The following is a 115,343-nucleotide window of genomic DNA, read 5'->3' as shown; positions in this document are numbered from 1 at the left end:
ACGAATACGAGGTCGCGCGGCTGCAGTCCGATCCGGCGTTCCTCGCGCGCCTGTCGTCGCAGTTCGAAGGCGACTGGAAACTGAAGTTCCACCTCGCGCCGCCGCTGTTCGCGAAGACGGACGCGCACGGCCATCTCGTGAAGAAGGCGTACGGCCCGTGGATGCTGTCGGCGTTCCGGTTGCTGGCGAAGGCGAAGTTCCTGCGCGGCACGGGCCTCGACCCGTTCGGCCGCACCGAGGAGCGCCGCACCGAGCGCGCACTGATCGGCGAGTACGAAGCGCTGATCGGCGAGGTGCTGACCCGGCTGAACGCGGCCAACCGCCCGCTCGCGCTCGAGCTGGCGGCGCTGCCGGACGGCATTCGCGGCTACGGCCACGTGAAGGAGAACAACCTGCGCGCGGTTCGCCAGAAGTGGAACACGCTGCTCGCGAAGTGGCGTTCGCCGACGGGCGGGCAGTCGCGCCAGCAGGTCGCGTAACGGCGCGCGTCGGGCGTTCGCGGTCGGGACGTCCGCCTCCGCGCGGTGGCGGTTCATAAAAAAACGCCACGGAACGCAGGTTCCGTGGCGTTTTTCATTGCGCCGCGCGCGATGCGCGGCACACGCGGGCGCGAACTTACTTCGTGTTCGCGTTCGCGGCGGCCACTGCCGTCATGTTGATGATCCGGCGCACGGTCGCGGCCGGCGTCAGGATGTGGACCGGCTTCGCCGCGCCGAGCAGGAGCGGGCCGACCGTCACGCCTTCGCCGCCGACCATCTTCAGCAGGTTGTACGCGATGTTCGCCGCTTCGACGTTCGGCATGATCAGCAGGTTCGCTTCGCCCGACAGCGTCGTGCCCGGGAATGCAGCCTTGCGGACCGCTTCCGACAGCGCCGCGTCGCCGTGCATTTCGCCGTCGACCTCGAGGTTCGGCGCACGCTCGCTGATCAGCTTGCGGGCTTCGGCCATGCGGCGCGACGACGCCGACGGCGCGCTGCCGAAGTTCGAATTCGACAGCAGCGCGGCCTTCGGCACGATGCCGAAGCGCTCGATCTCGGCGGCCGCCTGGATCGTCATGTCGGCGAGCTGTTCGGCGCTCGGCAGTTCGTTCACGTACGTGTCGCACAGGAACAGGTTGCGGCCCGGCAGCATCAGCAGGTTCATCGCCGCGAAGTGCTCGGCGCCCTTCGCACGGCCCAGCACCTGCTCGATGAACTTCAGGTGCGTGTGGTACGTATCGATCATCCCGCAGATCATCCCGTCCGCATCGCCCAGATGCACGAGCATCGCGCCGATCAGCGTGTTGAACTTGCGCAGCGCGGCCTTCGCGACTTCCGGCGTGACGCCGTCGCGCGCGCCGATCTCGTGGTACGCCTGCCAGTAGCGGTGGTAGCGCGTGTCGTCTTCCGGATTCACGATCTCGAAATCGACGCCGGCCTTCAGCTTCGAGCCGATCTTCGCGAGGCGCATCTCGACGACCGACGGACGGCCGACGATGATCGGCTTCGCGATCTTTTCCTGCAGCACGAACTGCGCGGCGCGCAGCACGCGCTCGTCCTCGCCCTCGGCGAACACGATGCGCGCCTGCTTCTTCTTCGCGGTCGCGAACACCGGGCGCATCACCATGCCGGTGCGGTAGACGGTCGCGCCGAGCTGCTCGCGGTATGCGTCCATGTCCTGGATCGGACGCGTGGCGACGCCCGAATCCATCGCGGCCTGCGCGACGGCCGGCGCGATCTTGATGATCAGGCGCGGATCGAACGGCTTCGGAATCAGGTATTCCGGCCCGAACTCGAGCGAGTGGCCTTCATACGCCTTCGCGACTTCCTCGCTCTGGTCGGTTTCCTCGGCCAGCTCGGCGATCGCGCGCACGCACGCGAGCTTCATTTCTTCCGTGATCGTCGTCGCGCCGACGTCGAGCGCGCCGCGGAAGATGAACGGGAAGCACAGCACGTTGTTGACCTGGTTCGGGTAGTCCGAACGGCCGGTCGCGACGATCGCGTCCGGGCGCACGGCCTTCGCGTCTTCCGGGCGGATTTCCGGTTCCGGGTTCGCGAGCGCCAGGATCAGCGGGCGGTCGCCCATCGTCTTGACCATGTCCTGCTTCAGCACGCCCGCGCTCGAGCAGCCGAGGAACACGTCCGCGCCGACGATCGCGTCGGCGAGCGTGCGCGCGTCGGTGGTCGCCGCATAGCGCTGCTTCGACGGGTCGAGGTTGCCGCGCCCTTCGTAAATCACGCCCTTCGAATCGGCGACGAGGATGTTCGACTTCGTGAGACCCAGATTCACCAGCAGGTCCAGACACGCGATCGCCGCCGCGCCCGCGCCCGAGCATACGAGCTTCACTTCGGACAACTTCTTGCCGACCACCTTCAGGCCGTTCAGGATCGCGGCCGACGCGATGATCGCGGTGCCGTGCTGGTCGTCGTGGAAGACGGGGATCTTCATGCGCTCGCGCAGCTTCTGCTCGATGTAGAAGCATTCCGGCGCCTTGATGTCCTCGAGGTTGATGCCGCCGAGCGTCGGCTCGAGCATCGCGATCGCCTCGACGAGCTTGTCGGGGTCGGACTCCGAGAGTTCGATGTCGAACACGTCGATGCCCGCGAACTTCTTGAACAGGCATCCCTTGCCTTCCATCACCGGCTTCGCGGCCAGCGGGCCGATGTTGCCGAGGCCCAGCACGGCCGTGCCGTTCGTGATGACGCCGACGAGGTTGCCGCGCGACGTGTACTTCTGCGCGTCGAGCGGATCGGCGTGGATCGCCTCGCACGCGGCGGCGACGCCCGGCGAATACGCGAGCGACAGATCGAGCTGGTTCGACAGCGGCTTGGTCGGGGTGACCGAAATCTTGCCGGGTTTCGGGTTCAGGTGATAAGCGAGAGCGGCCTGCTTCAGTTGTTCGTCCATGATTGACCTGCGAGAGACATGCGAAATTTTGACGGTTCAGTACACAGCACCTTGGGCCGCGTCTGCTTGAATCGAAGGGGTGGTCGACTGCGAGACGGCACGCAGCGCGCCGGATCGGCACGCCATCGAACCTTGGCGGGTAGCAAGAGGAAAGTACAAAGTACTGAACGATTTCTAAGGGTCGCCTAGTGTACACCCCCTAAATGCCGTCCGTTGGTGCGGCGCCGCATCCTCCGCATCCGCATCGAGGCGATCGCGCCCCGTTTGTTTCGCCGGTGGTGAGCCGCACGCCGAACCTGCGGGAATTCCGCCGAAAACCGGCCTGGATCGGGTAAAATAGCGGGCTACGCGCGCAGCGATGCGGTCGGCCCGCCGATCGCACCCCGGCCCCTCGGGCAGGTTCCCCTTGCTGCGCCACCGGGCCCGCGCCCGCTCTTCGCTCATCACCCAAGGAATGCCCATGACAGGCTACGATCGTCAGTCGATCTCGGATACGACCGCCAAAATCCTGCTCGAAGTGCAGGCGGTGCACTTCAATGCCGAAAAACCGTTCATCTTCACGTCCGGCTGGGCAAGCCCCGTCTATATCGACTGCCGCAAGCTGATCTCGTATCCGCGCGTGCGTCGTGCGCTGATGGAAATGGCTGAAACGACGATCATGCGCGACGTCGGCTTCGAGCAGATCGACTCGGTGGCGGGCGGCGAGACGGCCGGCATCCCGTTCGCGGCATGGCTCGCGGATCGGATGATGGTGCCGATGCAGTACGTTCGCAAGAAGCCGAAGGGTTTCGGCCGCAACGCGCAGATCGAGGGTCATCTGGAAGAAGGCTCGCGCGTGCTGCTCGTGGAAGACCTGACGACCGACAGCCGCAGCAAGATCAACTTCGTCAATGCGCTGCGCACCGCGGGCGCGACGGTGAACCACTGCTTCGTGCTGTTCCACTACAACATCTTCAAGGAAAGCGTGTCGGTCCTGAAGGACATCGACGTCGACCTGCACGCGCTGGCGACCTGGTGGGACGTGCTGCGCGTCGCGAAGGCATCGGGCTACTTCGAGACCAAGACGCTCGACGAAGTCGAGAAGTTCCTGCACGCGCCGGCCGAGTGGTCGGCCGCGCACGGCGGCGCGACGGCCCCGAAGGAGTAATGCCGGGCCGGCACGCAGCCGGCACCCTGGCCGAAAGAGCCGCTCGCCTGACCGCGAGCGGTTTTTTTTCGTCCGCCGATGCGCATCGGGGGCGGCCGAATCGCGGGCCGCGGCATGCATCGCTCATCGAACCCTAATGCTAGACTTGATCCATCGTCGCCATCAGCTGCGCGGGCAACGCACAACGCCAACAATGCCGGGAGCATCGGCCCGGCCCACGTGACGGGAGAAGCGCCATATGCGTGTGGATCGCCGGATCACTTCGCCTGCGTCCCCGGGTCGTCCTTCGCCGTTCATCGCCGCCCTTCCCTGCGCCGCCGCGTGCGTCGCGTTCGCCGTCCTGCCCGCGCGGGCGGAAGGCCCGTTCACCGTGTCGAGCAACGACCTGACGCCCGGCGGGCGCGTCAGCGCCGCGAACGTGTTCGACCGCGGCGACTGCAAGGGCGGCAACCGTTCGCCGCAGCTCAGCTGGCGCAACCCGCCCCCCGGCACGCACGGCTACGCGATCACGATCTTCGATCCCGATGCGCCGGGGCACGGCTGGTGGCACTGGGCCGTCGCCGGCATCCCGGCGAGCGTCACGAGCCTGCCGGCCGACGCGAGCGCGTCGGGCTTCCTGCGCCGCATCGGCGCGAGCGAGGCGCGCAACGACTTCGGGGTCGACGGCTACGGCGGCCCGTGCCCGCCGCCCGGCAAGCCGCACCGCTACGTGATCACCGTCTATGCGCTGAAGGGCACGGACCTGCGCGTCGCACAAGGGCGCCCCGCACCGATGTTCGAGCACGAGATCGGCACGCTGGCAATCGGCACCGCACGGCTCACGGTCACTTACGGACAGTGAGCGCGCATGCGCCGCCGCCTGCCCCATTGCGCGTGTCTCCGGCCGCGATCGCCCGCGCCCGCGAATTTCCCCACGCCGCGTGCGTGCTTTTCTCCCGTCATTTCGGCTTGCTAGACTCGGCGGCACCGGTCGCGGCATCCCGCCGCGCATCCGTCGCGCCGCCCGATCGCGGCGCGTGACGCGGCAGGCCGCGGCGCCCGCCGTGTCGTCCCCTTCCGGAGAACGCTTCATGTCGAACATCGTCATCGTCTATCACAGCGGCTACGGTCACACGCAGAAACTGGCCGAAGCCGTCCACGCAGGCGCGCAGGACGCCGGCGCCACCGCACGCCTGATCGCCGTCGGCGAACTCGACGACGCGGGCTGGGCCGCGCTCGACGCGGCGGACGCGATCGTCTTCGGCGCGCCGACCTACATGGGCGGCCCGTCCGCGCAGTTCAAGCAGTTCGCCGATGCCACGTCGAAACCGTGGTTCACGCAGAAGTGGAAGGACAAGATCGCGGCGGGCTTCACGAACTCCGCGACGATGAACGGCGACAAGTTCTCGACGATTCAGTATTTCGTCACGCTGGCGATGCAACATGGGATGGTGTGGGTCGGCACGGGCATGATGCCGGCCAACTCGAAGGCAGCCACCCGCAACGACATCAATTACGTCGGCGGCTTCACGGGCCTGCTCGCGCAGTCGCCGGCGGACGCGACGCCCGACGAGGGCCCGCTGCCCGGCGACCTCGAGACCGCGAAGGCGTTCGGCCGGCGCGTCGCCGACGCGACCGCCCGCTGGCTGGCCGGCGGCCGCTGAACGCGGCGGCACGCGCACCCGCTCGCGCCGCCGGTGACGCGGCAATGCGGCGCAGGCGCGCGCGAGGGACACAAGACGGCCCGCGGGCCGTCTTTTTTTCGCCCCGTGCGGTGCAGGCCCGCCGGATGAGGTCTTAAAATGGCGGTTTCAGGGCGCCGCGGCTCCCGTTTCATTCAGCGAGAACGAAATGAGCACCAAAGTTTTTGTCGACGGCCAGGAAGGTACGACCGGCCTCAAGATCTTCGAATACCTGTCGGCGCGCAACGACATCGAGATCCTGCGCATCGATGAAGCGAAGCGCAAGGACGTCGACGAGCGCCGCCGCCTGATCAACGCATCGGACGTCACGTTCCTGTGCCTGCCGGACGTCGCGTCGCGCGAATCGGCATCGCTGGTCGAGAACCCGAACACGACGCTGATCGACGCGAGCACCGCGTTCCGCACGAACGCCGACTGGGCATACGGCCTGCCGGAACTGACGCGCGCGCAACGCGAGAAGATTCGCACGTCGAAGCGCATCGCCGTGCCGGGCTGCCATGCCTCGGCGTTCGTGCTCGCGATGCGTCCGCTCGTCGATGCCGGCATCGTCGCGCCGACCTTCGCCGCGCACAGCTATTCGATCACCGGCTACAGCGGCGGCGGCAAGTCGATGATCGCCGAATACGAAAACGCGGCGCCGGGCGGCAAGCTCGCGAGCCCGCGTCCGTACGCGCTCGCGCTCGCGCACAAGCACCTGCCGGAAATGGCCGCACACACGGGCCTCACGCATGCGCCGATCTTCACGCCGATCGTCGGCCCGTTCCTGAAAGGCCTTGCCGTGACGACCTACTTCTCGCCCGAGCAGCTCGCGAAGCGCGCGACGCCGCAGGACGTGCAGCGCGTGTTCGCCGAGTACTACGCGGACGAACCGTTCGTGCGCGTCGCGCCGTTCAACGCGGATGCGAACCTCGACAGCGGTTTCTTCGACGTGCAGGCGAACAACGACACGAACCGCGTCGACCTGTTCGTGTTCGGCAACGAAGAGCGCTTCGTCACGGTCGCGCGCCTCGACAACCTGGGCAAGGGCGCATCGGGCGCCGCGATCCAGTGCATGAACCTCAACATCGGCGCCGCCGAGGATGCAGGCCTCAAGCGCTGATTCCGCTTGCATGCGATGCAAAGCCGGCCGCTGGCCGGCTTTTTATTTTCCCGTATCAGGCAATCAATAAAATCCGGTTCGCGCATTTACAAATATTTACAAGCTTTCCATTGCGCGATTACCGATTGATTAATTAACCCAATTTTATCCAGTCAATCCCGAATAGGGATAAACCGGATACCGCCGCTTTAAACGCTGCCGTTATACGCGTGAGGGCCTCGAGAGCCGTCCGTGCGTGGCAGCCGCCCCACTTCGGCAGCACTCTAGCGCCCTCCGCGCGTTTTAATTCTTACTGAAATCCAGATTCTGCAAGGATTCATTGCGTGCACGCTGTTTCAATCGCCTTTTTTAGACGAGTTCATCAATTGACAGCAAAAATCCAGACAGCGACATTAGCTCGCACAATTAAACGATTGGAGACAGCGGCATGTCGCACGCCTTATCGAAGGGGGTGGCAACGGCCTTTGCCATCGCCCCTTTCCTGATTGCCTGTGGTGGAGGGGACGGCGGCTCGCCCGCGCCGATCGAAGCGCCCCAATGTTCCGGATCGAGCTGCGGCACGCAAGGGCCGCCGCCGTCGCAGCCCATAAACGGCGCGCTGTGCCCGGCCAACGCCGACATCGTGAAGAGCACGTACCTCGGCGGCGCCGGTAGCGGCGAGATCGTCAGCGTCAACATCGACGCGGTCGCGATGACGTACACGCTCAAGTGGCTCGAATCGCCGATTCCGCTCGCGACCGGCACGGTCACGCCGAGCCGCGCCGGCACCACGATCACCGGCAAGGTCATCCACCCGCCGACCGGCACGCTGCCGACCGCGGAGCAGACGCGCTGCGCGTTCGTGCTCACGCCAGGTTCGGGCACGGCACCGAACGGCTCGACCTATTCGACGGCCGCCGACTTCAACCAGGCGAACCCGCCGATGCTGCTGGTCGGCATGGGCGTCGCGGGCGGCGGCATCCCCGGCGCGACGGTTCAGTACGACGGGCTGACGATCATCCCGGGCGTGATCCAGAACGTCGGCCAGGTGCCGAACCGCCACTTCGACTTCTATCCGTTCCTCGGCTTCGCGAACACGACGACCGACCTCACGAAGCTGCCCGGCACGTACAACGCGCTGATCTACCACCTCGTGCCGTCGAGCAACTACGCGACGAAGGGCACGAATTCGAGCGAGACGTTCGACACGAACGGCGCATGCACGTCGACGAATGCCGGCGGCTGCCAGACGACCGGCGATCCGTGGACGGCGAACGCGAGCGGCGGCTACCTCAACAGCGCGAAGGCGCCGCAGATCCTGCCGCAGACGCGGCTGCCGCTGATCGGCGCGACCGGCAAGTCGGCCACCGCGCACATGGTGATCGGCCAGCTCAACGGCGCGACCGTGCCGGTGGTCGTGCGCACGGGCAACGTGAACCTCGGCACGCCGCCGCTGCACGCCGACGCACAAGTCGACGACGAATCGGGCATCGCGGTGCTCGGCGCGGCGACCGCGATCCAGTCGGGCGCGATCGACGGCGGCTACGCGGGCGCCGATTCGAACTTCAAGTACACGGCCGCACTGATCCGCGGCGGCAACGCGTCGTTCATCAACCCGACCACGCAGGCAGAGGAAGACGCCTTCACGCTCGACTACGGCCAGGGAACGCCGGGCCTGCTCAACACGGCAACGACGCCGGCGAGCGGCGCGACCTACCCGTCCGCATCGGGCGTGGTGATCGCGACGGGCGGCCTGTACGCGGCGCTCATCCAGGGCACGGTGAACGGCGGCGTCACGTCGACGTCGGCGAACGCGAGCACGTCGTCGACACCGTACTTCGGCGTGGGCGCACAGATCAGCAAGTAACGATCGGGGACGCGGCGGCGGCCGGTGCGCCGCCGCGGGATGCAGGGAAGGCACGAAACGACGGCGCCCGGCACGGCGCACGCAGCACGAGCACAAGCAACAGAAGCGGTCGACAGGGAGCCGGCCGCCTGACAAGACAAATCTGGAGGAGCAACATGAAGCGCAACCTCGTTCTGGCGGCGGCCCTTGCCGCCCCCCTTCTTTCCGCATGCGGCGGCGGCAGCGACAACCCGCCTCCGCTCGTCGAAGACCGGCTCTGCCCCGCGACGCTCGACTACAGCACCGTGTTTACCGGCGGCGCGGGCAGCGGCGAACTGGCCAAGGTCCAGCTCGATACGACCAAGATGACCTGGCAGGTCACCTACGTCGAATCGGCGGTTCCACAAAAGACCGGCACCGTCACGCCGACCCGCGCGGGCACCGTCGACAGCGGCACGCTCACGCAGGAAACGCTGCTGCCGACCAACAAGCTGAACCAGTGCGCATTCCGGCTGAACGGCGCGAGCCTCGACGCATCGCGTCCGGCGCGCATCTTCGTCGGCTTCGGCGTCGCGGGCGGCACGATTCCCGGCAAGGAGATCCAGTTCGACGGCGTGCTCGGCCAGGCCGCGGTGCCCGACACGAAATTCCCGTACTACCCGTTCATCGGCTTCTCGTCGATCGAAACCGACATCACGAAGGTCGCGGGCACGTACAGCCACATCGGCTTCGGCGAAGTGCCGTCGCAGAAATTCGCGCCGGCGTCGATCGACGCGAAGGTGACGATCAACGCGGACGGCACGTGGACCAAGTGCGACACGACCGGCCAGTTCGCCGGCGGCGCGTGCATGCAGCAGGGCACGAACTTCGTGCAGTCGGCCGACGGCAGCGGCGCGTTCCAGAGCAACAACTACCAGAGCCAGCTGAAGCCGACGCTGTCGGCGACGCCGCAGGGCAAGGGCTTCATGATCGTCGGCAAGCTGCGCAACCAGCTGGTGCCGATCCTCGTGCGCACGGGCGTCGCGAACCCGAACCCGACGCCCGACAGCAACGGCGTGCCGGGCCTGACCGCCGACGACGAATCGAGCATCTCGATCCTCTCGCCGCAGACCGCGATCGCCGCCGGCTCGCAGAACGGCGAATACATCGGCGTCGACAGCCAGTTCGACTACCGGACCACCGCGCTGATCGACAAGCAGGCCACGCTGCTCGATCCGTTCCAGCCGTCGCAGGCATCGCTCGCGACCGCGCTCGACCTGGACTACACGCAGAAGGTGCCGGGCACGGTCACGACGATCCATACGGGCTCGGGCAGCACGTCGCCGACCGGCAAGTTCATCTTCACGGGTGGCGTGTTCGGTTTCCTCGACAACGCGGGTTCGACGCCGTATTTCACGATCGGCGCGTTCGTCCAGTAAGCGGAGGCAGCCGTGATGAAGAAGACCCTTCTTTGCGCGGCGGCCGGCGCCGCCGCGCTGGCGCCGCTCGCGGCGCACGCGCAGAGCGCCGGCAGCAACGTCGTCACGCTGGGCTGGTTCCACGTGATGCCGCAGCAAAGCAGCACGCCGATGACGACCAACGTCGCGCCGACGCCGATCAACACGCCGCTGCGGCTGCCGCCGTCGTTCACGTCGCCGGGCACCGGGCTGCGTACGAGCGGTGCCGACACGGTCGGCCTGACGGTCAGCCACTTCCTGACCGACCACATCGCGGTCACGTCGGTGGCCGGCGTGCCGCCGGTGTTCAAGGTGTCGGGCCAGGGCACGATCAAGCCGCCCGGCCCTGCCGGCGCGCTCGGCACGCAGAACATCGGGCTGGCCTCGGTCAATCCGATCGTGAAGAGCGTGCGGCAGTGGAGCCCGGCGGCGATCCTGCAGTATTACTTCGGGGCGGCGAACGCGAAATTCCGGCCGTTCCTCGGCCTCGGCGTGTCGTACAACTGGTTCAGCGACCTGCAGCTCAACACGAACTTCATCAAGCAGACGCAGGACAACCTCGGCGCGATCCTCGCGGCGGGTGCGGGCAAGCCGGGTACGACATCGGTGGAAGCGAAGGCGTCGTCGTCATGGCAGCCGGTGTTCAACGCGGGTCTGCAGTACAACATGACGGAGCATTTCGGGCTGGTGGCGTCGGTGACGTATATCCCGCTGAAGACGACGTCGACGGTGACGATCAAGGCGGCCGACGGCACGGTGCTCGCCGAGTCGAAATCGGACCTGAAGGCCGACCCGATCATCAGCTACGTCGGGATGACCTACAAGTTCTGACGCCGGCGACGGAGGACGGACAGAGGACGAACGGAGGGCCCGTGCAAAAAACGCGGGCAAAAAAAAGCCCGCCTAAGAGGCGGGCTGAATCCATATCAGAGGAGACATGGAGGAGACAGGTGTAACTATAGCGAATCGATTTCTGCATTGCAACATTTCCGTAGAGAAAATCAGGATTTTCCCTCGAATGCGCACTCTAGCGCGCTAGTTCGCATCTGACCCCTTCTCGTTCTCCCGGTCGAGCACCTCGCCCAGCGCATCGCGCAGCAGCGCGACCGGCCGCGTCAGGCGGCCCGGCAGCGCGCCGTGCACGATCCAGACGTTGATCCGCGTCTCCAGCCCCGCCGTTTCCACCACCCTCAGTGCATCGCGATGCGCACTGCGCGCCAGCGCATTCGGCGACGCGATCCCGATGCCCGCGCCGCGCGCCACGAGCGACAGCTGCAACTCCGAACCGAACGCCTCGACCGCGACGTCGAACGGCAGCCCGGCCGCGCCGAGCGCACGGCTCAACGCCGATCGCATCCCGCAACCGTCCTGGCTCAGCACCCACGGAAAACCCGACAGCACGTCGAGCGACAGCGGGCCGTCGGGCAGCGGGAAGTCGCGCGCGGCGACGAGCACGGTCGGCTGCGTGCCGAGCAGCGTGGCCGTCAGCGTGTCGGGTAGCGCCGCGCTGGCCGGCACCATGACCGTCGCCACGTCGAGCGTGCCGCGCTCGATGCCCTGCACCAGCGCCGGCGACCAGCCGGCCGTCACGCGCAGCGTCAGCCGCGGAAACGTGTCGCGCAGCCGGTCGATCGGCCGCTCGAGCGCCAGCTCGGACAGGAACGGCGGCACGCCGATGCGCAGTTCGCCGGACGGCTCGCTGTCGGGCGCGCCGGCCGCCATCAATTCGTCGACCGCGCCCAGCACGTTGCGCGCGAGCGCATAGACGTCGCGCCCGGCGGCCGTCGGCTTCAGCGGCTTGCTCTGCCGCTCGAGCAGCGGCATGCCCAGCAGCGTTTCGAGGTTCTGCACGCGTCGCGTGAGGCCCGGCTGCGTCAGATGAAGCTTCGCGGCGGCGGCGACCATCGACCCGCTGTCGACCACCGCGACGAACGCCTGGAGATCACGCGTATTCAAAGCAAACTCGCATAATCATGTTAGACATATTTCAATTGTCGCATAAACATCGGGCGCCTACGATGGGGATTCCTCCGCTCGAAACCCAGGCTTCCGATGAACTGCCCTGCCGATTCCTGCTCGCCCGCCGGCCACCCCGCGCGCGGCGCACCGCCGCCCGCACTCAGTGCGGGCATGACGCTCTTCTTCGCCGCGACGGTCGGCGTGATCGTGATGGACCTGTTCGCCGCGCAGCCGTTGACCGGCCCGATCAGCGCGGACCTGCGGCTGCCGTCCGGCCTCACGGGCCTCGTCGCGATGCTGCCGCAGCTCGGCTACGCAGCGGGCCTCGTGCTGCTGGTGCCGCTCGTCGACCTGCTCGAGAACCGCCGTCTGATCGTCGCGACGCTCGTCGCGTGCGCGGCCGCGCTCGCACTGCCGGCGTTCACGCGATCCGGCACCGTCTTCCTGCTCGCGACGCTGGCCGCGGGCGCCGCGTCGAGCGTGATCCAGATGCTGGTGCCGATGGCCGCGTCGATGGCGCCCGAAGCGCAGCGCGGGCGAGCGGTCGGCAACGTGATGAGCGGATTGATGCTCGGCATCCTGCTGTCGCGGCCACTCGCCAGCCTGATCGCGGGCACGGCCGGCTGGCGCGCGTTCTATGCGCTGGCCGCGCTCGCGAACGCGGGGATCGCGGCGGTGCTCGCCCTACGCTTGCCGCCGCGCGTGCCGCCGATGACGGCCGGCTATCGCGCGCTGCTCGCGTCGATGAGCCGCCTGCTGGCTGACGAACCCGTGCTGCGCCGACATGCGCTGTCGGCCGCGCTCGCGATGGCCGCGTTCAGCGCGTTCTGGACCGCCGTCGGGCTGCGGCTGGCGCAGCCGCCGTTCGGCCTCGACCTGCACGGAATCGCGCTGTTCGCGTTCGCCGGCGCGAGCGGTGCGATCGTCACGCCGCTGGCCGGCCGCGCCGGCGATCGCGGCCACGGCCCGGCCGCGCAGCGCATCGCGCACGTGACGATGCTCGCCGCGCTCACCGTGCTCGGCATCGCCGGCGCCGGCTGGTTCGGCTTCGATGCGTCGGCGCACCGCGGCCTCGCGCTGGCGCTGCTGGCCAGCGGCGCGGCGCTGCTCGACGCGGGCGTGATCGTCGACCAGACGATCGGCCGCCGCGAAATCAACCTGCTGAATCCGGCCGCGCGCGGACGTCTGAACGGGCTGTTCGTCGGGTTGTTCTTCGTCGGCGGGGCGCTCGGCGCGGCGCTCGCGGGCAGCGCATGGGCATGGGGCGGGTGGAGCGCCGTGTGCGGCGTCGGCTTCGCGTTCGCGGGAGCGGCCGCGGCATTCGGCTGGTCGGCCGGCCGCCGGGCCGGCGCCGCCGCGTGGCCGCGCGCGTGATGCGGGCCCGGACAGGAAAACACCCCGCCCTCTGACGAGGTGCGGGGCGTCCGGCGGAGCGCGCGGGCCGAATTCAGTGACGAACCAGCGCCATCATTGCGCCGAAGCCGACGAAGAGGCCGCCCGTCAGCCGGTTGAAGACCTTCGCGACGCTCTGGCTCTTCAGCGTCGCGCCGATGCGCGTGCCGAACGACGCGTAGACGAGATACCAGCTGACCTCGATCACCGCGAACGTGACGACGAGGATGCCGAACTGCGGCAGCGTCGGCTCGGATGCGTTGATGAACTGCGGCAGCAACGCGGCCGCGAACAGGATCGCCTTCGGGTTGCTGCCCGCGACCAGGAAACCATTGCGGAACAGCACCCAGCGCGATGCCGACGCGACCTGGCGCGACACGGTTTCGATATCGGAGGCGGGCTGCTCGTCGTCGACGCGCGCGCGCCACGCCTTCACGCCGAGATAGATCAGGTAGGCCGCGCCTGCAAAGCGCAACGTGTTGAACATCGCCGGCCATGCCTCGAGCACGGCGCCGAGGCCCGCCGCCGACACCGACAGCATCAGCACCAGCGCGGTGAGGCAGCCGGCCATCGTCCACGCCGAACGCCGCAGCCCGTGCCGCGCGCCGTGCGTCATCACGAGCAGCATGTTCGGACCCGGAATCGCCGACACGACGAACACCGTCGCCACGAAAAGCCACCACGTATGCAGGTTCATGCCCACCCCGATCGAAAGAGAAACGAAATGTCGATTATGCCGCGCGCGCGGCGTGTCTGTCCCGCGTCGGCTCAGCGGCCCGCGCGGCGCAGCGCGACTTCGCCGAGCACCGCGAAGTCCTGTTCGCCGCCGCCGTGCGCGAGCGCATCGAGCAGGCTGTCGCGCACGACGCTCGCCACCGGCAGCGGGACCGATACGGCGTCGCCGGCCTGCAGCGCGAGGCGCACGTCCTTCAGCCCGAGGCGCGCCTTGAAACGCGCGGGTTCGTAGCTGCGCTCGGCGATCATCCCGCCGTAGCCTTCGTAGACCGGCCCCGGAAACACGCTGTTCGTGATCACGTCGAGGAAGTCGCGCATCGCGACGCCGTGCGCGCCGAGCAGCGCGGACGCCTCGCCGAGCGTCTCGATCGCCGACGCGAGCGTGAAATTCGCCGCGATCTTCGCGACGTTCGCATGCTGCGGCAGCGAGCCGAAGCGCCAGGTCTTCTGGCCGATCGCGTCGAACAGCGGCTGCACGCGGTCGATTGCCTCGGCCGGGCCGCCGGCCATGATCGTCAGGCGCGCGGCGGCCGCGACGTCCGGGCGCCCCATCACGGGCGCGGCGACGTACGCGAGACCGCGCGACGCATGCGCGTGCGCGAGCGACTCGGCGAGCGCGACCGACACCGTGGCCATGTTCACGTGAATCAGGCCGCGCGGCGCCTGCGCGAGCAGTGCGTCGTCGAATACTTCGCGCGCCGCGGCATCGTCGGCGAGCATCGAGAACACGGCATCGCCGCGAAACGCGTCGGCCGGCGTCGCGACGATCTGCGCGCCGAGCGCGGCGAGCGGCTCGGCACGCTCGCGCGACCGGTTCCAGACCCGCACGGCATGCCCTGCCTTCAGCAAGTTCGTCGCGATCGCCTGCCCCATTTCGCCCAGCCCGATAAATCCGAGATCCATTTCCCGCTCCTTCGACTCGTGAAGCGTGGAGTTAAACACAGATGGCGGTGACCTGCAGCCCCGGCGACGGGCGACGGGCGGCGCGCGGCGCGCGGCGCGCGGTGCGATACTGCCCGGATGGCGACCGCGACCTTCCGCTTCCACGGCGAACTGAACGCGTTTCTCGCTCGCGCCCAGCGCGAGCGCGCGTTTGCGCACGCGTTTGCCCGCGACGCGACGGTCAAGCATGCGATCGAGGCGCTCGGCGTCCCGCATACGGAAATCGGCCGGCTCTGCGTGAACGGTGCACCGGCCGGCCTCGACCGGCCGCTCGGCGACGGCGACCGCGTCGACATCCATCCGGAGCGCGCGCAGCCGGCGGGCTCATCGCCGCTGCCGCAACCGGACCATTGGCGCTTCGTCGCCGACGCGCACCTCGGCGGCCTTGCGCAGCTGCTGCGCCTCGCCGGCTTCGACACCTGCTACGACAACCACTACCGCGACGACGAACTCGTCGCGCTCGCCTCGCGCGAAGGCCGGATCGTGCTGACCCGCGACCGCGAGCTGCTGAAGCGCCGCGCGGTCGCACGCGGCTGCTACCTGCACGCGCAGCAGCCCGACGCGCAGTTGCGCGAGCTGTTCGCGCGGCTCGACCTCGCGCCGCACATGCGGCCGTTCCGCCTGTGCCTGCGCTGCAACGCGCCGCTGCACGCGCTCGATGCGGCGGACGCCGCGCCGCGCGTGCCGGACGGCGTCCGGCAACGGCACCGGCGCTTCGCCGCGTGCGACGTGTGCCGGCGAGTGTTCTGGGAAGGGTCGCACTGGCGGCGCATGCGCGCGGTGGTCGACGCGATGCGCACGCCGCCGCCCGCTGCCCTCGACGTTCCGGACGTCGCGGACGCCTGAAAAAACAAAACCCCGCAGGCCGGAGCGTGCGGGGTTTCGCGACGGGCGGCTGGCAGGGCCAGCCCCGGCGAAGCGTGCTTAGTTCTGCGCGCCTGCGTCGTTCGTGCCGGCGGCCGAAGCGGCTGCGGCCTTCGCCTTGCCCTTGGCCGAACCGTGCCGCTTCAGCTGGTGCTTCGGCTTGCTGTGATCCTTCTTGGCCGGTGCCGATGCCGATGCCGCGGCCGACGTGTCGGCTGCCGGCGCCGACGCCTGTGCGAATGCCGAAACCGATGCGAGAGCGAATGCTGCGGTCATGATCGAAGCGAGCGTCTTCTTCATTGTTCTTCCTTTAGCGGAGAAAAAGTCAAACGTACCGGTAAGAGATGCGAGGCATCCGCATCGGAACATCAGTCGCGCCGGGCTGCCGGTCGCCGCCGGGCGGGTCGGCGCCTGCCTTTCCGCCTCGACGAATTCTGATGCACTGGCTCCATAACGCGTCGCCCGCGCGACGAGTTGACATGCGGCTTGCATCCTTCGGGTTTCCCCGTAGGCGCCGGTTTCGGGCCCGCGCGACGCGCCGCGGCACGTGCATCAATCGTCCGACAAACCGCCTCTCGCGCCCGCCGCGGCGACGCTATACTGGCCTCCTTCCGTCCCAACCGGACGCGGCCGGTCGCGAGACCGCCGCCGTCGCGAGGCGCCCAAATTGCCCGATCACAATCTGGACAAACTGAAAATCGACCGGCGTCCTGTCGCGACCGCGCCACGCCGGCGCCGGTGGGTCCGCTATGCGGTCGCCGCCGCGCTCGTCATCGTCGCGATCGTCGTCGCGCTGGCGCTCACCGGCCGCCCGACGGTCGACACGACCGCCGTCACATCCGCCTACCCGTACCAGAACGACACCCAGCTCAACGCGACCGGCTACGTCGTGCCGCAGCGCAAGGCCGCGGTCGCGTCGAAGGGCCAGGGGCGCGTCGAATGGCTCGGCGTGCTCGAAGGCACGCGCGTGAAGAAGGACGAGATCATCGCGCGGCTCGAAAGCCGCGACGTGCAGGCGTCGCTGGCGCAGGCACGCGCGCAGGCGCAGGTCTCACGCGCCAATCTCGGCGTCGCTCAGGCGGAGCTGAAGGACGCGCAGATCGCGCTGCGCCGCACCGCCGCGCTCGCGCCGAAGGGCGCGGTGCCGGCCGCGCAGCTCGACATCGACACGGCCCGCGTGAACAAGGCGCGCGCGTCGGTCAACAGCGACGAGGCCGCGATCGCGTCCGCCGAAGCCAATGCGCAGGCCGCGCAGGTCGCGGTCGATCAGACCGTGATCCGCGCGCCGTTCGACGGCATCGTGCTGGCAAAACACGCGAACGTCGGCGACAACATCACGCCGTTCTCGTCCGCGTCGGACAGCAAGGGCGCGGTCGTGACGATCGCCGACATGGACACGCTCGAGGTCGAGGCCGACGTCGCCGAATCGAACATCGCGAAGATCCGCGCGGAGCAGCCGTGCGAGATCCAGCTCGACGCGCTGCCCGACATGCGCTTCGCGGGCCGCGTGTCGCGCATCGTGCCGACCGTCGACCGCTCGAAGGCGACGGTGCTCGTGAAGGTGCGTTTCGTCGACCGCGACGAGCGCGTGCTGCCCGACATGAGCGCGAAGATCGCGTTCCTGTCGAAGCCCGCGTCGCCGCAGGACCGGCAGCCGGTGACGGCCGTGCAGGCGAGCGCGGTGGTCGAGCGCGATGGCCGGCCGGTCGTGTTCGTCGTGAAGGACGACACCGTGCATGCGGCGGCGGTGACCAAGGGCGCGCGGATCGGCGAACTCGTCGCGATCCGCGGCGTGAAGCCCGGCGACACGGTCGTGCTCGCGCCGGGCGCGAAGCTGAAGGACGGCGCGAAAGTGACCGTCGCCAAGAAGTAGCGTGGCGCGCGTGAACGACGCCGCGCCGCCGCTCGTCGAGATCAGCCACGTCGCGAAGTCGTACCGGCGCGGCAACCAGATCGTGCCGGTGCTGACCGACATCACGCTCGACATCGGCGAAGGCGACTTCGTCGCGCTGATGGGGCCGTCGGGTTCCGGCAAGAGCACGCTGCTCAATCTCGTCGCCGGCATCGACCGGCCCGACAGCGGCGAGCTGCGCGTGGGCGGCCTCGACATCTCGCGGCTCGAGGAAGCGCAACTGGCCGAATGGCGCGCGGCGAACGTCGGCTTCATCTTCCAGTTCTACAACCTGATGCCCGTGCTCACCGCGTTCGAGAACGTCGAGCTGCCGCTGATGCTCACGCACCTGTCGCGCCGCGAACGGCGCGAGCGCGTCGAGCTGGTGCTCGACATGGTGCATCTCGGCGACCGGGCGGCCCATTACCCGTCCGAGCTGTCGGGCGGCCAGCAGCAGCGCGTCGCGATCGCGCGCGCGTTGATCACCGATCCGGTGCTGATCGTCGCCGACGAGCCGACCGGCGACCTCGACCGCGCATCGGCCACCGACGTGCTCGCGATGCTGCAGCGGATGAACGCCGAGCTCGGCAAGACGATCATCATGGTGACCCACGACGCGCACGCGGCCGCCGCCGCGCGCTCGCTCGTGCATCTCGAAAAAGGGGAGCTGATCGATGGGCACGCCGTCTGACGGACGGGAGCGCGCACGATGTACGTGCTGAAGCTGATCGCGCGCAATGCGCTGCGGCACCGGCTGCGCACGCTGCTGACCGTGCTCGGGCTGACCATCGCGGTGCTGGCGTTCGGGCTGCTGCACACCGTCGTCGACGCGTGGTACGCGGGCGCGGCCGCCGCGTCCAGCGGCCGGCTCGTCACGCGCAACGCGATCTCGCTCGTGTTTCCGCTGCCGGTCAGCTACGAGAACCGGATCCGCGGCGTCGACGGCGTGACCGCCGTGGTCCGCTCGAACTGGTTCGGCGGCATTTACCGCGACCCGAAGAACTTCTTCGCGAGCTTCGCGGTGTCCGAAAACTACCTCGACCTGTATCCGGAATTCATCCTCCCGGCGCAGCAGCGCGCCGACTACGACCGCGACCGCCGCGGCTGCCTCGTCGGGCGCCAGCTCGCGACGCAGTTCGGCTTCAAGGTCGGCGACGTGATTCCGCTGAAAGGCACGATCTATCCGGGCACGTGGGACTTCGTCGTGCGCGGCATTCTCGACGGCCGCGACGACTCGACGATCACGCGCCAGCTGGTGTTTCACTGGGACTACCTGAACGAGACGGTGCGCAAGCGCACGCCGAAGCAGGCCGACCAGGTCGGCGTGTTCGTGCTCGGCGTCGCGAACCCGGACGACGGCGCCGCGATCGCGCGCAACGTCGACGCGGTGTTCAAGAACTCGCTCGCCGAAACGCTGACCGAGACCGAGCAGGCGTTCCAGCTCGGCTTCGTCGCAATGTCGAACCAGATCATCGCGGCGATCCGCGTCGTGTCGTATGTGGTGATCCTGATCATCATGGCCGTGATGGCGAACGCGATGGCGATGAGCGCGCGCGAACGCACCGCCGAATACGCGACGCTGAAGGCGCTCGGCTTCGGCCCCGGCTTCCTCGCGTTGATCGTGTTCGGCGAATCGGTCGTGATCGCGGTGGTCGGCGGCGGGCTCGCGATGCTCGCGACGCCGCCGGCCGCGAGCCTCTTCAAGCAGGCCGCGGGCGGCATCTTCCCGGTATTCAAGGTGTCGGCCGAGACGATGGTGCTGCAGGCCGCGTGCTCGGTCGCGGTCGGCCTCGCGGCCGCGCTCGTGCCGGCGTGGCAGGCGGCGCGCGTGCGCGTGGTCGAAGGCCTGCGGGCGATCGGATGAGCACATGGCGATTCCGCTGACCTACATCGCGCGCAACCTGTGGACCCGCCGGCTCACCACCGCGCTCACCGCGGGCGGGATGGCGCTCGTGATCTTCGTGTTCGCGACGGTGCAGATGCTCGACGCGGGGCTCACGCAGACGCTCGTGTCGACCGGCGAACCGGACAACGTCGTGGTGATCCGCAAGGGCGCGGAAACCGAGATCCAGAGCGCGATCGACCACCAGCAGGCCAACGCGCTCGAGATGCATCCGGCCGTGGCGCTCGGCCCCGATGGCCGGCCGCGGGTGTCGAAGGAAGCCGTCGTGCTGATCTCGCTCGTGAAGACGTCGAGCGGCAAACCGTCGAACGTCGTGATCCGCGGCGTGTCGCCGGCCGGCCTCGCGCTGCGCCCGCGCGTGAAGCTCGTGGCCGGCCGCGCGTTCGCGCCGGGCTCGTCGGAGATCGTCGTCGGCAGCGCGATCGCCAAAGGCTTCAGCGGCACGCAGCTCGGCGACAGCCTGCATTTCGCGCAGCGCGACTGGACCGTCGTCGGCATCTTCGACGCGGGCGGCAGCGGCTTCGATTCGGAGATCTGGGGCGACGTCGACCAGCTGATGCAGTCGTTCCGGCGCACCAGCTATTCGTCGATGGTGCTGCGCATCCCGAGCGCCGACGGCTTCGCGCGCTTCAAGGCCGACATCGACGTCGACCCGCGTCTGACGGATGAAGCGAAACGCGAGCAGACGTTTTACGGCGACCAGTCGAAGGCGCTGTCGACCTTCATCAACATCCTCGGCATCACGCTGTCGACGATCTTCTCGATCGCCGCGATGATCGGCGCGATGATCACGATGTATGCGTCGGTCGCGAACCGCACCGCCGAGATCGGCACGCTGCGCGCGCTCGGCTTCAAGCGCATGAACGTGCTCGCCGCGTTCCTGCTGGAGGCGCTGCTGCTCGGCTTCGTCGGCGGCGTCGCGGGGCTCGCGTGCGCATCGCTGATGGAGTTCGCGTCGTTCTCGACGACCAACTTCCAGACCTTCTCCGACCTGTCGTTCCGCTTCGTGCTGACGCCCGCGATCGTCGTGAAGACACTGCTGTTCTCGCTGGTGATGGGGCTCGTCGGCGGGTTCCTGCCGGCGATGCGCGCCGCGCGGCTGAACATCGTCGACGCGTTGCGCGCGCAGTGACGCGCGCGGCCGCTCACGCCCGACGCTCGCGCGGCACCCACGCGCCGTGGAACCCGGCCGGCACGCGACGCGGCAGGTGCACCGTCGCGACCGGCGCCGCGTCGATCGCGCGCGCATCGAGGATCACGACGTCGCTCGTATCCGTCGCCGCGCGGTAGACCACCACCAGCAGCCAGCCGTCGTCCTCGTCGGCGCCGCCCGGGCGCGGCACGAACACCGGCTCGCCGTTCTGGTCGCCGGCCGGCACCGCGTAACGCGTCGTCGTGCCGCGCACGTGGTCGAAGCGCATCACGCCGCGCATTTCGGCATTGTTCGGCTGCTCGGCCGCATACAGATAACGGTAGCGGCGCCCCGTCCGGCTTTCGTTGATGCGCGGCAGCTCGATGCCGCCGTCGGCGAGCGGCCCCTCGTCGATCAGCCCGTTCGCCGTATCGATCACGTAACGCCACAGCTCGCCGACCGGGTTGTCGGCGAAGCGGCCCGTGCGCGCGTCGAGCCGCAGGAACCACGGATAGCGCACCGCATCGAGCACGATGCACGACGCATCGCAGTCGTACGCGTTCACGACGTGCTGGATGAAGCACGGCTCGATGCCGAACCAGCGCACGTCGCCGCCGTGGCGTGGCATCACGCCGATCCGCGCATCGCGGTCGTCGTGCCAGCGCAGCGGCATCCGGTGCCCCTGCTTCAGCATCGCGAAGTCGTAGCCGACGTTCAGGTCGAGCAGCAGGCTGCGGGTTTCGGTGATCGCGAGGTCGTGCATCATCGACGGCGCGCGCACGTCGACGGTGAGATCGACGCGCTGCACGCCCTGCGCGTCGGCAACGCCATAGCGCAGCCACGGCGCGCGCCAGTCCGCGCGAAACAGGATCAGTTCGCCCGTCACCGGATCGACCTTCGGATGCGCGGTCATCGCGCCGCCGAACGCCGCGTGCCGCGCGGGCGCACCGAGCGTGTCGAGCGCGGCCGTGATCGCGAGCGGCGCGCCGCCTTCCGCCAGCGCGAGCAATTCGCCGGCGTGCTGCAGCACGTTCACGTTCGGATTCGTGTCGGGCAGGTGCGGCGCCTGCTCCGGCGCGTGCACGTCGGCCCAGCGGCGCGTGCGCGCCCAGCGGTTCCGGTAGCCGGCCGCGCGACCGCGTTCGAATGCGATCGCGTGCAGCATCGCCGCTTCCGGCCACCACGACAGCACGTCGTTGCCCTCGAAACGGCCGCCCGGCGGATTCGGGCCGTTGCGCAGCAGCGTGCCGTCGAGTTCGGGCGGGATCGTGCCGGTCACGCGAAGATCGACGAGGTCGACTTCGTCGGCGACCGGCGCGATCGCGCCGCGGTTCAGATCGAATGTCGTCATCGCGTCGTGTGCTCCGTCAGCAGTCTTCGGTCGACGGCGGCAGATCGCCGCGCGCCAGCGCGAGCGCATGGCCGCGCACGTCGTCGGGCCAGCCGGCGATCAGCTCGGCCATCCGCTCGAGGTCGTTCGCATACAGCGCACGCGCGGCCTCCTCGAATCCGGGCAGGTCGCCCGCGATCGCGGACATGAAGTGGTACGCGCGCGCCTGCGCGTCGCGGCGCCGGTCGGCCGCCGCGTGCGTGCGCCGTGCGTCCTCGACCAGCTTGCGCAGCGCGACGGACGCGCCGCCCGGCTGCGCGGCGAGCCAGTCCCAGTGACGCGGCAGCAACGTGACCTCGCGCGACACGACGCCGAGCTTCGGACGGCCGCGGCCGCGTTGTTCGGCCGCGCCGGCCGGCTCGCCGGCGGGCGCGGACGCCTCGCCCGGCGCGGGCGCGTAACGCGCGCGAATATCGTCCGCCGTGCCGCGCAGGTCGAGGTCGATCGAGCGGCCGGTCGCGTCGTCGAAGATCACGATCGTGCCGGACATCGCGTCGCCGGCCGCCTGCCGGACCGCCACCGCCACCGTCGCGAGCGGGCCCGACGCGACGCGCCGGTGGCCGTCGAACGCCGTGTAGGAAGGGAGAAGTGTGGAGAGCGTCATCGTGGTCGCCCGTGGGCAGAAATCGGAATGACGCTATTTTTATCCGGGTATAAATTGAATGTCAATATCACCCGGGTAAAAATTTGCCGACGTCGTGTGCGCGTCGAGTGAGCGCGCTGTCCCGTCTTCAGGGCGTCGCGGCCGACATCGCGGTCACGCGCGCGCTGGCGAGCGCATCGTCGAGCGACACATGCCCCTCGAACGCCGACGACGCCGGTAGTGGCCGGTTTTCCTCGATCGCGTGAGCGAACTGCACGCCGGCGTCATCGGCAAGCCGTGCGCGCAGCGCGGCGACACGCGGAAACGCGTCCTGCTCGAACACGGCGTGATAGTCCGCCCAGCGGGCGATTCCAGCGAAATACGCGTCGGCCAGCGTGCGTTGCGCGCCGAGCAGCCACGGACCGTCACGGCGCTCGAGCAGTGCCTCGAGGTGACGGTGTGCCTTCAGCACCTTGCCGCGACCATATGCCTGCAGCACGGTTTTCTCGGCGCCTTCGGCGCCGTGTTCGTACACGTACCAGAGCGCGCCGAACGCGCTGAAGAACGTCGTGTTCAACCACGCGAGCATGCGGTTCAGACGGTCGAAATCCGCGCTGCCCTGGCGGAACGCGAGGCCGCTGTCGAGTGCCTGTGCGCCGACATGGCCGAGGATCGCGACGCTTTCGGTCAGCACGTCGCCGTTCGCGGTCACGAACGCCGGCGTCTCGGCGGCGGGGTTCAGCGCGAGGAAGGCGTCGCTCGTCACGAGGCCCGGCATCGTGATGCGCGACAGCCGGTAAGGCCGGCCAGCCCATTCGAGCGCGACGATCGAGCCGAACGAGCAGCCGGCGGGAATGCCGTAGAGAAGGATCGGAGACATGGGGATTTCGCAGAAGTTGATCGAGCAATCATGCTCCCATGACGAACGATCGCGCAGTAGCCGCTAGAATCGAAACCCGTCGTTTCTCCTGGTGGACGCTGACAGTGAATCTGAACGATCTCTACCTCTTCGTACAGGCGGTCGACGCGGGCAGCATGTCGGCGGCCGCACGTCGGCTCGACCTGCCGAAATCGACGGTCAGCAAGCGTGTGGCCGAGCTCGAGCGCACGCTCGGCGCGCGGCTCGTGCATCGCACGTCGCGCAGCTTCCGGCTGACGCCGGTCGGCGCCGAATTCTTCGAGCATGCGCGCGCGGCGGTGATCGAGGCCGAAAGCGCGCGCGACGCCGTGCTGCGGCAGGCGGCCGAACCGGCCGGCGTCGTGCGGATCACGAGTTCGGTGCCGGTGGCGCAGCACATCCTCGCGCCGTGCCTGCCGGCACTGGCGATCGCGCACCCGAAGCTGCTGCTGCAGATTCATGCGAGCGACCGGCTCGTCGACATCGCGCAGGAAGGCTTCGACATCGCGGTCCGCAGCCATTTCGCGCCGCTCCCCGATTCCGCACTCGTGCAACGGCCGCTGGCCACGTCGCCGATCGTCGCCGTTGCGTCGCCGGCATATCTCGCGCGTGCCGGCACGCCGGACGCGCCGGCCGACCTCGCCCGGCACGACGGGCTTCATCCCGGTCCTCAGCCATGGCGGCTGCAGCGCGCCGGCGACACCGTCGACGTCGCGCCGCGCATCCGGATGCAGGCGGACGAGTCGACGCTGCTGCTACAGGCCGCGACGGCCGGCCTCGGGGTCGCATGCCTGCCCGACTGGATCGCGGGCGCCGCGCTCGCGTCGGGCGCGCTCGTGCGCGTGCTGCCCGGCTGGCGGGCCGGCACCGTCACGACCACACTGCTGATGCCGCACCGGCGCGGCCAGTTGCCCGGCGTGCGCGCCGCGGTCGAGTTTCTCGCAAAACACGTCGCGGCTCACCACGGCGCCGCCCCGGACGACGCGCACGCGTGAACGGACCTTCCGGCGAAGCGCGCCCACAATTCGCGTCCGCCTCCAATCGATCCAATTCCTGAATCGATCAAGTCAGCAATTGGCATGAAAGCGTGATTTTCGCCATGCCAGAATGACCTGGACGCCCGCCTCCGCGCATCGGCGTCCGGCCTCCGGCCGGCAAGATGACCACGAAAAAACGCGCGCACCGACGCGCAGCCGCTCGACGGCACCTTCCGCCCTTCGGAGGAGACAGTCATGAATCCGCTTCACGCATTGCCGGCGTCCGCGTCGGCAACGGCCCGGCGCACGCGCGTGCGCTGGCTCGTGCTGACCGTGCTGTTCGCGGTCACGACGATCAACTACGCGGATCGTGCGGCGATCGCGATCGCGGGCCCGGCGCTGGCCCGCGCGATGCATCTGAGCCATGTGCAGATGGGCTTCATCTTCTCGGCGTTCGGCTGGTCGTACGTGATCGCGCAACTGCCGGGCGGCTGGCTGCTCGACCGCTTCGGGTCGCGCATCGTCTATGCGTTCAGCATCTTCTTCTGGTCGCTGTTCACGCTGCTTCAGGGCGGCATCGGCTTCGTCGGCGGCGCGGCCGCGTTCGCGCTGCTGTTCGGATTGCGCTTCCTGGTCGGCGCGGCCGAGGCGCCGTCGTTCCCGGCCAACAGCCGAATCGTGTCCACGTGGTTTCCGGCCGCGGAGCGCGGCACCGCGTCGGCGATCTTCAACGCCGCGCAATACGCGGCGACCGTCGTATTCGCGCCGCTGATGGGCTGGCTCGTGCACGCGTACGGCTGGCAGTCGGTGTTCGCCGTGATGGGCGTGCTCGGCTTCGCGTTCGTGCTGGTCTGGAACCGCACGATGTACGACCCGAAGGCGCACCCGCGCATCAACGGCGCGGAGCTCGACTACCTCGCCGAAGGCGGTGCGCTCGTCAACATCGACCAGGCAACCGGCGCGCACGACGGCGGCCCGTCGATGCGTCACGTGAAGGCGCTGCTGAGGAACCGGATGCTCGTCGGCGTGTACGTCGCGCAGTATTGCATCAACGCCCTCACCTACTTCTTCATCACGTGGTTTCCCGTCTATCTCGTGCAGGCGCGCGGGATGTCGATCCTCAACGCGGGGCTCGTCGCGTCGATCCCGGCCGTGTGCGGGTTCCTCGGCGGGATTCTCGGCGGCATCGTGTCCGACGCGCTGCTCAAGCAGGGCCAGTCGCTGTCGGTCGCGCGCAAGGTGCCGATCGTGATCGGCATGCTGCTGTCGATGTCGATGATCGTCTGCAACTACACCGATTCGCACGTGCTCGTCGTGCTGTTCATGGCGCTGTCGTTCTTCGGCAAGGGGCTCGGCGCGCTCGGCTGGGCCGTCAACGCCGACACCGCGCCGCGCCAGATCGCCGGCCTGAGCGGCGCGCTGCTCAACACGTGCGGCAATCTTTCCAGCATCACGACGCCGATCGCGATCGGCTACATCGTCGACCGCAGCGGCTCGTTCAACGGCGCGCTGGTGTACGTCGTCGCGCACGCGCTCGTCGCCGTGATCTGCTACCTGTTCGTCGTCGGCGAAATTCGTCGCGTCGAGCTGAACTGAACGGCGCGGGCCGCGCCGGCGCGTCCGGCGGCCCGCGCATGACCGGAACCAGGAGCGAACCGATGTCCGAATCCCGCCGTGCCGGCACCCCGCGCGTCACGCGCATGCAGGTGATCCCCGTCGCCGGCCGCGACAGCATGCTGCTGAACCTGTGCGGCGCGCACGCGCCGTATTTCACGCGCAACCTCGTGATCCTCGACGACAGCAGCGGCCATACGGGCGTCGGCGAAGTGCCCGGCGGCGAAGGCATCCGCCAGGCGCTCGAACGGATGACCGATCTCGTGGTCGGCCAGTCGATCGGGCGTTACCAGGCGACGCTCAATGCGGTGCGCGCGGCGTTGTCCGGCACCGGCGCGGCGGCAGGACGCACGATCCGGCACGAGGTGACGTCGGCCGGCGAGGCGGCCGTGCTGCGCCAGCCGCACGAGATCAACCTGCGGTTCGACAACGTGATCACCGCGATCGAAGCCGCGCTGCTGGACCTGCTCGGCCAGCATCTCGACGTGCCCGTCGCGGCGCTGCTCGGCGAAGGCCAGCAGCGCGACGCGGTGCCGATGCTCGCGTACCTGTTCTACATCGGCGAGCGGCGCCGCACCGACCTGCCGTATCGCGACGAGACGCACGCGGCCGACCCGTGGTTCCGGCTGCGCAACGAAGCCGCGCTCACGCCGGCCGCGATTGCGCGGCAGGCCGAGGCCGCGGTCGAGCGCTACGGCTTCGTCGATTTCAAGCTGAAGGGCGGCGTGATGGCCGGCGCGGACGAGATGGAAGCGATCGCGGCGATCAAGGCGCGCTTTCCCGACGCGCGCGCGACGCTCGACCCGAACGGCGCGTGGTCGCTCGACGAAGCCGTCGCGCTGTGCCGCGGGCAAGGTCATCTGCTCGCGTACGCGGAGGACCCGTGCGGGCCGGAAGCCGGCTACTCGGGCCGCGAGGTGATGGCCGAATTCCGCCGCGCGACCGGCATCCCGACCGCGACCAACATGATCGCGACGGACTGGCGGCAGATGGATCACGCGGTGCGGCTGCAGGCGGTCGACATTCCGCTCGCCGATCCGCACTTCTGGACGATGCAGGGTTCGGTGCGGCTCGCGCAACTGTGCCGCGACTGGGGGCTCACGTGGGGTTCGCACTCGAACAATCACTTCGACGTGTCGCTGGCGATGTTCACGCACGCGGCCGCGGCGGCGCCCGGCACGATCACCGCGATCGACACGCACTGGATCTGGCAGGAAGGCGACGCGCGGCTCACGCGCGAGCCGCTCGAGATCGTCGGCGGCCAGGTGGCCGTGCCCGAGCGCCCTGGGCTCGGGATCGAACTCGACATGGCGCAGGTCGAGGCGGCTCATGCGCTGTACGGACAAGTCGGCGGCACGGCGCGCGACGATGCGATGGCGATGCGGTATCTGGTGCCGGGGTGGACGTACGATCCGAAGCGGCCGAGTTTCGGGCGCGGATGACGGCGGCGGAGCGGACACACGAAAAACAAAAAGGGCTCGGTCTGGCTGAGACAGTGGCGCGTTTCACCTACGCTCATGAGCGGGAACATCGTGACACTAATCGATGGAGTCGGCACACCGGCGAGCATGTTGTGCTTGCGATTCAGGAAAGTAGGGGCTAGACATCTTGTATGGACCTGCTGTTGCCCCACATCAGTGTCTGGATCGACTGGCGTCCAGAATGGGCGCGCGCAGGAATTGGACAATGCTTCGTCGCGCAACCGAGCGATCGAGCACATAACAGGAAATAAGATAGTGCGAAATCGCACGATTGGAAAAATCTCAAGTAAAACCTGATGGCAAAATTCTAATTTGCCGTCTAATATTGTTGATTTCGTCGGCGCAGGCTTATAAAATCCACCCAAGTCGTCATTAAAATGTTTTCCCAGTACAGTGCGCCGGACCCGACCGGATATGGGTCGGCAATGAGCGCTCCCACCTCGCGGCTCTGTACCGCGCCGGAAACTGGATCAATAATTGTGTTGTGCCGAATGCCATATGCCACACGCGCATGCCCCTGGATCGCGCATTTTACAGGCAAGCATAAATCCAACAGAACTGTCAGCTTATCAAGCGACGGTGACATCTCGAGATCAACATCAAATTCGTTTCCAAACAAACTTTTATATTCAGCAACCTGCTGAATCGGTGTTGTTCCCGCTTGCTCCTGACTCACATGCATCGCGGCTGCGACAGCCTGCTGATCGATTTTCTTCCTATACACATATTCATAGATCATTTGGCACGAAGCGGCAGCGCAATTAATGGGTCCGCTTTGCGCTTCTAAGGTAATAGGAACATAACTTTCCGAAACTTGCATTCTCTGTTGGTCCATCGCATCCTGGACGTTATTGATGATTTCCCCGTCATTGTTTGAGCTGGTGTCAAACAATATGACATCCATCGTCCTCCCGCGCACTTGCAACTGAGTCAACTTGGACAAAGGCGCTTTTGAGATACCGCACATTCCTGCGATGAAATTGTTTTCGACGGTCCAACGCTGCTCCCCGGCGGGGCCGGCTTGCGGCAGAGTTGCACGCAAGGACCATGTGATCAAACCTTGAACGTCGCTCACGGACACCAAATCCCGAATTTGAATTTCCTGGAAATCAAAGGCGTCGTAAAGAGCAACCGATGCACCGACGACAATAAATCCTATTTTTGGGAAGGAGTACACCACTGGAAACAACTTGTCGGCGTCGAGGCCCAAAGTGGCAGCGAGTTTCGCGCGGTTCCCAGAGAGCGACGGCAGCCCTTCCTTGATCCGAATAAACGCCAAGGACGTGCCAATCGAATTGTCAGCATATATCCCAATGAAACCGCATGGTGTTCCCCTCTGTTCGACTTCGAAAGTATAGAGGAGCAAATCAGAAGGCTGCCCGTTCTTTATATCAAATATCAACAAGGGCGCCAGCGCCAAGCTGGCCCGCCCGATCCATCGGAATGGCTGGGCGCCGTAGTTTCCTGACACTTTGCTCGCAAGATGATAAAGCGCCTGGATCCGCGCAGTCTGAGCATCAATGATAGCCATTAGCTACTCCCGCTACCTGGTTTTTTGCTTGCAAGAATTAATAGATACCCTTGGAAAGCAAGGCAACACATAGTTGTGCCGGAACATGAAAACCCAAATGGCTGCAGCCGCCGTAGCATTGGGCCTGGTCACGATAAACGCATGTATTGCATGGTAACGAACTCGGCGCGCGCATAGTTTCTCGCAATACACGACCTTGCTTTTTAATTTCTATGACCGAGTAATTCTCTGCGGAGTTGGCTTGTGGGGTTTGGTCAACGTAGCACGCAGTCAAGTGACCGTCCTTTGAAACCATCAGCTGATCCACACCAGCGCCACAAGCGCTTGACACTTTAACTATATCGTTCGCATACTTCCATCGAATATATTCTTTTAGCCTAAATGAACCGCCAAGCACCATCACCTCGATGTTCTCCCCCGTCGAGTGGTACGCAACGTCTTCGATGAAGGATATTTGCTCGATGGGGCTCACAAGCAATTCTGGATACGACAACATGCCACCGATAGGCTTCGCAATATTCACTACTAGACCGTTCAGCGATCTTGAAACACAGAATTCTATTAGTTGTTTTGCATATGGCAGGGACCGCGATGTCAAAGTGTGCGCGACGAATATTTTTGGCGTGGTTCCTCGTCGAACATTGTTGATCCTTTCAATAAATTGACATGCCCGCTGCAGTGACCCCGTTCCGCGAATAAAATCGTTAGCCGACGAAACAGGAGCGTCAACACTAACAAAAAGGTGGTCCACGTAGCGGCTTATCGCCTCGCAAATTCTTAACCCAGCAATCGTTCCGTTGGTCGTCACATCGATTGCGAGGCCCAGCGCGTTTGCATACTCCACGATTTCGCAAAAATCGCTGCTCAGCAAAGGCTCTCCACCCAACAGATGTAATGTTGCCCCAGGGTAATCCTGCGCCATTCGATCTAGGATCAGCTTCTTTTCTTTGAAGGGGAGCCCCGTGTCTTTGGAAGTAAGTGAGTCGAGTGTATAGCAATGCTTGCAACGCAAGTTGCAGAATTGCGTTACCTCCCAAGCGATTCGCATGAGGATCTCCCCGTTTCAACGAAGACGGACCTTAATTGCAAACTACGTTTATATCACCGATGCCTTGTCCGCCTTGCTGCCTAGGTCGTCCAAATACATAGACGACGATGTCCAACTGAACGCCACCAGGGAGCGTCGCAGGGATCGTCACAGTGTCGGTGTTCGCATCTCTAGCCTTTTTCAAGAGATCGGGCAGATCAATACCTACGGTTTGAGCCATGACCCACTCCTTTTCGTATGTTTGCACACGGTTAATTTTTTAGCGGACACTTAAGGTGCTTAATGTGCTCAAGTGCCAAAATTTAGGATAGCAAATACCTACGAAACTGCTAGCCAATGGGCGTTTACACCGATGCGCTCTCGTCCAGAACTTGAAAACCGTCGCAACCGAGGACGTCACACAGGGCTAATTTTTGACCTTGTGCGAGATATCGCAGAGACCGCAGATGACCGGCGTCGTAGCATGGCCTATTCGATTTTGCATCGTTGTGTCGGGCGCTCTCGATCCGATTATCGCTTGTGAGGTCAAGGTAGCCAGAAGGTTTGATCCGGCCGCTTCTTGGGTCGAACCGACACTTGAGTGTCCAAGCGCTGGAGCCTTCCAATGTCGCGTATTGGCCGTAATCAGGCTCCCTCGTGTTGCCATTACAACGAATCTCGACTTCACCGAATGGTCCAGTGTGTTCGGCGACGCGAAGATGACCACGGCGTTGCTGGATCGGCTGACGCACCACTGCCACATCGTGGAGACCGGCAACGAAAGCTATCGCTTCCGGCATAGCAGCGCCAGTGCAAAGAAACGCATCCGGTCGCGTGAAGCGGCGCGCAAGGGCGAGCCCGCCGGCGCCTCCGAATCCACCTGATGTCGTTCGCCGGCGCGGGGGAAGCTGCTACGGGCTACGCCCTTCGCAGCTTCCCCCGCGCAACTCACCTTCATACGAAGGAGGACAACAACTCCGGAAACCCATACACTTGTCCGCAACCGGTCCAGCTTCAGGCCGGTCTCCACCCCGGCTCAAAATTCAATCGGCGCGGTGGCTCAAAATTCAGTCGGCGTGGACACGCTCCATGTCTTTACGCAACTCATCCTCACATGTATTCGTAAGCTGGCATTTGTTGACCGGAACCCACGGACCATCTGGCATTTTCTTGTCTAGCCAGTACAAAGATGCAATTCCCGCATAATAGCTCCCTGTCACCCCCGAAAACGCGATCTGTTCGCCATCCTTCGGAATCCCATCGTATACCGTTACGGCAGCTCCACTTTCAGGAGTGAGCGTGACCACCGTTCTGCCAGATGCTCGACATGAAATGCCGACAATTGCATTGGTATACGAATCTCGTTCCCTATCACCATATGCTTTCTCGATGGAAACGCCGTCCGGGCGCTTGCAGTGCTCGGGCGAGAGGGTAACACTCACGCTTTCGGCCGACCTTCCCTTGTCAACGTTAGGGGGTATGAAAAACGTCAAACTAACTCCAATAAGTTTGTCGTCGGCCATCGGGGATATGCGGTCTTGAGTCCATGCCCATGCGTTAGCCAAGCCGGGCTTGATGAAACTAGTTAGTGCGTCATTGTATGTAGCAGCCAAAACACCGCCAGTTGAAGCCACAACGGCAACCACAGCTTTGCTCGACATATCCTTCCACCATGCACGTTTGGGCTGAATCTCGATTGCCGGATCTTCATGGCTAACGCCCTTTTTTCTTCGAGTCATAGAGTTCACTCCCCAGCTGAAATCACGCCAACGATCACCATCCGCGCCGGCGGCCGATCAACGACCTGATAGCGCTTTCGCAGAAGTTCGCGCCACTCGTCTGCTTCGACGATCCCGCCCCCAACCTCACGAGATGAGGTACGGTGCACACGGACCGCCATCTTACCGGCTCAATACATGCTCGGTTCGCGCCACGGCGATCACGAGTCCGAGCACCTTTGCTGCAAATCGCGTCGTGTTTGCTTCCCGAGCCCCGGCCCACAATTTTATGCAGGACTATGGACGTCATATCCATCTGTCTACCCCATGCACCCCACTCAGAGATAGAATGCCTTGAATTACTCCGCTGCGCATCAGCGGACAGCGGCTTCCACTAACGACCGGGGTTGAAGTTGAAAGCGCATCAAATTGCAGAACGGCTAGCTAGTGAAAATAAAGGCAGGTCACTCAACGAGGCTGACACACGTCACCAAGTGATCGATCGAATACTGCATGAGATACTAGGGTGGCCTCGAAATCGAGTATCTTGCGAAGAGTACATCGCACCCGGATTTGCAGATTACGTATTAAGACGATCAAACGACGAGGCGTTACTTTTTATCGAAGCAAAGCGAGAGGGGATTTATTTCAATCTCCCGAAGGCCATCACCGGAAAGAGTCGCGGCTCGTACATAACAGTAAAAACCCTGCTTACAGACGATGCAATTAAGGCCGCAGTTCAACAAGTCCGAACCTATTGCTTAGAAATCGGCTGCGACGTTGGCGCAATTACCAATGGTCACGAGTGGATTTTCTTCAAAACGTTTCAAAGAAAAAAAGACTGGAAAGAGCTAAAGGCTTTTGTCATCGCAGGAATAGAGTATTTCTCAGAATCGTTCGTTGAAGCACATAACAATTTCGAATACACTGCAATCACCGATAGAGGATCGCTGCGACAATTGTTGCTGGATGATGCCGTCTTCCATCGAGAGCTATTTTATCCAAAACAATCGATAAGCAGCTTCGATGCCCCGGTGGATGCTAATCGCTATGCGGCAAGCCTTAGACCAATTGCGGATCGCTATTTTGGGGTAATCAATGCAGACGACGCAGACTTTATGGATCGGTGCTATGTAAGCGACCGCGATTATGATGCGTCATTCAAAAATGCCAGAAAGCGACTCGAAGATGCTGTAACTCCGTATCTTGAACAATATAATGTTCAGGAGTTCTCTGATACTGAAGGGGGCGGGAAGTTCGGTCATCGATTGGCAAAAGGCATCACGACGGCCCATGCGTCCGATGTGGTTGTTCTTTTCGGCGGAAAGGGGGTCGGAAAATCGACTTTTCTCAAGAAATTGCTCTTCCATAAGCCGCCACAGATTCTGAAAACAAATGCGGCAGTCGTGATGGTAGATCTCCTACCGGTCCCACCTGATCAAGTAGTCATCCGCTCGCATATTTGGAATGAGATCGTTTCCGGAATCGATAGATCTAACGTCCTGCAGGGTAACCGAGACAGTTTGTGCGCTCTTTTTAGCGATCGCTTCGAGAAGGCGAACCGCCAAGACCTTTTTGGCCTGAATTCGAATTCTTCCGAGTACAACGTCTCGTTAAACAATCTTGTTAGCAACTGGAAAAACGACACAGTATACGTCGCCGAGCGACTCGCGAACGAACTTCGCCGCGGCAACAAAGCCCCGATTATCGTCATTGATAACACCGATCAGTACAGCGAGGACCTTCAGGAAATTTGCTTTTCAATTGCTCAAGAAATTTCGCAAAAACTTGCATGTCTAGTTGTAATATCGATGCGTGAAGAGAGATTTTATGCATCGTCCATTCATGGAGTTCTCGATGCGTACCAAAACTCTGGATTCCATATCAGCGCACCGAGCCCCAAGGAGGTTTTTCTTAAACGAACAGCATATGTTTTAATGCTACTTACTTCTGACAGACCTGAAGTTATTTCCGCACTTCCGTCGCGAGTCGACATTGAGACTGGCTCTAATCTTTTCAGGATTTTTGAACGTGAATTTAGGTCACGTCAATCTCATCTGTCGAATTTTCTGACCGCTTGCAGCCATGGCAATATCCGACTTGCACTGGAACTATTTCGCGGGTTCGTAGTTTCCGGATATACAAATGTCGGCGAAATGGCTCAAATTGGCAGATGGAAAATTCAAATGCACCAAGTTTTGAAGCCGTTCATGATTCCAAATCGCTTCTTCTATAGCGAGCAACTTAGTCGAATCCCGAATGTTTTCCAAATTAGGTCCAAGGCTCATGGGTCGCATTTCACCGCACTGCGGATTCTTCTCGAGCTGCACAAAGGACACGATCGCAAGGCGCCCACCTTTAAACCGGTCGCTCAACTTAAGGCCGAGTTTGTAGAGACATTCGGCATGGCCGAAGACTTCGATCTTAACGCGGACATGCTTTTAAAGTACGGGCTCATTGAGGCCAACAATCGGCTAGATATTTTTGACGCGCGAGTGGATAGTATCAAGCTAACACCATATGGGGAATTTGTTCTAAATGATCTCTCGCTTGCATTCACCTATCTTGAGCTTGTTTGCGTAGACTGCGCCATTTCCGACTACGAAAAATCGAATTCTATTGCCCAGCTTTCTATCGATGAATATAGAATGCATGTGGAGAGAAAACGCCTTGCTCGCGTGGAGCTTCGTGTCAAGAAAACAGATGCCTTCATTCAGTATCTCGAGCAAGAAGAGGCCAGAGAGATTGAATTATTTAATACTCACGATCAAGCAACGATTACTAGCGGACTACGTACAGTCTTTAATACTGAACGTGAGCGCATTTTAAACAGCGCACAAAAAAACTCTTGATCTGCATAATCTCCAAAGCGATGGCCGCCCGCGCCTGCAGAGGGCTGTCACCGAAGATTTGTCTATCCGCGAACAAAAACGGATAACCGGCGAACGGCGAAAAACTGCTGTGGCCGTAGCTAAGGGGGCAGCGTCCGAATTGGGCTGCGGATTCAAGCCGTCGATGCAACACGATCGAAGGCTCATGAGCTCGACATCGCGGAGGGAGTCACAGACGCTGCTAACAGGGTGATGGTCGAAAAATGTGGCATAGCTATCGGCGTCGTGGCTAGGCAATGTACCGATATTCGGTCCTCCGACCTATCCGACAGGTGTGCCCCCCCTGCAGGTTGCCAGGGAACCTATCGGCACCGAATACATATGAACTTCTCCGTGAACCTTCCCTAAATGTCCTATCCTTCTATCGGCAATTACGCCATACCGGCGGCGATGGAGGTAAAAAATGCCTACTTATCTGAATCTAAATGGAGACTCTGGAATTTCATCATACGAAATGGGGCCGAACTTCATCAATGTGACGTTTACGCAGGGGACGTTTCGAACGTACTCATACACCCATGCTAGGCCCGGCGCCGTACACGTCGAGACAATGAAGAGACTGGCAGTTCAAGGCTATGGGCTCAACTCGTACATCAACAGCAATCCAGCCGTGAGAAACGGTTACGCGTCTAGGGTCTAGGGGGAAAAGCGCCGGGAACGACCGGCGCGCGGTTCGTTGCACGTTTGCTGAACCCGGACTCAAACTTGAAGAGGGGGAGCGGCACGAACACCCGAGCTCGATTCGGAAGTTGACCGTGGCATTGCGCAGTTTCCAAACGTGCGGATCGTTGAAGGGAAGACCCCGGAAGAACTTGCACTCGGCCGATTTTTCGCGACGATGGTCAGGCATGTCCTTGACGCTAAGCCGGTCACACAACGGCGTCGTCGTTCGCCTGAGTTCCGATAACGACTGTCTCTGTAGTCTTCGGCAAAAGACACAAGGAGCCGGAATCAGCAATGAAGATCCAATCCGTTCGCATAAGAAACTTCCGCACGTTAAAAGACGTGACCATCCCCTTCGATTCCGTCACCACGTTCATCGGACCGAACGGTACTGGGAAGTCAACTGTGCTTCGTGCGCTCGACTGGTACTTTAACGGTAAGCCCGTCTCGCTGACTGAGAAGGACTGTTCCTTCGGGGCCTCTACCGAGAACATCGAGGTTCAAGTCACGTTCACCGATCTCACCGCCAAGGACCGTGAAGCACTTGGCAAGTACGCGCCGGACGGCGTTGCTACATTCACTGCATGGAAGCGCCGGTCATCTGACGGCTCAGAGGTGCTTTCGGCGAATGCGAAGGGCTTTCCAGAATTCAACGCAATCAAAGCCGCCGGCAGTGCGGCAGCAAAAAAGGAACTGTATGCCGATCTCCGCAGTAGCCGTCCGGACCTAAACCTCCCTGCCGCCAATACAGGGACCGCCGTCGATCACGCGATGACGAGCTGGGAGTCCTCCCATACAGGCCAGCTCGTCGATGCCCCCGAAGAGTTGCAGACCAATTTCTTCGGCTTCAACAGCGGCGGCAAAATGAGCGGTCTCTTCGACTTCGTCCTAATCACCGCGGACCTTCGCGCCAGCGAGGAATCTACCCGAAGATGTACATCGTGCGACCGCAGTTCTTTCTTCCAATCATCACACTTCTGCGAAATGCGGCGATGAACTCGCTCAAGTACAAGTCCGAGCTAGCACTTGTCAAAGCGCAGAACATAGACATCACGAACTTCGAAACCGAACTCGAGACGTTCAAGACCGCATTCGCCAAGAACTACGATCTCGCCTCTAGGCGGTTCCAAACGGCAATCGATGAGATCGACAAGTCGATCGACCATCTGCAGAAGACGAAGGAAGCCCTGCTCGGCACCGATCGGAACCTTCGTCTTGCGAACGACAAGGCTCAGGACGTGACAATCAAGCGGTTGACTCGGGGCAACCCGACGATGGCGGCCAAGTTCGCCGAGCTCAAGAATGATGATCCTCCCGATGCTGGATGAATTAGGCCATCTACGCCCAAGACTCGTCTTGGATCCGCCGATCGCCCCCAGCGAGTTCAGGTGATTGCACGATCGATCGCTTGAAATATTCGTTGAGTTGTCACCAGCCGAGGAACCGACTGGCTGATTGTGGCCGATTATGCGACTGAACTCGTGCGGCACACGAGACCCACACTCGGTCTAAGCCACTCTGCTCATGATTTCATCGACGATCGCCAACAGATATAGGGGTGAAAGGAGCTACGGTCGGTCGCGTGATCTCGACGGCGCCTTCGCCTAGGCTCGATACATGCCCGGGCACGGCCGAGCCACAGGTAGTCGCGCAAAAACAACAAAGCCGGCACAAGGCCGGCTTTGTTGTTCGAGAAGCATAACGTTGCACTTTGTCAGGGAAGCATATCTTTGCACTTGGGGAAAAAATATGCTTCCTGTCTCATGGCGACCGAGACCTTCGAATTCCGTTGGTGGAGCGGAGGAGGATCGAACTCCCGACCTTCGCATTGCGAACGCGACGCTCTCCCAGCTGAGCTACCGCCCCAACAGTCGACCATCATACACACGCATTTCCACGCTTGGCAATAGGGGATCCGTCACCCCCTGCGCGTCACTTTGACGGCGCGCCCGCCAGCACCCATTCGACCACGGAGCGCAGATCCGCGTCGCTCATGCGCGGATGCGCCGGCATCGGAATCGCGCCCCAGACGCCGGAGCCGCCGTCCTTCACCTTCTTCGACAACTTCGCGACGGCCTGCGGATCGGACTTGTAGCGGGCGGCGATGTCCTTGAACGACGGACCGACGAGCTTGCGGTCCACTGCGTGGCAGCCCATGCACGCGTTGCCGCGCGCGACCTTGAGGCCGTCGCCGACGTCCGCCTGCGCCGTGCCGAGCACACCGGCCGCGAGCGCCGCGGCTGCGGCGCCCTGCACCATCCATTGCCTGAACTTCATCTGCGTCGACTTCATTGCGGCGTTGCCTTCGGATTGCCCGGGTGCACGCTCGACGAATTCGAGATCGGCGCCGGCGGTTGCAGCGGCGTGGACTGGACCGACGCATCGGGCACCGCACCGACCGTCGCGGCATCCGCGGGCGCAGCGGCGGGTTGCGCACCGGACGCCCCGCTCGGCGACGCGGCCTGCAACGCCTGCGCGTCCTGCGGCTGGATGTACTGGAACACCTTCACGACCTTCTCGACGCCCGGCACCTGGCTGGCCGCATCGGCGCCGCGATTGCCTTCGTCGACCGTCACGAGCCCCATCAGATAGACGTTGCCGCGCTCGCTGACGACCTTGTAGTAGTTCGCCGACAGCCCCTTGGTGGCGATCAGCTCGGACTTCACGCGCCCTTCGAGGTAAGAGTCGTTCGCGCGCGACGACAGCGACGACGACGGCTCGACCGACAGCTCGTTGACGATGCCGTTCACGTTGTTGATGCCGCGCACGATTTCCTCGGCGCGCTGCTTCGACGCGTTGTTCGGCACTTCGCCCGTCAGCAGCACGCGACGGTTGAACACCGTCACGTTCACGTGCGACTGGTCCGGCAGCCCGTTGTTGATCTGCGAGAGCGACTTGACCTGGATCTCGCGATCCTCGGTCTGCGCGCCGAGCGTGCGGCGATCGGTCGCGATCAGCGCGCCGCCGCCCGCCGCCGCCCCAAGCACGCCGAGCACGCAGCCCTGCAGCGACATCGCGAGGCCCGCCGTCAGCGCGGCGAGCAACGTGGTTCTGACGAGCGTCTGTTTGACGCGACTTTGATTCATCGACGGCTCTCCTTCGTTCAATCCTCACCCAGCAGCATCGCGTCGATGCCGTCGCACAGGCAGTGGATGGTCAGCAGATGGACTTCGTGGACGCGCGCCGCACGCGAGGCGGGCACGCTGATCGGAATATCGGTGTCGGACAGCGCGGCGGCCACGGCATGGCCGTCGCCGCCCGTCAGCGCGACGACGGTCATCTCGCGCTCGTGCGCCTCGTCGATCGCGGCCAGCACGCGCGGCGACGCACCGCTCGCGTCGAGCACCAGCAGGATGTCGCCGGTCTGCCCGAGCACACGCACCTGCTGCGCGAACAGCTGATCGGCGGCGGCTGCCCCCGTGAGACCGCCCTGCGACGCGTCGGTGGCCAGCGCGATCGCGGGCAGGCCCGGACGCTCGCGCTCGAAGCCGCCGACGAGCGACACGGCGAGGTAATGCGCTGCGGCGGCCGACGGGCCATCCCCGCATGCGACGATCTTGTTGCCGTTCGCCAGCGCGGCGAACATCGCGTCGACCGCGGCTGCGATCGGCAGCGACAGCGCATCGGCCGCTTCGGCGTGAAGCGCGGCGCTGTCGCGGAAATGTTGCTGAATACGTTCGACTGACATCGATTCCTGGTGAACTGGGCGCGCATGGCACGCAGCGCGCAACGTCATGGGTGCGGCGAGTTTACCGCACTCCGGCACCCTCTCCGGCGGTATGACAAGAACTCTTTACATCTCGTCACAGCTCGCGGCTATGCATCGTCGGCACGAAATGCATCGCGCAGCCACTCGAGCCGACCGGCCTCGAACGCGACGACGTCGAAGCGGCATGCGGCACCCGCGCCGTGCCGCGCCCAGAAATGGAGCGCGGCCGCGACCAGACGCCGCCGCTTGCGCAAGCCGACGCTCGCCGCCGCGCCGCCATGCCGGGCGCTGCGCCGCGCGCGCACCTCGACGAACACGAGCGTGCCGTCGGGCGTGCGCATCACGAGGTCGAGCTCGCCGCCGCGCATCGTCACGTTGGCCGCGACGAACGCGAGACCGCGACGTTCCAGGAACTGCCGCGCGCGCTGCTCGAACGTCGCGCCGATCGATCTGGATCGCGCCGTGCCGGAAAAGTTGCCGCCGCCGGTCGGCAAACCGCGCTCGTTGCCCGGCGCGGCCGGCGCCGCGTGGCACAATGCCGTCCTTGTTCCGCTTGCGCCGCGATTGTGCGCATTGCCTGCCATGACTGCCCTCCTCGAACTTGCGCAAACGCAGCACTACCCGGACGCCGCGCTCTACGTGGTCGCGACGCCGATCGGCAACACCGCCGACATCACGCTGCGCGCGCTGCACGTGCTCGGCCTCGCCGACCGCATCGCGGCCGAAGACACCCGCAACACGGGCCAGCTGCTGGCCCGCTACGGCATCTCGAAACCGCTCGTCGCCGTGCACGAGCACAACGAGCGCGAAGCCGCGCTGCGCGTGATCGAGCTGCTGCGCGCCGGCGAACGCGTCGCGTACGTGTCGGACGCCGGCACGCCCGGCATTTCTGACCCCGGCGCCCGGCTCGTCGACGCCGTGCGCGCGGCCGGCTTCCCGGTGATTCCGCTGCCGGGCGCGAGCGCGGCCGTGACCGCGCTGAGCGTGGCCGGCGACTGGGCCGGCGCGTTCACGTTCGCGGGCTTCCTGCCGCCGAAGCCGAAGCAGCGTGCGAGCGCGCTGCAGGCGCTCGTGCGGCACCCGTACGCGCTGGTGTTCTACGAAGCGCCGCACCGGATCGCGGACACCGTCGCCGCCCTCGCCGACGCGTTCGGTCCGGCGCGCCGGCTGCTGATCGCACGCGAGCTCACCAAGCTACACGAGCAGTTGTTCCAGGGCACCCTGGCCGAAGGACAGAGCTGGCTCGCCGGCGATACGAACCGCCAGCGCGGCGAGTTCGTCCTGGTCGTCGAAGGCGCGCCGGCCGACGTCGGCGAAGCCGACGACACCGCGCACGACGCGCTGCTCAAGCTGCTGCTGGAAGAAGTGCCGGTGAAGAGCGCGGCGAAGCTCGCGGCCGCGCTGACGGGCGCATCGCGCAACACGCTGTATGCGCGCGCCCTGGCGCTGAAGGAAAGCTGACGCGCGAGCGCGGGCGGCATCCGCCGCCCGGCACGCGGAAACGAAAAAGGGCTGCCCGAGGGCAGCCCTTTTGCATGAGCGGACGAACCGCCGCGTTACTTCGACGACAGCGACGCGAACATTTCGTCGCGCGCCTCGCGCGCTTCCTGCGGCGACAGCCCTTCGATCTTCACACGGCCCGTGCCGGCATGCACGAGGCCGATCATCTTGGCGGCGGCGTACGACAGGTCGAGCACGCGGCCACGCTTGTACGGCCCGCGATCGTTGACCTTCACGACGACCCACTTGCCGCTCGACGGATTCGTCACCTTGATGTACGACGACAGCGGCAGCGTGCGGTGCGCGGCGGTCAGCGCGTTCATGTTGAAACGCTCGCCGTTCGCGGTGCGGCGGCCGTGGAAATCCCGGCCATACCACGATGCCCGGCCCGTCTGGCGGAAGTCGGACACGTCCTTGCCGTCGATCGGCTCGGCGTCCGCCAGCGACGACTTCTTCGCGTCCTTGCTGTCGGCAGCCGGCATCGATGCCAGCGCGGAATCGAAATTCAGTTGCTGCTTGTCGTCATCCGCTTTCGCGGCAGCGGCCGTCTTGCTGACCGCGTTCTTCTGGTTGGCGCTGCCGGTGGTCTGGCTGGGTGGCACCGCACAGCCCGTCAGCGCAAAAAATAATGCAATGGTCCCGAATCGAGTCGGAAAACGAAAGTTCATCGACGTGTCGCCTTCTGGTTCGGGCCGCACCGATACAACGCTGCTCAACAACGCAGATACGCGGCCCGGACGGCAAATGCGTGCACGCCCCGCTCGGCTACGCGAGCAGGCGGCTAGCATGGGCGCGGCTTTCGTCTCTGCCGCAACCGTCCTGATTAGTTTTCACGTCTGGCGCAACCTGTCCCCGGCAGCCTGACCAGACCCCACATGCCGCCATCGAACATGGCTTCACGTTCGCGCGCGCTGCGTACTGCCAACGCACAGGAACGGCGGCACAGGCCTCATCCGGCGGCGCGGCAGCAGGGCCGCAGAACGGGCGCGCAGCACCCGGCCGGACAAGACGTGAGCACCGAATGCTCGGTGCTGGATACACCGCCGGACTCCCCGGCGGTCGATGCTTGACGGTGATCCGACACCCCTTTTTTAACGGGGCCGAAACACCAGCGAATTGCGTGAAATTCACGCGCAATGGGCGGCATTATACATAAACCAAAACCCCGGCTCGAAAAGCGCCCCGTCCGGACCATTGATTCTCACTATGGCTGTAACAATCGGAATGCTCCGGGATTGCCCTGAGCAGCGCGTCCGACGCCGCGCCGCAAAGGCGGCGGGCAGCGCGCGCGACCGGTACAATCGCTCCTTTTAGCCGCCGGTGCCTCCATGAAAGTCACGCTCATTCCGGTCACGCCGTTCCAGCAGAACTGCTCGCTGCTCGTCTGCGAAAAGACCGGCCGCGCCGCCGTCGTCGATCCGGGCGGCGACATCGAACGGATCGAACAGGAGATCGCGCGGCAGAACGTGCAGGTCGAGAAGGTGCTGCTCACGCACGGCCACGTCGATCACTGCGCGGGCGCGAAAGCGCTCGCGACGCACTACGGCGTGCCGATCGTGGGACCGCAGGAAGACGAGCGCTTCTGGATCGAGCAACTGCCGATGCAGAGCCAGCGCTTCGGCTTCCCGGCCGCCGAGGCGTTCGAGCCGGACCAGTGGCTGAACGACGGCGACACCGTGCAGTTCGGCGACGAGACGCTCGAGGTCTATCACTGCCCCGGCCACACGCCCGGCCACGTCGTGTTCTTCAGCCGCGCGCATCGTGTCGCGATCGTCGGCGACGTGTTGTTCGCCGGCTCGATCGGCCGCACCGATTTCCCGCGCGGCAACCACGCTGACCTCGTGCGTTCGATCAAGGAGAAGCTGTGGCCGCTCGGCGACGACGTGACGTTCGTGCCGGGCCACGGCCCGGTCTCGACCTTCGGCGACGAGCGCCGCACGAATCCGTTCGTGTCCGACAAGGTGTTCGGATGAACCAGACCGCCATCCCCGAAATCTACGTCAGCACCGACGTCGAGGCCGACGGCCCGATTCCCGGCCCGCACTCGATGCTGAGCTTCGCGTCGGCCGCCTATACCGAGGACAAGCAGCTGATCGCGACGTTCTCGGCGAACCTCGAGACGCTGCCCGGCGCGCAGGCCCATCCGGTGCAGGAAGCGTGGTGGAAGACGGAACCGGAAGCGTGGGCCGCGTGCCGGCGCGACCTGCAGGCGCCCGAGGCCGCGCTCGTCGCGTACGTCGAGTGGGTCGAGGCGCTGCCCGGCAAGCCGGTGTTCGTCGCGATGCCGGCCGGCTTCGATTTCACGTTCATGTTCTGGTACATGATGCGCTTCGCCGGACGCTGCCCGTTCTCGTGGTCGGCGCTCGACATCAAGACGCTCGCGTTCGCGATGACGGGCCTGCCGTACCGCAAGGCGATCAAGCCGCGCTTTCCGAAGCACTGGTTCGACGATCATCCGCACACGCACGTCGCGCTCGACGACGCGATCGAGCAAGGCGCGCTGTTCTGCAACATGCTCGCCGACCTGCGCCGCCAGCAGACCGCGCTCGCGGGCCTCGCGGTGGGCGACACCGATCGGTCGGAGCAGGCGGGGGCGGGACAAAATCCCACGGATCCGCGTGCAAATTAGCGAATCTCGCTCAGCGACGCGCCGCCAGATTGCCTTTCCTTTCCCGGCCCTCTAACATTCAGCGTGTTGTAGCTGCCGCATGGAGGCGCAGGTGACGCTCGATTCCTTTTCGCAAAAAATCCTTCGCCTGTTGCAGCTCGACGCGCGCCGTTCCGTGCAGGAAATCTCCGACCAGGTCGGCCTGTCGAGCACGCCGTGCTGGCGCCGCATCAAGGACATGGAACAGTCCGGCGTGATCCAGCGCTACACCGCGCTGCTCGATCGCGAGAAGCTCGGCCTGCACGTGTGCGCGCTCGCGCACGTGCACCTGACGCGTCACAACGAAGGCGGCGTCGAGCAGTTCGAGCGCGAGATCGCGACCTGCCCGGAAGTCACCGAGTGCTACAGCACGACGGGCGAGGCCGATTACATCCTCAAGATCGTTGCCCCCGACATCAAGGCCTACGACGTCTTCCTGCACGAACGGATCTTCAAGATCCCGGCCGTGTCGCAGGTGCGCACGAGCGTCGTGCTGCGCGAAATCAAGTTCGACACGCAACTGCCGCTGTAACGCGCGGCCCGCGGTCGCCCGTGCCGCTCAGGCCTGCGCGGGCAGCCCGCGCGTGAAGCCGATCCGGCGCGCGCCGAACTGCCGCTTCAACGCGTCGACGTCGAGCCGGCCGGCCAGCGCCGCGTCGGTATCGCCCGCGCCGGCATCCAGCGTCACGTCGATCTCGAGCCCCGTACTCAAGTAGTGCAGATTGATCGCGGCCGGATGCAGCCCGCGTTGCGCGAGCGCGGCCTCGAGCCGCGCCGTGATCTCGGCACGCGGCGGCAGCGCGAGCGCCGGACGGCGCGCCGTGTCGTTCTCCGGGTCGACGTGGATCAGCGCGTCGAGCACGCGCGGGTCGCGCAGCACGCGCGCACGCGCGGTTTCCGCGATGTAATGGCCTTCGGAGACGGAGATCATCGGATCGACGAGGATGTGCGCATCGACGAGCGCCGCATCGCCCATCTTGCGCGTGCGCAGGTCGTGCACGTCGCGCACGCCCGGCGTCGCCTCGAGCAGCGCGCGGATCTCGGCCGTGTCGGCGGTGTCGAGTGCGCGATCCGACAGGTCCTGAAGCGCGTCGTAGCCGAACGTCCAGCCCATGCGCGCGACCATGAAACCGACGATCGCCGCGGCGATCGGGTCGAGCAGCCGCACGCCGGCGAGACTGCCGACGATGCCGATCGCCACGACGAGCGACGAAGCGGCGTCCGAGCGCGCATGCCACGCGTTCGCGACGAGCATCGCCGAACGCACGCGCCGCGCCTCGCGCAGCATGTAGCGGAACAGCGCCTCTTTCGACACGAGCACGGTCAGCGCGACGATCAACGCGGAAAAATGGACGGCCGGGATGTTTTCGAGATTGACGAGACGATCGCCGGCGCGCCAGAGCATGCCGATGCCGACCGCGATCAGGATCGCGCCGAGAAACAGCGACGCGACGGTCTCATAACGGCTGTGTCCGTAATTGTGATCGGCATCCGGCGATGCACCACTATGGCGATTCGCAACCAGCACGACAAAATCCGAGATCAAATCGGAAATCGAATGGATGCCATCGGCAATCAATGCCTGCGAATGCGCAACCACGCCGACGACGATCTGAAACGTCGCAAGCACCACATTCAGCACAATACTGACGAGGGTGCTCTTGCGCGCGACCGCGTGCTTATCTGCGCTTTGCGCGTCGTCGGAAAACGTGGACATGAAATACGAGATATCGGTTGGGATACGGAATTCTATCAAACGAAGTGCGCGCGGCATTCCGTTAACATGAAATTTTCCATTCAAATCAACCGCTTATGCGAACGGGTTGCATTTTCATTCACGCCCGTTTCTGACATTTTCATGACAACGCGCATACATTCTGATTCCAGAATGCAAAAAGCCGCGCTCCTGGCGGATGCGCGGCTCTTTTTGAGACGTCGACTTAAACGATCGTTTAAATCGCAAACTGTTCGCGGTTCTTGCCGGCGATCCAGCGCGGCGGCTTGCCGCGGCCCGACCACGTCGCGCCCGTTTCCGGATCGCGGTATTTGGCTGCCACGCCTGCGCGCGGGCGACCGACCTTGCCTGCCTTCGCGCGGCTGAGGCCGAGTTCGGCGAGCGAAAAGCCGTAGTCGGCAATTTTCTGCTTCACGTCATTCAGCACTTCGGCGTATTCGCGCGACTTCGCTTCTTCGATTTGCTTCTCCAGCTTCTCCCGCTGGGCCAGCAGGTCCTTGTAAGAAGACATAGTTTCCCTTTCTATATGACCAATGGCACCGGTCTGCAGCCGGCTCACCATTCATGGAATATTTGTGCCTCGGATTTTCGAAGGCAGAGATTAGCACAAAAAAGATTTGATAGAAGCGAGATTCATGAAAATCCCGAGATCAATTGTAATTTACGCATGTCATTTTGACCGGCTGCGGCCTTTTCTCAAGTTTTCACGCGCTTGCATAGAGATTAGGACATTACTCATCGGGTAATCGGCCTATCAATATACGCAATTACCCTGCATGCGGAAAAATCAAAGCTTTCATCCGACGACAAGTTCGGGAAAATCGTACGGCGCGATGCGCTATTCAGACATCTCCGTATCCGCGGCGTCACGTCACATCCCGCGCGCAGGCAATCAACCGTTCGCGCAACGCACCGGCGTCGCCCGGCACCGAATCGAAGGGCGTGCGCACGCGGCGGCCGTCGCAGCGCCAGTCGGCGCCGTGGCGATCGACGCCGAGCAGGTCGAGCCCGTCGCGGCGCGCATCGCTCGAGTCGTACGCATCCCACAACGCCCGTTCGTCGTCGAACCCGAGCGGCGGCAGCGCATCGAGGCCGGCGCCGTCCACCCAGCCCATCCGGCCGAATCCGCCGATGTAGCGCAGCCGCTCGATGTCGAGCGCCCAGAACGTGAAGTCGCCGAGCGCGAGGTAGCGTCCGGCATCGGGCTCGTAGCGCGTGTAGCGCGCGGCGACATGCGGATCGTCGCCGAGCGGCACGAAGCGACCGAGCAGCGTCGCGCGCTCGGCGTTCAGCACGTCGCCGTCCGGCGCGTCGACGACGAGGAATCCCGCGCGCGGATCGGCGGTGAGGTTGCGCGTGTGTTCGGCAAGGCCGCTCACGAGAATCACCGGGCGATGACGTGCATCGGGCGCGAACGGCACGACCGTCGGATAAGGAAAGCCTTGCGGGTCGCGCGCGTGGGTCGCGAGCGTGCCGAGCGCGCAGCGGTGCAGCAGGTGCAGGGCAAGGGCGGGATCGATGTTCACGGTGACTCCTGCGGTCGAAAAGCCTGGGCGGCAACGGTGGCGATGGCGCGCCGCACTGGAACGCTTCGGGCACGCCGCCTGCGCACCGATGTTACTCGCGGCGGCGTCCCGCCGGGCATCCGCCGAATGGCCAACGCGGCCCGCGCAAGCGGCGCGCGCCGAAGCGTGATCGGCCGAACGGCCAGCGCGCCGGCAAGACCGTAAGCGGTTCGATAGAATCGGACCCATCCGACGGGCGCGACGCGCCCGCGCATCGTCCATTCAAGAGCGCTCCGTGTCCGAAACCTCCTCCCGATCCTCGTCCGACTTCGCCGCGCCGCCCGACGCGCATCGCCTGCTGGCCTTGCCGGTCCGCCAGCGTGCACGCACGGCCACGATGGCACTGTTCTTCATCGCCGGCATGATGTACGCGTCGTGGGGCGTGCACGTGCCGACCGTGCGCGACAAGTTCGCGTTGAGCCCGGGGCTGCTGTCGATCGCGCTGTTCGCGGTCGCGGGCGGCTCGATCGCCGCGATGCTGACGATCGCGCGCTGGATCGCGCGCGTCGGCTCGCGCACCGCGTGCCTCGCGGGCGGGCTCGTGATGTCCGCATGCGCGGCGCTGATCCTCGTCGTGCCCGACTACTGGATGCTGCTCGTCGTGCTCGCGCTGTTCGGCTTCTCGATGGCGACGCTGGACGTCGCGATGAACGCGGAGGCGAGCGCGGTCGAGATCGCGCTCGGCAAGCCGATCATGTCGTCGCTGCACGGGATGTTCAGCATCGGCGGGATGTCGGGGGCGGCGGCCGGCGGCGCGCTGCTGTCGGCCGGCATGGCGCCGGCCGTGCATCTCGCGCTCGCGGCGGCCGTCGGCGCGGCGGTGCTGCTCGTCGCGAGCCCGGCCGTGCTGCCGCACGTGCCGCATCACGAGCACGCGCACGGCGGCGGCAATCGCTGGCGCTCGCCCGCGCTGTGGATGCTGGGCGGCATCGCGCTGATCGCGCTGATCGCCGAAGGTGCGATGTACGACTGGGCGACGGTCTACATGCGCGACGTCGTCGCGGCGAGCCCCGCGCTCGCGAGCGCGGCCTATGCCGCGTTCTCCGGCGGGATGGCGGTCGCGCGATTCGCGGGCGACGCGGTGCGCGCGCGTTTCGGCGCGCCGCAGCTCGTGTTCGCGAGCGCATCGCTCGCGTGCGCCGGGATGATCGGCGCTTTGCTGCTGCCGAACCCGATCGCCGTGCTGACGGGCTTCACGCTGATGGGCCTCGGCCTCGCGAACATGATGCCCGTGTTGTTCGCCGCCGCCGCGCGCGTGAAAGGCATCCACGCAGCCGAAGGGCTCGCGCACGTGGCCGGGCTCGCGTATTTCGGACTGCTGTTCGGTCCGGTCGTGATCGGCGCGGTCGCGCAGGCCGTGAATCTGACCGTCGGCCTGTCGGTCGTCGCGCTGTGCGCGGCGCTCGTCGCGGCCGTCGCGCCGAAGGTGCTCGCGCACCTGAAGATCTGACCGCGCGGCTGGCCCGCCACCCGCTGCAGATTCGCCAAAAAGAAAGCGCGCCTGCGTTGCCGCAGGCGCGCCTTTACCCCTTCTGTCGGCCGCTTTTCAGCTTACATCTTCACTTCGTCGAGCAGCGACTTCTTGCCGTTCTTGTAGTTGTACAGCGAGATCACGCCGTGCTGCAGGTCGCCCTTCGAGTCGAAGGTCGTCGTGCCGATCACGCCCGAGTAGTTCGTCGCCGGCATCGCCGCGAGAATCTTCGCCGGATCCGTCGAGTTCGAACGCTTCATCGCATCGACGATGATGTACACGGCGTCGTACGTGAACGGTGCGTAGATCTGGATCGGCTGGCCGAAGCGCTTCTCGTACTTCGCCTTGAACGCCCCGCCGCCCGCCATCTTCTCGAGCGAAGCACCAGCTTCCGAGCACACGACGTTGTCGGTCGCGTCGCCGGCCAGGTCGGCCAGCTTTTCCGTGCACACGCCGTCGCCCGCGAAGATCTTCGCGCGCAGGCCGAGCTGCTTCGCCTGTTTCGCGAACGGGCCGCCGGTGGCGTCCATGCCGCCGTACATGATCGCGTCCGGATTCTCGCCCTTGATCTTGGTCAGAATCGCGCGGAAGTCGACCGCCTTGTCGTTCGTCGCGTCGTGCGACATCACCTTCAGGCCGAGCGCCTTCGCCTTCTTCTCGAACTCGTTCGCGAGGCCCTGGCCGTATGCGGTCGAATCGTCGACCACCGCGACGCTCTTGATGCCCTTCGAGTGCGCGTAGTTCGCGAGTGCCGGGCCCTGCTGCGCATCGGTCGCCACCACGCGATACGTGGTCTTGAAGCCTTGCTGCGTGTAAGCCGGGTTGGTCGCCGACGGCGAGATCTGCACGATGCCCGCATCGCTGTAGATCTTCGAAGCCGGGATCGACGTGCCCGAGTTCAGGTGGCCGACCACCGCGACGACCTTGTCGTCGACGAGCTTCTGCGCAACCTGCGTGGCCTGGCGCGGGTCGGCCGCGTCATCCTGCGGGTCGAGTTGCAGCGTGATCTTCTGGCCGCCGACCGTGAGACCCTTGGCGTTGATCTCCTCGACTGCGAGACGCGCGCCGTTTTCGTTGTCCTTGCCCAGGTGTGCAATACCGCCCGTCAAGGGCGCGACGTGGCCGATCTTGACGACTTGATCGGCGGCCGCGTTGCTTGCAGCTGCAGCGCACAGCATCGCCGCTGCGGTGATCGGCAACAGCTTTTGCATCTTGATATTCATGTAAGTCTCCAGTTTCGGTCCCAATAAACGCCATCGCCCGGTGCCCCGCTGCCATCCCTGTGTTTGCATTCACTGGACGATTCGCCGGTTGCATCGTTCATGCACTTGGCCTCAAGCACGTAGGGAAACAGCCGCTTGTAGCGGCCGCCCGCCCGTACTTGCGCGCAAGTGTAGGTGATCAAATTAATTTGTGGGACTTTTTTGGGGTAGTGGTAACACTACCGATATGGGCGCTTTGGAATGAATGCTCGAATATCGCCGCGAGCCCCACCGGATAAGGGTTTCCGCTAATCTCGGACGGCCGGATGAAAGGTTGATTCAAAGCATTCCCGCGTCATTTCGATTCGGTATTTTGTGCGCGGGATCATTGAATGAAACGCGCGTGACAACACGCGCTTTTCTCGCTTCGATACGAGCCGGTCAGCCGGCCGTCGCGCGCCATTCGGCGTCGAGCGCGTCGACGAGTTGCGACGTCGTGAGCGCGGCGGCGCGCCGTCGCGCGAGCGGCGCGCCCTGCCCGGCCCACAGCGACAGGTAGTCGCCGTCGTTCGCGCGCGCGGCGGCCTGGCGCAGCGGCTGGGTCAGCGCGTTTTGCACCGGATACGGCGCGACGTCGGCCACGCGTTCGCCGAGCCGCGTCATCAGCGTATTGCGCAATCCGCGCGCATGGCGGCCCGTGATCGCGCGCGTGACCTGCGTCGACGTATCGGCGCTCGCGAGCAGTCGCGCTTTCCAGTCCGCTGCGATCGCGCTTTCCGCACACGTCAGGAACGCGGTGCCGAGCTGCGCGCCCTGCGCGCCGAGCGCGAGCGCGGCGGCGATCCCGCGGCCGTCCATGATGCCGCCCGCGGCGAGCACGGGCAGGCCGGTCGCATCGACGAGCTGCGGCACCAGCGCGAGCGTGCCGATCAGCGCATCGTCGGCCGAGCCGATGAAGGTCCCGCGATGGCCGCCCGCTTCGGCGCCCTGCGCGGACAGCGCGTCGGCACCGGCCGCCTGCCACGCGCGCCCTTCGGCGACGTGCGTCGCGGTGCCGATCACGTAGGTGCCGGCGGCCTTCAGGCGCGCGACGTCGGCCGCGTCGAGCACGCCGAACGTGAAGCTCGCGACCGGCACGCGCAGTGCGACGAGCGCGTCGAATTGCGCGCGGAAGTCGGGCGCGTAGCGCGCGGGCGCGGTGCCCGGCGGCAGCCCGAGCGTCGCGTTCAACGGATCGATCGCGGCGAGCGAGCGTGCGACGGTCGCCGCGTCGGGCGCGGCCTCGTGCAACGCGAACAGGTTCACGGCGAACGGACGCGCGGTCGCCGCGCGAATCGCGGCGACTTCGGTCGCGAGACGATCCGGCTCGAACGCGCCGGCGCCGAGACTGCCGAGCGCGCCGGCATTGGATGCGGCCGCGACCATCGCGGCCGTGGTCGCGCCGACCATCGGCGCCTGCACGAGCGGCAGGCGCAGGCCGAAGCGTTCGGAAAACGGAGTGGAAAATGCACGGGCTGGCATGGCGAATCCTTCGATGACGATGTGCGAAAGCGCTTTGTAAAGGCCGATACGTCGACTCTATCGAAGCGGCGCAGCGCCGAAAAATGAATAATCGAGATCGAAACGATCGCTGCGCGAGAAGCAGGTCGGAAACGCTGATTCGACACGCGCGCACACCCGGCAGGCGCGCCGCTTGCGCGCTGCAGCGCCACGGGATTGGTGGCACACTAGGCCGCCCTTTTTTCCATCCGCGGTGCGCATGTCGCGCGCCCGTTCGCCAGGAGTTCCAACGTGACTGCCCAATGGATCGACATCCCGACCGGTAACGACAGCTTCGGCGGCTATCTCGCGCTGCCCAAGCGCGGCGAGGGCCCCGCCGTCATCATCATCCAGGAGATCTTCGGCGTGAACGCGCACATCCGCGCGGTCGCCGACCAGTACGCGGCCGACGGCTTCGTCGCGCTCGCGCCGGACGTGTTCTGGCGCATGCAGCCGCGCGTCGAGCTGACCTACGAAGGCGCCGATCGCGACAAGGGCATCGAGCTGATGAAGAAGACCGACGTCGGTCTCGCGATCGCGGACATCGGCGCGGCCGCCGACGCGTTGCGCGCGCGCCCCGAAGCCACCGGCAAGGTCGCCGCGATCGGCTACTGCTTCGGCGGCCAGCTCGCGTATCGCGCGGCCGCGGCCGGCAAGGTCGATGCGGCGGTCGCCTATTACGGCGGCGGCATCCAGAATGCGCTCGACCTCGCCGGCAAGATCACGCAGCCGATCCTGTTCCACTACGCGGAGAACGACCACGGAATCCCGCTCGACGCCGTCGAGCAGGTGAAGGCCGCGTTCGCGGGCCGCTACAACGCGTCGTTCCATCTGTATCCGGGCGCCGAACACGGCTTCAACTGCACCGATCGCGCGTCGTACAACCAACGCGCGTCGGCGCTCGCGCACGGCCGCACGCTGACGTTCCTCGCCGAGCACGCGTAACGGCGGCCGGCAGCGGGCCCGGCGCGTCGGGCCCGCGTTATCCTCCTTTCATCGCCACGGGTCACAACGGGGGTGACTGCGATGCACTCGGACTATCTCGCGCATGACGCGCTCGGCCTCGCCGCACTCGTGCGCGAGCGCAAGGCGAGCCCGCGCGAACTGCTGGACGCCGCGATCGGCCAGGCCGAAGCGGTGAACGGCGCGATCAACGCGATCGTGCTGCAGGACTACGACGATGCGCGCAAGCGGGCGGAATCGGCCGTCGATACCGGCACCGATGCGCCGTTCGCGGGCGTCCCGTATCTCGTCAAGGATCTCGGCGCGGCGGTCGCCGGGCTGCCGTTGTCGATGGGCAGCCGCCACTATCGCTACTTCGTCCCCGCCGACGATTCGCCGGTGATCGCGCGCAGCCGCGCGGCGGGGCTCAACGTGTTCGGCAAGACCAACACGTCGGAAATCGGCCAGATGCCGTACACCGAACCCGAACTGTTCGGCGCGTGCCGCAATCCGTGGAACCTCGATCACACGCCCGGCGGCTCGAGCGGCGGCGCGGCCGCGGCCGTCGCGGCCGGCATCGTGCCGCTCGCGCATGCGTCGGACGGCGGCGGCTCGATCCGGATTCCGGCGTCGTGCTGCGGGCTGTTCGGGCTGAAGCCGAGCCGCAATCCGGTGCTGGTCGACTCGCCGTCGAACGGCGAGCTGGTGGTTCAGCATGCGGTGTCGCGCAGCGTGCGCGACAGCGCGCTGCTGCTCGACGTGACGACCGGCCAGACGCTGCCGCCCGGCGCGCCCGGCACCTTTCTGGGCGAGCTCGACACGCCGCCCGGTCCGCTGCGGATCGGCCTCGTCGTCGACCCGATGCTCGCGCCGGCGCTTTCCGACGACACGCGCGCGGCGCTCGACGACGCGGCCGCGCTCGTCGAATCGCTCGGCCATCACGTCGAGCCGGCGACGCTGAACATCGACTACGCACGCGCGGCCGAAACCTTTCTCACGCTGTGGGCGACGATCGCCGAGGAGATGGTGCTGGGTGCACGCGCGCTGACCGGGCGCACGCCGAAGCGCGCGGAGTTCGAACCGGCGACGTGGGCGATGGCCGTCGTCGGCAGGCGCATCGCCCGCGCGCGCCTGCCGGACGTGCTCGAATGGCAGCGCCAGCTCACCGTGCAGGTCTCGGGCCTCGTGTCGCGCTACGACGCGATCCTGTGCGCGACGCTCGCGGGGCCGCCGGTCAAGATCGGCGAGCTGCAGCCGACGCCGCTCGAAGCCGCGCAGATGAAGCTGCTCGGCGCGCTGCCGGTAAAACCGCTGCTGCGGGAAATGCTCGCGAAGGCGTCGGAAAAGGCGTTCGCGTGGGCCGGCTGCACCGAGCTGTTCAACCTGACGGGCCAGCCGGCGATGTCGGTGCCGCTCTACTGGAACGCGCGCGGCCTGCCGATCGGCGTGCAGTTCGTCGCGCGTCACACCGACGAGGCGTTGCTGCTGAAGCTCGCGCGCCAGCTCGAACAGGCGCGGCCGTGGTTCGACCGGCGTCCGCCGCTGATGCAGGCGCAGCGCTGACGCCAGCGCCGCCGGCCGTCGGCCGTCGGCGAAAAAAAGCCCCGCCGGTTTTGCCGGCGAGGCTTTTGCGCATGCAACCGCGCGATGACGCTTACATGGAGAGCCGTTCGCAGATCGTCCGCGTCGCGGTCGCCGCGTTCAGCGTATAGAAGTGCAGACCCGGCACGCCCGCGTCGATCAGGCGCTGGCACAGGCTCGTGACGACGTCCGCGCCGAACGCACGGATCGCGTCGCGATCGTCGCCGAAGCTCTCGAGCCGGCGCGCGACCCAGCGCGGCACTTCCGCGCCGCACATTTCCGAGAAGCGCATCAGCTGCGAGAAGTTCGTGATCGGCATGATGCCCGGCACGATCGGCACGTCCACACCCAGCTTGCGCGCATCGTCGACGAAGCGGAAATACGCGTCGGCGTTGAAGAAGTACTGCGTGATCGCGGAATTCGCGCCGGCTTTCACCTTGCGCGCGAAATTTTCGAGATCGGCCTTCGGCGAGCGCGATTGCGGGTGGTATTCCGGATAGCCGGCGACTTCGATGTGGAACCAGTCGCCATGCTCGGCGCGGATGAAGCTGACGAGCTCGGACGCATAGCGCAGCTCGCCGACCTCGCCCATCCCCGACGGCAGATCGCCGCGCAGCGCGACGATATGCCGGATGCCGTGCGAGCGGTACTGGTCGAGGATCGCGCGCAGGTTGTCGCGCGACGAGCCGATGCACGACAGGTGCGGCGCGGCCTCGAGGCCGTCCTTCTGCATGTCGAGCACGGTATCGAGCGTGCCCTGCTGCGTCGAGCCGCCGGCGCCGAACGTCACGGAGACGAATTTCGGCTTCAGCGGCAGCAGCTGCGCACGCGTCGCGCGCAGCTTTTCGACGCCGTCCGCCGTCTTCGGCGGGAAGAATTCAAACGAGAGTTCGATCGATTTCATGATTCGCAAGAATGGGCGCGGCCGTCAGCCGATGTCGCGCTGCCCGAAGATCAGCGCGGACAGCAGCCACGACACGATGCTGTACAGGATCGAACCGAAGAACGCCGACCAGAAACCCGACACCTCGAACCCCTTCAGCAGCGACGACGCGAACCAGAAGCACAGCGCGTTCACGACGAGGATGAACACCCCGAGCGTGACGATCGTGACCGGCAGCGTCAGCAGGATCAGCACCGGACGGATCACCGTGTTGATCAGGCCGAGCACGACCGCGATGATCAGCGCGGTGCCGAAGCTCTTGATGTGGATCGACGGCACGAGGTACGTGATGATCAGCAGCGCGAGGGCGTTGATGACCCAGGTGAGGATGACGCTCATGGAGGGCTCCGGTTCGGTTGTCGATCTGGTCGGTCAGTGGCCGCCGCCGGCCGCCGCACGTGCCCGCGCGGCGGCGGACACGGCGCGGCGGCCGGCGGTCCGGCACCGTGCCGCCGCGCCGCGCATGAACGCGGCGCGACGGCGGCGGTGCATCAGTAGCGGTAGTGGTTCGGCTTGAACGGGCCGTCCTTCTGCACGCCGATGTACGAAGCCTGCTCGTCCGACAGCACGGACAGGTTCGCGCCGATGCGCGCGAGGTGCAGGCGCGCGACCTTTTCATCGAGATGCTTCGGCAGCACGTACACCTTGTTCTCGTACTGTTCGCCGCGCGTGAAGAGTTCGATCTGCGCGAGCGTCTGGTTCGCGAACGAGTTCGACATCACGAACGACGGGTGGCCGGTCGCGCAGCCGAGGTTCACGAGGCGGCCTTCGGCCAGCAGGATCACGCGCTTGCCGTCCGGGAAGATGATGTGGTCGACCTGCGGCTTGATGTTTTCCCACTGATACTGGCGGGTCGACGCGACGTCGATTTCCGAGTCGAAGTGGCCGATGTTGCAGACGATCGCGTTGTGGCGCATCGCCTTCATGTGATCGTGGTTGATCACGTGGTAGTTGCCGGTCGCCGTCACGAAGATGTCGGCCTTGTCGGCCGCGTATTCCATCGTCACGACGCGGTAGCCTTCCATCGCCGCCTGCAGCGCGCAGATCGGATCGATTTCGGTGACCCACACGGTCGCGCCCAGGCCGCGCAGCGATTGCGCGCAACCCTTGCCCACGTCGCCGTAGCCCGCGACGACCGCGACCTTGCCCGCGATCATCACGTCGGTCGCGCGCTTGATGCCGTCGACGAGCGACTCGCGGCAGCCGTACAGGTTGTCGAACTTCGACTTCGTGACCGAATCGTTCACGTTGAACGCCGGGAACGGCAGGCGGCCGTCCTTTTCCATCTGGTACAGGCGGTGCACGCCGGTCGTGGTTTCTTCGGTCACGCCCTTGATGTGCGCGAGGCGCGTCGAGTACCAGGTTGGATCGGCGTCGAGGTGCTTCGCGATCGACTTGAAGAGCGCGACTTCTTCCTCGTTGGTCGGCTTCGCGATCACCGAACGGTCCTTCTCGGCCTTCGAGCCGAGGATCAGCAGCAGCGTTGCGTCGCCGCCGTCGTCCAGGATCATGTTCGCGAATTCGCCGTTCGGCCATTCGAAGATGCGGTGCGAGAATTCCCAGTATTCGTCGAGCGACTCGCCCTTGAACGCGAACACCGGCGTGCCGGCTTCGACGATCGCGGCAGCGGCGTGGTCCTGCGTCGAGAAGATGTTGCACGACGCCCAGCGGACATCGGCGCCGAGCGCCTTCAGCGTCTCGATCAGCACGCCGGTCTGGATCGTCATGTGCAGCGAACCTGCGATGCGCGCGCCCTTCAGCGGCTGCTGCGCCTTGTATTCGTCGCGAATCTGCACGAGGCCCGGCATTTCGGTCTCGGCGATGTTCAGCTCCTTGCGGCCCCAGCCGGCAAGCGCCATGTCGGCGACGATGTAATCCTTGGAAGCTTGCGAATCGATAATGGCGTTCATCACGCCCTCCTTTCTAAAAAAGTTCTAGAAATTGGTGACGTGAGCGCCGTTCAGGAAGCGGGGCCGGCGCGAAGGTTGCCGCACGGCTGCTTGGTGAAGCTTTCCGAGCCTGGCGGACGCAGGATGGTCCGTCGCAACGCTCCTCGGGAAGCGGGAGGGATTGTAGCAAATCGGCGCGGGAAATGCGCGCCGCGCGCCACGCACCGCGCGCGGCGTCGGCGCGCGCGGGCGCTATGAAAGGGTCAGTTCTCGGCGCCGACCCATGCCTGTTCGCGCAACCGCGCGCGCAGGCGCGCGACGGCCTGGCTGTGCAGCTGGCACACGCGCGACTCGCTGACCTCGAGCACCGCGCCGATCTCGCGCAGGTTCAGCCCGCGCTCGTAGTACAGCGACATCAGCAGTTTCTCGCGCTCGGGCAGCCGCTCGATCGCTTCGACGAGCGCCTCGCGCAGATGTTCGTCGAGCAGCGACGACAACGGATCGGCGTGATCGACGCGATAGCGGTCGAGGAACGGCTCGTCGTCGGCCGCGCGATCGAAATCCTCGTAGTAGATGAGCTGGCTGCCGTGCAGGTCCTGCAGCATCCCTTGATATTCGTCGAGCGGCATCTTCAGGTGCTGCGCGATCTCGGTCTCGCTCGCGGAACGGCCGAGCTGCTGCTCGACCTGGTGCACCGCGTACTCGACCTCGCGCGATGTCTTGCGCAGGCTGCGCGGCAGCCAGTCGTTGCTGCGCAGCTCGTCGAGCATCGCGCCGCGGATGCGCTGGGTCGCGTAGGTCTCGAACTGCGCGCCCTGGTCTTCCTTGTAGCGGCCGGCCGCGTCCATCAGGCCGATCATGCCGGCCTGGATCAGGTCGTCGAGATCGACGCTCGCCGGCATCTTCGCGACGAGCTGCAGCCCCAGGCGCCGCACGAGCGGCGCGTATTGCGCGAGCACGTCGGCCTGGGTCATCTTTCCTTGAGCGTTGTACATCATGGCTCTCTCCTTCCGGTGGCGCTCACGCGGCGTGTGCCGCACCCGCCTCGTACGACGGCTTGCCGCCCGCATGCACGGCGCGGCCGGCGCCCGATCGCGGGCGCATCGGCCAGTACAGCAGGTCGGCGGCGATCTGCCGGTAATCGCGCGCGGCGACCGACGACGGGAACGCGTCGACCGCGGTGTGCATCAGCTCGCGCGCATGCTCGACGAGCGGATCGGCGCTCACGCAGCCGGCGTCGGCGATCGACACCGTCAGGTAGCGGCTCGCGACGCCCGCGAGGTTGTCGAATGCGGTCCTGGCGTCGGCGTGGCTGCCGACGTGATTGGTCAGCACGCGGAACTGCGCGACCGCGTGCGCGAAATGCAGGCGCTTCATGCACGCATACGCCTCGGTGATCGCCTGCGCGGCGACCCGCGTGACGATCAGCACGTCGTGCGCCTCGCGCGCGAGCGGGGAGAACGTGCCGTCGGCACCGAGTTGCGCGTCGACCAGCACGATGTCGGCCTGGCCGTCGACGAAGTCGCTCAGTTGCGACTCGCTGTAGCCGTCCCGCGCGGCCGCGCACAGGCCGAACCCGGCGGCGACGCGCGTGCGTTCGCCGTCGCGCAGCCAGGCGCCGGCGAGCGTCGCCGTGGCCGAATGCACGTCGGCGCGCTCGTCGACGACGAGCACGTCCTTGCCGAGCGCGGTCAGCGCGGCCGCGACGTTCACGACGGTCGTCGTGCAGCCGACGCCCGCCGGCCCGCCCGTCACCGCGACGATGCGCGACGCGCGCCCGGCCAGCAGGCGCCGCAGCCCTTCGGCCTGATCGATGATCCGTTTATCCAAATCGCACCTCGTGCAGCTCGGCGGTGGAACGTGCGGTCAGTGCGGAAAGCAGCGTCGGCATGTCCTCGTCTTGCGGCACGAAGGGCGAGCCGTCGCGCGGCACACAGAACGCGCTCTTCAGCAGGAACCGGGTCGATGCGACGTACAGGTTTTCCGGCACTTTCTGGCCGGTCGACACGTAATGGACCGGCAGCTTGTAGCGGATCACCGTGTCGAGCACGCCGCCGAGGTGGGTCGCCTCGTCGAGCTTGGTCAGGATGCAGCCGGCGAGATCGGGATACTCGGCCGCGCTGCGGTAGGCCTGGACGACCTCGTTGAGCGTGTCGCCGTGGCTCGTCGCGTTGAGCAGCAGCAGGCGCTGCACCGGCGCGTTCGCGCCGTGCAGCATCGCGATCTGGTCGGACAGCGCGCGGTCGCGCTGGCTCATGCCGATCGTGTCGATCAGCACGATGTGCTTGTTGCGCAGCTCGGACAGCGCGAGCTCGAGATCGCCCGCATCCTTCACCGCGTGCACGGGCACGCCGAGGATCTTGCCGAAGATGCGCAGCTGCTCGTGGCCGCCGATCCGGTAGCTGTCGGTGGTCAGGAGCGCGACCTTGCTCGCGCCGAAGCGCATCACGCAGCGCGCGGCGAGCTTCGCCGTGGTGGTCGTCTTGCCGACGCCGGTCGGCCCCATCAGCGCGAACACGCCGCCGCGCTCCATCAGCGCGTCTTCGCTCTCGAGCACCGGCAGGTTCGCGGCGAGCACCGACTGCGCCCATTCGGCGGCCTGCTCGATGGTTTGCGCGTCGTCGCCGGACGGCAGGTTGTCGACCAGCATGCGCACCAGTTGCGCGGAGAAGCCGGCCGAGAACAGGTGCCTGGTCAGCGCGCCGTGCACCGGGCTGCGGCGCTGGCGGTCGTGCCACATCAGGCTGTCGAACTGCTCTTCCATCATCCCGCGCATCGCGCCGAGCTCGTGCATCACCGTGTCGTTGACGATGCTCTCGATGCGCGTCTTCACCGCGTCGGCCACCGCGGCCGCCGCTTCCGCGGACAGGCGCGTGCGTTCGGCCGGCTTCGCGGCGCTCGCTTCGCTCTGGCGGGTCATCGGCGCGGCGGCCGACGGGATCCGGCGTTCGGCGTCGCGCACGATGTCGCGCGCCCAGCCGGCCGGCGTCGCGGATGCGGCGTCCTGCGGCGCGCGCGCCGGTGCCTGCGGCGCGGCCGGTGCCGCCTGCGCGCGGGCGATCAGCGCTTCGCGCTGCTGGGTCAGGCGCTTCGCGTGCTCGACGAGCCACGGCGCGGGTTCGGACGCTGCCGCCGGCGCGCCGGCGGCAGGCGCAGGCGCGACCGGCGCGTTCGATGCCGTGTCCATGCCGGCGTCGAAGGCGGCCGCTTCGGCTGCCGGCTTCGTCGCTTCGGCGCTCGCGCCGAACACCGACGAGAACACGTCCGGCAGGCCGCCTTCGCCCGCCGCATACGGATTGACGGCCGGGCGCGCGAGCGCCGCGCCCGGGCGCGACACGATGCCCGGGACGGCTGCGGCCGGCACGGATTCCGGCGCGCGCGGCGCGACGGTGCGCGCCCGGACGGCGGCCGGCGGCGTGACCGCGGCGAGATCCGAGTCGGCGAGTGCGACGATTTCGACGCTGCCGTCATCGAGCGTGCGGTTCGACAGCACGACGGCGTCGGCGCCGAGTGCCTCGCGCACGAGGCGAAGCGCGTCGCGGCTGGTCGCGCCGGTGAATTTGCGAATGTTCAAGCGGAACCCCCGATGACGTTAACGACTTTGATCGTGCGCGTGTCCGGCACTTCGGCATACGACAGCACTTTCAGTTGCGGCAGGCTGCGGCGCAGGAAACGCGCGAGCATCGCGCGCAGCGCGTGCTGCACCAGCAGCACCGGCGGCAGCCCGAGATTCTGTTGACGCAGCATCGCCTGCTGCGTGCCGGTCAGAAGGTTGTGCGCGAGGCCGGGCTCGAGGCCCGGGTTCGCGCCGGTGGCGAGCGCCTGCGACAGCACGCGCTCGAGATTCGAATCGAGGCCCATCACCTGCATCTCGCCCGAGCCCGGATACCACTGCTGCGTGATCGCGCGGCCGAGCGACAGCCGCACCGCGGCGGTGATCTCGTACGCGTCGCCGCGGCCCGCGTGTTCGGACACGGCCTCGAGGATCGTGCGCATGTCGCGGATCGGCACGCCTTCCTCGAGCAGGTTCTGCAGCACTTTCTGCAGCGTCGTCAGCGAGATCGTCTTCGGCACGAGGTCCTCGACGAGCGACGGCGCATCCTTGCCGGTGCGCTCGACCAGCGCCTGCACTTCCTGGCGGCCGAGCAGTTCGGCCGCGTGCTGGACGACCAGATGGTTCAGGTGCGTCGCGACGACCGTGCTCGCATCGACGACCGTGTAGCCGTACACCTGCGCCTGCTCGCGCATCGCGACGTCGATCCACACGGCGGGCAGCCCGAAAGCCGGATCCTGCGTCACGGCGCCCGGCAGCGCGGCCGTCACCTGGCCCGGGTTGATCGCGAGCCACTGGCCCGGGAACACTTCGCCCGCGCCGATCTCGACGCCCTTCAGCGCGATCCGGTATGCGTTCGGCCGCAGTTCGAGGTTGTCGCGGATGTGGATCACCGGCGGCAGGAAGCCGATCTCCTGCGCGAATTTCTTGCGGATGCTCTTGATGCGCTTGAGCAGTTCGCCGTCGCTGTTCTTGTCGACGAGCGGAATCAGCCGGTAGCCGACTTCGAGGCCGAGCGGATCGATCAGCTGCACGTCGTCCCAGGTCGCCTCGTGGCTGTCGCCCGGCAGCGCGGCGGGCGGTGCGATCTCGGTCACGTCGCCGGCCGCCACGCGGGCCGCCGCGCGGCGGACCTGCGTGCGGGCCAGCCAGATCGCGCCGCCGCCGAGCGCGAGGAACGCGAAGTGCGGCATGCCCGGGATCAGCCCCATCAGCACGATGATCGCGCCGGTGATGGTCAGCACGCGCGGGTTGGTGAACAGCTGGCCGGTGATCTGCGTGCCGATGTCCTCGTCGGTCGCGACGCGCGACACGATCACGCCGGCCGCCGTCGAGATCACGAGCGACGGAATCTGCGCGACGAGGCCGTCGCCGATCGTCAGCAGCGTGTAGTTGGTGCCGGCCGCCGCGAACGACATGTCGTGCTGCACCATCCCGACGATCAGCCCGCCGATCACGTTGATCGCCATGATGATCAGGCCCGCGATCGCGTCGCCGCGCACGAACTTCGACGCGCCGTCCATCGAGCCGTAGAACTCGGCTTCCTGCGACACGGCGAGGCGCCGCTTGCGTGCCTGCTCTTCGTTGATGAGGCCCGCGTTCAGGTCGGCGTCGATCGCCATCTGCTTGCCCGGCATCGCGTCGAGCGTGAAGCGCGCGGACACTTCGGCGATCCGCCCCGCGCCCTTCGTGATCACCATGAAGTTGATGATCATCAGGATCACGAAGACAACGATGCCGACCGCGAAGTTGCCGCCGACGAGGAAGTGGCCGAACGCCTCGATCACCTGGCCGGCCGCGTCGGGGCCGGTGTGGCCCTCGAGCAGCACGACGCGCGTCGACGCGACGTTCAGCGACAGGCGCAACAGCGTCGAGAACAGCAGCACGCTCGGGAACGCCGCGAAGTCGAGCGGCTTCATCGTGTACATGCTGACGAGCAGCACCATCACCGACAGCGCGATGTTGAACGTGAACAGCAGATCCAGCAGCAGCGGCGGCAGCGGCAGGATCATCATCCCCAGGATCATGCAGATGAGGATCGGGCCCGCGAGCGCGCGCAGGTTGGTGCCGGCGAACGGATTCTGGCGTTTGGCGAACAGGCCGGTGGTCGGGGTGCTCATGCTGCGTTTCCTTGCTTGCCGAGCGTGTCTTCGGCTTCTTCACGCTCGTCGTCGGCCGATACCGACGACCCCTTGTCGAGATCGGCCGGCACGTCGAGATCGACCGGCGCGGCCGGGAAGGCGCCGCCTTCCGAGCGGAAGCGCCGCAGCTGGTAGACCCACGCGAGCACTTCGGCGACGGCCGAGTACAGCGAGCCGGGAATCTCGCGTTCGAGTTCGACGTTGTGATACAGCGCACGCGCGAGCGGCGGCGCTTCGAGCAGCGGCACGTTGTGCTCGGCCGCCAGCTCGCGGATGCGCGCGGCGACGAGGTTCACGCCCTTCGCGACGACCTTCGGCGCGCGCATCTCGCCGTCCGTGTACTGCAGCGCGACGGCGAAGTGCGTCGGGTTCGTGACGACCACGTCGGCCTTCGGCACGGCGGCCATCATCCGGCGCCGCGCGATCGCGCGCTGCTGCTGGCGGATGCGGCCCTTCACGTGCGGATCGCCTTCGTTCTCGCGATGCTCGCGCTTCACTTCTTCCTTCGTCATGCGCAACTTCTTGTTGTACTGCCAGATTTGGTAAGGCACATCGAGCGCGGCGACCACCAGCATCCCGGCGACCGTCGTGCCGCAGCACACGGCGACCAGGTGCATCGCATCGGCGAGCGCCGAGCCGAGCGGCTGGGTCGCGAGGGCGAGCAGCTCGTCCTTGCTGCGCCAGATCGCGATCCCGCCGATCCCGCCGACGACGAGCGTCTTCGCGAGCGACATCCCGAGCTGGATCGGCCCCTGGATCGAGAACATCCGGCCGAGGCCGGAAATCGGGTTCAGGCGGTCGAACTTGAGCTCGAAGGTCTTCTGCGAGATCAGCCAGCCGCCGAGCGCCATCGGCGCGAGCAGCGCGGCGAGGCCGGTGAGCGCGAGGATCGGCAGCAGCGCGGCGAGACCTTCGACGCTCGCGCTGCCGGCCGCCGACAGCATCCGGTGCGTGTCGAACGCGGTCGCGCGGTCGAACGCGAACGCGCCGCGCAGCATCGTCTGGAGATGGGCGCCCGACGGACCCGCGAGCAGCCATGCGCCGTAGAACCCGGCCGCGAGCAGCGCGAACGAAGCCAGTTCGCGCGAACGCGCGACCTGCCCCTCCTCGCGCGCCTTCTCGCGGCGTCTCGGAGTGGCGGCTTCGGTTCTGTCGAGATCGCTCTCGTCTGCCACGGTGCCTCCAGTCGGGTACGGCGAAATGCCGCTTTCCAGTGACACCGATTATTCATGCGCACGTCAAACGCCGATCGGTCGAGCAAAGCCGGGAAAGGGGGGTATTTCGGGGAATCGGGCGGGCCGGTGCGGCGGGAGGTCGCGGGCAGGCGCGGCGCGCCGGGAGGCGGTGGAAACCGCGTTCGCGGGCGGGTGCGGGGAAGCGGGTGAAGCGGGAGATCGAGGCGGCCGTGGAACGATCGTCGGCCCGCCCCGACGCGACGGCGTCGCGCGTCGAGGCGGGCGGCGCTCAGATCGCCGGGATCGGATCCGAGCCGAAACGGTTCGGGCCGTTGGTGCCGCGCGAGCACATCCACACGAGCAGCAGGATCCCGCCGACGATCGGAATGAACGCGATCAGCAGGAACCAGCCGGAGCGGCCCGTATCGTGCAGGCGGCGGACGGTGACCGCGAGGCTCGGCAGCACCAGCGCGAGCGACACGACGGCCGCGACGATCATCAGCAGCAGCGAAAGCGCGCTCGGGTCGCGCCCCGCCATGGTGATCACCTGGCAGACGATCGACACGACGCTGGTCAGCAACGCGAAATACCAGTATTCGGCACGGCGCGCGCGGCCCTCGAATTTCGCATATTGATTGAGTGCGGAACGAACGGCTTCGGTGAAATTCATTTTATTGCCCTCATGTTTTATACCGGCGACCCCGGAAACAACGCGGGCATTATAAGTTTGAATTTCCGGGCATTGCATCTCTTTTCGCGTGCCGACCGGCTCGCACGCGGGCTCCGGCAGAACTGGAGCGGCTTCAGCGGCGGCATGCCGCATCGCGTGCGGCACGTCACGTCACGTCATTTTTATAATCGCGACGGCCCGGCATAAACGACGGCCAGATAATCCACGACTTGATTACACCAGCATGAAACGCGCCGCGATCGATAATCGAATCGATCGTTCGGCGCACATTTACCGGCCGACCGAGAATATTGCCGAACGTCACGTATGCACGTCGGGAACGGCGCGTCCCGGCCGGCGTTCGCGCTAGCCCGCCGCCGCCTGCTCCAGCACATGGAGATCGAGTTTCTTCATCTTCATCACCTGCGCCATCACGCGCTCGGCGCGTGCCGGATCGCCCGCCATCAGTTCGGCCATCTGCACGGGCACCACTTGCCACGACACGCCGAAGCGGTCGCGCAGCCAGCCGCACTGCTGCGCGCGCTCGTCGCCGCCGTCGGACAGGGCCGTCCAGTAGCGGTCGATCTCCTGCTGGTCGCGGCAGTTGACGACGAACGACACGGCCGGCGTGAGCGGAAACGCCGGGCCGCCGTTCAGCGCGAGAAACGCCTGCCCGTCCAGTTCGAACGACACCGTCATCACCGCGCCCTCGGCCTGCCCCGACGCCTGCGCACCGGACTTGCCGTAGCGGGCGACGTTCAGGATCCGCGCGTCGTCGAACACCGACACGTAGAAGCGGGCGGCCGCCTCGGCGTCGTGGTCGAACCACAGAAACGGCGTGATGCGTTGAATACGCTGGCTCATGGCGCTGTCTCCTCGATGTCGTGCCGGCACCGTTGCCGGTCTTATATCGTAGGCGCTGTGCCGGCACGGCGCGGCCGCCCGATGCGTAGTGCGTCGCCGCTGGCGAAGGCGAAAAAAAAGGGGGCGATCGCTCGCCCCCTTTCCTGCCGCCGCCGTGCGTGCGCGATCAGAACGCGACGTAAGGCTGCGCGCCGCCGCTGCCGGTCCGGTCCATCCCGAAGTAGATCGTCTTGCCGTAGAAGTGCGGCATGCCGATGTCGAGCCAGCCGGCCGCGCCGAACGGGCCCGCGATGTCGTTGAACGCGAACGTCGACGAATTCGCGAACAGCCTATCGGCATTCATGATCGGCATAGACACGCCGCCCGTCGCGCCGTTCTGGCCGGTCAACGTCGCCGTATAGGTGGTAGACCGCGCAGGGCAGTAGAACTGGGTGTTGGTCGAGCACTTCGTCTGCGACGAATCGTTGAAGAAGTACGCGTTCGAGCCCGTATCGAAGAACGCGGTCACGCTGCCGCCGAGGAACGTCGCATTTACGTCGCCCGTCGTCGTCGAGGTCAACACGGTGGACGCAGCAAGCGCGTTGTTACTCTGCGTGCCGATCCCGAACGTCAGCAGACCCGTCGCACCGGTCTGCCCACAACTCGACACTTGCTGCATCTGCACGATCACGCCGTTGTTGTCGGTCGCGAAGCGATGGACCGGATTGGCCACCTGCTGTGCAACCGGCACCGGCGTCACGGCGCAACTCGAATTGCCGTTCGGGCATGCATAGTAGTTGTTGAACGTCGCCGACGTCGACGTCGCGCAGCTCGGGCCGCAATCGACCGGTGCCGGCCCGATGCCGAGGATGCCGTTCGCGCCGAGGTCGCGCGCCGTGTTGGCCGATGCGCCGCCGTTCGTACACGAACTCGGCACATTCGTCGTGCCGAGGTCACCTATGATCTGTACTGGTAGCGAACTAGCGGCCTCACCACCGACCTGCAGGTCGACGGTGCGCACGGAACCCCATGTATAGCTCGACACGAACTTGCCGCATTCTGCGATGGGCGCACCGCTACTCGTGGTCGTAGGGGGCAGGCTATTTAGCACACCCGAGACCGCACTACCGACGAGTCGAAGCCCATACGAGGCGGTGTCGACGAGCACGTTGTCAACGATCTGGCAGTTCGACGAGCCAGGCGCGCAAACTTTCACGCTAACAGTTGGAATGTTGATGACGTTCGCTACGCCGCCACCGACGGTCATCGCCACGGCATTCGCGGCAACATTGGGCTGACCAGCATTGACCACCGCCGTGCAACTATCGGCGTTCGATGAAGACGCCCCGGAATCGTCCCCACCACCGCAAGACGAAAGAAGGACAGTTGTCGCAGCAACCAGGCTAAGCACACCGGCGCGGCGGACAAATACACGAGGAATTCGCAAGATCGCTCTCCCGCTGTCACTGGATGTCGTTGCCGGTCAGCCCGGCAGGCAGCGCCGTCGGCAGCCATGCCTGGCCCGCGAAGGCGCCCATGTGGCCGCCGGTGCGGATCACGAGGCCGCTCGTATCGACGGACACGGGCGCGCGCCAGCCGCGCGCCGCATGCGCGACCTGGACGCCGGCGGTGTACTGCGGGAAATAGCTGCCGAGCAGCGACTCGAGGTCCGGCATGCTCGGCCCGCGCCAGGCGAGGCCGAACACGGTGCCGGCCGCGCTCGTGTATTCGTGGATGACGGTGCCCGATCCGAGCGTGATCTCGCGGACGGTGTAGGCGGCCGCGTTCGCTTGCGCGCCGTCGGCGGAGCGCATCGCGCGCTGCAGCGCGCGCACCGTGGCGGCGCGATCGTCCGCCGGCGGCGACATCGGCGCGCCGCCCAGTTCGGCCTGTGCGTGGACGGCCCACAGCACACCCATTGCGGCCGTCGCATGCGCGGCGGCCCAGCCCAAGCGTTTCAGCTTCACGTTCCCCCCCAAGGGACTGGCTTCGTTGCCGGCGGTGCCATCGTCAGGCGCGGCGCCGCGGGCCAACAAATGAAAGTCTTAAGAATGACGCTTCGTTGCTGCTGACGCGTAGTATGCCTGCGAGTATGCCTGCGGAATGTGTCGCAGTGTCAAATCAATGTTGCATGACGCAACGCAACATGACGTGCGGCACGACCCGCGCGCGGGGGCTCGCCGTGACGAGCATGGGGGAAAGCCATGCGCACCGGGCCGCGCCACGATCGGGCGCGGCGCCGATGCGCCGGGACAGCATCAGAAGCCGAGACTCGCGAGCAGGTCGTCGACCTGCGCCTGGTCCTGCACGACGTCGGACTTGCCTTCCGGCGCGATCTGCGGCCCGTTCAGCAGCGACTCCGGGCTGCCGGTCGCGCTGATCTGCTCGGCCGCGAGCGCGGCCGCGGTCGCCGCGAACTGCTCGCGCCGCTCGGGCGCGATGTTCTCGACGAGCACCGTGAGCAGCTGCTGCTCGATCAGGTAGACCATGTCCATGATCTTCTTGATCACCTGCCCGGTCAGGTCCTGGAAATCCTGCGCGAGCATGATCTCGAGCAGCTGCGCGCTGGTCGCCGACGCCGCCTCCGGCAACGCGCGCAGGAACGTGCGCGTGTCGTCCATCAGCTCGCGCACTTCCGCGTGCTCGATCGGCGCCGCATACCACTGCGCCCAGCGCGCATCGAGCGCCTCGGCCTCGTTCTGGATGCGCTCCTGCATCGGCTTCGCGACCTCGATCGCGTTCAGCACGCGCTCGGCCGCCTGCTCGGTCATCGTCGCGACGTAGCGCAGCCGGTCGCGCGCATCGGGCACGGCTTCCGCCGCGCGCTCGACATGCTTGTCGAGGCCGAGCTCGCGCATCGAATCGCGCAGCGTGCGCGTGACGTGGCCGATGCGCGCGAGGATCCGGTCGCTCGCGTAATCGGCGCCTTCGGCGTGGCCGTCGGCGTTGACTGCCGCGCCGGCGAGCGCCGCATGGATCGGCTCGTTCACGTCAGCTCCCGGCCTTGGCCATCTTGTCGATGATCTTGTTCAGCTTCTCGTCGAGCGTCGCGGCCGTGAACGGCTTCACGACGTAGCCGCTCGCGCCCGCCTGCGCGGCCGCGATGATGTTCTCCTTCTTCGACTCGGCCGTGACCATCAGCACCGGCAGGTGCGTGAGCGTCGCGTCCGCGCGGATTTCCTTCAGCATCGCGAGGCCGTCGAGGTTCGGCATGTTCCAGTCGGAGATCACGAAGTCGAAGCCGCCGCCGCGCAGCCGCGCGAGGCCGGCCGCGCCGTCCTCGGCTTCGTCGACGTTCGTGTAGCCCAGTTCCTTGAGCAGGTTGCGGACGATCCTGCGCATCGTCGGGAAATCGTCCACCACCAGGATTTTCATGCTCTTGTCCATCGTCGTTCCTTTGCAGATTCGTTACCGTCGGGGCCCGCAGCATCGCACGCGCCCCCTGACATTTCATTCAGACGCGCTGCACGCGGTCGCCCATCGTCGCCAGTCGCGCCATCACGCGCCGGCTCATCTCCGAAAGCGGCGCGACCTCGTCCGCGCCGCCGAGCGCGATCGCCTCGCGCGGCATCCCGAACACGATGCAGCTCGCCTCGTCCTGCGCGAACGTGTGGGCGCCCGCGCGCTTCATGTCCAGCAGGCCGGCCGCGCCGTCGCGGCCCATCCCCGTGAGGATCACGCCGATCGCGTTCTTGCCCGCATGCTGCGCCGCCGAGCGGAACAGCACGTCGACCGACGGCCGGTGCCGGTTCACCGGCGGCTCGTCGGACAGCTGCGCGATGTAGTTCGCGCCGCTGCGCGCGAGCAGCAGGTGCGCATGGCCCGGCGCGATGTACGCATGGCCCGGCAGCACGCGCTCGCCGTGCTCGGCTTCCTTCACCGCGATCCGGCACAGGCCGTTCAGCCGCTGCGCGAAGGACTTCGTGAAGCCGGGCGGCATGTGCTGCGCGATCAGCACCGCCGGCGCGTCCGGCGGCAGCGGCGTCAGCACCTCGCGGATCGCCTCGGTGCCGCCCGTCGACGCGCCGATGATGATCAGCTTCTCGGTACTGACGAGCGGGTTGTTGACCATCGGCGCGGCCGGCTGGCCGCTCGCCGCGCGCGCGGCGGCCTGCGGCTGCGGCGTCTGGCGCACGCGCGCGCGCGATGCCGCGCGGATCTTGTCGGCGAGCTTTTCCGCGTAGTCGAGCATGCCGTCGCGAATCCCGACGCGGGGCTTCGTGACGAAATCCACCGCGCCGAGTTCGAGCGCGCGCAGCGTGATTTCGGAGCCGCGCTCGGTCAGCGACGACACCATCACGACCGGCATCGGCCGCAGGCGCATCAGCTTCTCGAGGAAGTCGAGCCCGTCCATGCGCGGCATTTCGACGTCCAGCGTCAGGACGTCCGGGTTGTGCTGCTTGATGAGCTCGCGCGCGACGAGCGGATCGGGCGCGGTCGCGCACACTTCCATGTCGGGCTGGCTGTTGATGATCTCCGTCATCAGGCTGCGGATCAGCGCCGAGTCGTCGACGCACAACACTTTGATCTTCTGCACTGCGGTCATGCCTCCTGCTTTCTCGAAAGGTTGGCCGCAAACGGGCTGCCGGCCTTCGTGTTCGTCGTCTGCGCGCCCGCGCCGCCGCGTGCGCCGAACAGCTCGATGCGCGGGCGTGCCGGCGGCGGCGCGGCCGGCCGCTTCGCCGCGAACAGCTCGACGTGCGCGCGCGGCCGCTCGGCGCGCACGCGGTCGGCCTCGCGCGCCAGCGCGGCTTCGCGCTCGGTCACCCCCGGCACCTGCAGCCGCAGCTTCTTCACCATCGCGCGGCCGGTGCGCGGCATGAACGCGACCTTGCGCGGGTGCACGCCCTGCAAGTCCTCCGCGGTGATGCGGATGCGTTCGAGCGCGAGGTAGCGGCGCACGAAATCCGCGTTGCGGTCGCCGATGTTGATGGTCGTCATCCCGGCCAGCACGGCTGCGCCGCCGAACACCTTCGCCTCGAGGCGCTCGCGGCGCCCGCCGGCCTTGATCAGTTCGTTGATCAGCACTTCCATCGCGTACGCGCCGTAGCGCATCGACTCCGACGCGGCCGCGCCGGCATCGGCGCCGTCGTCGGGCAGCATGAAGTGATTCATCCCGCCGATGCCCGCCAACGGGTCGTGCAGGCACGCGGCGACGCACGAGCCGAGCACGGTCATCAGCACCATGTCCTCGGACGTCGTGTAGAACTCGTTCGGCAGCAGCTTTACGCCGGGGCGTTCGAAGTGGTTGTCGAAGTAGCGATTGGTCGCGATCGGCAGGGCGCTCATCCGCGTTCTCCGTAAGCGGGCACGGCACCCGCGGCACGCGCATGGGCGCGCGGCGCCGCCGCGGCCGGCGCGGCGCCGTGCGGGCGCAGGCCCGGCGCGGCATCGCGCGTCAGTTCGTACACCGTCTGCCCGCGCAGCCGGAACGCCTGCGAGACGTACGTGAAATTCTCCGAATGCCCGGCGAACAGCAGGCCGCCCGGCTTCACGAGCGGCTCGAAGCGCGACAGCACCTGCCCCTGCGTCGGCTTGTCGAAATAGATCATCACGTTGCGACAGAAGATCGCGTCGAACGGCTTCGCGATCCCGTAGTCGGCATCGGTCAGGTTCAGCTGCTCGAAGCGGATCATCGCGCGCAGTTCCGGGCGCACCTTCACTCGGCCGGCCTGCGCGCCCGTGCCCTTCAGGAAGAAGCGCTTGAGCCGCTCCGGGCTCAGGTGCTTGACCTGGTCGTACGTGTAGATGCCGGCCTCGGCCTTCGCGAGCACCTGCGTGTCGAGATCGGTCGCGAGGATCGATGCGCCGCGCGCGGCCGATTCGCCGAGCGCCTCGATCAGCGTGATCGCGATCGAGTAAGGCTCCTCGCCGGTCGACGCCGCCGAGCACCACACCGACACGGGCGCCGCGCGACGCTTCACGAAGTCGGCGAGGATCGGGAAATGGTGCGACTCGCGAAAGAACGCGGTCAGGTTCGTCGTCAGCGCGTTGGTGAACGCTTCCCACTCGAGCGGATCGTCCTCCTGCTCGAGCAGGTCGAGGTAGTCGCGGAACGTGTCGAGGCCGCGTGCGCGCAGCCGGCGTGCGAGCCGGCTGTACGCCATGTCGCGCTTGTGCTCGGACAGCGAAATGCCCGCGCGTTGATGGATCAGCGCGCGGATGCGTGCGAAATCCGCGCCGGTAAACGCGAAGTCGCGCCCCGGCTCGCCCGCGCGGGGCGAGGCATCCGGTGCATCGGGTCGAAACGGTGCGCGCGCGGACGGCATGGCTTAGAAAGTCTCCCAGTCGTCGTCGGACGTGCCGGCCGCCGCCATCGCCGGCTTCTCGCCGTTCAGCGCGGGGCGTACCAGTGCGGGCTTCTCGGCGGACTTCGGCGCCGGTGCGGCGGCCGCCTTCGCGAGACGCGGGCCGTAGCCGCCCGCGGCCGGCGCTTCCTTCGATGCGCGTGCGGCAGCGGCGTCCGGCGCGCGCCGGGTTTCGTGGCTCGCGGCCGGTGCCGCGGCATGCGGCGCCGGTGCGGCGCGACGGGCCGGCTGCGCGGCAGCCTGCGGTGCCGGCAATGCGGCCGGCGACGCTTCGTGACGGTGCGCCGACGGCAACGCCGGCGCCGCTGCATGCGCGGCCGGGCGTGCAGCGTTGCGCGCCGGCGCGAGCGCGATGCCGCCCGCGACGCGCCACTCCGACACGACCGCCTTCATCTGGCGCGTCTGCTCCTCGAGCGACGCGGCCGCCGCCGCGGCCTGCTCGACGAGCGCCGCGTTCTGCTGCGTGACCGAATCCATCTGGCCGACCGCGCGATTGACCTGCTCGATGCCGGTCGACTGCTCGTCCGACGCGGCGCTGATCTCGCCCATGATGTCGGTCACGCGGCGCACGGCCTGCACGATCTCGTCCATCGTCGAGCCGGCGCGCGCGACGAGCGTCGACCCGCTTTCGACCTTCTCGGCCGAATCGCCGATCAGCTGCTTGATTTCCTTCGCGGCGCTCGCGCTGCGTTGCGCCAGCGAGCGCACTTCGCCCGCGACCACGGCGAAACCGCGGCCCTGCTCGCCCGCGCGCGCGGCTTCGACCGCCGCGTTCAGCGCGAGGATGTTGGTCTGGAACGCGATGCCTTCGATCGTGCCGATGATGTCGACGACCTTGCCCGAGCTCGCCGCGATGTCCTGCATCGTCGACACGACCTGGCCGACGACGTCGCCGCCCTGCGTCGCGATGTCGGACGCGTTCACCGCGAGCTGGCTCGCCTGCCGCGCGTTCTCCGCGTTCTGCCGCACGGTGCCGGTCAGCTGCTCCATGCTCGATGCGGTTTCCTGCAGCGACGCGGCCTGCTCCTCGGTGCGCTGCGACAGGTCGGTGTTGCCGGTCGAGATCTCGCGCGCGCCGACGTCGATCGACTCGGTGCCGCGATGCACGGCCTGCACCATCGTCGTCACGGCGTCCTGCATCCGCTTGATGCCGCCGAACAGACGGCCGATCTCGTTGCTGCTGGACACGTTCACCGGCTGCGTGAGGTCGCCGCCGGCGATGCGCTCGAAGTGCGCGATCGCGTCCTCGAGCGGCTTCACGATCAGCCCGCGCATGGCGAAGCGGATCGCGATCACGACGACGAACGCGATCGCGATGCCGGCCGCGATCAGCGCGACCATCAGCGAGATCTGCGACTGCGTCGCGGCCTGGCGCTCTTCAGCGCGCTTCTGCAGCGATGCGATCACGGCCGCCGCCGTCTGGTCGAACGCGACGAACATCGGGCTGATCTTCGCGTCGGCAATCGCGTGGTACGCCGCCATGTCGCCCGCGCGCGCCGCGGCAAATTCGGGCTCGACACCTTCCTTCACGATCGTCGTGTAGCGGGCGGTGAGCTCGTCGACGAGCGCCTGCTCGACACCGAGCTTCGGCGTCGACTGGAACGCCTGCCAGTTCTGGTTCGACTTCGTATACAGCTCCTGCGCACGGTCGAGCACCTTCGCCGCCTCGGCCGTATTGCCGGCTTCGGTCAGCGTACGGAAGCGATCGAGCGCAATGCGCGAGCGCAGCAGGTGCGCGGCCGTGTCGTCCAGCGTGTGAATCGCCGGCAGGTCGACGTGCGCGATCTCGTCGAGCGAACGGCTCGCGTGATTGAGCGCGTAGAGGCCGAGCCCGCCGACCGCGGCGGCCAGGCACACGAGGATGAGTCCGACCGCCGTGAGCGTCGTGCGGATCGACCAGTTATGCAACATTGCAGATTCTCCCGAAATTCCTGCGCGCGCGGCGCGCTTACCCGCCGAGCGTCTCGATCAGCGCCATTTCCCGGCTCGACATCAGCTTCTCGATGTCCATCAGGATCAGCATCCGGCCATCGACGGTGCCGAGGCCCGTCAGGTACTCGGTCGTCAGCGTCGCGCCGAACTCCGGCGCCGGCATGATCTGGTCGGTCTGCAGCGTCAGCACGTCCGACACGCCGTCGACCACCATCCCGACCACGCGGTTCGACACGTTCAGGATGATCACGACGGTCTGGTGGTCGTACTCGACGCGGCCGAGATGGAACTTGATCCGCATGTCGACGATCGGCACGATGATGCCGCGCAGGTTGATCACGCCCTTGATGAAGTCCGGCGCGTTGGCGATGCGCGTGACGCTGTCGTAGCCGCGGATTTCCTGCACCTTCAGGATGTCGATCCCGTATTCCTCGTCGCCGAGCGTGAAGACGAGGAACTCCTGGCCCGTCGCATCGCCCTGCTCCGCGTCGCGGCGGCTGGTTGCCGCGTTCGCCGCGGCCGGATTGATCATTTGGACTTCAGCAGACACGTTTGCCCCCAATCGGTTGAATGGCGAGAGTCAGAAGATGGCGAGCTCGGCGCCGGCTCGGGCGCCGTGCGTCGCACGGGTTTCACGGTTCAGCGCCGCGACGTCGACGATCAGTGCGACGCTGCCGTCGCCGAGGATGGTCGCCGCCGAGATGCCGTGCACCTTGCGGTAATTCGTTTCGAGGTTCTTCACGACCACCTGCTGCTGGCCGACCAGCTCGTCGATCAGCATCGCGAAGCGGCGCCCCTCGGTTTCCATGATCGTGACGATCCCCTGGGTCGGATCGGTGCGCGCGTCCTCGACCGAGAACACCTCGTGCAGCGCGACGAGCGGCAGGTATTCGCCGCGCACGCGCACCACGCGCTCGCCGTTGCCGACCGTGTAGATGTCGTCGTTCGACGGCTGCAGCGACTCCATCACGAAGTTCAGCGGCAGGATGAAGATCTCCGTGCCGACCTTCACCGACATCCCGTCGAGGATCGCGAGCGTGAGCGGCAGCACGATCCGCGTGGTCGTGCCGCGGCCGGCCTGCGAGCTGATCTCGACGTGGCCGCCCATCGACTGGATGTTGCGCTTCACGACGTCCATCCCGACGCCGCGGCCCGACACGTCGGTCACCGTCTCGGCGGTCGAGAAGCCCGGCGCGAAGATCAGTTGCCAGACTTCGTCGTCGCTGATGGTGTCGGGAATCTGCATGCCCTGCTTGGCGGCCTTCGCGAGAATCCGCTCGCGGTTCAGGCCGCCGCCGTCGTCGCTGACCTCGATCACGATGTTGCCGCCGTGATGCGCGGCCGACAGCACGAGCTGGCCGACCGCGTCCTTGCCGGCGGCGACGCGTTTGTCGACGGTCTCGATCCCGTGGTCGAGGCTGTTGCGCACGAGGTGGGTGAGCGGGTCGATGATCCGCTCGATCAGGCTCTTGTCGAGCTCGGTCGCCTGGCCGAACGTGACGAGCTCGACCTGCTTGCCGAGCTTGCCGGCCAGGTCGCGCACGAGGCGCGGGAAGCGGCTGAACACGTAGTCCATCGGCATCATGCGGATCGACATCACCGCTTCCTGCAGGTCGCGCGCGTTGCGTTCCAGTTGCGCCATCCCGTTGAAGAGGCGGTCGTGCAGCGCCGGATCGAACGCGCTCGCCGTTTCCGCGAGCATCGCCTGGGTGATCACGAGTTCGCCGACCAGGTTGATCAGCTGGTCGACCTTCTCGACGCCGACGCGGATCGAGCTGCCTTCGGCGCCCGATGCGGCGGCGGCCGGGCGCGGACGCTTGTCGTCGTGGTGGGCGGCGGCATGGGCAGCCGGCGCGGCGGCTTCGGCGTGCGGTTGCGGGGCCGCTTGCGGCGCCGGTTGCGCGGCGGCGCCCGGCTGCGCCGGCGCTTGCGATGCGGCGGCGGCCGGTGCGGCACCGGCGACTTGTGCGAATACCTCGACGCGCGCGGCCGGCTCCGGCGCGGCGGCCGGTTCGGGCGCGGCCGTCGCGGCGGCGGGCGCCGCCGGCGCGGCCGGCGCGGTCCCGCGCGCGATGCGGATCTGGCTGTCGTCGATCACGAAGCAGCACACGGCGACGATGTCGTCGGACGGCACGTCCGATTCGAGCCACAGCGTCAGGTCCGCGCCCGCTTCCTCGCGGCCGACGATCCGGCCGAGATTGCCGAGTTCCTCGGTGAGCAGCGCCTGGTCCTTCGCGTCGACGCCGACGAGCGTGATCTTCAGGTGCGGGCCGCCCGCGCCGGCGTCGTCCGCCGGATGCGCGGCCGCGACGGCCTGTTCGACCACGTGGTCAGGCGCGCGGTCGTCGGCGACGGGCGCCGGCGCGGCCGTCTCGGCCGGCACCGCAGGCGCGACGTCCGCGGCCGCGGGCGCACCCGCGCCGCTCTCGGCCTTCAGGCGTTCGAGCTTCGCGCAGATCGTCGCGGCAGCCGCCGCGTCCGGTTCCGCGCTGGCGCGATAGTCGACCAGCTGGTCGGACAGCACGTCCTTGGTCTCGAGGAACGCGTCGACCATTTCCTTGGTCAGCGTCAGCTCATGGTTGCGCGCGCGGTCGAGCAGCGACTCGAGGATGTGGGTCGTCTCGGTCAGCGCGGAAAAGCCGAAGGTCGCCGCGCCGCCCTTGATCGAATGCGCGGCGCGGAAGATCGCGGCCAGATCCTCGGGGTCGGGCGAGCCGACGTCGAGGTTCAGCAGCAGCTGCTCCATTTGCGCGAGCAACTCGTCCGCTTCGTCGAAAAAGGTCTGGTAGAACTGCGTGATGTCGAGAGTCATGCCCGGTCACCGGTTGAATTCGTCGCGTACATGTCAGGAGGCGGTCTGCTCGGAGAGCGTCGCGACCAGGTCGATCAGCACGGCCGGGTCGATCGGCTTTTCGATCCAGCCGGTCGCGCCCGCGTCGCGCGCGGCGTCCTTGAAGGCATCGCTGCCTTCGGTGGTCAGCACGAGGATCGGCGTATCCGCGTATGCCGTCAGCTTGCGCAGCGAGGCGATCACCTCGAGCCCGTTCTTGCGCGGCATGTTCTGGTCGGTCAGCACCAGGTCGTACGGCACGGTGGCCGCCATGTCGAAGCCGGCTTCGCCGTCCGGCGCCACCGTCACGTCGTAGCCGGCCTGCGCCAGCGTCGCCTGCAGCAGCGCGCGCATGGTCGCCGAGTCGTCGATGGCGAGAATGGTTCGGATCATGTCTGTCTCGAAATCTGGGAAACGTCAGGGTTTCGGCGCCACGGCGACGGCGCTCGCGAGCGCCGGTCGCGCGGCCGGCGCCGGGCCGTCGAGCTGCTGGGCCAGCAGCTTCGAGCCCGCCGCGTCGGCCGACAGCGTCGTGGTCGTCGCGTCGTCGCGCATCAGCGCGTCTTCGGATTTGCGATTCAGCACGATCACGCTGATCCGGCGGTTTTCCGGATCGAGCGGATCGGCCTTGTTCAGGTTCTGCGTCGAGGCGAGGCCGAGCACGCGCAGCACCTTCGCCTCGTCCATGCCGCCCGCGATCAGCTCGCGGCGCGACGCGTTCGCGCGGTCGGCCGACAGCTCCCAGTTGCTGTAGCCGCCCTCGCCGCCCGCGTACGGCACCGCGTCGGTGTGGCCCTGGACGATGATCCGGTTCGGCACGTCGTTCAGCGTCTTGCCGATCTCGCGCAGGATGTCGCGCATGTACGGCTCGACGTGGTCGCTCGACATCGCGAACATCGGCCGCTTCTGCGTATCGACGATCTCGATGCGCAGCCCCATCAGCGTCGAATCGATGCGGATCTGCTGCTTGAACTGGCGCAGCGTCGGGTTCGCCTCGATCGCCGCCATCAGCTTGATCTGCAGGTCGTGCAGGCGCGTCTGCTCGAGCCGGTCCTGCGCGCCCTGCGCCTGCGAGCGCGTCTTGTCGTCGCCGGCCTTCGCGACGCGGTCGGCGAGCGACGTCGTGCCGTCGGTGCGGCGCAGCGAGCCGGCGTCGAGGCTCGACAGGTCGCGGCCGCCGCCGTTGATGATGCTCGAGTCCTGCGAGCTGCGATCGCCGCTGCCGAACAGCGCGGCCTTCAGCGGCGTGTTGAAGTACTCGGCGATTCCCTTCAGCTGCACCGGCGTGACCGAGCTCAGCAGCCACATCAGCAGGAAGAACGCCATCATCGCGGTCATGAAGTCCGCATAGGCGAGCTTCCATGCGCCGCCGTGGTGGCCCTTCTTCTGCGGGGCCACCCGTTTCACGACGATCGCGCGATCCTTGTTCTTGCTCATCGAACGCTCCGCGTCACTTCGCCTTCACGCGGCGCACGTGCTCTTCGAGCTCGGTGAACGACGGCCGCTCGGTCGAGAACAGCACCTTGCGGCCGAACTCGACCGCGATCGCCGGCGCATAGCCGTTCAGGCTCGCGAGGATCGTCACCTTGATGCACTGGAACATCTTGGTCGACTCGGCCACGCGCTGCTCCGCGAGGCTCGCGAGCGGCCCGATCAGCCCGTACGACAGCAGGATCCCGAGGAACGTGCCGACCAGCGCCTGCGCGATCATCGCGCCGAGCACCGCGGGCGGCTTGTCGGCGGATGCCATCGTGTGAACGACGCCCATCACGGCCGCGACGATCCCGAACGCCGGCATCGCGTCGCCGACGCGCATCAGCGCGTGCGCCGGGCCCTCGCCTTCGGCGTGGTGCGTCTCGATCTCCTCGTCCATCAGGCTCTCGATCTCGAACGCGTTCATGTTGCCGCCCACCATCAGGCGCAGGTAATCGGTCAGGAATTCGACGATGTGGCGATCGGCGAGGATCTTCGGGTATTGCGTGAAGATCGGGCTCTTGTCCGGATCGTCGATGTCGGCCTCGAGCGTCAGCGTGCCTTCCTTGCGCGCCTTCGCGAGCAGCACGTACAGGAGCGCCATCAGCTCCATATAGACGTCCTTGGTGTACTTCGAGCCCTTGAAGAGCGTCGGCAGCACACGCAGCGTCCCCTTGATGGTCTTCATGCCGTTGCCGAGGATGAACGCGCCGACGCCCGCGCCCGCGATCATCAGGATCTCGACCGGCTGGATCAATGCGCCCAGATGCCCGCCTGCCAGCGCGTAACCGCCGAAGACGGACAACAGCGTCACGAGTGTTCCCACGATAATCAGCACTGCCTGTCCCTCACGAATGACCGGCGGGGAGACCGCCGTTAATCAGGTTTACGGCAGTCGGCAGGAAAACTTTCGCGGTCGTGCCGCGGCGGCGCGGCGGTGTTTACCAGCAAGCCCCGGCCGGTTCGCGCGGCGCGCGGCGGCCGTCCGGCGTCCGCTCGCGCCCCGCCCGAAGGCGCTCAGGCCGCGGCGGCGGACAGCTCGGCGCGCGCGGCGGCGGCCTTGCGGGTCTTGCCCGCGCGCGACGGCGGCTGGCAGAGGCCGCACACGAAACCTTGATGCGGATCATGCGCATGCGCGACGAAGTGGCCGCCGCAGCGCGTGCACGGGGTCATCTGCAGCATCCCCGAGTCGAAGAAGCGCACCAGCGTCCACGCGCGCGTGAGGCTCAGCGCGGCCTCGTCGCCGGACAGGTTCACGTGCTCCAGATAGAGCCGGTACGCCTTCACGATCGACTGGATCGGCTCGCAGCGGCCGTGATCCTGCATGAACCGGTAGATGTTGTAGAACAGCGACGAGTGGATGTTGGGCTGCCACGTCATGAACCAGTCGGTCGAGAACGGCAGCATCCCCTTCGGCGGCGACGCGCCCTTCAGCTCCTTGTACAGCTTGATCAGGCGATCGCGCGACAGGCTCGTTTCCGCCTCCAGCAGCTGCAGCCGGGCGCCCAGTTCGATCAGTTCGATGGCGAGGGTGATTTCCTTCACCTCGATCACGACGCTTTTGCTTGCCATGGTGAATAACCGTCCGCTTGACGTTGTTCGGATGAGTGGCCAAAGCGCCGCCGGCCGGCGCGGCGCGCCGGGACGAACGCAAGGCGGGAAGGATCAGCGGACGCTTTCGACCGGCTGGCCGGCCATCAGGATGGCCGAATGCGCGTGCGTGACGACGTCGCTGCGCCCCTTGTCGGCGAGCGACGACAGCAACGCATGATCGTCGAAGCGGAAGCGGCACAACATCTGGTTCGATGCGGCGAGCTTCACGGTCTGGGCGAGCGTGAGGTTCGCGAGCACGTCGGCCAGTTCCTGGGACACGCCCATGCGGAACATGCCCATCGCTTTGTCTTCCCGCAGCAGGCGCTGCGCGAGGAGGAGGTACGACAGGTTGACCTCTTTGATCTCACTGAGCATTTCGCTGGTGGCGCTCATGATTCCCCCGTTAAGAGCTTTGCTTTGGCCTTTCATGTTATGAAAACGTTTGCTCGATCAGGCCGCGCTGGGCGCACCGTCGGCACGTTTATAGTCTTACAGGGCGAATTTTGGCCAAACGGGATTTATGTCGGTATCAGCGAAGTGGCGTATGCCGCGCAGGATTTGTCTGTAAACCGTGTAGGAATTTTTCCGACAAAGCGAATTGAAAGGGAACAAACGGCGGGGCGAGTGACGCGCGAATTCGTCGACGATGCGGTACCGCATGGGACAAATCCGGCTGGAGGCCTTCCGACAAGGCTGCCGGAAAGTGAATCGGTAAAAATTATAGTGGTTTTTCACGATAGCGCAACAATTCTCGTTGCCATATCGCTTTATGTTTCCGCACCCTTTTTATCGGGGTTTTCGCGTATTTCATGGTGTAACAAGCCTTAAGTGTTTGAAAAAACACTCGAACCCCTGAAGGCGATATCGATAATGGACTCCAATGGGCGGCGGCGGGAGCCGTGCCGGCCCGCCCCGCAGCTTGCCGCCCGGCCTCCCGCGCACCGCGCCCCGGACCGGGCCACGTACCGCGAAGCGCGTGCGTCGGCGAGTTCCGCAACCCTGCATCGGACCAGCATGCGCATTCGAGCGCCCCGCGCTGGTCGACACCGGAGAACGCCCATGCGTATTGCCCAGATCGCGCCGCTTTACGAAGCTGTCCCGCCGAAACTCTATGGCGGCACCGAGCGTGTCGTGTCCTACCTCACCGAGGCGCTCGTCGAGCTTGGCCACGACGTGACGCTGTTCGCGAGCGGCGACTCCGTCACGTCCGCCCGTCTCGAGGCGGCATGGCCGCGCGCACTGCGGCTCGACCCGTCGATCCGCGACTCGATGGCGCCCCATATGCGCCTGATCGAACAGGTCGCCCGTGTCGCGCACGAATTCGACGTGCTGCACTTCCACCTCGACTACATGCCGTTCTCGCTGATGTCGCGCCTCGATACGCCTTACGTGACGACGCTGCACGGCCGCCTCGACCTGCCGGAGCTGCAGCCGGTGTTCGACGCCTTCCCGGACGCGCCGGTCGTGTCGATCTCGAACAACCAGCGCAAGCCGCTGCCGCAGGCCGCGTGGGCCGGCACCGTGTATCACGGGCTGCCCGACACGCTGCTCACGCCGCAACCGCACGTGAAGCCCGAATACCTCGCATTCCTCGGCCGGATCTGCCCCGAAAAGCGGGTCGACACCGCGATCCGGATCGCCGCGCAAAGCGGGTTGCCGCTGAAGATCGCCGCGAAGGTCGACAAGGCCGACGCCGATTACTTCAAGGAAGTGATCGAGCCGCTGCTCGGCGAGGCGCACGTCGAATTCATCGGCGAGATCAACGAGGCGCAGAAGCCGGCGTTCCTGTCGGGCGCGAAGGCGCTGCTGTTCCCGATCGACTGGCCGGAGCCGTTCGGCCTGGTGATGATCGAGGCGATGGCCTGCGGCACGCCGGTCGTCGCGTTCAACCGCGGCTCGGTGCCGGAAGTGATCGAGGACGGCGTGACCGGCTTCATCGTCGAGGACGTGCAGGGCGCCGTCGGCGCGCTGCACCGGATCGACAGCCTGTCGCGCGACGCGATCCGCGCACGTTTCGATACGCGCTTCAGCTCGAAAGCGATGGCGCGGCGTTATGTCGAAACTTACGAATCGCTTTGCACGGCGGCAAAACGGCCGGTCTTGCGTCAGGTCGCGGGCGCCTGACGCCGAAATTCGTCAGGAAATATCCGGTGAAATTCGCGCCGAAATCGGCGTGAAAATCCCGAAAACGCCAAAGAGCCGCATCGTCGATGCGGCTCTTTCTTTTTGCGCGGTCATTCGATCAGGAAACGATCGCGGTTTTTCCCGACGATCCAATTCGGCGGCTTGCCGCGCCCGCTCCAGGTTGCGCCCGACTTCGGGTCGCGGTATTTCGGGGGCAGCGGCGCCTTTTTCGGCGGACGGCCGCGCCGCGCGCGCTCCGCGAAGCCCAGGTCCTCGGCCGTCAGGCCATATTCGGCAATCATCCGCTGGACGTCGGCGATCACCGTCGCCACTTCCTGGCGACGCACATCGTCCGCCTGGGCCTGCAACTCGGCGATCTGCGCCTTGAGTTTCGCGTATTGAGACATTTTTCGACTCCCCTTTTCCATGATGCGGCTCCAGCGAGTCCGGCCGGAACGCCAACATCCGTTACGTCATCGTACTGCCGCCCTGCTCTTCGAATTTAATACTGTCATCTTTAACCGATTCGTCGATATCGAGAATGCGGACTTATTCTAATAAAAGCCATTCGCCCGCCATTCAAATTTAACAATCGTTGACCCTCGCGAAGCCGATTCATTTCCTATAATCCAGACCAATTCCGGGCGTCGGAATAAAACTCCGGTCGCCCGTTTGTCTTCAACCCACTTGAACGAGGTCCTTACATGAATCTTTCTCAGCGTCTGGCTGCAGAGGTATTCGGCACGTTCTGGCTGGTGCTCGGCGGGTGCGGAAGCGCCGTGCTGGCCGCCGCCTTTCCGGGCCTCGGCATCGGCTTTGCCGGCGTCGCACTCGCCTTCGGCCTGACTGTGCTGACGATGGCATTCGCGATCGGCCATATTTCGGGCTGCCACCTGAATCCGGCGGTGAGCGTCGGCCTGACGGTCGCCGGCCGCTTCCCGGCGCGCGATCTCGCGCCGTACATCGTTGCGCAGGTGGTCGGCGCCACGCTGGGCGCGTTCGTGCTGTACCTGATCGCGACCGGCAAGCCGGGCTTCGACGTCGTCGGCAGCGGCTTTGCGACGAACGGCTTCGGCGAGCGCTCGCCCGGCCATTACTCGCTCGGCGCGGCGTTCATCTGCGAAGTCGTGATGACGGCCTTCTTCCTGTTCGTGATTCTCGGCGCCACCGACAAGCGCGCGCCGGCCGGCTTCGCGCCGATCGCGATCGGCCTGTGCCTGACGTTGATTCACCTGATCTCCATCCCCGTCACCAACACGTCGGTGAACCCGGCCCGCTCGACCGGCCCGGCGCTGTTCGTGGGCGGCGAGGCGATCGGCCAGCTGTGGCTGTTCTGGGTCGCGCCGATCATCGGTGCGGCAATCGCGGGGATCGTCTATCCGCTCATCGCGGGGCGCGACGATGCCGTCGGCCTCCTGCCCGCATCCGCTCGCACCAACGAATAAAACGCTACGGGGTCACGCGAGCAGAGCAGCGAGCCTCACGCTGTCGAACAACATCGAGGCAGGTAATTTGGACGGGCGCCGCTGGCGCCCGTTTTTCATGGCCGCTCAGGAAGCGGCGACGCCGTCGAGGGTGTCCTCGAGCGCGAACAGCGTGCGCAGGTGGCGGGCGACGCCCGCGTCGAAGTTGTTGCCGATCCGCGGGATGTGCGGCAGGTGCGCGATCAGGTCGGGGTTCGCGTTGTTCATCATGAACGCGTGACCGGCCGTTTCGAGCAGGTCGATGTCGTTCATGTTGTCGCCGAACGCGATGCAGTGGCCGGCGTCGACGCCGAGCCGCGCGAGCACCGCGCGCAGCGCGCGGCCCTTCGACACGTTGGCGGTCATCACTTCGAGACAGTCGGGCAGCGAATACGTGACGTACAGCGCATCGCCGAACCGCACGCGCATCTGCTCGGCGACCACCGCCAGATCGGCCGGCTCGCCGATATACAGCACCTTCGCGATATCGGCGCCGTCGTGCGCGGACATGTCGATCACGTCGTACCGGAATCCCGAATCCTGGTGGAATTCGAGCAGGTGCGGCGCGTCGCGGTCGATCAGCCAGCCGCGGTCGGTGAACAGGTTGACGATCACGCGCCCGTGCGCGCCGGTCACGCCCGGCTGCACGAGGCCGCGGACGATCGCGGGATCGATGTCCTGCGCGTGGATCGCCGTGTCGTCCGGCGCATGCACGCGCGCGCCGTTCGACGTGATCAGGTACGGCCGGATGCCCAGCACGTCGCGGATGCCGGCGACGTCCGCATAGTGGCGCCCCGTCGCGATCACGAACTGCAGGCCGTCGCGGTCGAGCCGGCGGACGGTCTCGATCGTGTACGGATCGAGCTGGTGGTCGCTGTTCAGCAGGGTGCCGTCGAGATCGGTGGCGATGACTTTGTACATGGGGACGGGTGAATGGCGCGCAGGACGCTGCGGAACCGCCATTTTAACGTCGTGCCCGGGGGGCCGCCGGGCGGTTGGGGAACGGGCCGGTTTCGGGCCGTTCGGCCTGCCCGGCCGGCTCACCACTCACCGCACGCTGCCCATTCGAACCGCTCACCCCGCTTCGGCTGCCCTCAATGCCTGCAACGCAAGCCGCAACGCGCCGTGCGCGGAATCGTCGAGCGGCGCGCGCAGCCGGGCCACGTGGCGCGCCGGCACGGCCGGCGCCAGCGCGTCGGCCAGCCCGCCGCACAGCGCGACCGGCAGCGCCTGCCGCGGATCAAGCGCGTCGATCATCTTGCCGATCTCTTCGCCGGCCTGCGCGATCAGCGCCGCCGCACAAGGATGGTCGCGGTGCGCGAACACGATCGGCGCGAGGCGCGCGTAGATCGTCTGGTTCGCATCGCACGACCACTGGACGAGTGCGCCTCGATCGTGCACGCCCGTTTCCGCGAGCAGCGCGCCGGCGAACGCGTCGCGCGGCACGCGGCCGTCGAGCGCCTGCTGCGCGTATGCAAGCGCGCGCATGCCGAGCCACGCACCGCTCGCCTCGTCGCCGGACGGAAAACCGAAGCCGCCCGCGATGCGGCAGTCGCCCGCCGCGTCGAGCGCCGCCGCGATGCTGCCCGTGCCGAGTGCGACGATGAGCCCCGGCGCGCCGCCGTGCGCGCCGACGACGGTCGTATACGCGTCGCTCTCGATCGCGAGCGCGTCGAGCGGCGCCTGCGCACGGAACGCGGCGAGCCACGCGGCGTTGTTGACGCCCGCGAGCCCGCAACCGAGCGCGCATTGCGACCAGTCGAACGCGAGCCCGGCCCGCGTGAAGGCGTCGGCGCAGGCCGCGCCGATCGATGCCCACGCGCGCTCGATGCCAAGGCCGAGCCCCGACGGGCCGCCGCGCCCCTGTGCGAGCTCGCGCCCGTGCCGGTCGGCCAGTACCGCACGGGTGCCGGTGCCGCCGCCGTCGATGCCGATCGCAAAAAGTAGTGCCGTCATGCGTTGATCCTGCTGATTCGAACAGGCGCCAAGCTTAACCGGATCGGCGCCGCGCGCCCATCTGCCGTTCGGCCAGCTATGCCGCGAATGAGCCTTCCGCTATGCTGGCACGATCGAATCGACTCTGGAACGAGGCTGACGATGTCGCAGCGGTGCAACTGGGTAAGGACGGAAGCGGATGCTCACTATCACGATACCGAGTGGGGCGTGCCGTCGCATGACGATCGCCATCTGTTCGAAATGCTGATTCTGGAAGGCGCGCAGGCGGGGCTGTCGTGGTCGACGATCCTGAACAAGCGCGCCGGCTATCGCGAGGCGTTCGCCGAGTTCGATGTCGACGCGGTCGCGCGCTTCACGCCGAAGCGCATCGAGAAGCTGCTCGAAAATCCGGGCATCGTGCGCAATCGCGCGAAGGTGGAATCCGCGGTGACCAATGCGCGGGCCGTGCAGCGCATTCGCGACGACCACGGGTCGCTCGCGCAATTCCTGTGGTCGTTCGTCGACCATACGCCGGTGCAGAACGCGTGGCAGTCGTATCGCGACGCGCCCGCATCGACCGCCGAGTCCGATGCGCTCAGCAAGGCGCTGAAGGAATACGGCTGCAAGTTCGTCGGCTCGACGATCTGCTACGCGCTGATGCAGGCAACCGGGATGGTCAACGACCACGAAACCGGCTGCCCGTGTCACGCCAAATGCGCGGCGCTCGGCGGCAAGCAGCAGCCGGCGCGGCGCCGCAAGGCAGGCTGACGGCGACGCAGCCCCGCCCGGCGGGCCGGGTCGGTGCATCGATACGTCATCGCGTCGTGCGCGGCTCGCACGCACGCGCTGCGTTTCTTCAAACAGATGCCGATCGCGTCACGCCGACGACGCCGAGCGTCGCGATGACCACTTCGGAACGCCCCCCGCGGCGGCCCGAGACCGCCCGGCAATCCGTCGAACCCGCCGCGTCGCCGCCAGGCGGCCACCCCGCCAAGGCTTGAATCCCGAGATCGAAGCCCTTTTCCGGCCCGAAAAGCAAAACGGCGGAGCGGCTTCTTTCGAAGCACGCTCCGCCGTTTTGCGGCGAACCGTAGATGCTCTTAGTGGAGCTTCTTCGGCAGCATCTGGCTGCGCAGGCGCTTGTGCAGGCGCTTGACGGCTGCTGCCTTCTTGCGCTTGCGGACTGCGGTCGGCTTTTCGTAGGACTGGCGTTCGCGCAGTTCAGCGATCAGGCCATTTTTTTCGATAGCACGGCGAAAGCGGCGAATCGCCACTTCGAACGGCTCGTTTTCTTTCAGAAGAATCGTCGTCATGTCGTTCCTAAATTGCTTAAACGGTCAAAAACGTAGCGGCCAAGCGCCACGCACCGGCCATCCGGGCGTCCCCACAACAGGCGAAACGAGCGGAAATACGGCCTCGGAGGCCGGAAAAGAGAGGCACAAAGCACCGCGAGTACGCTTCACAAGCCGCGTGCAGCGCCGCGTTTGACTGCCAGCAAGAGTGCCGGGACGGCACAGGCTTGACAGAAAATCTCAATTCAGCCCGCCATCATATCAGGAAATCACAGACAAAACTATCCTTTTGTCGATCCCGGTTCGCCGCCCCGCGCGGCGCGGCCGCATAAACCGTCTAACGAGACCGTCGCGCAACCCCGCCGAAATCGCTGCCAGCCATACCAGGCGCGGACTTCGCGGCAGCGGCATGCTTCCGTCCCGATTTTCCTCACACATCCCTCTAAAGTTTTCGCCGGGTGCCGCCGTCAACCAGGAAAGGCGGGCAGCGCCACTCGCGATAAAGCGCAACGCCGAAAACGAACCTGATCCTGTCTGTACTCAGGCATTTTCCAAAACGAGGAAGCAAATGCTGAACATCAACACCAACATCCTTTCGCTGTCGACGCAGACGAACCTGTCGGGCTCGCAAAACGCGCTGTCGCAAGCGATCAACCGCCTGTCGTCGGGCAAGCGCGTGAACAGCGCAGCAGACGACGCAGCGGGCCTCGCAATCGCGACGACCCAGACGGCCGCGATCAACGCGCTGAACCAGGGCGTGTCGAACGCGAACAACGGCATCTCGATGGTCCAGACGACCGCCGGCGCGCTCCAGTCGATCGTCGACAACCTGCAACGTATCCGCCAGCTGGCAGTTGAAGCAGGCGACGGCTCGCTCGACTCCAACGCACGTGCAAACCTGCAGTCGGAAGTCTCGACCCGTCTGACGGAAATCTCGCGCGTCGCAACGCAAACGACGTTCAACGGTCAATCCGTCCTGCAAGGCCTGGGCACGGTCAGCTTCCAGATCGGCGCAATCAACGGTCAGACGATCGCAGCGAACTTCGGCGCGCAGAGCTGGGACTCGGCAAACCTCGGCCTCTCCGCGCTGACGGTTTCGAGCGTCACGGATTCGCAAGCCGCGATGGGCTCGATCGACGCAGTGCTGACGAAGGTCAACACGTTCCAGGCAACGCTCGGCGCAACGCAGAACACGTTCCAGTCGGCCATCACGAACACGCAGACGCAATCGACCAACATGTCGGCAGCCCGTTCGCAGATCACCGACGCGGACTTCGCGACGGAAACGGCGAACCTGAGCAAGGCGCAAGTGCTGCAGCAAGCAGGTATCTCGGTGCTGGCACAAGCGAACTCGCTGCCGCAGCAAGTCCTGAAGCTCCTGGGTTAATACCCCACGACCGGCGGCGCGCGTCTCGCGACGCGCCGTCCGCCGGCACGGGCGCCGCGACCTGGGTCCGGCGCCCGCGCCTTTTCATCGCGCACCCGGGAGGCTCACCTCCCGTTGCGCGCTTGTTCGACACCGACGCGCGATTCGCCCGAACCTGTCCGGCGATGCGGACCGGAGCACCCGAATGACCTCGACGACCACCACCACCACGTCCTCCAGCGACCTGAACACCGCGCTCCAGCAGGCTGCGCAGTCCCTCATCAGCGGCTCGACGAAGTCGTCGCTCGACGTCAATTCGCTCGTCTCCGCGCTCGTCACCGCGAAGACCGCCGCGCAAACGACCGCACTCGCGAACAAGCAAACGTCCGACAACACCGAACTGTCCGCGATCGGGCAGATCAAGTCGCAGCTCGCGGCACTGCAAACGGCGCTGAAGGGCCTCACCGACGGCACGGCGCTGTCGGCACTGACCGCGACGGCCAGCGGCTCCGGCCTCACCGCCACCACCGCGAGCGGCGCGGCGGCCGGCACGTACGCGGTGAAAGTCAACGCGGTCGCGACCGCCAACTCGATTTCTTCGCCGGCGCTCACGTCGTCCGACACGATCGGCAGCGGCACGCTGACCGTCGGCGTCGGCACCGGCTCGATGCAGCTGTCGGTCTCGTCGACCGATACGCTCGCGACGATCGCCGCGAACATCAACAAGGCCTCGAACAACCCGGGCGTGACGGCCACCGTGATCAACGCGTCCGACGGCCAGCACCTGGTGCTCTCGTCGAACAACACCGGGGCGGCGAACACGGTGTCGATCACCGCGGGCGCCGGCCTGAACAGCAAGCTCGACTCGACGCAGTCGACCTACAACACGGTGACGCCTGCCGCGGACGCCAACATCACGATCGCCGGCAGCACCGTGACGAGCGCGACGAACCAGATCTCCAACGCGCTGACCGGCGTCACGCTGAACCTGACGGCCGCCGCGGTCAACACGACGCAGACGCTCACGATCGCGCAGGACACGACCGGCATCACGACGGCGATCAACAATTTCGCGAAGGCGTACTCGACCTTCGTCACGACGGCATCGAGCCTGTCGTCGTACACGACCACGTCGTCGGGCTCGACGGCCGGCCCGCTGCTCGGCGACGCGATGCTGAACTCGATCACGAACGGCCTCGCGACCGCGCTCAGCGGCGGCGTCACGTCGGGCGGCAAGACCTACAGCCTGTCGTCGATCGGCATCAACCTGAACACCGACGGCACGCTGACGGTCGACAGCACGAAGCTGCAGACCGCACTCACGACCAACGGCTCGGCCGTCTCGGCGATCTTCAACTCGACGAACGGTGTCGGGGTCGCGCTGAACAACTTCGCGAATTCGTACTCGCAGACGGGCGGCCTGATCGACCAGCGCACGGCCTCGCTGAACAAGGACCTGTCGAATCTGCAGGACCAGGCGACGCAGCTGAAGAACTACCAGGCCTCGCTCACGGCGCAGTACAACGCGCAGTTCACCGCGCTCAACACGCTGATGACGAAGATGCAGAACAACCAGCAGTACCTGACGCAGCTGTTCGGCGGTGCGAGCAGCGCCGGCACGCTCGCCACCAACAAGTGACGGACCGGCACCCGGCCGCCGCCCACGAGGACTACTCGCCATGGAACACACTTCGCTGACACGCGCGCTGGCGCTCACGCACGCGCTCGCGGACGCCGTCTCGCACGACGCATGGGAGCGCGCCGCCGCGCTCGTGGACGAACGCGCGACGCTGCTGATGTCGCTCGACGCGGACCAGACGCCGGATGCGCTCGCGATCGTCCGCGAGATCCAGCGCCTCGACGCGATCATCACCGAACAGGCGAAGGCCGGCCGCGAACGGCTGATGACGAATCATCGGCTGGCGCTGCAGCGCATCGACGCGGCATCGCGTTATCAGTCGACCGGGATGCTCGGCTGAACCGCACCGACGTGTAACGAACGAGAACAACAACGACGCCCGCGAGGGCGCACTCCTCGAAGAGCCGCAGCGATGCGGCTTCTTTCACTCCTCGAAGAGCCGCAGCGATGCGGCTTCTTTTTTTGGGGGATGTCCGCATGCGGCGCAGCGCCTGACCGGCCGCGGCCGTTACCGCGCCGGCGCGTCGTCCGGGGCGCCGGCGAGCCACGCGCCCCACATGCCGTGGAACGCGTCCTCGAGGTGGCGGGCGAACCGCTTCGCGTCGCCGAGCGGCGAACGCTGCATCTGCTGACGCAACCCGGCACGCATCGCCGCGAGCTCGCCGCGATCGCGGGAGAACGCGACGGCCTTCGCGATGTAGTCCGCTTCGTCGCTCGCGATCCAGTCGCCGAGGCCGGCCGCATGCAGCAGGCTCTCGCAGATATGCGTGACGAACCGCTCGCCCTTCATCCCGAGCACCGGCACGCCCATCCACAGCGACTCGGCCGTGGTCGTGCCGCCCGGGTACGGGAACGGGCTCAGCATCACGTCCGCGCGGTTGTACGCAGCGAAGTACGCGTCGCGCGACGAGCCCTGCTCGAGGATCAGGCGGTCGGCGTCGATGCCGTGCGCCGCGAAGCGCGCGCGCGTCGCATCGCAGATGTCCTCGACCGCGAGTTCATACGCCTTGAGCAGCAGCTTCGCGCCCGGCACGGTGTGCAGCAGGCGCGACCAGACGCGCACCACGTCGTCGGTCACCTTCACGAGCTTGCCGAAGCAACCGAACGTGATGTGCCCGTTGCGCAGCATCGGCAGCGGGCCGACCTGCACGTCGTACGGCGGCGGCGTGAAGCACAGGTAGCTGTCCGGCAGCCGCCACGGCCGCTCGACGAAGTGCGCTTCCTCGGCGGCCGGCAGCACGTGCGCATCGCCGAGGAAATAGTCCATCTCCGCGATGCCGGTCGACGCGAAAAAGCCGAGCCAGCTCACCTGGATCGGCGCCGGCTTCCACGCAAAGGCAGGCAGCCGGTTGTGCGCCGTATGCCCGGCCAGATCGACGAGCACGTCGATCCGCTCGTCGTGGATGCGTCGGGCCGTCTGCTCCGTCCCGAGATCCGTGATGCGATGCCAGCCGTCGAAATGCGGCTTCAGCCGCGCGGTGTAGTCGTCCTCGGTGTCGAACGTCGTGAACGCGACCAGTTCGAGCCGCGACCGATCGAGATGCGCGACCACGCTTTCGAGAAAGATGCCGACCGGGTGCCGCCGGAAATCGCCCGACACGAAGCCGACACGCAACCTGCGCCCGTTCAGCGGCGCCGGCCGGTGCCGCCACGGCTGCGCGTGCATCGACATGCGCGAGCCGAACACGCGCGCATCCGCCAGGTACGCTTCGGGGTCGAAGCTGGTCTGGCCCGCGAGGCAGAACAGCAGCGACGTGTAGGTGCCCGGATTGTCGGGATCGCACTCCAGCGCGCGGCGATAGCACCGGATCGCCGCGTCGACGTCGCCGGTCTTGCGCAGCACGTCCGCGAGATGCGCATGCCGGCGCGCGGTGCCGGGTTCGAGTGCGACGGCGGCCTGCGCGCTTTCCAGCGCCTCATGGACGCGCCGCGCCTGGCACAGCGCGATCGACAGGTTCTGGTGAATGTCCGCCGAATCCGGATCGAATTCGAGCGCATGGCGGTACTGCACGATCGCGTCGTCGACGCGGTCCAGCCAGTAATACGCGTGGGCCAGGTTCACGTAGCCTTCCGCGCGGCGCGGATCCAGCTCGATGGCCCGCTTGCCGGCCTCGACGGACTCCTCGATCCGGTTCTGGCTCTTCAGCGCCCGGCTCAGGTTGAGGTGTGCGTCGACGTCGCCGCCGGACAGCTCGACAACCCGTTCGAAATGCTCGATCGCTTCGTCGTTCCGGCCCGCTTCACGCAGCGCGCTGCCGAGACAGTTGTGGACCTGCGGATCCAGCGGATCGAGTTCGACCGCCCGACGCAGCGTCGCGATGGATTCGTCGAGGTCGCCGCGTGCGAGCAGCGCGGTGCCGAGATTGCCGTGCACGATCGCCCGGCCCGGGTTCAGCGCGACGGCCGCGCGATAGCTGTCCACCGCCGCGTCGAATTTGCGCTGCGTCGTCAGCACGTTGCCGAGATTGTTGTACGCGTCCGCGTAGCGCGGGTCGTGCTCGATCGCCTTGCCGTATGCGAGCACCGCCGCATCCGCTTGCCCCAGATCCTTCAGCGCGTTGCCCAGGTTGTTGTACGCCTGCGCATAGTCCGGCCGCAGCGCGATCGCCTGCGCGCAGTGCTGCATCGACGCATCCGGCTGTCGCGCCTCGCGCAACGCGTCGCCCAGGTTGTTGTGCGCTTCCGCGTAGTCCGGCTGTCGCTGCACCGCTTCGCGGTACTGAGCGATCGCATCGTCGAGCCGGCCTCGCTCGCGCAGCGCGTTGCCCAGATTGTTGTGATAGATCGCGCTCGGATACGCGTCGATCGAGCGGCGCATCAGCGCGATTCCCTCTTCCGGCTGCCCTGCCTGACAGGTCAGCAGCCCGAGGAAATGCAGCGCGTCCGGATGCGCCGGCTCGCGCGCGAGCAGCTGCTCGTAGCCCGCCTTCGCGTCGCCGAGCCGGCCCGCCTGGTGATGCGCCAGTGCGGCGCCGAGAATGTCCGTGGTCTGTTGCATGTCGTCGTTTCGTCGTTCGCGCGCCGCCCTGCCGGGCGGCTCAATTCCGTTCGTCGCCCGCTGCGGCCCGCTCGTCGGCGCCGGCGTTCGTCCTGTCCATCCACATCCCGTGAAACGCCTCCTCGAGATGTTTCGCGAAGCGCGGCGCGTCGCACAGCGGCGACGCGAGCAGCCGCGCGCGCAATGCCTGCCGCAGCGCCCCGAGCCGCTGCGGATCGGCCGCGGCGGCCACGGCCTTCGCAACGTAGTCGTCTTCGTCCTGTGCGATCCAGTCACCGAGGCCGACCGTCTGCAGCACGCTCTCGCAGATGTGCGTGACGAACCGCCCTCCCTTCATCCCGAGCACCGGCACGCCCATCCACAGCGACTCGGCCGTCGTCGTGCCGCCCGGGTACGGAAACGGACTCAGCATCATGTCGACGCGGTGATAGGCCGTCAGGTAATCGGCGCGCGGCGAGCGGCCTTCCATTACCAGCCGGCTCGCGTCGATCCCGTGGCGGGCGAACCGCTCGACCGTCCGGCGCACCGCATGCGCGCCGTCGAGCTCGCCCGCCTTCAGGAACAGCCGCGCGCCCGGCACCGCGGCAAGCACCCGCGACCACACGCGCACGACCGCATCGTTCATCTTCCCGAGCTTGCCGAAATAGCCGAACGTCGTCACACCGTTCTCGCGTTGCGGCAACGGACCGACGTCGAGCGCCGGATGCGGCGGCGTGAAGCACAGATAGCTGTCGGGCAGCCGCCACGGCCGCTCGACGAAATGCGCTTCCTCGTCGGCCGGCAGCACGTGCCGGTCGCCCAGCACGTAGTCGATCGCGCGCAGCCCCGTCGACGCGAAGAAGCCGATCCACGTGACCTGCACCGGCGCGGGCTTCCATGCGAACACGCCGAGCCGGTTTAGCGCCGTGTGGCCCGACAGGTCGACGAGGACGTCGATGCCATCCGCACGGATCCGCTGCGCCGCCTGTTCGTCCGACAGGTCGAGAAGCGGATGCCACGCATCGAAATACGGTTTCAGGCGCGCGGTCGTGTCGTCTTCCGCCGCCGACGTCGGATAGGCGATCAACTCGAGCCGGCGTCGATCGAGATGCGCCAGCACGCCTTCGAGGAAAATGCCGACCGGATGCGTCGCCAGGTCGCCCGACACCCAGCCGATGCGCAGTCGTCCGCCCGACGGGCGCGAGCCGGTGTCGGCATGCGCCAGCGGCCGTGCATCGGCTTCGACGTGTTCGCCGAAATGCCGCGCGGCACGGCGCGTCTCTTCCTGGTCGATCGACGGATGCGTGGCGAGCGCGAAGATCAGCCGGTCGTGCAGGACCGGATTCGTCACGTCGAGCTCGACCGCGCGGCGGTAATGCGCGAGTTCGCCATCCACATCGCCGAGCATGCCGAGCACGTCGCCGAGCGTCATGTGCGCGGGCGCCGCGCGATCGTTCAATGCGAGCGCCGCGCGCGCATGATGCAGCGCGTCGTCGGCGCGGTTCTGCTTCAGCAGCACCATCGCGCAGCGATGATGCGCGTCGACGTCGTTCGCATCGAGTTCGGTCGCGGCCCGGTAGCACATGACGGACGCGTCGTATTTGCCCAGATCGTGATACATGTCGCCGAGCATGCGATAGGCGGGACCGTGATCGGGCGCCAACTCGAGCGCACGCGTCATGCACTCGGCCGCACGCGCCGTCTGCCGCCGGCGGTACAGCACCTCGGCCAGGCCCGCGTGCGCGTCGGCGCGCAACGGCGACAGTTCCGCGGCGCGCTCGAAATGCTCGATCGCCGCGTCGGCCTGCCCTGCGTCGCGCAACGCGGTACCGAGATCGACACGCGCCTGCGCGTCGGCAGGCGCCAGTTCGACGAGACGGCGCAAGGTCGCGATCGCCTCGTCGCGGTCGCCGCGCGCAAGCAGCGCCGCGCCGAGATTGCGGTGCGCGATCGGGCTGGCCGGGGCCAACGCGACGGCCGCGCGGTAGCTGTCCACCGCCGCGTCGAATTTGCGCTGCGTCGTCAGCACGTTGCCGAGGTTGTTGTACGCATCGGCATAGCGCGGGTCATGCTCGATCGCCTTCCCGTATGCGAGCACCGCCGCATCCGCTTGGCCGAGGTCCTTCAGCGCGTTGCCCAGGTTGTTGTACGCCTGCGCATAGTCCGGCCGCAGCGCGATCGCCTGCGCGCAGTGCTGCATCGACGCATCCGGCTGCCGCGCCTCGCGCAACGCGTCGCCCAGGTTGTTGTGCGCTTCCGCGTAGTCCGGCTGCCGCTGTACCGCTTCGCGGTACTGAGCGATCGCATCGTCGAGCCGGCCACGCTCGCGCAGCGCGTTGCCCAGATTGTTGTGATAGATCGCGCTCGGATACGCGTCGATCGAGCGGCGCATCAGCGCGATTCCTTCCTCCGGCTGCCCTGCCTGACAGGTCAGCAGCCCGAGAAAATGCAGCGCGTCCGGATGCGCGGGCTCGCGCGCGAGCAGCTGCTCGTAGCCCGCCTTCGCGTCGCCCAGCCGGCCCGCCTGGTGATGCGCCAGTGCGGCGCCGAGAATGTCCGTGGTCTGTTGCATGTCGTCGTTGCGTCGTTGCGTCGTTCGCGCGCGGTCCGGTCGATGAGTCAGTCGAGCGGGCGGGCGATGTCGCCGGCCCGGTCCGCGCGACGGGCCCACATTCCGTGGAACGCGTCCTCGAGATGCCGCGCGAAGCGCGGCGCATTGCACAGCGGCGATGCGATCAACTGCATGCGCAGGCCGGTCCGCAGCAGCCGCAGTTGCGCCGGATCGGTCGCGAAGGCCGCGGCCTTCGCGACGTAGTCGTCTTCGTCGCGCGCGACCCAGTCGGCCAGGCCGACCGTCTGCAACAGGCTTTCGCAGATGTGCGTGACGAACCGGTCGCCCCGGATGCCGAGCACGGGCACACCCATCCACAACGCATCGGCGGTCGTCGTGCCGCCCGAATACGGGAACGGGCTCAGCATCACGTCGACGCGGCGATACGACGCCAGGTATTCGCCGCGCGGCGCATTCGGCTCGAGCAACAACCGCGCCGGATCGATGCCGTGCTGCGCGAACCGCTCGCGCGTGCGGCGCACCGCGTACGCGCCGGCCAGCTCGCTCGCCTTGAGCAGCAGCCGCGACCGGGGCACCGCCGCGAGCACCCGCGACCAGACGCGCACGACCGCATCGCTCATCTTCCCGAGCTTGCCGAAATAGCCGAACGTCACCGCGCCGCCGGCCAGTTGCGGCAGCGGGCCCGGCACGATCGCATCGCGCGGCGGCGTGTAGCACAGGTAGCTGTCCGGCAGCCGCCACGGCCGCTCGACGAAATGCGCTTCCTCGTCGGCGGGCAGCACGTGGCGATCGCCCAGTACGTAATCGATCGCGTCGAGCCCGGTGGTCGCGACATAGCCGATCCACGACACCTGCACCGGCGCCGGCTTCCACGCGAACAGCGCGAGCCGGTTGAAGATCGTGTGGCCCGCCGCGTCGATCAGGATGTCGATCGCATCGTCGCGAATCCGCCGGGCCGCGGCCTCGTCGCTCAGCGCGGCGAGGCTCGTCCAGCCCGCGAACAGCGGGCGCAGCCGCTGTGTCAGGTCGTCCTCGACATCGCGGGTGGGATACGCGACGAACACCACGCGCGTGCGATCGGTCGCGCGCAGCACGCTTTCGAGGAAATAGCCGACCGGGTGATGCTTCAGGTCGCCCGATACGATGCCGACCCGCAGCGGTCTCGCGCCGTCGGCCGTCGGCCACGAGCGGTACGGCACCGCTCGCGCGGCGGCCTGCGCGCCGTAGCGCCGCGCGGCATCGAAATGAACGTGCGGCGCGGCGGCCGCGCTGTAATTCAACGCGAACAGCAGGTTGTCGTGCGGCTCGAGCAGATCCGGCCGCAACGCGATCGCGGCGCGGTAGCCCTCAAGCGCGGCCTCCAGTTCGCCCGCATCGAGCATCGCGTTCGCGAGATTGTTGTAGGCCTGCGCGTGGTCGGGCCGCAGCCGGATCGCCGTGCCCAGCGCCTCCACCGCGCCTTCGCAATCCTTCAGCGTGCGCAACGCGTTGCCGAGGTTGTTGTACGCGTCCGCATCGTCCGGCTGCAGCGCGAGCGCCTGCCGGAAGCACTCGGCCGCCGCCGCGGGCCGGTTGTGCGCGGCCATCACGGTGCCCAGGTTGTAGTAATAGCGTGCCTGCGGATCGCGCCGGATCGCATCCGCGATCGCCGCGACCGCGCCGTCGAAGTCGCCGCGGCGAAACGCGACCAGCCCGTGCACGTGCAGCGCCTCGGCCCGCTCGGGCTCGCGCTGCCGCACCTGTCGGCACAGACGCTCGGCGGCGTCGAGCCGGCCCGCTTCGTAATGGTCCAGCGCGGACGCGAGCAGTGCCTCGACTGGCGTGTCCGCGCCGGACGGGCCGTCGGACGGTTCCCGTACGCCGCCGGACGGGTGTCCTCGTTCGAGGAGGTTTTCGTTCATAGGCGGGGCTTCCGGTGGGTCCGCTGGGTCTGCGATAGGCATGGATGACGAACCGGCCGCCCGGGCGACTGCCCCGGACGATGCCCGGACGGCGCTTCCGGCGTGCGACAACCGGCGCCCCCAGCCGTCAGGCCGGGGGGCGCCGGGTCGCATGAAAGGCAGGCGCGGACACGCCGGCGCGTCGGCGCCGACGGCAGGAAACTCGCGGATATTGTCGCGACGTTCGCCGTGTTTCGAAGGGACGATCAGTCGAGCAAAACACCCGTAATTCGTCGCATCGCGAGGCGGGGTGGCATCTCGGGGGCGGTCTGGCGACTCGGCGCTCGGCGGCCGGCACGTGCGCGAACCGTGCGGTACCGGCACGATGCGCGCGAGCGCGTGGCCGATCAGGTTCAGGTTTCGCGGTCACGTTGGCCGGCTTGTCGATGTTGACCGCGCCGAACGAGCCGGCGGCCGATCGTGCCGCGGGTAGCTCGTAATGACGTCACGTGCTCGACGAACATCCGTCGCGGCTGCCGGTCGTGCTGTAATCGAGGCAAAAAAAACCGAGAAGCGACTGGAGAAGGACAACAAGTCGCATGATCATGGCGATGAAAACAAAACGAAGACAAAACTGCGGCGGGTAGTTTTCTTTCACGTGCCGCTTTTGCCTCCGCGGTGAATTTTTGTACTTGAGCCGCCTTGCCCCACGACAAAAAACGATGATTTTGTTGCAGATTCCATCACCAAAATAATGCATCACCCGGTCAGCCCCCATACCCGGCTCATTATTGGAATACACATCAACAACAAACACGGGCAGCGCGCACCACAAGCCCGACACTCAGCCGCCTTAACACCGTTAAATCAAGCACATACTTAATTTTCTATTCCACCCAAAAACCTCAACCAATAATCGAATTTCAACTTGAATAGATTTAAAAACAGTCACCAATTAAAATCAAGAGTCACATCGATTATTTACAATCACAAATCCTGCGATATGTGACAGGTAGCATTTTTCAATCCTCCGCCTAATATTCGCTTGCCGAGCCGATTAAAGCCCGGCGAATACCGCATCGACGGGGTGAATTTTCAAAGATCGATCAGGAGAGTAAAAATGGGCGTCTATATTATTGAATATGCTCAAGACCCGACTTATGTGATTGGCGTGACCGATCAGTCGCAGGACAGCGGAGTCGTACTGCGAAGCAAGAACGGGCTGCCGCCTCGCTATGCATTCTGGGATGTCAACTTCGATACGGGCATCATCTCGTTGAACGGAAGCGGCGGCGTGCTTGCGATCGGCGCGGACCGAATCGCGCCGGAAGCCCTGCTGCGGCTCAAGCCGCCCCCCGCCGCGATCCAGTGGGACTTCTTCTCTCATCCCGGATACATCGTGCCGCAGGCAGACGAAAGCCTGTGCCTCGACGACAAGGGCCGTGTCGTCAGCAACGGGAATCCGCTCTGGCTATATCCGATCAACGGCTCGCCGGCCCAACAGTGGCGTCTGGTTCCGTTGAACAACCTGAAGTCGTTCGAGTAACCCGCGGATCGCGGCGCGCGGCTTTCGCGGCTCGCGCGTCGTCTGGATTGGTTGCACCGGGGAGCATCGAATGCGCCGCGCGCGACAACAGCCCGCTGAACTCCGTTCGGCGGGCTTCTTTTTTGGTTCGTCGCAGATCAGCGGGAAAGGCTGGCGCACGCTGCAATCCAGCTGCGCGACGGAACACGACGAACGGGGAAATTCGCTGGAAGCCTGATCAGGCCATTTGGCAAGCGCACGAAAGCTGTTCCCCTTTCGTTGGGAGATTGTGACGTGTTGACGCTGCTTCAGGACGTGGCGCTTGACCGTGTTGAGGCTACGGCGGTCGAAGTTCGCGCTGCTACCGCTATTGCCCTTCCTCTACGCGAAGACAGGTGAAGCCGGTAAGAAGGACGAGCAGGCCAAGCGGGCGAAAAACGCGGCCAGCCGATTCTCGCCATCTGCTCCTCCGCGTCTCTTGTTAGTAACCGCGACAAGCAGGAGGATGAGTAACAGGTACCGACACATTTTGACGCAGCGCCGCATTGTGATTACAATCCGTGCCGCGGGGTGGAGCAGTCTGGCAGCTCGTCGGGCTCATAACCCGAAGGTCATAGGTTCAAATCCTATCCCCGCAACCAACATCGAAGCCCGCTATGCGAAAGCAAGCGGGCTTTTTGCTTTCGCGCCAGAGCGCTGTGTGTCTGAATGATGCACCTTACTCGCCGACATCTCGGATATAGAGGCTGTCAACCCACTAAACCAAGCCCCGTCCCGCGCGGGGCTTTTCACTCGTGCTACCGCTTGACGACTGTATCGTCGAGCTAATGTTCGGTGATCGGCAAATGGACCGGCATCGCACACGCGCGCAGGTTTTGCCCTCATGCTGCCCTAGCGGAGCATGGCGGAAGATCAATTCGAGGAATAAAACTGCTGAGAGCCTTACTAGGCTTGGCGCGCCCGGCTGGGATCGAACCAGCAACCCCTGCCTTCGGAGGGCGTCGCCCAAGCGTATGGTTGCTGGTTCGACCCAGCAAAATCAAGGACTTAGCCCTTCTTGCGAATCTGGGCCTGATACTGGTGGGGGCCGCGGTGGGTGATGGAAGCCATCGCCTGTTCCTTATCTAGTTTAGGGAACAGGGTATAGGTGCGCCGGAGAGGTCACTGCAGCAGAATTGCTGCAAATAATCGAAAAGATTTCAACGGCGCCGCAATGTATCGCAAAAGCCCTTGATTTTACGGCCTATTTTTGGCGCGCCCGGCTGGGATCGAACCAGCAACCCCTGCCTTCGGAGGGCAGTACTCTATCCATTGAGCTACGGGCGCGTGTGACAGTGAAACGACCCCAATAAACCGGCCGCCCACCATTGGCAAGACGGCAAGGATACCCGGTTTCCCATGAAGCGTCCACCTTGCCTGCAGAATCCCCGTCAGGCCCCCATTCGTGCGGGTAAACACGCGCCTTCGCGCCGCTCGCCGTGATGTAAACGTTCCGTCTATAATCGTCCGTGCTTCATTGGACTGCCATTTTGCCGTTGCACCGCGCTCACAATTCCTATTCACGGAGACGAGGCAAGCATGAGCGAAGCACCCCACGAATCTCCCGTCAAAACCCCCGGGCAGCTGATTGCCGTCGTCATCGCATCATTCGCGATTCCGATCGCCCTGATCGTCCTGTTTGCCACCTATGCCAACCACGCGTTCCGCTCGGGCGCAGGCACGGACGCGCTATCGGACGAACAGGTCGCCGCGCGGATCGCGCCGCTCGCGAAGGTCGACGTGAAGGACGCCAACGCGCCCCGCACGTACAAGACCGGCGAGGAAGTCTACAAGGCCGTGTGCGTGACGTGTCACGGCACGGGCGCCGCCGGCGCGCCGAAGTTCGGCAACAAGGACGACTGGGCCCCGCGCATCTCGCAAGGCTTCGACACGCTGCTCAAGACGGCGCTGTCGGGCAAGGGCGCGATGCCGCCGCGTGGCGGCACGAATCCCGACGACGTCAGCGACTATGAAATCGCGCGCGCGATCGTCTACATGGCGAACAACGACGGCGCGAACTTCCCCGAGCCGGCTGCCCCGGCCGCCAATGCGGCGCCGGCGGCGAGCGGCGCGGCGGGTGCGGCAGGCGCGTCGGGCGCCGACGCGTCGAACGCGCAAGCCGCCGCTGCAATGGCCGCGATCGCCGCGATTCCGAAGGCCGGCGAAAAGCCCGCGGCCGCGCCGGCCAGCGCCGACGCCGCATCGGCCGGCAAGGCGCTGTATACGCAGGTCTGCCAGGCGTGTCACGCGGCCGGCGTGCTCGGCGCGCCGAAGTTCGGCAGCAAGGAGGACTGGGCGCCGCGCCTGAAGGACTCGATGGATACCGTCTACAACTACGCGCTGCACGGCAAGGGCGCGATGCCGCCGAAGGGCGGGTCGAGCGCGTCCGACGCAGACGTGAAGGCGGCCGTCGACTACATGGTCAACGCATCGAAGTAACGCCTGCCGGCCAGAAAAAACCCCCGCGGCGCACGCGCATCGCGGGGGTTTTCTTTTGCCGGGGCGGCCGGGCCGGCCGCTCCTCGCACGTCACTTCTGCAACAGCGCCTTCAGGCTCGCGAGCCGGTCCTTCGGCGTCATCGGCGCTTCCTCCGGCGTCGGCGGCGGCGCTTCGTCGAGGCCCATCTCGGGGATGAAGCGCGACGGTTCGCACACGACCGTCTCGCGCGCCCGCTTGCGCTTCTTGCACCAGTTCAGGTGCAGGCTGCGCTGCGCGCGCGTGATCGCGACGTACATCAGCCGGCGCTCCTCCTCGATCCGCTCGTTGTCGATCGGGCCGTCGTCCTCGCTGCCGCCGCGGTGCGGCATGATGCCTTCCTCGACGCCGACCAGGAACACGTGCGGATACTCGAGCCCCTTCGACGCATGGACGGTCGACAGGCGCACCGCGTCCGGATCCTCGTCCTTGCCTTCGAGCATCGACATCAGCGCGACGGTCTGGATCAGGCCGAGCAGGTTCTTGCCGGTATCGGCGAGCCCGTCGGCGTTGTGGAAGCCGTCGGCCTCGCCGTCGACGGCCTCCGTCTCGGGCTTGGTGCCCTTGCGCTTCAGCCATTCGAGGAATTCGAGCACGTTCTGCCACTTCGACTGCGCCTGCCGCTCGTCGAACGCGTCGTACAGGTAGGCCTCGTAGTGGATGGCCTCCATCATGTCGTCGAGCACGACGGTCGCGGGCTCCTTGTCCGCGCGGTCGGTCAGGCGCTGGATGAAGTCGCAGAACATCCGCAGCGGCTCGACCTGGCGCGCGGACAGCCGCGCCTCGATCCCGCCCATGTACACGGCCTCGAACAGCGACACCTTCGCCTGCCCCGCGAACGAGCCGAGCGCTTCCAGCGTCGTGTTGCCGATTCCGCGGCGCGGCGTCGTGACCGCGCGGATGAACGCGGGATCGTCGTCGGCGTTCGCGATCAGGCGCAGGTATGCGCACAGGTCCTTGATCTCGGCCTTGTCGAAGAACGACTGGCCGCCCGACAGCACGTACGGAATCCGCTCGCGCCGCAGCACCTGCTCGAAGATCCGCGCCTGGAAGTTGCCGCGATACAGGATCGCGTAGTCGCGGAACTGCGTGCGCCGCTCGAACTTGTGCGCGGACAGCCGGAACACGACCGATTCGGCTTCGTGTTCCTCGTCGTTGCACGGCGTGACGGTGATCGAGTCGCCCATCCCGTGCTCGGACCACAGCTTCTTCTCGAACAGCTTCGGGTTGTTCGCGATCACGTTGTTCGCGGCGGTCAGGATCCGCACCGTCGACCGGTAGTTCTGCTCGAGCTTGATCACGTGCAGCTTCGGGAAATCCTTGCCGAGCTGCGCGAGGTTCTCGAGCGTCGCGCCACGCCAGCCGTAGATCGCCTGGTCGTCGTCGCCCACCGCCGTGAACGCGGCGCGCGGGCCGGCGAGCAGCTTCAGCAGCTCGTACTGGCACGCGTTGGTGTCCTGGTATTCGTCGATCAGCAGGTAGCGCAGCTTGTTCTGCCAGCGGTCGCGCACCTGCTCGTTCTTCGCGAACAGCTCGGCCGGCAGGCGGATCAGGTCGTCGAAGTCGACCGCCTGGTAAGCGTGCAGCGTCGCGACGTAGTTGCGGTAGACCAGCGCAGCCTGGTGCTCGTCCTCGTTGGCCGCGATCGTCATCGCCTCGTCGGGCATGATCAGGCCGTTCTTCCACAGCGAGATCGTGCTCTGGATCTTGCGGATCAGGCCCTTGTCGGTGGTGCCGATCTGCTCCTGGATCATCCCGAAGCAGTCGTCCGAATCCATGATCGAGAACTGCGGCTTCAGGCCGACGTGCTCGGCCTCCTGGCGCAGGATCTGCACGCCGAGCGAGTGGAACGTGCACACGGTGAGCTGGTTGACGGGCACCTTGCGGCCTTCCTTGCCGGGCGTGGTGAGCGTCTTGCCCTCCAGCAGCTTCGACACGCGCTCGCGCATTTCGGCCGCGGCCTTGTTCGTGAACGTGACGGCCGCGATGTGGCGCGGCTCGAAACCTTTCGCTTCGATCAGGTGCGCGATCTTCTGCGTGATCACGCGGGTCTTGCCGCTGCCCGCGCCGGCGAGCACGAGGCAGGGACCGTCGAGGTAGCGCACCGCTTCGTTCTGAGCGGGGTTGAGGCCTGCGGACATGATGACGGATGATGTTGCGGTTGACGGCGAAACGCCGGGAGGATGCCGCGCGCGGCAGGCCTGGATTGCAGGCGGACACGCGGGGCAGGACGCGCATGTTAACACGTCGGCGGTGGCCGGCGGCTGACGATGCCGCCGGGTAGCGACGCGCAACACCGGCGGGCTTCGCGCCCCTTTTCCGGCACCCTTTTCCCGCGTCCTTTTCCGGCACCCTTTTCCCGCATCCTTTCCCCACGCGCTTTCCGTGCGCTGCCCGCGTCGGCGGACGCACGCCGAACATCCGAACAGGCAGCAAATCTCCCCTCTGTTTGATCCATCGTCGCGCGGCCCCCGGCGGCAACATACGCGAAACGTCGGCGAGTACGCGCCGCCGCCCCTTCATTCGCCGTCATCGACTTCCGCCGCCATGAATGACACCGTCATTGCCGCTCCCGTCTCCGAGGCCGAGCTGGCCCGCGCCGCCGCGCTTCACGCCGCCGGCTCGCTTCAGGACGCGGAGCAGGCCTACCGCCAGATCCTGCAAGCGCATCCCGAACACGCCGATTCGCACCTCCGCCTCGCGACGGTGCTCGAACAGCTCGACCGGCGCGACGCCGCGCTGCGGCACTTCCGGGCCGCGGTGGCAACCGAGCCGTCGCAGCGGCGCTACTGGATCGCGTGCATCGACGCGCTGACGCGCGACAACCAGATGGATGCGGCGCGCGCGCTGGTCGCGCAGGCCCGCACGCACGGCATCGACGCACTGTCGCTCGAACTCGCGGCGGCCGATGCGCCGTCGGCCTCCGCCGACGAGCTGGCGGCCGTGCTCTCCGAATTCATGAACACGCTCGCCGCGCTGCTCGACAAGCGGCAATTCGCGCAGGCCGAAGGCATCGCGACCCAGCTGACCGAATGGATGCCCGACGTCGGGCTCGGCTGGCGGGCGCTGGCCGTCACGCTGGTTCAGCAGGAGCGCCACGCGGAAGCGCTCGCGCCGATGCGCAAGGCCGCCGCGCTGATGCCCGACGACGCCGACACCCGGCAGGACCTCGCCGACCTCGAGGCGCACGTGATGCAATCCGCGCCGGCGCCGCAGCCCGTCGCGCTGCCGCTGGTGCCGAACGCGACGCTCTGCACGACGCTGCCGGGCAGCCGTCAGTTCCGGCATTTCGCGGGCGGCCTGGTCGCCACGGTGCCGGTGCTGATCCCGACCTTCAACAATCCGACCTATACGCGCCGGATGGTGGCCCAGCTGAAGGCGCGCGGCCTGCGCAACATCGTGATCGTCGACAACGCGTCGAGCGCGCCGGACATGCTCGCGTTCCTGGAAAGCGTGCAGGACGACGTGACCGTCGTGCGCCTGGATCGCAACGCGGGCCCGCGCGACCTGTTCCTGTCGGACGCGAACTACGCGCGCCTGCCGGACCTCTTCTGCGTCACCGATCCGGACCTCGAACTGAACGACGCGCTGCCGCCCGAATTCCTGTTCGAACTGATCGACGCGACCGAAGCGTTCCAGACCGGCAAGGCCGGCTTCGCGCTCGACATCTCGCAACCGGAGCTGATGAAGGAAACGACACTCTTCTGCGGCGACCGCCAATACACGACGCTCGAATGGGAAGCGAACTTCTGGCGCCACCAGATCGGCAGCACGGCGGGCGGCGACCCGATCTACAACGCGCCGATCGATACGACGTTCGCCGTCTACAACAAGCGCTACTTCCGCCGCGACTCGCATCTGTGCGGCGTCCGGTTCGCGGGCCGCTACACCTGCAAGCACGTGCCCTGGTACAAGGAGACCGGCCTGACGGACGCGGAGGAGCAGTACTACCGCGAACACCAGAAGTGGTCGAACTACCTGGCCTGATACACGGCGGCGGCGAGCATCGGCGCATCGCCGCGCCATGCGTGCACGCCGCCCTCTTCGCCCGACAACCCTGACACCCCGCGCCATGCTACCCAGAGTCAACCTCGTCAAGACCGACAACGCCGATTACCTGCTGTTCGCGACCCGGGACGCGATTTCGGCGAACCTCTATTACAACGGCTCCTGGGACGCATCGCTGCTGACCATCAGCCAGATGTTCTACGCGAACGAGGAGGCGCCGCTGGTCCTCGACATCGGCGCGAACCTCGGCGCCTATGCGGTGCCGATCGCCAAGAGCATCGCCGCGCAGGGCGGCATGGTCTACGCGTTCGAGCCGCAGCGCATCGTCTACTACCAGCTGTGCGGCAACGTGTTCCTGAACCGGCTCGAGAACGTGCACGCGTTCAACGTCGCGATCGGCAACCAGGACGGCATCATCCCGCTGCCCGCGATCGACTATTCGCGTTCGATCAACATCGGCGGCTTCTCCCTCGACGAGCAGTTCAACCTGCGCCGCAACTCGGTCGAGACCGTCGCGAGCCAGCAGCCGAGCGACGTGCCGATCGCCCGGCTCGACACGCTGAACTTCCCGAAGTCGCCGTCGCTGATCAAGATCGACGTCGAAGGCCTCGAACTCGACGTGCTGAAAGGCGGCACGGCCTTCCTCGAACGGCACGGCTTTCCGCCGCTGCTGCTCGAGGCCTGGAACCTCGAATGGTTCTCCGAAAAGCGCGCCGCGCTGCTCGACTATCTGAAGACGCTCGGCTACACGTGGTTCGCGATGGGCGACGAGCTCGTCGCGCAGCATCCGTCGTTCGCGCGGCAGGTCAGCTTCGAGACGGGCGCCGACGGCGTGATCCGGATGAACCGCACCCGCTGACGGTTCGACCCCGGCGCGCCGTCACGCGCGCAGGCGCTGCCTGAGCGCGTCGGCGGCCTGGGCGGCCCACGCGGCGCACGCTGCCGCGCCGGGATGAAAGCCGTCCGCCGCCATCAGGTGCGGCTCGAGCGGCAGCGCGACACGCAGGAACGTGCAACGCGGCTGCGTCGCGGCCCACTCGGCGAGCGTCGCGTTGAGCCGCTTCGCGCGCAGGCCGAGATACCACGCGAGGGGCTGCGGCAGCGCCGGAAAGCGCTCGATCGGCGGCACCGCCGACAGGATCACGTGCGCGACCCCGAATCGCGCGGCGAGCAGCTCGACGAGCGCCGCCTGCGCGGCGCGCCAGCGCGCCGGCGACACGCCGCCCGTCACGTCGTTCACGCCGAGCGACGTCACCGCCACATCGAACGGCTGCGCCGGCTCGGCGGCAAGCCAGTCGACGAGTTCCTCGGCGGTCAGCCCCGTGCGCGCCAGCAATTTCCAGCTTACGCGGTGCGATGCCGCAAGCGCGCGGGCGAGCTGCCCCGACAGCGCGTCGCGCTGCGACGCGACGCCGACGCCCGCGGCGGCCGAATCACCCAGCACCAGCACGCGCAGCGGCGGCCCGTCGCCGGCCGTGCCGTCGCGCGGACCGGCCGCCTCGGCGAGCCGCGGCGTGACGCGGCGCACGCGCCGCCCCTGCATCAGCAGCAACGGGCCCAGGGCGGCGGTGGCAAGCGGATATCCCATGGTTTCGATCCGGTAACGGGGCAAGCAGGCGACGCGGGACGCGCCGGAACGGCCCCATTGTGTCGGATTCGCGCGCCGGCGGGCGCGATCCCGCCATTCGGCCGAGGTCATTCATGCGCATGCGCACCGGCTCCCTGTCCGTTCGGCCAACGCCCGCTCGCGCGCGTGCCGCCGTGCCACAATAGCCGTCCGCGCGGCCGGTGGCCGCAGCGCTTTGCCCCCTCGTACGCAGCCAAGGATTGCCATGTCGTCATTGCTCAGGATTGGTTTGATGGGTTTCGGTTTCGCCGGCGCGACGTTCCACGCGCCCGTGATCGCCACGAGCGGCCGCACCGAGGTCGCCGCGATCGCGACGGGCCAGCCCGATCGCGCGCGCGCCGCATACCCGGGCGCACGCATCGTCCCCGATCTCGACACGCTGCTCGGCCTCGACGACATCGACTGCGTGGTGATCGCCACGCCGAACGACACGCACTTCACGCTCGCCCGCCAGGTGCTCGAAGCCGGCCGCCACGTCGTCGTCGACAAGCCCGTCACGCTCACGGCCGACGAAGCGCTCGCGCTCGCGCGGCTCGCGAACGCGCGCAGCCGCCTGTTCGCGCCGTTCCACAACCGCCGCTGGGACGGCGACTTCCTCACCGTGCGGCGCATCGTCGAATCCCGCGAACTCGGGCGGCTCACGTATTTCGCGTCGCACTTCGACCGCTTCCGGCCGACCCCGCGCACGCGCTGGCGCGAGGAGCCCGCACGCGGCGGCGGCCTGCTGCTCGACCTCGGCCCGCACCTGATCGACCAGGCGCTCGCGCTGTTCGGGCTGCCGGAAACGGTCAGCGCCACGGTCAAGACGCGCCGCGACAACGGCACGGCGCCCGATTTCGTGCACCTGCTGCTCGGCTATCCGGACAAGGACGTCGCGCTGCACGCGAGCGCGCTGTCGGCGATCGAGCCCGCGCGCTTCACGCTGCACGGCACGCGCGGCAGCTACCAGAAGTTCGGGCTCGACACGCAGGAAGACCAGTTGAAGGCCGGCCTGACGCCGGACCACGTCGAGTTCGGCGGCGGCAACCCGCCCGGCGTGCTTCGCGTGCTCGACGGCGAAGTCGAGGTCGAGCGGCCGGTACCGACGCTCGACGGCCAGTACGCGGAGTTCTACCGCGCGCTCGCCGCGTCGGTCCACGACGGCGCGCCGTTCCCGGTCACGCCGCAGGACGCCGTCGACGTGATGACGATCATCGAGCTCGCCGCGCAAAGCGAGCATGAAGGCCGCCGGGTACCGTTCGTGCGCCGCACCGTCTGACGGCCGCCGGTCGGGTCGGTGCCGTCCCGGCCTCGGCCATCGCGTCGGGCCGCGCCGCCCCCGGCAGCGGCAGCGACCACGCGTCAGCCGCCGCGACAACACGATCCCGAACATTCCGTTACAAATGGTGCGGGAACGAAAGTCAGCGGTCGCCCGGTCTGATGCGTTTCTCAAAAAGTCGATCCGACACCAAACCGTCAGGAGAATGTGATGCAACGGTTGATTCGCGCAGCGGCATGCTGCGTCCTGGTTTCCTCGCTCGCGGCCTGTGTCGTGCAGCCGCAGCGGCCGGCCCGACAGACGCCCCCGCCCCCGCCGCGGCCGAATCCGCAGGTCGTCGCGAACGATCGCCTGCTGGAGGTCCAGGGCCGGATCGACAACCTGCACCGCCGGATCGACGCGCGCGTCAACGGCGGCTACTACCCGCCGCCGTACGGCGCGCAGTTGCACCACCGGCTCGACGTGATCCGCCAGGAAGCGAGCGACATGTCGACCCAGCACAACGGCGGCCTGTCCGGCGACGAGCAGCGCGTGCTGAACCAGGAACTCGACACGGCCGCGCGCGCGATCGGCGAGTAAAACCGGCCATGCCGGCGTCCGCCGGTGCCGGCAAAAGCGGCGGCGTCCCTCACGCCGCCGCTTGTCGCGAAGCGACATTATTTTGCCCAAATTGACAATGCCGACCCGCTCGCGTACAGTCGCCCGCACGCGTCGGGAGAGCGTGTGGCCGCGTAGCTTCGCAACGCCGGTCGCGCCGCCGAAGGGGCACACCCGCAAACTCTCAGGCAAAAGGACCGACCGCGTCGGGGATCCCGTCCGCGCTTCGCGCGGGCCGCACTCCCCGCACTCTGGAGAGCGGCAGTAGCCCGCTGCGCGATTGCAGCGCGGGCAGGCTGCCCACCGAAGGGGCGCGCGTTCGCCGGCTCGTGGCCGCGGCGCAATCTCTCAGGTATCGAGGACAGAGGGGCATGTATCGCATCGCTCGCAGGCACACGGCCGCGACGGTCGGCACATGGCCGTTCTGACCCGCGCGCAAGCGCCTTGCCTGAGGCCTCGATGACTGCACTGAATCAAACCCCGCTCAACGCCGCGCACCGCGCGCTCAATGCCCGCATGGTCGACTTCGGCGGCTGGGACATGCCCGTCAACTACGGCTCGCAGATCGAAGAACACGAAGCCGTGCGCACCGACGCCGGCATGTTCGACGTGTCGCACATGTGCGTCGTCGATTTCACCGGCAGCCGCGTGCGCGCGTTCTTCGAACACGCGATCGCCAACAACGTCGGCAAGCTCAAGACCCCCGGCAAGGCGCTCTACTCGTGCCTGCTCAATCCGCAGGGCGGCGTCGTCGACGACCTGATCGTCTATTACTTCACCGAAGACTTCTTCCGCGTCGTCGTCAACGCCGGCACGGCCGAGAAGGACATCGCGTGGTTCAACCAGCTCAACGAACAAGGCGGCTACGGCCTGACCATCGCGCCGCGCCGCGATTTCGCGATCGTCGCCGTTCAGGGCCCGAACGCCCGTGAAAAGGTCTGGACGACGGTGCCCGCCGCGCGTGCCGCGACCAGCGAACTGAAGCCGTTCAACGCCGCGCAGGTCGCCGGCACGCCGTTCGGCGATCTCACCATCGCGCGCACCGGCTACACCGGCGAAGACGGCTTCGAAGTGATCGTCCCGGCCGTGCACGTCGAAGCGCTGTGGGCCGCGCTGCAGCAAAACGGCGTGCGCCCCTGCGGGCTCGGCGCGCGCGACACGCTGCGCCTCGAGGCCGGCATGAACCTGTACGGCCAGGATATGGACGACACCGTGTCCCCGCTCGACGCAGGCCTCGCGTGGACGGTCGACCTGTCGGCGCCGCGCGAGTTCGTCGGCCGCGCCGCACTCGAGCGCGACGGCTCGCGCGCCGCGTTCGTCGGCCTGATCCTGCAGAAGGAAAACGGCAAGGCGGGCGGCGTGCTGCGCGCGCACCAGAAGGTCGTCACGCCGCACGGCGAAGGCGAGATCACGAGCGGCACGTTCTCGCCGTCGATGCAGGAATCGATCGCGTTCGCGCGCGTGCCGGCGGCCGTCCAGGTCGGCGACATCATTCATGTGCAGATTCGAGACAAGCAACTTCCCGCGCGCGTGGTAAAACTGCCGTTCGTGCGCAACGGCAAGGTCCTCGCTGCGTAACGACCGAGAGGCGACCGGGAGGCCGCCTCCCGGGAAGCCGGGAAATGGCGCCCGGCGCAACCACACCCCGGCGCGTCCCGGCGGCGCGCCAGCATAACGAACACACCCTTTTATCCAGGAGCATCCGATGAGCAACGTCCCGGCCGATCTGAAGTACACCGACGAACACGAGTGGATCCGCACCGAAGCCGACGGCACGCTGACGGTCGGCATCACCGATCACGCGCAGAGCACGCTCGGCGACATCGTCTTCCTCGAACTGCCGCAAGTCGGCAAGTCGGTGAACGCGGGCGACGCCGTCGGCGTCGTCGAATCGGTGAAGGCGGCATCCGACATCTACTCGCCGGTGTCCGGCGAGGTCGTCGCCATCAACGAAGAAGCCGCCGACTCGCCGGAAGAAGTGAACGGCGACGCATACGGCACGTGGCTCTTCAAGATCAAGCTCGCGGCCGGCGCCTCGACCGACAAGCTGATCGACGCCGACGCCTACAGCAAGCTGATCGACTAATTTTCCCTACCCGAACCGCGCGCGGCCGGCCAGCCGGCCCGCGCGGGACCAGAGTCACGCCATGAAGCTCGAACACCCGGACCGCCTGATGAACCGCACGCCCCTCTCGCTCGCCGCGCTCGAAACGCACGACGCGTTCGCAGAACGCCACATCGGCCCCGATGCCGCCAGCCAGCAGGCCATGCTCGACACGCTCGGCTTCGCGTCGCGCGCCGCCCTGATCGACGCCGTGATCCCGGCCTCGATCCGCCGCGCCGAAACGCTGCCGCTCGGCCCGTTCGCGCAACCGAAGAGCGAGGCCGAAGCCCTCGCCGCGCTGCGCGCCCTCGCGGACAAGAACCAGGTGTTCCGCTCGTATATCGGTCAGGGTTACCACGACACGCACACGCCGGCCGTGATCCTGCGCAACGTGCTCGAAAACCCGGCGTGGTACACGGCCTACACGCCGTACCAGCCCGAAATTTCCCAGGGTCGCCTCGAGGCGCTCCTGAACTTCCAGCAGATGGTCGCCGACCTCACGGGCCTCGCGATCTCGAACGCGTCGCTGCTCGATGAAGCAACGGCCGCGGCCGAAGCGATGACGCTGCTGCAGCGCACCGGCAAGCCGGCGTCGAACGTGTTCTACGTCGCCGACGACGTGCTGCCGCAAACCCTCGAAGTAATCCGCACGCGCGCGCTGCCGATCGGCATCGAGGTCAAGACGGGCCCGGCGGCCGACGCCGCGCAGGCCAACGCGTTCGGCGTGCTGCTCCAGTACCCGGGCGTGAACGGCGACGTGCGCGACTACCGCGCGCTCACCGAAGCGATCCATGCGGCGGGCGGTCATGTCGTCGTCGCGGCCGACCTGCTCGCGCTGACCGTGCTGACGCCGCCCGGCGAATGGGGCGCGGACGTCGCGGTCGGCAACACGCAGCGCTTCGGCGTGCCGATGGGCTTCGGCGGCCCACACGCCGCCTACATGGCCGTGCGTGACGAATTCAAGCGCCAGATGCCGGGCCGCCTCGTCGGCGTGACCGTCGACGCGCAGGGCAAGCCCGCGCTGCGTCTCGCGCTGCAGACCCGCGAACAGCACATCCGCCGCGAGAAGGCGACGTCGAACGTGTGTACCGCGCAGGCGCTGCTCGCGATCATGGCGAGCATGTACGCGGTCTACCACGGCCCGCACGGCCTGAAGACGATCGCGCTGCGCGTGAACCGCATCGCGGCGCTGTTCGCCGCCGGCGTGAAGCAGCTCGGCTTCGCGACCGTCAACGACACGTTCTTCGACACGCTGACGATCGACACCGGCGCGCGCACCGCGCAGGTCCATGAATTCGCGAAGGCCAAGCGCATCAACCTGCGCCGCGTGAGCGACACGCAAGTCGGCGTGTCGGTCGACGAAACGACGACCCGCGACGACCTCGCCGATCTCCTCGCCGTGTTCGCGCAGGCCGCGGGCGGCACCGCGCCGGGCGTCGACGCGCTGGACGCGGGCCTCGCCGGCGTCGCCGCGCTGCCGGCCGGCCTCGAACGCACGAGCGCCTACCTGACGCACCACGTATTCAACCGCCACCATTCCGAAACCGAAATGCTGCGCTACCTGCGCAGCCTGTCGGACAAGGATCTCGCGCTCGACCGCTCGATGATCCCGCTCGGCTCGTGCACGATGAAGCTGAACGCGACGTCGGAAATGCTGCCGGTCACGTGGCCCGAATTCGGCCGGATCCACCCGTTCGCGCCGGCCGAGCAGACCGTCGGCTACCGCGAGATGATCGACCAGCTCGAGCAGATGCTCGTCGCGGCCACCGGCTACGCGGCCGTGTCGCTGCAGCCGAACGCCGGCTCGCAGGGCGAATACGCGGGCCTGCTGATCATCCACGCGTATCACGCGTCGCGCGGCGAAGCGCATCGCGACGTGTGCCTGATCCCGGCATCCGCGCACGGCACGAACCCGGCGTCCGCGCACATGGCCGGCATGAAGGTCGTGGTCGTCGCCTGCGACGCGCAGGGCAACGTCGACATCGCCGACCTGAAGGCGAAGGCCGAGCAGCACGCGAACGACCTCGCGGCGATCATGATCACGTATCCGTCGACGCACGGCGTGTTCGAGCAGAACGTCCGCGAAATCTGCGAGATCGTGCACGCGCACGGCGGCCAGGTGTACGTCGACGGCGCGAACATGAACGCGATGGTCGGCCTGACCGCGCCGGGCCAGTTCGGCGGCGACGTGTCGCACCTGAACCTGCACAAGACCTTCTGCATCCCGCACGGCGGCGGCGGCCCGGGCGTCGGCCCGGTCGCGGTCGGCGCGCACCTCGCGAAGTTCCTGCCGAACCAGCGTTCGACCGGCTACGCGCGCGCGGAAGACGGCATCGGCGCGGTGTCGGCCGCACCGTACGGCTCGGCGTCGATCCTGCCGATCTCGTGGATGTACATCGCGATGATGGGCGCGAAGAACCTGACCGCCGCCACCGAAACCGCGATCCTCAACGCGAACTACATCGCGAAGCGCCTCGCGCCGCACTACCCGGTGCTGTATTCGGGCCCGGGCGGGCTGGTCGCGCACGAGTGCATTCTCGACCTGCGTCCGCTCAAGGAAACCAGCGGCATCAGCGTCGACGACGTCGCGAAGCGCCTGATGGACTACGGCTTCCACGCGCCGACGATGAGCTTCCCGGTGCCGGGCACGCTGATGGTCGAGCCGACCGAATCGGAATCGCAGGAAGAACTCGACCGCTTCATCGCCGCGATGATCGCGATCCGCGAGGAAATCCGTGCGGTCGAGGAAGGCCGCGCCGATCGCGAGGACAACCCGCTGCGTCACGCGCCGCACACGGCAGCCGTCGTCACCGCGAACGAATGGCCGCACGCGTACTCGCGCGAGCAGGCCGCGTACCCGGTCGCATCGCTCGGCACGAACAAGTACTGGCCGCCCGTCGGCCGTGCGGACAACGCCTACGGCGACCGCAACCTGTTCTGCTCGTGCGTGCCGATGTCGGAATACGCATAACGCCCGCGCGCACCGGAGTCCGGCCGTGACGACACCGCACGCAACCGCCGGTTGCGTGCGGTTTTTGCGCTCTCGGCCGGCCCGATCGATTCACGCTCGCCCCCCAATCCGGCTAACATCACACGCGATCCAGCCAATCAAGGAGTTCCGCATGGTGCGTCCGATGTTTCCGGGCCATGGTGCAACGCGGGAGCGGCCGCGCACGCGCCGCTTCGTGCCGCTGCTCGTCGCGTCGCTGTCGTTTGCCGCCGCCGGCCTCGGCACGGCGGGCAGCGCGCGCGCGGCGATGAATTTCTGCGCGGCGCCCGCGTTGCAGGCGAGCGAGACGACGCAGGCCGAGCCGGGCGTGCAGGCGCTGATCCGCAGCGTCGACGCGCGTATCGGCGAGCAGCCGAAGGCGTTGCCGCGCGTGCACACCGAAGGCACGCTGCCGCACGAAGGCATCTACGACCAGAGCGCCGACGCGCTCAAGGACATGGAGCTGATGCGCGACGCCGCGCTCGCGTGGCGCGTGACCAATGCGCCGCGTTACCTGCAGCTCGTCGACCGCTTCCTGTCCGCGTGGGTGTCGACCTACCAGCCGAGCTTCAACCCGATCGACGAGACGCGCTTCGACAGCCTGATCGTCGCGTACGACATGACGGCGAGCGCGCTGCCGGTCAAGACGCGCAACGCGACGGCGGCGTTCATCGCGAAGCTGGGCGCCGGTTACGTCGCGCAGATCGACGCGCAGAAGCGCCCGCTCGCCGGCACCTGGCGCAACAACTGGCAAAGCCACCGGATCAAGCTGATTGCGCTGTCCGCGTTCACGCTCGGCGACCGCAAGATGATGAACGCCGCGCAGCGGCTGTTCGTCGAGCATCTCGCCGACAACATCGGCCCGGACGGCAAGACCTGGGATTTCGAGGAGCGCGACGCGCTGCACTACGCGGTGTATGACCTCCAGCCGCTGGTGACGGCCGCGCTGGCCGCGCGCCGCTTCAACCGCAACTGGCTGCGCGAGCGCGGCGCGAACGGCGCGACGCTCGCGGCCGCGCTCGACTGGCTCGTGCCGTACGCGCTCGGCGAAAAGACGCACGAGGAATTCGTGAATTCGCCGGTGCCGTTCGACGCGAAGCGCCGCGAAGCCGGCTTGCCGGGCTACACGGGGCAGTGGGACCCGAAAAACGCCACTGAACTCTTTCATCTGGCCGCGCGGCTCGACGGGCGTTATGCCCGCGTCGCGCGGCAGCTTTCCCCCAATCCGCCCGCATGGCTCGCCGCGTGCCTGCCGTTGCAGGCGCGTTAGCACTATTCTCAAAGCAAGGCAGGAATCCAAATGGCAGTCAGCGTGTTTGACCTCTTCAAGATCGGCATCGGCCCGTCCAGTTCGCATACGGTCGGACCGATGCGCGCGGCGCTGATGTTCGTCCAGGGCCTCGAGCGCGACGGGCTGCTCGACGCGACGGCCAACGTGAAGGTCGAGCTGTACGGCTCGCTCGGCGCCACCGGCAAGGGCCACGGCACCGATCGCGGCGTGATGCTCGGCCTGCTCGGCGACGCGCCCGACACCGTCGACCCCGACACGATCGACGCGCGTCTGGAGGACGTCCGCAAGTCGAAGAAGCTCGCGCTGCTCGGCACGCATCCGGTGCCGTTCGTGCTGAAGGAGAACATCGCGTTCTACCGCCAGGCGCTGCCCGAGCACCCGAACGGCATGAAGCTGCGCGCGTCCGACGCGAACGGCGCGGTGCTGGTCGAGCGCACTTACCTGTCGGTCGGCGGCGGCTTCGTCGTGACGGCCGGCGCGCCGAACACGAAGGTGCTGAGCGCGGCCGAGCAGATGACGCATCCGTTCCGCACCGGCGCCGAGCTGCTCGCGCTGGCCGAGTCGACCGGCAAGTCGATCGCGCAGCTGATGTGGGAAAACGAGCGCGCGTGGCACACCGAGGAAGAGACGCGCGACGGGCTGCTGAAGATCTGGGCCGTGATGCAGTCGTGCGTGTCGCGCGGCTGCGGGATCGGCAACCCGGAAGCCGACGGCAACCTGCCCGGCCCGTTCCAGGTCAAGCGCCGCGCGCCGCAGCTGTACCGCACGCTGACGGGCAGCCCGGAGCGTGCGCTGCAGGATCCGCTGTCGATGATCGACTGGATCAACCTGTACGCGATCGCGGTCAACGAGGAAAACGCGGCCGGCGGCCGCGTCGTCACCGCGCCGACCAACGGCGCGGCCGGCATCATCCCCGCCGTGCTGCACTACTACACGCGCTTCACGCCGGGCGCGAACGAGCAGGGCGTGATCGACTTCCTGCTGACGGCCGCCGCGATCGGCATTCTGTACAAGCTCAACGCGTCGATCTCCGGTGCGGAAGTCGGCTGCCAGGGTGAAGTGGGTGTCGCCTGCTCGATGGCGGCCGGCGCGCTCGCGGCCGTGCTCGGCGGCACGCCGCAGCAGGTCGAGAACGCGGCCGAGATCGGGATGGAGCACAACCTCGGCCTCACCTGCGACCCCGTCGGCGGGATGGTGCAGATCCCGTGCATCGAGCGCAACGCGATGGCATCGGTGAAGGCCGTCAACGCGGCGCGCATGGCGCTGCGCGGCGA

General features: G+C 66.6%; 100 protein-coding genes, 3 tRNA genes, 3 pseudogenes and 3 riboswitches (2 of these 109 cut by a window edge). Of the genes and pseudogenes, 47 read left to right on the top strand and 59 right to left on the bottom strand.

Features of this window, described 5'->3' with window-relative positions; translation table 11 throughout:
• A protein-coding gene (locus ACV22V_RS17295; protein WP_059691568.1) for an indolepyruvate ferredoxin oxidoreductase family protein crosses the window boundary here: on the top strand, nt 1-479 show its final stretch. It extends 3,112 nt beyond the left edge of the window; only the last 479 of its 3,591 coding nucleotides appear in the window; its start codon lies beyond the left edge, outside the window; it ends in the stop codon at nt 477-479.
• 136 nt (nt 480-615) lie between these two features.
• Here the strand turns inward: ACV22V_RS17295 and ACV22V_RS17290 are convergent, their stop codons facing one another.
• Nucleotides 616-2,886, bottom strand: a complete 2,271-nt coding sequence (locus tag ACV22V_RS17290; protein WP_059533385.1) for an NADP-dependent malic enzyme — start codon at nt 2,884-2,886, stop codon at nt 616-618.
• A 460-nt stretch (nt 2,887-3,346) separates the two neighbouring features.
• Here ACV22V_RS17290 and ACV22V_RS17285 point away from each other — a divergent pair, with 460 nt between their 5' ends.
• From ACV22V_RS17285 to ACV22V_RS17255, 7 genes are all read left to right on the top strand, one after another.
• Nucleotides 3,347-4,033, top strand: a complete 687-nt coding sequence (locus tag ACV22V_RS17285) for an orotate phosphoribosyltransferase (protein WP_006752465.1) — start codon at nt 3,347-3,349, stop codon at nt 4,031-4,033.
• Between the two features lie 238 nt (nt 4,034-4,271).
• A complete protein-coding gene (locus tag ACV22V_RS17280) occupies nt 4,272-4,874 on the top strand; it encodes a YbhB/YbcL family Raf kinase inhibitor-like protein (protein WP_322039872.1) in 603 nt (200 codons plus the stop codon).
• A 229-nt stretch (nt 4,875-5,103) separates the two neighbouring features.
• Complete coding sequence (locus ACV22V_RS17275) at nt 5,104-5,676, top strand: flavodoxin family protein (RefSeq protein ID WP_059533389.1); 573 nt, start codon at nt 5,104-5,106, stop codon at nt 5,674-5,676.
• Between the two features lie 187 nt (nt 5,677-5,863).
• A complete protein-coding gene (gene argC, locus ACV22V_RS17270; protein ID WP_059533391.1) occupies nt 5,864-6,814 on the top strand; it encodes an N-acetyl-gamma-glutamyl-phosphate reductase in 951 nt (316 codons plus the stop codon).
• A gap of 427 nt (nt 6,815-7,241) precedes the next feature.
• Nucleotides 7,242-8,660 carry a DUF2957 domain-containing protein gene (locus ACV22V_RS17265; protein WP_059533393.1) on the top strand — a complete coding sequence of 473 codons (1,419 nt, stop codon included), beginning with the start codon at nt 7,242-7,244 and terminating at the stop codon, nt 8,658-8,660.
• A 155-nt stretch (nt 8,661-8,815) separates the two neighbouring features.
• Nucleotides 8,816-10,057: a DUF2957 domain-containing protein gene (locus tag ACV22V_RS17260; RefSeq protein ID WP_059533395.1), complete on the top strand. Its 1,242-nt coding sequence runs from the start codon at nt 8,816-8,818 to the stop codon at nt 10,055-10,057.
• A 15-nt stretch (nt 10,058-10,072) separates the two neighbouring features.
• Complete coding sequence (locus tag ACV22V_RS17255) at nt 10,073-10,906, top strand: OmpW/AlkL family protein (RefSeq protein WP_059533397.1); 834 nt, start codon at nt 10,073-10,075, stop codon at nt 10,904-10,906.
• A gap of 204 nt (nt 10,907-11,110) precedes the next feature.
• Here ACV22V_RS17255 and ACV22V_RS17250 read toward each other — a convergent pair whose 3' ends face one another.
• Nucleotides 11,111-12,031 (bottom strand): LysR family transcriptional regulator, encoded by a 921-nt coding sequence (locus tag ACV22V_RS17250; RefSeq protein WP_448014797.1) that lies wholly within the window; start codon nt 12,029-12,031, stop codon nt 11,111-11,113.
• Nucleotides 12,032-12,127: 96 nt separating this feature from the next.
• On the opposite strand from ACV22V_RS17250, the gene ACV22V_RS17245 reads away from it, so the two are divergent.
• Nucleotides 12,128-13,408, top strand: a complete 1,281-nt coding sequence (locus ACV22V_RS17245; protein ID WP_448014796.1) for an MFS transporter — start codon at nt 12,128-12,130, stop codon at nt 13,406-13,408.
• Nucleotides 13,409-13,481: 73 nt separating this feature from the next.
• Here the strand turns inward: ACV22V_RS17245 and ACV22V_RS17240 are convergent, their stop codons facing one another.
• Both ACV22V_RS17240 and ACV22V_RS17235 read right to left on the bottom strand, forming a co-directional pair.
• Nucleotides 13,482-14,123, bottom strand: a complete 642-nt coding sequence (locus ACV22V_RS17240) for a LysE family translocator (RefSeq protein ID WP_322039868.1) — start codon at nt 14,121-14,123, stop codon at nt 13,482-13,484.
• Nucleotides 14,124-14,194: 71 nt separating this feature from the next.
• Entirely contained in the window at nt 14,195-15,064 is an 870-nt protein-coding gene (locus ACV22V_RS17235) for an NAD(P)-dependent oxidoreductase (RefSeq protein ID WP_059533405.1), read from the bottom strand.
• Between the two features lie 117 nt (nt 15,065-15,181).
• Here ACV22V_RS17235 and ACV22V_RS17230 point away from each other — a divergent pair, with 117 nt between their 5' ends.
• The gene (locus ACV22V_RS17230) at nt 15,182-15,949 is read left to right on the top strand and encodes a Mut7-C RNAse domain-containing protein (protein WP_448014795.1); all 768 of its coding nucleotides are present in this window, start codon (nt 15,182-15,184) and stop codon (nt 15,947-15,949) included.
• A 78-nt stretch (nt 15,950-16,027) separates the two neighbouring features.
• Here the strand turns inward: ACV22V_RS17230 and ACV22V_RS17225 are convergent, their stop codons facing one another.
• Nucleotides 16,028-16,267, bottom strand: a complete 240-nt coding sequence (locus ACV22V_RS17225) for a hypothetical protein (RefSeq protein ID WP_448014793.1) — start codon at nt 16,265-16,267, stop codon at nt 16,028-16,030.
• Nucleotides 16,268-16,634: 367 nt separating this feature from the next.
• Here ACV22V_RS17225 and ACV22V_RS17220 point away from each other — a divergent pair, with 367 nt between their 5' ends.
• From ACV22V_RS17220 to ACV22V_RS17205, 4 genes are read left to right on the top strand one after another with little or no spacing between them, the layout of a single operon-like run.
• The gene (locus tag ACV22V_RS17220; RefSeq protein WP_059691558.1) at nt 16,635-17,840 is read left to right on the top strand and encodes an efflux RND transporter periplasmic adaptor subunit; all 1,206 of its coding nucleotides are present in this window, start codon (nt 16,635-16,637) and stop codon (nt 17,838-17,840) included.
• 10 nt (nt 17,841-17,850) lie between these two features.
• Nucleotides 17,851-18,549, top strand: a complete 699-nt coding sequence (locus ACV22V_RS17215; protein WP_448014811.1) for an ABC transporter ATP-binding protein — start codon at nt 17,851-17,853, stop codon at nt 18,547-18,549.
• 18 nt (nt 18,550-18,567) lie between these two features.
• Nucleotides 18,568-19,722: an ABC transporter permease gene (locus ACV22V_RS17210; protein ID WP_059533413.1), complete on the top strand. Its 1,155-nt coding sequence runs from the start codon at nt 18,568-18,570 to the stop codon at nt 19,720-19,722.
• 4 nt (nt 19,723-19,726) lie between these two features.
• Nucleotides 19,727-20,893, top strand: a complete 1,167-nt coding sequence (locus ACV22V_RS17205; protein WP_059533414.1) for an ABC transporter permease — start codon at nt 19,727-19,729, stop codon at nt 20,891-20,893.
• Between the two features lie 13 nt (nt 20,894-20,906).
• On the opposite strand, the gene ACV22V_RS17200 is transcribed toward ACV22V_RS17205, so the two are convergent.
• The 3 genes from ACV22V_RS17200 to ACV22V_RS17190 form a co-directional block, all read right to left on the bottom strand.
• Complete coding sequence (locus ACV22V_RS17200; protein ID WP_448014791.1) at nt 20,907-22,244, bottom strand: carotenoid oxygenase family protein; 1,338 nt, start codon at nt 22,242-22,244, stop codon at nt 20,907-20,909.
• A gap of 16 nt (nt 22,245-22,260) precedes the next feature.
• A complete protein-coding gene (locus tag ACV22V_RS17195; RefSeq protein WP_448014789.1) occupies nt 22,261-22,887 on the bottom strand; it encodes a DUF2239 family protein in 627 nt (208 codons plus the stop codon).
• Between the two features lie 127 nt (nt 22,888-23,014).
• Nucleotides 23,015-23,746 (bottom strand): glutathione S-transferase family protein, encoded by a 732-nt coding sequence (locus tag ACV22V_RS17190; RefSeq protein WP_059691556.1) that lies wholly within the window; start codon nt 23,744-23,746, stop codon nt 23,015-23,017.
• Nucleotides 23,747-23,784: 38 nt separating this feature from the next.
• On the opposite strand from ACV22V_RS17190, the gene ACV22V_RS17185 reads away from it, so the two are divergent.
• The 3 genes from ACV22V_RS17185 (at nt 23,785) to ACV22V_RS17175 (ending at nt 27,797) form a co-directional block, all read left to right on the top strand.
• The gene (locus tag ACV22V_RS17185) at nt 23,785-24,759 is read left to right on the top strand and encodes a LysR substrate-binding domain-containing protein (protein ID WP_059691555.1); all 975 of its coding nucleotides are present in this window, start codon (nt 23,785-23,787) and stop codon (nt 24,757-24,759) included.
• 237 nt (nt 24,760-24,996) lie between these two features.
• Entirely contained in the window at nt 24,997-26,337 is a 1,341-nt protein-coding gene (locus tag ACV22V_RS17180) for an MFS transporter (RefSeq protein ID WP_448014788.1), read from the top strand.
• A 62-nt stretch (nt 26,338-26,399) separates the two neighbouring features.
• Nucleotides 26,400-27,797 (top strand): enolase C-terminal domain-like protein, encoded by a 1,398-nt coding sequence (locus ACV22V_RS17175; RefSeq protein WP_448014787.1) that lies wholly within the window; start codon nt 26,400-26,402, stop codon nt 27,795-27,797.
• Nucleotides 27,798-28,155: 358 nt separating this feature from the next.
• Here ACV22V_RS17175 and ACV22V_RS17170 read toward each other — a convergent pair whose 3' ends face one another.
• From ACV22V_RS17170 to ACV22V_RS17160, 3 genes are read right to left on the bottom strand one after another with little or no spacing between them, the layout of a single operon-like run.
• On the bottom strand, nt 28,156-29,367 hold the full coding sequence (locus ACV22V_RS17170; protein ID WP_448014785.1) for a papain-like cysteine protease family protein: 1,212 nt from the start codon (nt 29,365-29,367) through the stop codon (nt 28,156-28,158).
• Between the two features lie 37 nt (nt 29,368-29,404).
• Entirely contained in the window at nt 29,405-30,415 is a 1,011-nt protein-coding gene (locus ACV22V_RS17165; protein WP_448014783.1) for a radical SAM protein, read from the bottom strand.
• A gap of 31 nt (nt 30,416-30,446) precedes the next feature.
• The gene (locus ACV22V_RS17160; protein WP_448014782.1) at nt 30,447-30,635 is read right to left on the bottom strand and encodes a hypothetical protein; all 189 of its coding nucleotides are present in this window, start codon (nt 30,633-30,635) and stop codon (nt 30,447-30,449) included.
• Between the two features lie 418 nt (nt 30,636-31,053).
• Between ACV22V_RS17160 and ACV22V_RS17155 the strand changes: the two are divergent.
• Nucleotides 31,054-31,278: pseudogene (locus ACV22V_RS17155) on the top strand (ATP-binding protein); the annotation flags it as partial.
• Nucleotides 31,279-31,461: 183 nt separating this feature from the next.
• Here the strand turns inward: ACV22V_RS17155 and ACV22V_RS17150 are convergent.
• Entirely contained in the window at nt 31,462-32,133 is a 672-nt protein-coding gene (locus ACV22V_RS17150; protein WP_448014781.1) for a hypothetical protein, read from the bottom strand.
• Nucleotides 32,134-32,525: 392 nt separating this feature from the next.
• Here ACV22V_RS17150 and ACV22V_RS17145 point away from each other — a divergent pair, with 392 nt between their 5' ends.
• The 3 genes and pseudogenes from ACV22V_RS17145 to ACV22V_RS17135 form a co-directional block, all read left to right on the top strand.
• Complete coding sequence (locus tag ACV22V_RS17145) at nt 32,526-34,964, top strand: hypothetical protein (protein WP_448014779.1); 2,439 nt, start codon at nt 32,526-32,528, stop codon at nt 34,962-34,964.
• A gap of 996 nt (nt 34,965-35,960) precedes the next feature.
• Nucleotides 35,961-36,590, top strand: a pseudogene (locus ACV22V_RS17140) (ATP-dependent nuclease); the annotation flags it as partial.
• A pseudogene (locus ACV22V_RS17135) lies at nt 36,590-36,994 on the top strand (DUF2130 domain-containing protein); the annotation flags it as partial. The pseudogenes ACV22V_RS17140 and ACV22V_RS17135, both read left to right, overlap by 1 nt.
• Nucleotides 36,995-37,456: 462 nt before the next feature.
• Here the strand turns inward: ACV22V_RS17135 and ACV22V_RS17130 are convergent.
• From ACV22V_RS17130 to ACV22V_RS17110, 5 genes are all read right to left on the bottom strand, one after another.
• Nucleotides 37,457-37,532, bottom strand: a tRNA-Ala gene (locus tag ACV22V_RS17130).
• Between the two features lie 66 nt (nt 37,533-37,598).
• Nucleotides 37,599-37,958 (bottom strand): c-type cytochrome, encoded by a 360-nt coding sequence (locus ACV22V_RS17125; RefSeq protein WP_059533436.1) that lies wholly within the window; start codon nt 37,956-37,958, stop codon nt 37,599-37,601.
• Complete coding sequence (locus ACV22V_RS17120) at nt 37,955-38,752, bottom strand: BON domain-containing protein (RefSeq protein ID WP_059533438.1); 798 nt, start codon at nt 38,750-38,752, stop codon at nt 37,955-37,957. Before ACV22V_RS17120 ends, ACV22V_RS17125 begins: the two co-directional genes overlap by 4 nt.
• 17 nt (nt 38,753-38,769) lie before the next feature.
• Entirely contained in the window at nt 38,770-39,354 is a 585-nt protein-coding gene (locus ACV22V_RS17115) for an SIS domain-containing protein (RefSeq protein ID WP_059691549.1), read from the bottom strand.
• A gap of 128 nt (nt 39,355-39,482) precedes the next feature.
• Nucleotides 39,483-39,911, bottom strand: coding sequence for a YraN family protein (locus ACV22V_RS17110; protein ID WP_448014809.1), 429 nt, complete (start codon nt 39,909-39,911; stop codon nt 39,483-39,485).
• 46 nt (nt 39,912-39,957) lie between these two features.
• Between ACV22V_RS17110 and rsmI the strand changes: the two genes are divergently transcribed.
• Nucleotides 39,958-40,836 (top strand): 16S rRNA (cytidine(1402)-2'-O)-methyltransferase, encoded by an 879-nt coding sequence (gene rsmI / locus ACV22V_RS17105; protein WP_448014776.1) that lies wholly within the window; start codon nt 39,958-39,960, stop codon nt 40,834-40,836.
• Nucleotides 40,837-40,931: 95 nt separating this feature from the next.
• Here the strand turns inward: rsmI and ACV22V_RS17100 are convergent, their stop codons facing one another.
• Nucleotides 40,932-41,543: a septal ring lytic transglycosylase RlpA family protein gene (locus ACV22V_RS17100; RefSeq protein WP_059533446.1), complete on the bottom strand. Its 612-nt coding sequence runs from the start codon at nt 41,541-41,543 to the stop codon at nt 40,932-40,934.
• Between the two features lie 660 nt (nt 41,544-42,203).
• Between ACV22V_RS17100 and ACV22V_RS17095 the strand changes: the two genes are divergently transcribed.
• The 3 genes from ACV22V_RS17095 (at nt 42,204) to ACV22V_RS17085 (ending at nt 44,054) form a co-directional block, all read left to right on the top strand.
• Nucleotides 42,204-42,848 carry an MBL fold metallo-hydrolase gene (locus tag ACV22V_RS17095; RefSeq protein WP_059533448.1) on the top strand — a complete coding sequence of 215 codons (645 nt, stop codon included), beginning with the start codon at nt 42,204-42,206 and terminating at the stop codon, nt 42,846-42,848.
• A complete protein-coding gene (locus ACV22V_RS17090; protein WP_448014773.1) occupies nt 42,845-43,504 on the top strand; it encodes an exonuclease in 660 nt (219 codons plus the stop codon). The genes ACV22V_RS17095 and ACV22V_RS17090 overlap by 4 nt, the downstream gene beginning before the upstream one ends.
• Nucleotides 43,505-43,583: 79 nt before the next feature.
• Entirely contained in the window at nt 43,584-44,054 is a 471-nt protein-coding gene (locus ACV22V_RS17085; protein WP_006477376.1) for an Lrp/AsnC family transcriptional regulator, read from the top strand.
• Between the two features lie 27 nt (nt 44,055-44,081).
• Here ACV22V_RS17085 and ACV22V_RS17080 read toward each other — a convergent pair whose 3' ends face one another.
• The 3 genes from ACV22V_RS17080 to ACV22V_RS17070 all read right to left on the bottom strand — a co-directional run bounded on the left by ACV22V_RS17080 (nt 44,082) and on the right by ACV22V_RS17070 (nt 46,783).
• On the bottom strand, nt 44,082-45,239 hold the full coding sequence (locus ACV22V_RS17080; RefSeq protein ID WP_059533450.1) for a cation diffusion facilitator family transporter: 1,158 nt from the start codon (nt 45,237-45,239) through the stop codon (nt 44,082-44,084).
• A gap of 235 nt (nt 45,240-45,474) precedes the next feature.
• Entirely contained in the window at nt 45,475-45,768 is a 294-nt protein-coding gene (locus ACV22V_RS17075; RefSeq protein ID WP_006491875.1) for an H-NS histone family protein, read from the bottom strand.
• Between the two features lie 355 nt (nt 45,769-46,123).
• Nucleotides 46,124-46,783: a HugZ family pyridoxamine 5'-phosphate oxidase gene (locus ACV22V_RS17070; protein ID WP_059691544.1), complete on the bottom strand. Its 660-nt coding sequence runs from the start codon at nt 46,781-46,783 to the stop codon at nt 46,124-46,126.
• Between the two features lie 274 nt (nt 46,784-47,057).
• On the opposite strand from ACV22V_RS17070, the gene ACV22V_RS17065 reads away from it, so the two are divergent.
• Entirely contained in the window at nt 47,058-48,272 is a 1,215-nt protein-coding gene (locus ACV22V_RS17065) for an MFS transporter (protein WP_448014771.1), read from the top strand.
• A 101-nt stretch (nt 48,273-48,373) separates the two neighbouring features.
• Here the strand turns inward: ACV22V_RS17065 and ACV22V_RS17060 are convergent, their stop codons facing one another.
• Nucleotides 48,374-49,516, bottom strand: a complete 1,143-nt coding sequence (locus ACV22V_RS17060) for a branched-chain amino acid ABC transporter substrate-binding protein (RefSeq protein ID WP_059533457.1) — start codon at nt 49,514-49,516, stop codon at nt 48,374-48,376.
• A 420-nt stretch (nt 49,517-49,936) separates the two neighbouring features.
• Entirely contained in the window at nt 49,937-51,016 is a 1,080-nt protein-coding gene (locus tag ACV22V_RS17055; protein ID WP_448014769.1) for an NAD(P)H-dependent flavin oxidoreductase, read from the bottom strand.
• 270 nt (nt 51,017-51,286) lie between these two features.
• Here ACV22V_RS17055 and ACV22V_RS17050 point away from each other — a divergent pair, with 270 nt between their 5' ends.
• Together ACV22V_RS17050 and ACV22V_RS17045 are read left to right on the top strand one after the other, a co-directional pair.
• Nucleotides 51,287-51,979 carry a dienelactone hydrolase family protein gene (locus ACV22V_RS17050; protein ID WP_448014767.1) on the top strand — a complete coding sequence of 231 codons (693 nt, stop codon included), beginning with the start codon at nt 51,287-51,289 and terminating at the stop codon, nt 51,977-51,979.
• Nucleotides 51,980-52,060: 81 nt separating this feature from the next.
• On the top strand, nt 52,061-53,539 hold the full coding sequence (locus ACV22V_RS17045) for an amidase (protein ID WP_448014765.1): 1,479 nt from the start codon (nt 52,061-52,063) through the stop codon (nt 53,537-53,539).
• 91 nt (nt 53,540-53,630) lie between these two features.
• Here ACV22V_RS17045 and metF read toward each other — a convergent pair whose 3' ends face one another.
• From metF to flhD, 25 genes are all read right to left on the bottom strand, one after another.
• Nucleotides 53,631-54,461: a methylenetetrahydrofolate reductase [NAD(P)H] gene (gene metF / locus ACV22V_RS17040; protein WP_059533463.1), complete on the bottom strand. Its 831-nt coding sequence runs from the start codon at nt 54,459-54,461 to the stop codon at nt 53,631-53,633.
• A 24-nt stretch (nt 54,462-54,485) separates the two neighbouring features.
• Entirely contained in the window at nt 54,486-54,839 is a 354-nt protein-coding gene (locus ACV22V_RS17035) for a phage holin family protein (protein WP_006477367.1), read from the bottom strand.
• Between the two features lie 152 nt (nt 54,840-54,991).
• Nucleotides 54,992-56,410 (bottom strand): adenosylhomocysteinase, encoded by a 1,419-nt coding sequence (gene ahcY / locus ACV22V_RS17030; protein WP_059533465.1) that lies wholly within the window; start codon nt 56,408-56,410, stop codon nt 54,992-54,994.
• A 34-nt stretch (nt 56,411-56,444) separates the two neighbouring features.
• A riboswitch (S-adenosyl-L-homocysteine riboswitch) is annotated at nt 56,445-56,561 on the bottom strand.
• Nucleotides 56,562-56,652: 91 nt separating this feature from the next.
• Nucleotides 56,653-57,387 (bottom strand): RNA polymerase sigma factor FliA, encoded by a 735-nt coding sequence (locus tag ACV22V_RS17025; protein ID WP_059452641.1) that lies wholly within the window; start codon nt 57,385-57,387, stop codon nt 56,653-56,655.
• A gap of 22 nt (nt 57,388-57,409) precedes the next feature.
• Nucleotides 57,410-58,219: a MinD/ParA family ATP-binding protein gene (locus ACV22V_RS17020; protein WP_059533467.1), complete on the bottom strand. Its 810-nt coding sequence runs from the start codon at nt 58,217-58,219 to the stop codon at nt 57,410-57,412.
• Nucleotides 58,212-59,963, bottom strand: a complete 1,752-nt coding sequence (gene flhF, locus ACV22V_RS17015; RefSeq protein ID WP_448014762.1) for a flagellar biosynthesis protein FlhF — start codon at nt 59,961-59,963, stop codon at nt 58,212-58,214. Before flhF ends, ACV22V_RS17020 begins: the two co-directional genes overlap by 8 nt.
• Nucleotides 59,960-62,062 (bottom strand): flagellar biosynthesis protein FlhA, encoded by a 2,103-nt coding sequence (gene flhA, locus ACV22V_RS17010; protein ID WP_059533471.1) that lies wholly within the window; start codon nt 62,060-62,062, stop codon nt 59,960-59,962. The genes flhF and flhA overlap by 4 nt, the downstream gene beginning before the upstream one ends.
• Complete coding sequence (gene flhB / locus ACV22V_RS17005) at nt 62,059-63,258, bottom strand: flagellar biosynthesis protein FlhB (protein WP_448014760.1); 1,200 nt, start codon at nt 63,256-63,258, stop codon at nt 62,059-62,061. The genes flhA and flhB overlap by 4 nt, the downstream gene beginning before the upstream one ends.
• 289 nt (nt 63,259-63,547) lie before the next feature.
• Nucleotides 63,548-64,081, bottom strand: coding sequence for a DUF805 domain-containing protein (locus tag ACV22V_RS17000; RefSeq protein WP_448014759.1), 534 nt, complete (start codon nt 64,079-64,081; stop codon nt 63,548-63,550).
• A 213-nt stretch (nt 64,082-64,294) separates the two neighbouring features.
• A complete protein-coding gene (locus ACV22V_RS16995; RefSeq protein ID WP_448014757.1) occupies nt 64,295-64,792 on the bottom strand; it encodes a VOC family protein in 498 nt (165 codons plus the stop codon).
• A 166-nt stretch (nt 64,793-64,958) separates the two neighbouring features.
• A complete protein-coding gene (locus ACV22V_RS16990) occupies nt 64,959-66,218 on the bottom strand; it encodes a DUF3443 domain-containing protein (protein ID WP_448014755.1) in 1,260 nt (419 codons plus the stop codon).
• A gap of 16 nt (nt 66,219-66,234) precedes the next feature.
• On the bottom strand, nt 66,235-66,738 hold the full coding sequence (locus tag ACV22V_RS16985) for a DUF2844 domain-containing protein (protein ID WP_059505484.1): 504 nt from the start codon (nt 66,736-66,738) through the stop codon (nt 66,235-66,237).
• 291 nt (nt 66,739-67,029) lie between these two features.
• A complete protein-coding gene (gene cheZ, locus ACV22V_RS16980; RefSeq protein ID WP_059533481.1) occupies nt 67,030-67,761 on the bottom strand; it encodes a protein phosphatase CheZ in 732 nt (243 codons plus the stop codon).
• A 1-nt stretch (nt 67,762) separates the two neighbouring features.
• On the bottom strand, nt 67,763-68,158 hold the full coding sequence (cheY, locus tag ACV22V_RS16975) for a chemotaxis response regulator CheY (RefSeq protein ID WP_006754880.1): 396 nt from the start codon (nt 68,156-68,158) through the stop codon (nt 67,763-67,765).
• Nucleotides 68,159-68,225: 67 nt separating this feature from the next.
• A complete protein-coding gene (locus tag ACV22V_RS16970; RefSeq protein ID WP_059533483.1) occupies nt 68,226-69,317 on the bottom strand; it encodes a protein-glutamate methylesterase/protein-glutamine glutaminase in 1,092 nt (363 codons plus the stop codon).
• Nucleotides 69,314-70,060 (bottom strand): chemoreceptor glutamine deamidase CheD, encoded by a 747-nt coding sequence (gene cheD, locus ACV22V_RS16965; RefSeq protein ID WP_059699654.1) that lies wholly within the window; start codon nt 70,058-70,060, stop codon nt 69,314-69,316. The genes ACV22V_RS16970 and cheD overlap by 4 nt, the downstream gene beginning before the upstream one ends.
• Entirely contained in the window at nt 70,057-71,040 is a 984-nt protein-coding gene (locus tag ACV22V_RS16960; RefSeq protein ID WP_059533487.1) for a CheR family methyltransferase, read from the bottom strand. Before ACV22V_RS16960 ends, cheD begins: the two co-directional genes overlap by 4 nt.
• 3 nt (nt 71,041-71,043) lie before the next feature.
• Nucleotides 71,044-72,990 (bottom strand): methyl-accepting chemotaxis protein, encoded by a 1,947-nt coding sequence (locus ACV22V_RS16955; RefSeq protein WP_448014751.1) that lies wholly within the window; start codon nt 72,988-72,990, stop codon nt 71,044-71,046.
• Between the two features lie 37 nt (nt 72,991-73,027).
• Complete coding sequence (gene cheW / locus ACV22V_RS16950) at nt 73,028-73,543, bottom strand: chemotaxis protein CheW (protein ID WP_031397017.1); 516 nt, start codon at nt 73,541-73,543, stop codon at nt 73,028-73,030.
• Nucleotides 73,544-73,591: 48 nt separating this feature from the next.
• Nucleotides 73,592-75,823, bottom strand: a complete 2,232-nt coding sequence (gene cheA, locus ACV22V_RS16945; RefSeq protein ID WP_448014749.1) for a chemotaxis protein CheA — start codon at nt 75,821-75,823, stop codon at nt 73,592-73,594.
• A gap of 33 nt (nt 75,824-75,856) precedes the next feature.
• Entirely contained in the window at nt 75,857-76,234 is a 378-nt protein-coding gene (locus ACV22V_RS16940) for a response regulator (protein WP_059533493.1), read from the bottom strand.
• 24 nt (nt 76,235-76,258) lie between these two features.
• Nucleotides 76,259-77,278 (bottom strand): flagellar motor protein MotB, encoded by a 1,020-nt coding sequence (gene motB, locus ACV22V_RS16935; protein WP_059533495.1) that lies wholly within the window; start codon nt 77,276-77,278, stop codon nt 76,259-76,261.
• 13 nt (nt 77,279-77,291) lie between these two features.
• Nucleotides 77,292-78,152, bottom strand: a complete 861-nt coding sequence (motA, locus tag ACV22V_RS16930) for a flagellar motor stator protein MotA (protein ID WP_059452624.1) — start codon at nt 78,150-78,152, stop codon at nt 77,292-77,294.
• A 179-nt stretch (nt 78,153-78,331) separates the two neighbouring features.
• Nucleotides 78,332-78,886, bottom strand: coding sequence for a flagellar transcriptional regulator FlhC (gene flhC, locus ACV22V_RS16925; protein WP_059452623.1), 555 nt, complete (start codon nt 78,884-78,886; stop codon nt 78,332-78,334).
• Nucleotides 78,887-78,979: 93 nt separating this feature from the next.
• The gene (gene flhD, locus ACV22V_RS16920) at nt 78,980-79,300 is read right to left on the bottom strand and encodes a flagellar transcriptional regulator FlhD (protein ID WP_014895554.1); all 321 of its coding nucleotides are present in this window, start codon (nt 79,298-79,300) and stop codon (nt 78,980-78,982) included.
• Between the two features lie 39 nt (nt 79,301-79,339).
• On the opposite strand from flhD, the gene ACV22V_RS16915 reads away from it, so the two are divergent.
• The gene (locus tag ACV22V_RS16915; protein WP_156437106.1) at nt 79,340-79,735 is read left to right on the top strand and encodes a hypothetical protein; all 396 of its coding nucleotides are present in this window, start codon (nt 79,340-79,342) and stop codon (nt 79,733-79,735) included.
• Between the two features lie 231 nt (nt 79,736-79,966).
• Nucleotides 79,967-81,031 carry a glycosyltransferase family 4 protein gene (locus ACV22V_RS16910; protein ID WP_059533497.1) on the top strand — a complete coding sequence of 355 codons (1,065 nt, stop codon included), beginning with the start codon at nt 79,967-79,969 and terminating at the stop codon, nt 81,029-81,031.
• A 110-nt stretch (nt 81,032-81,141) separates the two neighbouring features.
• Here the strand turns inward: ACV22V_RS16910 and ACV22V_RS16905 are convergent, their stop codons facing one another.
• Nucleotides 81,142-81,438, bottom strand: coding sequence for an H-NS histone family protein (locus tag ACV22V_RS16905; protein WP_059533499.1), 297 nt, complete (start codon nt 81,436-81,438; stop codon nt 81,142-81,144).
• 297 nt (nt 81,439-81,735) lie between these two features.
• Between ACV22V_RS16905 and aqpZ the strand changes: the two genes are divergently transcribed.
• Complete coding sequence (gene aqpZ, locus ACV22V_RS16900; protein WP_059533501.1) at nt 81,736-82,476, top strand: aquaporin Z; 741 nt, start codon at nt 81,736-81,738, stop codon at nt 82,474-82,476.
• A 105-nt stretch (nt 82,477-82,581) separates the two neighbouring features.
• Here the strand turns inward: aqpZ and ACV22V_RS16895 are convergent, their stop codons facing one another.
• Entirely contained in the window at nt 82,582-83,415 is an 834-nt protein-coding gene (locus ACV22V_RS16895) for a Cof-type HAD-IIB family hydrolase (protein WP_059699644.1), read from the bottom strand.
• A gap of 153 nt (nt 83,416-83,568) precedes the next feature.
• Nucleotides 83,569-84,450, bottom strand: coding sequence for a BadF/BadG/BcrA/BcrD ATPase family protein (locus ACV22V_RS16890; protein WP_448014746.1), 882 nt, complete (start codon nt 84,448-84,450; stop codon nt 83,569-83,571).
• A gap of 141 nt (nt 84,451-84,591) precedes the next feature.
• On the opposite strand from ACV22V_RS16890, the gene ACV22V_RS16885 reads away from it, so the two are divergent.
• Nucleotides 84,592-85,197: a DNA-3-methyladenine glycosylase I gene (locus ACV22V_RS16885; protein WP_059533507.1), complete on the top strand. Its 606-nt coding sequence runs from the start codon at nt 84,592-84,594 to the stop codon at nt 85,195-85,197.
• A 332-nt stretch (nt 85,198-85,529) separates the two neighbouring features.
• On the opposite strand, the gene rpsU is transcribed toward ACV22V_RS16885, so the two are convergent.
• The gene (gene rpsU / locus ACV22V_RS16880; RefSeq protein WP_006401410.1) at nt 85,530-85,742 is read right to left on the bottom strand and encodes a 30S ribosomal protein S21; all 213 of its coding nucleotides are present in this window, start codon (nt 85,740-85,742) and stop codon (nt 85,530-85,532) included.
• A 547-nt stretch (nt 85,743-86,289) separates the two neighbouring features.
• Between rpsU and ACV22V_RS16875 the strand changes: the two genes are divergently transcribed.
• From ACV22V_RS16875 to ACV22V_RS16865, 3 genes are all read left to right on the top strand, one after another.
• Nucleotides 86,290-87,108: a flagellin domain-containing protein gene (locus tag ACV22V_RS16875; protein ID WP_175907747.1), complete on the top strand. Its 819-nt coding sequence runs from the start codon at nt 86,290-86,292 to the stop codon at nt 87,106-87,108.
• A 184-nt stretch (nt 87,109-87,292) separates the two neighbouring features.
• Nucleotides 87,293-88,726 (top strand): flagellar filament capping protein FliD, encoded by a 1,434-nt coding sequence (gene fliD / locus ACV22V_RS16870; RefSeq protein WP_059533509.1) that lies wholly within the window; start codon nt 87,293-87,295, stop codon nt 88,724-88,726.
• 40 nt (nt 88,727-88,766) lie between these two features.
• Nucleotides 88,767-89,066 (top strand): flagellar protein FliT, encoded by a 300-nt coding sequence (locus ACV22V_RS16865; RefSeq protein ID WP_059533511.1) that lies wholly within the window; start codon nt 88,767-88,769, stop codon nt 89,064-89,066.
• 168 nt (nt 89,067-89,234) lie between these two features.
• Here the strand turns inward: ACV22V_RS16865 and ACV22V_RS16860 are convergent, their stop codons facing one another.
• The 4 genes from ACV22V_RS16860 to ACV22V_RS16845 all read right to left on the bottom strand — a co-directional run bounded on the left by ACV22V_RS16860 (nt 89,235) and on the right by ACV22V_RS16845 (nt 96,999).
• Entirely contained in the window at nt 89,235-91,724 is a 2,490-nt protein-coding gene (locus ACV22V_RS16860) for a tetratricopeptide repeat protein (protein ID WP_448014744.1), read from the bottom strand.
• 40 nt (nt 91,725-91,764) lie between these two features.
• On the bottom strand, nt 91,765-94,275 hold the full coding sequence (locus ACV22V_RS16855) for a tetratricopeptide repeat protein (protein ID WP_448014743.1): 2,511 nt from the start codon (nt 94,273-94,275) through the stop codon (nt 91,765-91,767).
• Between the two features lie 47 nt (nt 94,276-94,322).
• Entirely contained in the window at nt 94,323-96,176 is a 1,854-nt protein-coding gene (locus tag ACV22V_RS16850; RefSeq protein ID WP_448014742.1) for an O-linked N-acetylglucosamine transferase, SPINDLY family protein, read from the bottom strand.
• Nucleotides 96,177-96,660: 484 nt separating this feature from the next.
• Nucleotides 96,661-96,999: a hypothetical protein gene (locus ACV22V_RS16845; RefSeq protein WP_448014741.1), complete on the bottom strand. Its 339-nt coding sequence runs from the start codon at nt 96,997-96,999 to the stop codon at nt 96,661-96,663.
• A gap of 276 nt (nt 97,000-97,275) precedes the next feature.
• Between ACV22V_RS16845 and ACV22V_RS16840 the strand changes: the two genes are divergently transcribed.
• Together ACV22V_RS16840 and ACV22V_RS16835 are read left to right on the top strand one after the other, a co-directional pair.
• Nucleotides 97,276-97,701 (top strand): RICIN domain-containing protein, encoded by a 426-nt coding sequence (locus ACV22V_RS16840; RefSeq protein WP_448014739.1) that lies wholly within the window; start codon nt 97,276-97,278, stop codon nt 97,699-97,701.
• A 543-nt stretch (nt 97,702-98,244) separates the two neighbouring features.
• Nucleotides 98,245-98,321 (top strand) — tRNA-Met (locus tag ACV22V_RS16835).
• 609 nt (nt 98,322-98,930) lie between these two features.
• Here the strand turns inward: ACV22V_RS16835 and ACV22V_RS16830 are convergent.
• Nucleotides 98,931-99,006, bottom strand: a tRNA-Arg gene (locus ACV22V_RS16830).
• A gap of 252 nt (nt 99,007-99,258) precedes the next feature.
• On the opposite strand from ACV22V_RS16830, the gene ACV22V_RS16825 reads away from it, so the two are divergent.
• Nucleotides 99,259-100,158: a c-type cytochrome gene (locus ACV22V_RS16825; RefSeq protein ID WP_059531098.1), complete on the top strand. Its 900-nt coding sequence runs from the start codon at nt 99,259-99,261 to the stop codon at nt 100,156-100,158.
• Nucleotides 100,159-100,248: 90 nt separating this feature from the next.
• Here the strand turns inward: ACV22V_RS16825 and ACV22V_RS16820 are convergent, their stop codons facing one another.
• On the bottom strand, nt 100,249-102,336 hold the full coding sequence (locus tag ACV22V_RS16820; RefSeq protein WP_059531101.1) for a UvrD-helicase domain-containing protein: 2,088 nt from the start codon (nt 102,334-102,336) through the stop codon (nt 100,249-100,251).
• 406 nt (nt 102,337-102,742) lie between these two features.
• Here ACV22V_RS16820 and ACV22V_RS16815 point away from each other — a divergent pair, with 406 nt between their 5' ends.
• Both ACV22V_RS16815 and ACV22V_RS16810 read left to right on the top strand, forming a co-directional pair.
• Nucleotides 102,743-104,182: a glycosyltransferase family 2 protein gene (locus tag ACV22V_RS16815; protein ID WP_059691523.1), complete on the top strand. Its 1,440-nt coding sequence runs from the start codon at nt 102,743-102,745 to the stop codon at nt 104,180-104,182.
• An 85-nt stretch (nt 104,183-104,267) separates the two neighbouring features.
• The gene (locus ACV22V_RS16810) at nt 104,268-105,062 is read left to right on the top strand and encodes an FkbM family methyltransferase (protein ID WP_059531107.1); all 795 of its coding nucleotides are present in this window, start codon (nt 104,268-104,270) and stop codon (nt 105,060-105,062) included.
• A 21-nt stretch (nt 105,063-105,083) separates the two neighbouring features.
• On the opposite strand, the gene ACV22V_RS16805 is transcribed toward ACV22V_RS16810, so the two are convergent.
• The gene (locus ACV22V_RS16805) at nt 105,084-105,791 is read right to left on the bottom strand and encodes an SGNH/GDSL hydrolase family protein (protein WP_059816469.1); all 708 of its coding nucleotides are present in this window, start codon (nt 105,789-105,791) and stop codon (nt 105,084-105,086) included.
• Between the two features lie 244 nt (nt 105,792-106,035).
• Here ACV22V_RS16805 and ACV22V_RS16800 point away from each other — a divergent pair, with 244 nt between their 5' ends.
• The 7 genes from ACV22V_RS16800 to ACV22V_RS16770 all read left to right on the top strand — a co-directional run.
• Nucleotides 106,036-107,088 carry an oxidoreductase gene (locus ACV22V_RS16800; RefSeq protein WP_448014736.1) on the top strand — a complete coding sequence of 351 codons (1,053 nt, stop codon included), beginning with the start codon at nt 106,036-106,038 and terminating at the stop codon, nt 107,086-107,088.
• A gap of 210 nt (nt 107,089-107,298) precedes the next feature.
• On the top strand, nt 107,299-107,667 hold the full coding sequence (locus ACV22V_RS16795) for a hypothetical protein (protein ID WP_448014735.1): 369 nt from the start codon (nt 107,299-107,301) through the stop codon (nt 107,665-107,667).
• A 123-nt stretch (nt 107,668-107,790) separates the two neighbouring features.
• A riboswitch (glycine riboswitch) is annotated at nt 107,791-107,895 on the top strand.
• 31 nt (nt 107,896-107,926) lie between these two features.
• A riboswitch (glycine riboswitch) is annotated at nt 107,927-108,060 on the top strand.
• Nucleotides 108,061-108,144: 84 nt separating this feature from the next.
• Nucleotides 108,145-109,263 (top strand): glycine cleavage system aminomethyltransferase GcvT, encoded by a 1,119-nt coding sequence (gcvT, locus tag ACV22V_RS16790; RefSeq protein WP_059531115.1) that lies wholly within the window; start codon nt 108,145-108,147, stop codon nt 109,261-109,263.
• A 127-nt stretch (nt 109,264-109,390) separates the two neighbouring features.
• On the top strand, nt 109,391-109,771 hold the full coding sequence (gene gcvH / locus ACV22V_RS16785; RefSeq protein ID WP_059452603.1) for a glycine cleavage system protein GcvH: 381 nt from the start codon (nt 109,391-109,393) through the stop codon (nt 109,769-109,771).
• Between the two features lie 61 nt (nt 109,772-109,832).
• Entirely contained in the window at nt 109,833-112,760 is a 2,928-nt protein-coding gene (gcvP, locus tag ACV22V_RS16780) for an aminomethyl-transferring glycine dehydrogenase (RefSeq protein WP_448014734.1), read from the top strand.
• A 151-nt stretch (nt 112,761-112,911) separates the two neighbouring features.
• A complete protein-coding gene (locus tag ACV22V_RS16775) occupies nt 112,912-114,048 on the top strand; it encodes an alginate lyase family protein (protein ID WP_448014733.1) in 1,137 nt (378 codons plus the stop codon).
• A gap of 30 nt (nt 114,049-114,078) precedes the next feature.
• Nucleotides 114,079-115,343: the 5' portion of an L-serine ammonia-lyase gene (locus ACV22V_RS16770; protein ID WP_059531123.1), read on the top strand. The gene runs 124 nt beyond the window's last position; 1,265 of the gene's 1,389 nt are visible here — the first part of the coding sequence; its start codon is at nt 114,079-114,081; its stop codon lies beyond the right edge, outside the window.

This window comes from Burkholderia sp. AW33-5 (genome assembly GCF_053427615.1).
Note: the sequence above shows the minus strand (reverse complement) of the source record. Positions and strands in the feature narration are given on the sequence as shown.

Coding starts and splice junctions, on each gene's coding strand:
- ACV22V_RS17175 (WP_448014787.1), top strand. CDS start 26,400: ATGTCCGAATCCCGCCGTGCCGGCACCCCGCGCGTCACGCGCATGCAG.
- ACV22V_RS16940 (WP_059533493.1), bottom strand. CDS start 76,234: ATGATCCGAACCATTCTCGCCATCGACGACTCGGCGACCATGCGCGCG.
- ACV22V_RS16805 (WP_059816469.1), bottom strand. CDS start 105,791: ATGGGATATCCGCTTGCCACCGCCGCCCTGGGCCCGTTGCTGCTGATG.
- argC (WP_059533391.1), top strand. CDS start 5,864: ATGAGCACCAAAGTTTTTGTCGACGGCCAGGAAGGTACGACCGGCCTC.
- aqpZ (WP_059533501.1), top strand. CDS start 81,736: ATGAATCTTTCTCAGCGTCTGGCTGCAGAGGTATTCGGCACGTTCTGG.
- flhC (WP_059452623.1), bottom strand. CDS start 78,886: ATGGCAAGCAAAAGCGTCGTGATCGAGGTGAAGGAAATCACCCTCGCC.
- ACV22V_RS17185 (WP_059691555.1), top strand. CDS start 23,785: ATGACGAACGATCGCGCAGTAGCCGCTAGAATCGAAACCCGTCGTTTC.
- ACV22V_RS17190 (WP_059691556.1), bottom strand. CDS start 23,746: ATGTCTCCGATCCTTCTCTACGGCATTCCCGCCGGCTGCTCGTTCGGC.
- ACV22V_RS17265 (WP_059533393.1), top strand. CDS start 7,242: ATGTCGCACGCCTTATCGAAGGGGGTGGCAACGGCCTTTGCCATCGCC.
- ACV22V_RS17085 (WP_006477376.1), top strand. CDS start 43,584: ATGGAGGCGCAGGTGACGCTCGATTCCTTTTCGCAAAAAATCCTTCGC.
- ACV22V_RS16910 (WP_059533497.1), top strand. CDS start 79,967: ATGCGTATTGCCCAGATCGCGCCGCTTTACGAAGCTGTCCCGCCGAAA.
- ACV22V_RS16795 (WP_448014735.1), top strand. CDS start 107,299: ATGCAACGGTTGATTCGCGCAGCGGCATGCTGCGTCCTGGTTTCCTCG.
- ACV22V_RS17000 (WP_448014759.1), bottom strand. CDS start 64,081: ATGCGGCATGCCGCCGCTGAAGCCGCTCCAGTTCTGCCGGAGCCCGCG.
- flhA (WP_059533471.1), bottom strand. CDS start 62,062: ATGAGCACCCCGACCACCGGCCTGTTCGCCAAACGCCAGAATCCGTTC.
- ACV22V_RS17115 (WP_059691549.1), bottom strand. CDS start 39,354: ATGTCAGTCGAACGTATTCAGCAACATTTCCGCGACAGCGCCGCGCTT.
- ACV22V_RS16955 (WP_448014751.1), bottom strand. CDS start 72,990: ATGTTGCATAACTGGTCGATCCGCACGACGCTCACGGCGGTCGGACTC.
- ACV22V_RS17255 (WP_059533397.1), top strand. CDS start 10,073: ATGAAGAAGACCCTTCTTTGCGCGGCGGCCGGCGCCGCCGCGCTGGCG.
- ACV22V_RS17225 (WP_448014793.1), bottom strand. CDS start 16,267: ATGAAGAAGACGCTCGCTTCGATCATGACCGCAGCATTCGCTCTCGCA.
- ACV22V_RS16890 (WP_448014746.1), bottom strand. CDS start 84,450: ATGACGGCACTACTTTTTGCGATCGGCATCGACGGCGGCGGCACCGGC.
- ACV22V_RS17025 (WP_059452641.1), bottom strand. CDS start 57,387: ATGATGTACAACGCTCAAGGAAAGATGACCCAGGCCGACGTGCTCGCG.
- ACV22V_RS17095 (WP_059533448.1), top strand. CDS start 42,204: ATGAAAGTCACGCTCATTCCGGTCACGCCGTTCCAGCAGAACTGCTCG.
- ACV22V_RS17230 (WP_448014795.1), top strand. CDS start 15,182: ATGGCGACCGCGACCTTCCGCTTCCACGGCGAACTGAACGCGTTTCTC.
- motB (WP_059533495.1), bottom strand. CDS start 77,278: ATGAGCAAGAACAAGGATCGCGCGATCGTCGTGAAACGGGTGGCCCCG.
- ACV22V_RS17275 (WP_059533389.1), top strand. CDS start 5,104: ATGTCGAACATCGTCATCGTCTATCACAGCGGCTACGGTCACACGCAG.
- ACV22V_RS16885 (WP_059533507.1), top strand. CDS start 84,592: ATGTCGCAGCGGTGCAACTGGGTAAGGACGGAAGCGGATGCTCACTAT.
- ACV22V_RS16895 (WP_059699644.1), bottom strand. CDS start 83,415: ATGTACAAAGTCATCGCCACCGATCTCGACGGCACCCTGCTGAACAGC.
- ACV22V_RS17210 (WP_059533413.1), top strand. CDS start 18,568: ATGTACGTGCTGAAGCTGATCGCGCGCAATGCGCTGCGGCACCGGCTG.
- ACV22V_RS17240 (WP_322039868.1), bottom strand. CDS start 14,123: ATGAACCTGCATACGTGGTGGCTTTTCGTGGCGACGGTGTTCGTCGTG.
- ACV22V_RS17090 (WP_448014773.1), top strand. CDS start 42,845: ATGAACCAGACCGCCATCCCCGAAATCTACGTCAGCACCGACGTCGAG.
- ACV22V_RS17060 (WP_059533457.1), bottom strand. CDS start 49,516: ATGAATATCAAGATGCAAAAGCTGTTGCCGATCACCGCAGCGGCGATG.
- cheA (WP_448014749.1), bottom strand. CDS start 75,823: ATGACTCTCGACATCACGCAGTTCTACCAGACCTTTTTCGACGAAGCG.
- ACV22V_RS17150 (WP_448014781.1), bottom strand. CDS start 32,133: ATGACTCGAAGAAAAAAGGGCGTTAGCCATGAAGATCCGGCAATCGAG.
- ACV22V_RS16820 (WP_059531101.1), bottom strand. CDS start 102,336: ATGTCCGCAGGCCTCAACCCCGCTCAGAACGAAGCGGTGCGCTACCTC.
- ACV22V_RS17170 (WP_448014785.1), bottom strand. CDS start 29,367: ATGGCTATCATTGATGCTCAGACTGCGCGGATCCAGGCGCTTTATCAT.
- gcvT (WP_059531115.1), top strand. CDS start 108,145: ATGACTGCACTGAATCAAACCCCGCTCAACGCCGCGCACCGCGCGCTC.
- ACV22V_RS17075 (WP_006491875.1), bottom strand. CDS start 45,768: ATGTCTTCTTACAAGGACCTGCTGGCCCAGCGGGAGAAGCTGGAGAAG.
- ACV22V_RS16875 (WP_175907747.1), top strand. CDS start 86,290: ATGCTGAACATCAACACCAACATCCTTTCGCTGTCGACGCAGACGAAC.
- ACV22V_RS16840 (WP_448014739.1), top strand. CDS start 97,276: ATGGGCGTCTATATTATTGAATATGCTCAAGACCCGACTTATGTGATT.
- ACV22V_RS17125 (WP_059533436.1), bottom strand. CDS start 37,958: ATGAAGTCGACGCAGATGAAGTTCAGGCAATGGATGGTGCAGGGCGCC.
- flhD (WP_014895554.1), bottom strand. CDS start 79,300: ATGAGCGCCACCAGCGAAATGCTCAGTGAGATCAAAGAGGTCAACCTG.
- ACV22V_RS17285 (WP_006752465.1), top strand. CDS start 3,347: ATGACAGGCTACGATCGTCAGTCGATCTCGGATACGACCGCCAAAATC.
- ahcY (WP_059533465.1), bottom strand. CDS start 56,410: ATGAACGCCATTATCGATTCGCAAGCTTCCAAGGATTACATCGTCGCC.
- ACV22V_RS16970 (WP_059533483.1), bottom strand. CDS start 69,317: ATGACCGCAGTGCAGAAGATCAAAGTGTTGTGCGTCGACGACTCGGCG.
- ACV22V_RS16810 (WP_059531107.1), top strand. CDS start 104,268: ATGCTACCCAGAGTCAACCTCGTCAAGACCGACAACGCCGATTACCTG.
- ACV22V_RS17180 (WP_448014788.1), top strand. CDS start 24,997: ATGAATCCGCTTCACGCATTGCCGGCGTCCGCGTCGGCAACGGCCCGG.
- ACV22V_RS17280 (WP_322039872.1), top strand. CDS start 4,272: ATGCGTGTGGATCGCCGGATCACTTCGCCTGCGTCCCCGGGTCGTCCT.
- ACV22V_RS17045 (WP_448014765.1), top strand. CDS start 52,061: ATGCACTCGGACTATCTCGCGCATGACGCGCTCGGCCTCGCCGCACTC.
- ACV22V_RS17080 (WP_059533450.1), bottom strand. CDS start 45,239: ATGTCCACGTTTTCCGACGACGCGCAAAGCGCAGATAAGCACGCGGTC.
- ACV22V_RS16865 (WP_059533511.1), top strand. CDS start 88,767: ATGGAACACACTTCGCTGACACGCGCGCTGGCGCTCACGCACGCGCTC.
- ACV22V_RS17055 (WP_448014769.1), bottom strand. CDS start 51,016: ATGCCAGCCCGTGCATTTTCCACTCCGTTTTCCGAACGCTTCGGCCTG.
- ACV22V_RS17235 (WP_059533405.1), bottom strand. CDS start 15,064: ATGGATCTCGGATTTATCGGGCTGGGCGAAATGGGGCAGGCGATCGCG.
- gcvH (WP_059452603.1), top strand. CDS start 109,391: ATGAGCAACGTCCCGGCCGATCTGAAGTACACCGACGAACACGAGTGG.
- ACV22V_RS16855 (WP_448014743.1), bottom strand. CDS start 94,275: ATGCAACAGACCACGGACATTCTCGGCGCCGCACTGGCGCATCACCAG.
- ACV22V_RS17195 (WP_448014789.1), bottom strand. CDS start 22,887: ATGACGCTCTCCACACTTCTCCCTTCCTACACGGCGTTCGACGGCCAC.
- ACV22V_RS16825 (WP_059531098.1), top strand. CDS start 99,259: ATGAGCGAAGCACCCCACGAATCTCCCGTCAAAACCCCCGGGCAGCTG.
- ACV22V_RS16960 (WP_059533487.1), bottom strand. CDS start 71,040: ATGCCGTCCGCGCGCGCACCGTTTCGACCCGATGCACCGGATGCCTCG.
- ACV22V_RS17160 (WP_448014782.1), bottom strand. CDS start 30,635: ATGGCTCAAACCGTAGGTATTGATCTGCCCGATCTCTTGAAAAAGGCT.
- ACV22V_RS17290 (WP_059533385.1), bottom strand. CDS start 2,886: ATGGACGAACAACTGAAGCAGGCCGCTCTCGCTTATCACCTGAACCCG.
- ACV22V_RS17260 (WP_059533395.1), top strand. CDS start 8,816: ATGAAGCGCAACCTCGTTCTGGCGGCGGCCCTTGCCGCCCCCCTTCTT.
- ACV22V_RS16860 (WP_448014744.1), bottom strand. CDS start 91,724: ATGCAACAGACCACGGACATTCTCGGCGCCGCACTGGCGCATCACCAG.
- ACV22V_RS16915 (WP_156437106.1), top strand. CDS start 79,340: ATGAAAACGTTTGCTCGATCAGGCCGCGCTGGGCGCACCGTCGGCACG.
- cheY (WP_006754880.1), bottom strand. CDS start 68,158: ATGGACAAGAGCATGAAAATCCTGGTGGTGGACGATTTCCCGACGATG.
- ACV22V_RS17100 (WP_059533446.1), bottom strand. CDS start 41,543: ATGAACTTTCGTTTTCCGACTCGATTCGGGACCATTGCATTATTTTTT.
- ACV22V_RS17245 (WP_448014796.1), top strand. CDS start 12,128: ATGAACTGCCCTGCCGATTCCTGCTCGCCCGCCGGCCACCCCGCGCGC.
- ACV22V_RS16995 (WP_448014757.1), bottom strand. CDS start 64,792: ATGAGCCAGCGTATTCAACGCATCACGCCGTTTCTGTGGTTCGACCAC.
- fliD (WP_059533509.1), top strand. CDS start 87,293: ATGACCTCGACGACCACCACCACCACGTCCTCCAGCGACCTGAACACC.
- ACV22V_RS17205 (WP_059533414.1), top strand. CDS start 19,727: ATGGCGATTCCGCTGACCTACATCGCGCGCAACCTGTGGACCCGCCGG.
- ACV22V_RS17200 (WP_448014791.1), bottom strand. CDS start 22,244: ATGACGACATTCGATCTGAACCGCGGCGCGATCGCGCCGGTCGCCGAC.
- cheD (WP_059699654.1), bottom strand. CDS start 70,060: ATGAGCGCCCTGCCGATCGCGACCAATCGCTACTTCGACAACCACTTC.
- ACV22V_RS16775 (WP_448014733.1), top strand. CDS start 112,912: ATGGTGCGTCCGATGTTTCCGGGCCATGGTGCAACGCGGGAGCGGCCG.
- ACV22V_RS16815 (WP_059691523.1), top strand. CDS start 102,743: ATGAATGACACCGTCATTGCCGCTCCCGTCTCCGAGGCCGAGCTGGCC.
- ACV22V_RS16850 (WP_448014742.1), bottom strand. CDS start 96,176: ATGAACGAAAACCTCCTCGAACGAGGACACCCGTCCGGCGGCGTACGG.
- ACV22V_RS16905 (WP_059533499.1), bottom strand. CDS start 81,438: ATGTCTCAATACGCGAAACTCAAGGCGCAGATCGCCGAGTTGCAGGCC.
- rpsU (WP_006401410.1), bottom strand. CDS start 85,742: ATGACGACGATTCTTCTGAAAGAAAACGAGCCGTTCGAAGTGGCGATT.
- ACV22V_RS17120 (WP_059533438.1), bottom strand. CDS start 38,752: ATGAATCAAAGTCGCGTCAAACAGACGCTCGTCAGAACCACGTTGCTC.
- cheW (WP_031397017.1), bottom strand. CDS start 73,543: ATGATCAATCCGGCCGCGGCGAACGCGGCAACCAGCCGCCGCGACGCG.
- ACV22V_RS17035 (WP_006477367.1), bottom strand. CDS start 54,839: ATGAGCGTCATCCTCACCTGGGTCATCAACGCCCTCGCGCTGCTGATC.
- ACV22V_RS17165 (WP_448014783.1), bottom strand. CDS start 30,415: ATGCGAATCGCTTGGGAGGTAACGCAATTCTGCAACTTGCGTTGCAAG.
- gcvP (WP_448014734.1), top strand. CDS start 109,833: ATGAAGCTCGAACACCCGGACCGCCTGATGAACCGCACGCCCCTCTCG.
- rsmI (WP_448014776.1), top strand. CDS start 39,958: ATGACTGCCCTCCTCGAACTTGCGCAAACGCAGCACTACCCGGACGCC.
- ACV22V_RS16800 (WP_448014736.1), top strand. CDS start 106,036: ATGTCGTCATTGCTCAGGATTGGTTTGATGGGTTTCGGTTTCGCCGGC.
- metF (WP_059533463.1), bottom strand. CDS start 54,461: ATGAAATCGATCGAACTCTCGTTTGAATTCTTCCCGCCGAAGACGGCG.